General features: G+C 42.9%; 103 protein-coding genes, 1 tRNA gene, 2 riboswitches and 1 other annotated feature (2 of these 107 only partly in view). Of the genes, 18 read left to right on the forward strand and 86 right to left on the reverse strand.

The annotated features are described in order from the left end of the window. The 3 genes from IGJ44_RS09415 to IGJ44_RS09425 all read right to left on the reverse strand — a co-directional run. A protein-coding gene (locus tag IGJ44_RS09415; RefSeq protein WP_074535251.1) for a sugar O-acetyltransferase crosses the window boundary here: on the reverse strand, window positions 1–37 show its 5' portion. The gene continues 533 nt to the left of window position 1, outside the view; the window shows 37 of its 570 coding nt (coding positions 1–37); it begins with the start codon at window positions 35–37; its stop codon lies off the left edge, out of view. Window positions 38–59: 22 nt separating this feature from the next. Beyond that, window positions 60–572 (reverse strand): cyclophilin-like fold protein, encoded by a 513-nt coding sequence (locus IGJ44_RS09420; RefSeq protein ID WP_074535250.1) that lies wholly within the window; start codon window positions 570–572, stop codon window positions 60–62. 122 nt (window positions 573–694) lie between these two features. After that, entirely contained in the window at window positions 695–1,792 is a 1,098-nt protein-coding gene (locus IGJ44_RS09425) for an alpha/beta hydrolase (protein ID WP_074535249.1), read from the reverse strand. 211 nt (window positions 1,793–2,003) lie between these two features. Here IGJ44_RS09425 and IGJ44_RS09430 point away from each other — a divergent pair, with 211 nt between their 5' ends. Further along, window positions 2,004–2,888: a LysR family transcriptional regulator gene (locus IGJ44_RS09430; RefSeq protein ID WP_074535248.1), complete on the forward strand. Its 885-nt coding sequence runs from the start codon at window positions 2,004–2,006 to the stop codon at window positions 2,886–2,888. Window positions 2,889–2,976: 88 nt separating this feature from the next. Here the strand turns inward: IGJ44_RS09430 and IGJ44_RS09435 are convergent, their stop codons facing one another. From IGJ44_RS09435 to IGJ44_RS09530, 20 genes are all read right to left on the reverse strand, one after another. Continuing rightward, window positions 2,977–3,390, reverse strand: a complete 414-nt coding sequence (locus IGJ44_RS09435; RefSeq protein ID WP_034858575.1) for a VOC family protein — start codon at window positions 3,388–3,390, stop codon at window positions 2,977–2,979. A gap of 315 nt (window positions 3,391–3,705) precedes the next feature. Next, entirely contained in the window at window positions 3,706–4,164 is a 459-nt protein-coding gene (locus IGJ44_RS09440) for a DUF3788 family protein (protein ID WP_081116907.1), read from the reverse strand. Window positions 4,165–4,212: 48 nt separating this feature from the next. Beyond that, on the reverse strand, window positions 4,213–4,677 hold the full coding sequence (locus tag IGJ44_RS09445; RefSeq protein WP_074535246.1) for a hypothetical protein: 465 nt from the start codon (window positions 4,675–4,677) through the stop codon (window positions 4,213–4,215). Window positions 4,678–4,735: 58 nt separating this feature from the next. After that, a complete protein-coding gene (locus tag IGJ44_RS09450) occupies window positions 4,736–5,038 on the reverse strand; it encodes an antibiotic biosynthesis monooxygenase family protein (RefSeq protein ID WP_074535245.1) in 303 nt (100 codons plus the stop codon). Between the two features lie 167 nt (window positions 5,039–5,205). Continuing rightward, window positions 5,206–5,580 (reverse strand): hypothetical protein, encoded by a 375-nt coding sequence (locus tag IGJ44_RS09455; protein WP_005230091.1) that lies wholly within the window; start codon window positions 5,578–5,580, stop codon window positions 5,206–5,208. A gap of 270 nt (window positions 5,581–5,850) precedes the next feature. Beyond that, window positions 5,851–6,834: a serine hydrolase domain-containing protein gene (locus tag IGJ44_RS09460; RefSeq protein WP_074535244.1), complete on the reverse strand. Its 984-nt coding sequence runs from the start codon at window positions 6,832–6,834 to the stop codon at window positions 5,851–5,853. 141 nt (window positions 6,835–6,975) lie between these two features. Continuing rightward, window positions 6,976–7,527, reverse strand: coding sequence for a CDP-alcohol phosphatidyltransferase family protein (locus tag IGJ44_RS09465; RefSeq protein ID WP_081116905.1), 552 nt, complete (start codon window positions 7,525–7,527; stop codon window positions 6,976–6,978). A gap of 127 nt (window positions 7,528–7,654) precedes the next feature. Then, complete coding sequence (locus IGJ44_RS09470; protein WP_074535242.1) at window positions 7,655–8,347, reverse strand: M23 family metallopeptidase; 693 nt, start codon at window positions 8,345–8,347, stop codon at window positions 7,655–7,657. Between the two features lie 317 nt (window positions 8,348–8,664). Beyond that, window positions 8,665–10,638 carry an ABC transporter permease gene (locus tag IGJ44_RS09475; RefSeq protein ID WP_074535241.1) on the reverse strand — a complete coding sequence of 658 codons (1,974 nt, stop codon included), beginning with the start codon at window positions 10,636–10,638 and terminating at the stop codon, window positions 8,665–8,667. 3 nt (window positions 10,639–10,641) lie between these two features. After that, window positions 10,642–11,400: an ABC transporter ATP-binding protein gene (locus IGJ44_RS09480; RefSeq protein WP_010749611.1), complete on the reverse strand. Its 759-nt coding sequence runs from the start codon at window positions 11,398–11,400 to the stop codon at window positions 10,642–10,644. Window positions 11,401–11,493: 93 nt separating this feature from the next. Further along, entirely contained in the window at window positions 11,494–12,477 is a 984-nt protein-coding gene (locus IGJ44_RS09485) for a sensor histidine kinase (RefSeq protein WP_430605658.1), read from the reverse strand. Next, the gene (locus tag IGJ44_RS09490; RefSeq protein ID WP_010749609.1) at window positions 12,470–13,162 is read right to left on the reverse strand and encodes a response regulator transcription factor; all 693 of its coding nucleotides are present in this window, start codon (window positions 13,160–13,162) and stop codon (window positions 12,470–12,472) included. Before IGJ44_RS09490 ends, IGJ44_RS09485 begins: the two co-directional genes overlap by 8 nt. A 107-nt stretch (window positions 13,163–13,269) precedes the next feature. Next, a complete protein-coding gene (locus tag IGJ44_RS09495) occupies window positions 13,270–14,100 on the reverse strand; it encodes a prenyltransferase (protein ID WP_074535239.1) in 831 nt (276 codons plus the stop codon). 335 nt (window positions 14,101–14,435) lie between these two features. After that, window positions 14,436–14,864 (reverse strand): VOC family protein, encoded by a 429-nt coding sequence (locus IGJ44_RS09500; protein ID WP_167827051.1) that lies wholly within the window; start codon window positions 14,862–14,864, stop codon window positions 14,436–14,438. A 73-nt stretch (window positions 14,865–14,937) separates the two neighbouring features. Then, window positions 14,938–16,599 carry a phosphoenolpyruvate carboxykinase (ATP) gene (locus IGJ44_RS09505; RefSeq protein WP_074535238.1) on the reverse strand — a complete coding sequence of 554 codons (1,662 nt, stop codon included), beginning with the start codon at window positions 16,597–16,599 and terminating at the stop codon, window positions 14,938–14,940. 426 nt (window positions 16,600–17,025) lie between these two features. Next, complete coding sequence (gene rlmD, locus IGJ44_RS09510; RefSeq protein ID WP_074535237.1) at window positions 17,026–18,393, reverse strand: 23S rRNA (uracil(1939)-C(5))-methyltransferase RlmD; 1,368 nt, start codon at window positions 18,391–18,393, stop codon at window positions 17,026–17,028. Window positions 18,394–18,637: 244 nt separating this feature from the next. After that, the gene (gene typA / locus IGJ44_RS09515) at window positions 18,638–20,467 is read right to left on the reverse strand and encodes a translational GTPase TypA (RefSeq protein ID WP_005236363.1); all 1,830 of its coding nucleotides are present in this window, start codon (window positions 20,465–20,467) and stop codon (window positions 18,638–18,640) included. A gap of 129 nt (window positions 20,468–20,596) precedes the next feature. Further along, entirely contained in the window at window positions 20,597–21,364 is a 768-nt protein-coding gene (locus IGJ44_RS09520) for an inositol monophosphatase family protein (RefSeq protein ID WP_074535235.1), read from the reverse strand. Between the two features lie 8 nt (window positions 21,365–21,372). Next, window positions 21,373–21,645: a UPF0223 family protein gene (locus IGJ44_RS09525; protein WP_008381425.1), complete on the reverse strand. Its 273-nt coding sequence runs from the start codon at window positions 21,643–21,645 to the stop codon at window positions 21,373–21,375. Between the two features lie 207 nt (window positions 21,646–21,852). Next, entirely contained in the window at window positions 21,853–22,758 is a 906-nt protein-coding gene (locus tag IGJ44_RS09530) for a hypothetical protein (RefSeq protein WP_074535234.1), read from the reverse strand. Window positions 22,759–22,946: 188 nt separating this feature from the next. Between IGJ44_RS09530 and IGJ44_RS09535 the strand changes: the two genes are divergently transcribed. Next, window positions 22,947–23,471 carry a type 1 glutamine amidotransferase domain-containing protein gene (locus tag IGJ44_RS09535; RefSeq protein WP_005230058.1) on the forward strand — a complete coding sequence of 175 codons (525 nt, stop codon included), beginning with the start codon at window positions 22,947–22,949 and terminating at the stop codon, window positions 23,469–23,471. A 72-nt stretch (window positions 23,472–23,543) separates the two neighbouring features. Here the strand turns inward: IGJ44_RS09535 and IGJ44_RS09540 are convergent, their stop codons facing one another. The 19 genes from IGJ44_RS09540 to purC all read right to left on the reverse strand — a co-directional run bounded on the left by IGJ44_RS09540 (window position 23,544) and on the right by purC (window position 48,821). Beyond that, window positions 23,544–24,743 carry an MFS transporter gene (locus IGJ44_RS09540; protein ID WP_430605662.1) on the reverse strand — a complete coding sequence of 400 codons (1,200 nt, stop codon included), beginning with the start codon at window positions 24,741–24,743 and terminating at the stop codon, window positions 23,544–23,546. Between the two features lie 162 nt (window positions 24,744–24,905). Further along, window positions 24,906–26,177: an O-acetylhomoserine aminocarboxypropyltransferase/cysteine synthase family protein gene (locus IGJ44_RS09545; protein WP_016613342.1), complete on the reverse strand. Its 1,272-nt coding sequence runs from the start codon at window positions 26,175–26,177 to the stop codon at window positions 24,906–24,908. A gap of 50 nt (window positions 26,178–26,227) precedes the next feature. Beyond that, window positions 26,228–26,481: a binding site (T-box leader), on the reverse strand. A 110-nt stretch (window positions 26,482–26,591) separates the two neighbouring features. Further along, window positions 26,592–27,998 (reverse strand): dihydrolipoyl dehydrogenase, encoded by a 1,407-nt coding sequence (gene lpdA, locus IGJ44_RS09550; protein WP_005230052.1) that lies wholly within the window; start codon window positions 27,996–27,998, stop codon window positions 26,592–26,594. A gap of 7 nt (window positions 27,999–28,005) precedes the next feature. Next, a complete protein-coding gene (locus IGJ44_RS09555) occupies window positions 28,006–29,652 on the reverse strand; it encodes a dihydrolipoyllysine-residue acetyltransferase (RefSeq protein ID WP_015509880.1) in 1,647 nt (548 codons plus the stop codon). Window positions 29,653–29,677: 25 nt separating this feature from the next. Continuing rightward, window positions 29,678–30,655: an alpha-ketoacid dehydrogenase subunit beta gene (locus IGJ44_RS09560; protein ID WP_005230047.1), complete on the reverse strand. Its 978-nt coding sequence runs from the start codon at window positions 30,653–30,655 to the stop codon at window positions 29,678–29,680. Between the two features lie 2 nt (window positions 30,656–30,657). After that, window positions 30,658–31,767: a pyruvate dehydrogenase (acetyl-transferring) E1 component subunit alpha gene (pdhA, locus tag IGJ44_RS09565; protein WP_005231936.1), complete on the reverse strand. Its 1,110-nt coding sequence runs from the start codon at window positions 31,765–31,767 to the stop codon at window positions 30,658–30,660. 434 nt (window positions 31,768–32,201) lie between these two features. Beyond that, on the reverse strand, window positions 32,202–34,793 hold the full coding sequence (gene mgtA / locus IGJ44_RS09570) for a magnesium-translocating P-type ATPase (protein ID WP_074535231.1): 2,592 nt from the start codon (window positions 34,791–34,793) through the stop codon (window positions 32,202–32,204). Window positions 34,794–34,980: 187 nt separating this feature from the next. Continuing rightward, a riboswitch (M-box (ykoK) riboswitch) is annotated at window positions 34,981–35,152 on the reverse strand. A 422-nt stretch (window positions 35,153–35,574) separates the two neighbouring features. Further along, a complete protein-coding gene (locus IGJ44_RS09575) occupies window positions 35,575–36,099 on the reverse strand; it encodes an Ltp family lipoprotein (RefSeq protein WP_240934881.1) in 525 nt (174 codons plus the stop codon). Window positions 36,100–36,682: 583 nt separating this feature from the next. Next, window positions 36,683–37,660, reverse strand: coding sequence for a GMP reductase (guaC, locus tag IGJ44_RS09580; protein WP_005230038.1), 978 nt, complete (start codon window positions 37,658–37,660; stop codon window positions 36,683–36,685). A 210-nt stretch (window positions 37,661–37,870) separates the two neighbouring features. Further along, a complete protein-coding gene (locus IGJ44_RS09585) occupies window positions 37,871–38,785 on the reverse strand; it encodes an aldo/keto reductase (protein WP_074535230.1) in 915 nt (304 codons plus the stop codon). A 169-nt stretch (window positions 38,786–38,954) separates the two neighbouring features. After that, window positions 38,955–40,241 carry a phosphoribosylamine--glycine ligase gene (purD, locus tag IGJ44_RS09590; protein WP_074535229.1) on the reverse strand — a complete coding sequence of 429 codons (1,287 nt, stop codon included), beginning with the start codon at window positions 40,239–40,241 and terminating at the stop codon, window positions 38,955–38,957. Between the two features lie 16 nt (window positions 40,242–40,257). Next, complete coding sequence (purH, locus tag IGJ44_RS09595; protein WP_074535228.1) at window positions 40,258–41,793, reverse strand: bifunctional phosphoribosylaminoimidazolecarboxamide formyltransferase/IMP cyclohydrolase; 1,536 nt, start codon at window positions 41,791–41,793, stop codon at window positions 40,258–40,260. Continuing rightward, window positions 41,786–42,370, reverse strand: a complete 585-nt coding sequence (purN, locus tag IGJ44_RS09600) for a phosphoribosylglycinamide formyltransferase (protein ID WP_074535227.1) — start codon at window positions 42,368–42,370, stop codon at window positions 41,786–41,788. Before purN ends, purH begins: the two co-directional genes overlap by 8 nt. Then, window positions 42,367–43,413, reverse strand: a complete 1,047-nt coding sequence (gene purM, locus IGJ44_RS09605; protein WP_074535226.1) for a phosphoribosylformylglycinamidine cyclo-ligase — start codon at window positions 43,411–43,413, stop codon at window positions 42,367–42,369. Before purM ends, purN begins: the two co-directional genes overlap by 4 nt. A gap of 115 nt (window positions 43,414–43,528) precedes the next feature. Beyond that, window positions 43,529–44,953, reverse strand: a complete 1,425-nt coding sequence (gene purF, locus IGJ44_RS09610) for an amidophosphoribosyltransferase (protein WP_010749590.1) — start codon at window positions 44,951–44,953, stop codon at window positions 43,529–43,531. Then, window positions 44,938–47,166 carry a phosphoribosylformylglycinamidine synthase subunit PurL gene (gene purL, locus IGJ44_RS09615; RefSeq protein ID WP_430605664.1) on the reverse strand — a complete coding sequence of 743 codons (2,229 nt, stop codon included), beginning with the start codon at window positions 47,164–47,166 and terminating at the stop codon, window positions 44,938–44,940. The genes purF and purL overlap by 16 nt, the downstream gene beginning before the upstream one ends. Further along, window positions 47,159–47,836: a phosphoribosylformylglycinamidine synthase subunit PurQ gene (gene purQ, locus IGJ44_RS09620; protein WP_010749588.1), complete on the reverse strand. Its 678-nt coding sequence runs from the start codon at window positions 47,834–47,836 to the stop codon at window positions 47,159–47,161. The genes purL and purQ overlap by 8 nt, the downstream gene beginning before the upstream one ends. Further along, entirely contained in the window at window positions 47,833–48,105 is a 273-nt protein-coding gene (gene purS / locus IGJ44_RS09625; protein WP_010749587.1) for a phosphoribosylformylglycinamidine synthase subunit PurS, read from the reverse strand. Before purS ends, purQ begins: the two co-directional genes overlap by 4 nt. Then, window positions 48,096–48,821, reverse strand: a complete 726-nt coding sequence (gene purC, locus IGJ44_RS09630; protein WP_430605665.1) for a phosphoribosylaminoimidazolesuccinocarboxamide synthase — start codon at window positions 48,819–48,821, stop codon at window positions 48,096–48,098. Before purC ends, purS begins: the two co-directional genes overlap by 10 nt. 214 nt (window positions 48,822–49,035) lie before the next feature. On the opposite strand from purC, the gene IGJ44_RS09635 reads away from it, so the two are divergent. From IGJ44_RS09635 to IGJ44_RS09645, 3 genes are all read left to right on the forward strand, one after another. Beyond that, on the forward strand, window positions 49,036–49,470 hold the full coding sequence (locus IGJ44_RS09635; RefSeq protein WP_087627619.1) for a hypothetical protein: 435 nt from the start codon (window positions 49,036–49,038) through the stop codon (window positions 49,468–49,470). Between the two features lie 100 nt (window positions 49,471–49,570). After that, on the forward strand, window positions 49,571–50,176 hold the full coding sequence (locus tag IGJ44_RS09640) for a DUF1054 domain-containing protein (protein WP_167827053.1): 606 nt from the start codon (window positions 49,571–49,573) through the stop codon (window positions 50,174–50,176). Between the two features lies 1 nt (window position 50,177). Then, entirely contained in the window at window positions 50,178–52,226 is a 2,049-nt protein-coding gene (locus IGJ44_RS09645; RefSeq protein WP_167827054.1) for a penicillin-binding transpeptidase domain-containing protein, read from the forward strand. 48 nt (window positions 52,227–52,274) lie between these two features. Here the strand turns inward: IGJ44_RS09645 and purB are convergent, their stop codons facing one another. The 9 genes from purB to IGJ44_RS09690 all read right to left on the reverse strand — a co-directional run bounded on the left by purB (window position 52,275) and on the right by IGJ44_RS09690 (window position 60,504). After that, entirely contained in the window at window positions 52,275–53,573 is a 1,299-nt protein-coding gene (purB, locus tag IGJ44_RS09650; protein WP_005231933.1) for an adenylosuccinate lyase, read from the reverse strand. A gap of 13 nt (window positions 53,574–53,586) precedes the next feature. Beyond that, entirely contained in the window at window positions 53,587–54,714 is a 1,128-nt protein-coding gene (purK, locus tag IGJ44_RS09655; RefSeq protein ID WP_015509893.1) for a 5-(carboxyamino)imidazole ribonucleotide synthase, read from the reverse strand. Then, window positions 54,698–55,186 carry a 5-(carboxyamino)imidazole ribonucleotide mutase gene (gene purE / locus IGJ44_RS09660; RefSeq protein WP_010749580.1) on the reverse strand — a complete coding sequence of 163 codons (489 nt, stop codon included), beginning with the start codon at window positions 55,184–55,186 and terminating at the stop codon, window positions 54,698–54,700. Before purE ends, purK begins: the two co-directional genes overlap by 17 nt. A 329-nt stretch (window positions 55,187–55,515) precedes the next feature. Further along, complete coding sequence (locus IGJ44_RS09665; RefSeq protein WP_005230003.1) at window positions 55,516–56,820, reverse strand: nucleobase:cation symporter-2 family protein; 1,305 nt, start codon at window positions 56,818–56,820, stop codon at window positions 55,516–55,518. Continuing rightward, window positions 56,820–57,401 carry a xanthine phosphoribosyltransferase gene (locus tag IGJ44_RS09670; protein WP_074535223.1) on the reverse strand — a complete coding sequence of 194 codons (582 nt, stop codon included), beginning with the start codon at window positions 57,399–57,401 and terminating at the stop codon, window positions 56,820–56,822. The genes IGJ44_RS09665 and IGJ44_RS09670 overlap by 1 nt, the downstream gene beginning before the upstream one ends. Before the next feature lie 76 nt (window positions 57,402–57,477). Beyond that, window positions 57,478–57,575, reverse strand: a riboswitch (purine riboswitch). A gap of 82 nt (window positions 57,576–57,657) precedes the next feature. Next, window positions 57,658–58,335 (reverse strand): hypothetical protein, encoded by a 678-nt coding sequence (locus IGJ44_RS09675; protein WP_010749577.1) that lies wholly within the window; start codon window positions 58,333–58,335, stop codon window positions 57,658–57,660. 20 nt (window positions 58,336–58,355) lie between these two features. Further along, entirely contained in the window at window positions 58,356–58,961 is a 606-nt protein-coding gene (locus IGJ44_RS09680; protein WP_005229997.1) for a glycoside hydrolase family 73 protein, read from the reverse strand. Further along, window positions 58,958–59,968: a M15 family metallopeptidase gene (locus IGJ44_RS09685; RefSeq protein WP_074535289.1), complete on the reverse strand. Its 1,011-nt coding sequence runs from the start codon at window positions 59,966–59,968 to the stop codon at window positions 58,958–58,960. The genes IGJ44_RS09680 and IGJ44_RS09685 overlap by 4 nt, the downstream gene beginning before the upstream one ends. Window positions 59,969–60,000: 32 nt before the next feature. Beyond that, entirely contained in the window at window positions 60,001–60,504 is a 504-nt protein-coding gene (locus IGJ44_RS09690; protein ID WP_074535222.1) for a hypothetical protein, read from the reverse strand. Between the two features lie 123 nt (window positions 60,505–60,627). Here IGJ44_RS09690 and IGJ44_RS09695 point away from each other — a divergent pair, with 123 nt between their 5' ends. Next, window positions 60,628–61,584, forward strand: a complete 957-nt coding sequence (locus IGJ44_RS09695) for a Gfo/Idh/MocA family protein (RefSeq protein WP_081116636.1) — start codon at window positions 60,628–60,630, stop codon at window positions 61,582–61,584. A 31-nt stretch (window positions 61,585–61,615) separates the two neighbouring features. On the opposite strand, the gene IGJ44_RS09700 is transcribed toward IGJ44_RS09695, so the two are convergent. Further along, a complete protein-coding gene (locus IGJ44_RS09700; protein WP_074535221.1) occupies window positions 61,616–62,578 on the reverse strand; it encodes an aromatic acid exporter family protein in 963 nt (320 codons plus the stop codon). Window positions 62,579–62,676: 98 nt separating this feature from the next. Between IGJ44_RS09700 and IGJ44_RS09705 the strand changes: the two genes are divergently transcribed. Then, window positions 62,677–63,276 carry an FUSC family protein gene (locus IGJ44_RS09705; protein WP_005231932.1) on the forward strand — a complete coding sequence of 200 codons (600 nt, stop codon included), beginning with the start codon at window positions 62,677–62,679 and terminating at the stop codon, window positions 63,274–63,276. 44 nt (window positions 63,277–63,320) lie between these two features. On the opposite strand, the gene IGJ44_RS09710 is transcribed toward IGJ44_RS09705, so the two are convergent. The 5 genes from IGJ44_RS09710 to IGJ44_RS09730 all read right to left on the reverse strand — a co-directional run bounded on the left by IGJ44_RS09710 (window position 63,321) and on the right by IGJ44_RS09730 (window position 70,662). Next, window positions 63,321–66,743: an FtsX-like permease family protein gene (locus tag IGJ44_RS09710; protein ID WP_430605668.1), complete on the reverse strand. Its 3,423-nt coding sequence runs from the start codon at window positions 66,741–66,743 to the stop codon at window positions 63,321–63,323. Beyond that, window positions 66,744–67,445, reverse strand: a complete 702-nt coding sequence (locus IGJ44_RS09715) for an ABC transporter ATP-binding protein (protein WP_015509898.1) — start codon at window positions 67,443–67,445, stop codon at window positions 66,744–66,746. A gap of 195 nt (window positions 67,446–67,640) precedes the next feature. Beyond that, the gene (locus tag IGJ44_RS09720; protein WP_074535219.1) at window positions 67,641–68,480 is read right to left on the reverse strand and encodes an SDR family oxidoreductase; all 840 of its coding nucleotides are present in this window, start codon (window positions 68,478–68,480) and stop codon (window positions 67,641–67,643) included. Window positions 68,481–68,602: 122 nt separating this feature from the next. Continuing rightward, window positions 68,603–69,748 (reverse strand): N-acetylglucosamine-6-phosphate deacetylase, encoded by a 1,146-nt coding sequence (nagA, locus tag IGJ44_RS09725; RefSeq protein WP_074535218.1) that lies wholly within the window; start codon window positions 69,746–69,748, stop codon window positions 68,603–68,605. A gap of 68 nt (window positions 69,749–69,816) precedes the next feature. Further along, window positions 69,817–70,662, reverse strand: a complete 846-nt coding sequence (locus IGJ44_RS09730; RefSeq protein ID WP_015509901.1) for a helix-turn-helix domain-containing protein — start codon at window positions 70,660–70,662, stop codon at window positions 69,817–69,819. Between the two features lie 159 nt (window positions 70,663–70,821). Between IGJ44_RS09730 and IGJ44_RS09735 the strand changes: the two genes are divergently transcribed. Further along, entirely contained in the window at window positions 70,822–71,001 is a 180-nt protein-coding gene (locus tag IGJ44_RS09735) for a hypothetical protein (protein ID WP_005229977.1), read from the forward strand. A gap of 55 nt (window positions 71,002–71,056) precedes the next feature. Here the strand turns inward: IGJ44_RS09735 and IGJ44_RS09740 are convergent, their stop codons facing one another. The 4 genes from IGJ44_RS09740 to IGJ44_RS09755 form a co-directional block, all read right to left on the reverse strand. Continuing rightward, window positions 71,057–72,274: a pyridoxal phosphate-dependent aminotransferase gene (locus IGJ44_RS09740; protein ID WP_005229975.1), complete on the reverse strand. Its 1,218-nt coding sequence runs from the start codon at window positions 72,272–72,274 to the stop codon at window positions 71,057–71,059. A 167-nt stretch (window positions 72,275–72,441) separates the two neighbouring features. Then, window positions 72,442–73,317, reverse strand: a complete 876-nt coding sequence (locus tag IGJ44_RS09745; protein ID WP_074535217.1) for an ABC transporter ATP-binding protein — start codon at window positions 73,315–73,317, stop codon at window positions 72,442–72,444. A 10-nt stretch (window positions 73,318–73,327) separates the two neighbouring features. Beyond that, window positions 73,328–74,542: an ABC transporter permease gene (locus tag IGJ44_RS09750; protein WP_430605670.1), complete on the reverse strand. Its 1,215-nt coding sequence runs from the start codon at window positions 74,540–74,542 to the stop codon at window positions 73,328–73,330. Then, entirely contained in the window at window positions 74,539–75,651 is a 1,113-nt protein-coding gene (locus IGJ44_RS09755; RefSeq protein WP_074535215.1) for a hypothetical protein, read from the reverse strand. The genes IGJ44_RS09750 and IGJ44_RS09755 overlap by 4 nt, the downstream gene beginning before the upstream one ends. Before the next feature lie 196 nt (window positions 75,652–75,847). Between IGJ44_RS09755 and IGJ44_RS09760 the strand changes: the two genes are divergently transcribed. The 3 genes from IGJ44_RS09760 to IGJ44_RS09770 all read left to right on the forward strand — a co-directional run bounded on the left by IGJ44_RS09760 (window position 75,848) and on the right by IGJ44_RS09770 (window position 79,028). Then, window positions 75,848–75,930 (forward strand) — tRNA-Leu (locus tag IGJ44_RS09760). A gap of 403 nt (window positions 75,931–76,333) precedes the next feature. Continuing rightward, complete coding sequence (locus IGJ44_RS09765; RefSeq protein WP_074535214.1) at window positions 76,334–77,560, forward strand: Ltp family lipoprotein; 1,227 nt, start codon at window positions 76,334–76,336, stop codon at window positions 77,558–77,560. A 196-nt stretch (window positions 77,561–77,756) separates the two neighbouring features. Further along, complete coding sequence (locus IGJ44_RS09770) at window positions 77,757–79,028, forward strand: hypothetical protein (RefSeq protein ID WP_074535213.1); 1,272 nt, start codon at window positions 77,757–77,759, stop codon at window positions 79,026–79,028. A gap of 89 nt (window positions 79,029–79,117) precedes the next feature. On the opposite strand, the gene IGJ44_RS09775 is transcribed toward IGJ44_RS09770, so the two are convergent. The 12 genes from IGJ44_RS09775 to IGJ44_RS09830 all read right to left on the reverse strand — a co-directional run bounded on the left by IGJ44_RS09775 (window position 79,118) and on the right by IGJ44_RS09830 (window position 90,986). Then, window positions 79,118–79,345: a hypothetical protein gene (locus IGJ44_RS09775; protein ID WP_005229963.1), complete on the reverse strand. Its 228-nt coding sequence runs from the start codon at window positions 79,343–79,345 to the stop codon at window positions 79,118–79,120. Window positions 79,346–79,409: 64 nt separating this feature from the next. Continuing rightward, a complete protein-coding gene (locus IGJ44_RS09780) occupies window positions 79,410–80,282 on the reverse strand; it encodes a VOC family protein (RefSeq protein WP_074535212.1) in 873 nt (290 codons plus the stop codon). Window positions 80,283–80,447: 165 nt separating this feature from the next. After that, on the reverse strand, window positions 80,448–81,281 hold the full coding sequence (locus IGJ44_RS09785; RefSeq protein WP_430605673.1) for a sugar phosphate isomerase/epimerase family protein: 834 nt from the start codon (window positions 81,279–81,281) through the stop codon (window positions 80,448–80,450). A gap of 149 nt (window positions 81,282–81,430) precedes the next feature. Then, on the reverse strand, window positions 81,431–82,924 hold the full coding sequence (locus tag IGJ44_RS09790) for an extracellular solute-binding protein (protein ID WP_074535210.1): 1,494 nt from the start codon (window positions 82,922–82,924) through the stop codon (window positions 81,431–81,433). Between the two features lie 3 nt (window positions 82,925–82,927). Continuing rightward, window positions 82,928–84,520, reverse strand: a complete 1,593-nt coding sequence (locus tag IGJ44_RS09795; protein WP_074535209.1) for a glycoside hydrolase family 43 protein — start codon at window positions 84,518–84,520, stop codon at window positions 82,928–82,930. Then, window positions 84,517–84,963 (reverse strand): DUF4064 domain-containing protein, encoded by a 447-nt coding sequence (locus IGJ44_RS09800; protein ID WP_074535208.1) that lies wholly within the window; start codon window positions 84,961–84,963, stop codon window positions 84,517–84,519. The genes IGJ44_RS09795 and IGJ44_RS09800 overlap by 4 nt, the downstream gene beginning before the upstream one ends. Then, on the reverse strand, window positions 84,960–85,877 hold the full coding sequence (locus tag IGJ44_RS09805; RefSeq protein WP_086295506.1) for a pectinesterase family protein: 918 nt from the start codon (window positions 85,875–85,877) through the stop codon (window positions 84,960–84,962). Before IGJ44_RS09805 ends, IGJ44_RS09800 begins: the two co-directional genes overlap by 4 nt. Then, entirely contained in the window at window positions 85,838–86,728 is an 891-nt protein-coding gene (locus tag IGJ44_RS09810; protein ID WP_081116628.1) for a dienelactone hydrolase family protein, read from the reverse strand. The genes IGJ44_RS09805 and IGJ44_RS09810 overlap by 40 nt, the downstream gene beginning before the upstream one ends. Then, the gene (locus IGJ44_RS09815; RefSeq protein ID WP_005229941.1) at window positions 86,725–88,041 is read right to left on the reverse strand and encodes a glycoside hydrolase family 28 protein; all 1,317 of its coding nucleotides are present in this window, start codon (window positions 88,039–88,041) and stop codon (window positions 86,725–86,727) included. The genes IGJ44_RS09810 and IGJ44_RS09815 overlap by 4 nt, the downstream gene beginning before the upstream one ends. Continuing rightward, on the reverse strand, window positions 88,038–89,159 hold the full coding sequence (locus IGJ44_RS09820; protein WP_081116627.1) for a glycoside hydrolase family 88/105 protein: 1,122 nt from the start codon (window positions 89,157–89,159) through the stop codon (window positions 88,038–88,040). Before IGJ44_RS09820 ends, IGJ44_RS09815 begins: the two co-directional genes overlap by 4 nt. 165 nt (window positions 89,160–89,324) lie before the next feature. After that, window positions 89,325–90,002, reverse strand: coding sequence for a YesL family protein (locus IGJ44_RS09825; RefSeq protein ID WP_081116626.1), 678 nt, complete (start codon window positions 90,000–90,002; stop codon window positions 89,325–89,327). Window positions 90,003–90,017: 15 nt separating this feature from the next. Next, on the reverse strand, window positions 90,018–90,986 hold the full coding sequence (locus IGJ44_RS09830) for an ABC transporter permease (protein WP_005229934.1): 969 nt from the start codon (window positions 90,984–90,986) through the stop codon (window positions 90,018–90,020). A 259-nt stretch (window positions 90,987–91,245) separates the two neighbouring features. On the opposite strand from IGJ44_RS09830, the gene IGJ44_RS09835 reads away from it, so the two are divergent. Next, a complete protein-coding gene (locus tag IGJ44_RS09835; RefSeq protein ID WP_015509917.1) occupies window positions 91,246–92,133 on the forward strand; it encodes a carbohydrate ABC transporter permease in 888 nt (295 codons plus the stop codon). Between the two features lie 60 nt (window positions 92,134–92,193). Here the strand turns inward: IGJ44_RS09835 and IGJ44_RS09840 are convergent, their stop codons facing one another. Beyond that, window positions 92,194–94,407, reverse strand: coding sequence for an AraC family transcriptional regulator (locus tag IGJ44_RS09840; RefSeq protein ID WP_074535204.1), 2,214 nt, complete (start codon window positions 94,405–94,407; stop codon window positions 92,194–92,196). 162 nt (window positions 94,408–94,569) lie between these two features. Between IGJ44_RS09840 and IGJ44_RS09845 the strand changes: the two genes are divergently transcribed. From IGJ44_RS09845 to IGJ44_RS09865, 5 genes are all read left to right on the forward strand, one after another. After that, on the forward strand, window positions 94,570–95,550 hold the full coding sequence (locus tag IGJ44_RS09845; protein ID WP_074535203.1) for a LacI family DNA-binding transcriptional regulator: 981 nt from the start codon (window positions 94,570–94,572) through the stop codon (window positions 95,548–95,550). A 72-nt stretch (window positions 95,551–95,622) separates the two neighbouring features. Further along, the gene (locus IGJ44_RS09850; protein ID WP_074535202.1) at window positions 95,623–97,026 is read left to right on the forward strand and encodes a tagaturonate reductase; all 1,404 of its coding nucleotides are present in this window, start codon (window positions 95,623–95,625) and stop codon (window positions 97,024–97,026) included. A 12-nt stretch (window positions 97,027–97,038) separates the two neighbouring features. Then, complete coding sequence (locus tag IGJ44_RS09855) at window positions 97,039–98,550, forward strand: UxaA family hydrolase (protein ID WP_074535201.1); 1,512 nt, start codon at window positions 97,039–97,041, stop codon at window positions 98,548–98,550. 20 nt (window positions 98,551–98,570) lie between these two features. After that, a complete protein-coding gene (uxaC, locus tag IGJ44_RS09860) occupies window positions 98,571–99,959 on the forward strand; it encodes a glucuronate isomerase (protein ID WP_074535200.1) in 1,389 nt (462 codons plus the stop codon). A 10-nt stretch (window positions 99,960–99,969) separates the two neighbouring features. Next, window positions 99,970–100,641: a rhamnogalacturonan acetylesterase gene (locus IGJ44_RS09865; protein ID WP_074535199.1), complete on the forward strand. Its 672-nt coding sequence runs from the start codon at window positions 99,970–99,972 to the stop codon at window positions 100,639–100,641. Between the two features lie 246 nt (window positions 100,642–100,887). On the opposite strand, the gene IGJ44_RS09870 is transcribed toward IGJ44_RS09865, so the two are convergent. The 5 genes from IGJ44_RS09870 to IGJ44_RS09890 form a co-directional block, all read right to left on the reverse strand. Beyond that, entirely contained in the window at window positions 100,888–101,694 is an 807-nt protein-coding gene (locus IGJ44_RS09870; protein WP_005229917.1) for a gluconate 5-dehydrogenase, read from the reverse strand. 22 nt (window positions 101,695–101,716) lie between these two features. Next, window positions 101,717–102,559: a 5-dehydro-4-deoxy-D-glucuronate isomerase gene (gene kduI / locus IGJ44_RS09875; protein WP_005229915.1), complete on the reverse strand. Its 843-nt coding sequence runs from the start codon at window positions 102,557–102,559 to the stop codon at window positions 101,717–101,719. A gap of 12 nt (window positions 102,560–102,571) precedes the next feature. Further along, entirely contained in the window at window positions 102,572–103,570 is a 999-nt protein-coding gene (locus IGJ44_RS09880) for a sugar kinase (protein ID WP_081116624.1), read from the reverse strand. A gap of 1 nt (window position 103,571) precedes the next feature. Further along, the gene (locus IGJ44_RS09885) at window positions 103,572–104,219 is read right to left on the reverse strand and encodes a bifunctional 4-hydroxy-2-oxoglutarate aldolase/2-dehydro-3-deoxy-phosphogluconate aldolase (RefSeq protein WP_005229908.1); all 648 of its coding nucleotides are present in this window, start codon (window positions 104,217–104,219) and stop codon (window positions 103,572–103,574) included. Window positions 104,220–104,329: 110 nt separating this feature from the next. Then, entirely contained in the window at window positions 104,330–105,082 is a 753-nt protein-coding gene (locus tag IGJ44_RS09890; protein WP_016610978.1) for an IclR family transcriptional regulator, read from the reverse strand. Between the two features lie 151 nt (window positions 105,083–105,233). Between IGJ44_RS09890 and IGJ44_RS09895 the strand changes: the two genes are divergently transcribed. Continuing rightward, window positions 105,234–105,974, forward strand: a complete 741-nt coding sequence (locus IGJ44_RS09895) for a MurR/RpiR family transcriptional regulator (RefSeq protein ID WP_060792114.1) — start codon at window positions 105,234–105,236, stop codon at window positions 105,972–105,974. Between the two features lie 18 nt (window positions 105,975–105,992). On the opposite strand, the gene IGJ44_RS09900 is transcribed toward IGJ44_RS09895, so the two are convergent. The 7 genes from IGJ44_RS09900 to IGJ44_RS09930 form a co-directional block, all read right to left on the reverse strand. Further along, on the reverse strand, window positions 105,993–107,366 hold the full coding sequence (locus IGJ44_RS09900) for a gluconokinase (protein WP_240934884.1): 1,374 nt from the start codon (window positions 107,364–107,366) through the stop codon (window positions 105,993–105,995). Window positions 107,367–107,586: 220 nt separating this feature from the next. Next, entirely contained in the window at window positions 107,587–108,918 is a 1,332-nt protein-coding gene (locus IGJ44_RS09905) for a 6-phospho-alpha-glucosidase (RefSeq protein ID WP_034858513.1), read from the reverse strand. Continuing rightward, the gene (locus tag IGJ44_RS09910; RefSeq protein ID WP_430605679.1) at window positions 108,918–110,546 is read right to left on the reverse strand and encodes a PTS transporter subunit EIIC; all 1,629 of its coding nucleotides are present in this window, start codon (window positions 110,544–110,546) and stop codon (window positions 108,918–108,920) included. Before IGJ44_RS09910 ends, IGJ44_RS09905 begins: the two co-directional genes overlap by 1 nt. A gap of 324 nt (window positions 110,547–110,870) precedes the next feature. Beyond that, window positions 110,871–113,195, reverse strand: a complete 2,325-nt coding sequence (locus IGJ44_RS09915; RefSeq protein WP_430605680.1) for a WxL domain-containing protein — start codon at window positions 113,193–113,195, stop codon at window positions 110,871–110,873. Window positions 113,196–113,240: 45 nt separating this feature from the next. Next, window positions 113,241–113,606, reverse strand: coding sequence for a hypothetical protein (locus IGJ44_RS09920; protein WP_167827058.1), 366 nt, complete (start codon window positions 113,604–113,606; stop codon window positions 113,241–113,243). Window positions 113,607–114,148: 542 nt separating this feature from the next. Further along, the gene (locus tag IGJ44_RS09925) at window positions 114,149–114,889 is read right to left on the reverse strand and encodes a MurR/RpiR family transcriptional regulator (protein ID WP_005229889.1); all 741 of its coding nucleotides are present in this window, start codon (window positions 114,887–114,889) and stop codon (window positions 114,149–114,151) included. A gap of 57 nt (window positions 114,890–114,946) precedes the next feature. Then, window positions 114,947–115,343 carry the 3' portion of a GNAT family N-acetyltransferase gene (locus IGJ44_RS09930; protein ID WP_142968219.1) on the reverse strand. It continues 23 nt past the right edge of the window, so 397 of the gene's 420 nt are visible here — the last part of the coding sequence; its start codon lies beyond the right edge, outside the window; it ends in the stop codon at window positions 114,947–114,949.

Genomic DNA, 115,343 nt, shown 5'->3' on the forward strand with positions numbered 1-115,343 from the left:
CACTTGCCATAAGTTTGTTTAATTGATCGATCGTCATTTGTTTTTCTCCTAATCATTCGTTACTCACGAGTATTTTCTAGCGAAAAGACAACCTCCACGTCCTCTTCCCCCATTGCTTCTCTTAAGCCTGCTGGATCTTCAATAACGCCGATACGACTATAGCCACCATAAGAATTGGTAAAGGTCTGATAAAACAGCACCAACGTATGACTATTCCAGCTCATGATTTCTCCTGCGTGAATGATCTCCGGCCGTTCTGTAGTCATTTCTGGCAAATTCTCAGAAAAACGATAATATTTCTCGTTGTTGTTCAAGTCACTCATTGTCAACGTGAAGGGCATTTGATTTATTAGGTGTTTAGACGCCTCATTTTCATAAAACTTCGCTATAAAATCCTGTTGACCAACCGTAATGACGACAGCTGTTGCTGATTCAATCGTCGGTTGATCATGATCCTGACTTGCTTCAGAGGAAGTTTCGCTGGCAGACAGCGCATGCCTCTCCTCTGTTCCACTTGTCCCACAGGCACTTAGTAGGAACAGCAAGACAGCAGGGATGAGTTTTATCAACATGGCTTCGCTCCTTTCTGCTGATGATTCGATGTAGCGGCGGGCAACGGAATGCTTATTTTCTAAAATACGACTGCTCAGCAGAAGATATGGGACTGAACAGTCGTGCAGCTGGTTGTTGCTGTTTAATTCAAATGCTCTTGGAAGAATTCGGTCATTTGGTCAAAAGGAATCACCTCTGTTTGGTCGTATAGATCAACATGCGAAGCATTAGGAATGACTGTCAGCTCTTTGTTATCACCTTGCAATTGCTCAAAAGCGTCTTGACTGAAGTAAAGTGAGTGGGCTTCTTCTCCATGAAGCAATAAAACGGCGCTTTGGATCTCATCAATGTAAGACAAAAGTGGCATATTTAAGAATGACAGCGAAGACGTGACATTCCAACCATCATTAGAGTTCAAGGAACGTTCGTGGTAGCCTCGTTCTGTTTTGTAATAATCAAAGTAATCCTGCATAAAGACCGGCGCATCTTCTGGCAGTGTATCTGGTACCCCACCTGCTCGTTCGTAGCTGCCATTGGCAAAATCAACTGTACGTTGGGCGTTCAGCTGCTGGCGCAATTCATGGCGTCCTTCAGCCCCCATTTCATCAAAATACCCTTGAGCATTGACTCGCGACATGTCATACATGGTGGCAGAAACAGTCGCTTTCACACGGGTATCGATGGCTGCGGCATTCAAAGCTAGACCACCCCAGCCACAAATCCCGATCAAACCGATTCTTTCTTCATCTACGTTTTCTTGGACAGATAGAAAATCGACGGCTGCTTGAAAATCTTCTGTATTAATGTCTGGTGAAGCCACATAGCGTGGTTCGCCACCGCTTTCACCTGTATAGGACGGATCAAAAGCGATCGTAACAAAACCACGCTCTGCCATCGTTTGAGCATATAGACCAGATGTCTGCTCTTTGACTGCTCCAAAAGGTCCGCTAACGGCGATTGCTGGAAGTGGTCCTTGCGCATCAATTGGTTCATAAAGATCCGCAACTAAAGTGATCCCGTAACGATTCTGGAAAGTCACTTTTCGGTGATTCACCGTGTCACTTTCTGGGAAAACTTTATCCCATTCATCTGTCAATGAAACATTTTCTGTCATCGTTTCTCCTCCTGAGCTGGCTTGCGGCTCTTCATTCGTCTCCTCATTATTGCTGCTACAAGCACCTAAAACCAACGGTGCCAGCACAACTAAAGACACAAGGGCCTTCTTTTGCCATTTTTTCATTTCATTCGCCTTCTTTCTCGGTCAACTATCCTGTACCTTAGGGCGATTCTCCAATGTTTTTCAAATGATCAAGGTCTGGATGATCGTTTTTTCTTGATCGCTTGAGCTATTTTTGGATAAACCTATTGTACTTGCCGCATCTTTCTATGTAAAATACTAATGTTAAATACCTAACTATTCATATATAGCATAGAAAAAGGAGTATAGACCTATGGAATTAAAAAGTTTAACCACGTTTCTAGCAGTTGCAGAAAAAGAAACGATTTCAGCTGCCGCAAAACATCTGCATCTCTCGCAACCATCCCTGTCACGACAGTTAATGGAGTTAGAAAAAGAATTAGGTGTCACGCTGTTCACCAGAGGCAATCGCAAAATTACGCTGACGGAAGATGGCCTCTTGTTTCGTAAGCGGGCGGAAGAAATTGTAGAATTGTTAGAAAAGACCCGTTCTGAATTTTTGTCGCCTCGAGATACGATTGCCGGTAACGTGTCGATCGGTGCTGGAGAAACCTACGTGATCCAGCTGTTGGGAAAAATCATCAAGGAGATTCAAGTTGAGTACCCTAACGTCAAATTTCATTTATTTAGCGGCAATGCTGACGAGGTCAAAGAACGGTTGGACAAAGGATTGTTGGATTTTGGCGTCGTGATCAGCCCCGTCGACGTCAAAAAATACCATTCCTTGCGCTTACCTGCCAGAGACACCTGGGGCGTCTTGATGCGAAAAGACAGTCCCCTTGCTAGTAACGAAGTCATCACACCAAAGGATCTCTGGGAGGTTCCCTTGATTACTTCACGACAAAGTCTGGTCAGCAGTGAGCTTTCTAAATGGTTGAAAAAAGACATGAACAAATTGACTGTCGTTGCCACGTATAATCTCGTGTACAATGCGTCAAAATTGGTTGAAGAAGGCGTCGGCTATGCATTGACCCTCGACAAATTAATCAACTTCACCCCTGACAGTCCTTTATGCTTTAGAAAATTGAGTCCCACTCTTGAATCAGATCTTGCAGTCATTTGGAAGAACACCCAAGTTTTTTCAAAAGCCTCTGGACTTTTCTTGGAGCGGATGAAGGAACGCTTTATAGAGGAATGATTTCAAATAAAAAAAGATTTATCTCAAAACAATTATGAGATAAATCTTTCTTTACGTTTTCTTCTGATTCTTTTTGTATGTGAACTCTTTAGACACCGCCATCCTCCAAGCTTAGCAAATTTCCTTCTGGATCGCGGAAATAGGCAATATGAAAAGCTTGGTCCCCTTCCCCCAAAACGGTTTTACTCACTTCAAACACTACACCAGCATTGTTCATTCTCGTATAATCTTCTTCAAAATCCGTGGTGTGAAACGTTGCCGAAAGCGTATCAGATGAAATCCGATTATCCGAAATCGGATAGCCCTCCATTTGATCGATCACGGCATCCACTTGGAACATACCAAAAAAAGGCGCCTCCTCTTTCTTCGATGCAAAGCTTGTATAAGGACCTGACTCATCGCCATAAGTTGGTACCAAACCAACTTTTTCCGTATAAAAATGATAACACTTCTGATAGTCTCCTTTGACTTGAACGCAAGCTGTGATTCGTTGAATAGTCATTTGTCTTTTCTCCTTTTCCAATGTGTCTTCCATCAATTCAAAAGTAATTAAAGCATATTTTACCCATAATAGCATATTTAGCGAGTAAAATTTATTTCATTGTGAATTTTATCCGATAATCTAATCAAAATTAGCGTTGGTTTTCCCAAGAGTCACTTATATTAAAACCCAATCAGAGGAAAGGCGATAAACTTAGAGTCTTCTGATTGACTTTTACTTTTCTTAACCTAAAAAATGGGTAAACTATAACAAAGATTCCTTTTTGATAGATGTAATAAAATCAGACTATCCAAGTTAAATAAACATACTCTTACTTTATTTACTTTTTTTGAACACGATCAATTCGGTGATATCTTCAAAGAGTGATGGATTAGCGACATCAAAAATCACAGAAAAAAACTTCATTTTCGTGCCATTAGTTAGCGCCTTATGAATGGTTTCCTTTGTCTCTTCACTGATTGGTAAAGACAATAACTGTGTTCGGACTTTCTCGCTAAAGTGAAAAGAGACTTTGAAGAAGTCCTCCCACATCGAGAGCCAAAAAATTGGTTTTACTTTATTCGTTCCACGAGTCGTTGTCCATTTGTATTCGCCTTTGGACAACCACGCTTTTCCATCTTGGTAATAGCGCCAATCCATAAGAGAGATGCCCTCGTTTTCAAGGGTTTCGATAAAACGTTGATAAATGACATATCCTTCACCCAAAGATTCTGCAATCAGCTGCTCTGTTGGTTTCACGTTTTTGTCTCGAAACAATTGCTTTTTGCCTTCCATCCTTCCACTCAACTCCTTTGCGCTTCGTTTTTTAAGGTTTTCGCTACGTTACAATTTGATTTTGTTGATATCATCTGTGATGACCCAATCATCCATATTTTTGTCACGATTGTACTGAAATGGTGTTATTTCTTCTAATTCAGCGATTTCATAGACCGCTAGATACTTTTTCCCTGCCCAACGATCGACTTGTTTTTTCGATAAATTCAACTCTTTTTCATAGCGTTTTACAAAATCTATGGATTCTTCTTTCGTCATCTTTTCAGATTCAATCACGTTGGCAATGCTGCCCCGATGAGTGATGGTCAAATCGCCGCCGGTCTCCACAAAATACACAAGATCGTTGATTTTGGCTCTTCCTCCTAAAGGTGATTTTCTGCCGGCTGCCCCCCGAATGATCATTGTTTTGTCACCGTGAATCAGTTTCTCAAGCTCTTTGGCTTCCTTATTTAAATAGACCAAATGTTCTGCCCGACCGACTTTTCCTTGATACCATTCTGCTGGTTTTGTCATAAGAAGTTCCTCTTTTCATATGAATTGTTTTTTGAGCTGTTCATTCCATAGTGGCTAGTTATTGGAACGTTTTTTTAATGGTGTATAGGTGAGAGGTGCAACTGTTTAGATTGATGAATGAATAAAACTTTTGTGCAAAGGCATTAGGCGTGCCGCATCGGGCAAATGTTTCCGCATCTTCTTTCGTTTCGAACTTGGTGATGTCCGCCCAAGTTTCTCCATCTACGAATAATTCAAAAGAAAGGTATCCTCTTTGTTTGGAAATGTATTCTCGGTTTAATTGTTCAACGACACGAACAAATTCCGCTGTTGAAACGCCTTTTTTTAATTTGTACGAATTATGAAAAGCAACCTGTGCCATCGGGGCTTCCTCCTTTTAGATTCCATCAAGTAATAGAGCGTTTAAAAAAAAACTAACAGTTCTCCATTCAACCGTTCAAATGACTTTTTTAACGTCCGTTGTATTTCTACCCTGTCCTTTCTTAACAGTTGCAACAAAAAGTCCGTTCAGCAGGAGAGCATTTGGTACTAAAGCGAGCACTCAAGAACTTCCCCCAATAGTTTGTCGTGGGGAACGATCAAACATTTCTCCATTGCTTTCCAGTAACTTTCATACAACTTTTTTTGAGCTTTGCCATAATTTTCTTCGCTATCAAACTCCCAATAGTGAGCATATTTCACACATTTTATGACTCTCGTCAATGGATCTGGCAGGCGACCTTCCTTGATGGTCCTCATTTCTTTGATGTAATGGGTTCGTTTCATTAATCGAAAGAACAAAGCCCCCTCCATGGCCTTCATTGCCTCTGTTGCTTCCTGCATGACTGCTTCAAAGGTCTCAACACTACTGGGTTTCACTTGATAGATACTGATTTCTGAAAACACCCCGACCGCTCCTTTCACTTGTGATTTTCTTCTCAATTATAGTATACCAAGTTTACGTCGTTGATAGTTTGGTCATTTTATTCATTTCTCATTTATCTTCCGTTTATTATTGATTTAGCCTCCTACCTGCGGGATCAAATTGCTAAATTATAATTTCATAAAAAGGCTAGCAGCCGAGCTTTATCAGTAGGTCACCTGCCTGCCATAGTCACAAAAGGGATCATTAAGCTTTCGTCTACAAAAAAAGCAATCAACTTTTGACAGCAGACTGCTTTTTCTTAACGCTCATTAGTGCAAAAGGAACGGTTTTAGCTCTGTCTCGATAAAGTCGATGCGATCAAAGACAGTTGGCTTAAAATACGCCGTAATGGCGATAACAGTCTCTGATTCGGGATCAATATAAAGGACATTTCCACTATTGCCGATGGCGGCATAGGTGCTTTTCTCAGCATCCAAGATCCACCATAAATACCCATAACTCATATTTTGAAATTTCTCTATGTTTGTCTCTAGCGGATTGACCATTTCAGTGAGCCATTGTGAAGAAATCACTTGTTGTCCTTGATGGATGCCTTGGTTCAAGCATAGCTCACCGATTTTGGCTAAATCTTTTGCTGAAAGACAAAGCCCGTAACCTGCAGTGCCAATATTTAAAGGATCGCAAAACCAAACCGGTTTTTTTGGTGCCTTGCTCATCGTAAAGTGCTTATGCTCTTGTGCCGTTTCCGCATAATAATTGGTCAGTTCGGCTACACCAAGAGGTCGAAATAAATAATGGTTCGCATAATCAACGGTCGTCATTCCAGAAGCTTTCGCTAACAAACCAGTGAGGATTTGCAGACAAACGGTTTGATAATTGAATTCATTTGTCACTCCTTTTCTTCCTCCCAATAAATCAAGCGAGGCGCTGGTCCAGTCGTCACTCGAACAAACCTTTGTCCATGGATCACCTTTGCATTTATACGGGGCTCGCATCGTTAATAGGTGTTTGATCGTAATATCCTGAATCGTTTTTTCGCCCCGTTTTACTTGATAGTCTGGAAAATAATCGAGTACTTTGTCATTGACACTCCGGATGACACCTTGATCGATCGCTATCCCAACTAGTAGAGAAACGATACTTTTCGTAGCGGACATAAGGTGGCAAGTATCCTCTGGCTTATACTCATGCCATTCATCCGTGTAAACTTCCTTTCCATTTTGGTAGGCAGCAATTTGGCAAATATTAGGCTGGTTTTTACTGATACATGCATGCAGTTCTTGTCTATTCATTTGTGAAGCCTCCCTTCAAAGATAAGCATAATACCATTAAAAATTGTTTTCAATGTTATTTTTAAAATTGTTTTTGAAGGGTCTTTTAAAAGTCTATTAGCGGTGAATACGCAAAAAAAGGCCCTCAATGATAGAGGCGCCTTACTTAAAACTTTCGAATATCGATTTTTGATTTCTATCCAGATTTTTTGAGAGGATCGTTATCAGCAATTCTTCTAATGCGGAAACAGTGGCGATGGTCCCCAAAATCAAGATAACAATTTTTTCATGGAACATGATGAGCAACAACGGGAAAATACATAAAAGAAATCCGACTGCTTTGTTGAGCCATGTATGCAGACTACTAAAAGACCGATATTTTACATAGCCAATCAGATAACTGACAAAACGAATCATAGCAATCACTAGTAGCCAGACCCAAAGCGTATGTACCGCCAACAGCTGTGGTAGAAAAGAAAGAAAAACTGCGAGAAAAAAGCTTACATCTGCGAAACTATCTAGTAAGGCACCCACCTCACTCGTAAGATTCAACCTTCTTGCAAGCAGCCCATCAACGAGGTCGCTTACAAAACAATAGGAATAGAGCAGCCAAAACCAGCCAGACATTGGCTGAAGGAATAGTAAAAGTGGTGCGAGAATCAGTCGAGTAGTGGTAAGGATATTGGGTAAATGATTCATTTGTTCTCCTTGCATTTCATTTTCTTCACAAATTTTGAAAGCCTAAGATTATTTTACATGCATAAAAGAAGTCCAAAGACTTTTAAACGTTTTTTCTTTTGAGCGTCCTACAAGCCCTGATGCAATGTTTCAAAACTGGTCCTTAGTATTCCTTCAACAATCGTATCCGATCCGTACTTCCTGGTATCCGATTCTGCACCTTTGTCCATCCCCTTGCTTGGTACACTTCATATTCTTGAAAGCGGCAAGGAAGACCTTTTGCATGGGCGATATCACTTGTGTCCATCACTTGAAAATGCAGATGAGGCGAAGTCGAATTTCCTGAATGGCCAACGCTTCCGATCACCATCCCTTTGGTGATGTTTTGTCCTACGGAAACATTGACAGATCCATTTTGTAGATGGACAAATGCCATATAAACGCCCTCAGAAGCTTTTATCACAATGTAGTTTCCAGCTATTTGTTGATAATCATCTTTTTGTTCATTAAAAAACAAACCATTTTTTACAGCGATCGAAAAATCTCTGATCCAGTGAACGATTTTCCGTTCCCGATAGCCATCTCTTGCAACAATTACTTCGCCATCACAAGGCGCATAGATTTTTTCGCCCCAACAATAACAGCTCTCCAGCGGAACCCCTAAGAAGAAATAGCGCAGAAAGCTTCGATTATGAAAAGCTTTGGTTTTCCCCTCAAAATTAACTTGTAAAAAATCAAAGGCATAACGCAACCCCATTCGATCGGTACCATGGCTAGGAATCTTCTCGGCTGGTGTAGTCGGCGCAAGCCACTCACCTCTTAAGGGGAATCCAATGGTTATCGGCTGCTCTTTCATAGGGCTTTCTCCTTTTTGGATCACATGATCTCTTTTATTTTGAAATGACTATCAATCGCGCGGCACTCTATACCCGTGCTTTACTCCTTTTCACTATAGGTCACCTAAGGATTTTTTTCAACTCTAAAAAGTGGGCTAACGGGCGTGCCTATCAAAAAAACACCTCAATCATGTAGTGATTCCAAACTGTTAGACCAAAAATTCTAACTTTTGAGCGTCGCTTCATGGATGAGGTGTTCTTACATTTTATTGTAGCTCTTGGCGGTGACGGCTAATCCATCTAGCTATCGTCTGACTAAATAGCATTTGTCCATCCTCTACTGTTTGCGCTCCACCAATCGATAGTAGACTCTTGCGGTGATGAAATACACCAGCAGATAAATCATTGTAAACAACAGGACAGAAATAATCGTTACCGTAATCAATAAGTTACGATCCGTCAGACCAAAAAGAATCAGTAATTTTCGAATCATTGGTAAAGCAAACGCCAAATGGATGATCGCTGCCACCAAAGGAAATGAGAAGATCATCAAAACTTGCTGCTGGATCACTTGCTTGACTTCCTTATGGCTTAACCCAACTTTTTGCAAGATCTCGAAACGTTCTTTGTCCTCCATCCCTTCGGAAACTTGTTTATAATAAATGATCAATGCAGCAGCTAAAATAAAGATCACACCAAAAATCAAGCCTAAGAAGAAGAAGCCGCCGGTAAAGGTTTTTGTCTCAACTTCAAAAAGATCTTTTGATTCAACGCTCGCCTGAGCATCTGCTGCCAGAAGTTCGCTGCGAATCTGTTTTGCGATGGCTTCGCGATCGCTTGCTTCTTCTGTTTGAAAATTAAAGACTGTTGTTGTCACTGGTTGCTGGTAAAGTTGAAACTCTTCGTTTTGATACCAAGCGCTTAGCTTTTCGGCAAGCCACTGATCATCCACCACGAGAACAAGATGCTGAACGGGGTTTTCTGTTTTCGTGAATGTTGGCAGTTCTTTCAATTCCCGCAAGCGAAATTGACGATCATCGATCGTCGTCTTTTCTGGTAACGCTTGATGCGTCCAGGTGGCGGGAAAAACGAATAGTTCGTCGTCAGCGGGTCCTGTTTTCCCAGTGATTTCATGGTATTCAGAACTGGTAAGAAAAATAAGATACACGGCTTTATCTAAACTACCGCTATTTTCTTCAAAATTGGTTGAGGGAACAAAATTTGGTTCCTCAAAGGTAAAAAGCAACGGTCTTGTTGTAGTGACTTGCTGGCGCTCTTTGATCGATAGCTTCTCCTCAAGTCCATTAATTGCTGTGTTGATTTGCTGGGAATCAGCCGCTGACTCAATTTGAACATCGTAAGGAAAACGGGTTTCGATCACATTCTTTTGTCCAAAATAAAGACTGGCGGTCGTAGCAACGGTCACTAACACCATCGTTGATAAAATACAAATACTTGCTAAACCAGCCGCATTTTGCTTCATCCGATACAACATGGTAGAGACATTGATAAAATGGGTCGTTTGATAATAATAGGTCGTTCGTTTTCTTAAAAACTGCAATGCTTTGATACTGCCCGCAATAAACAACAAATAGGTAGCCAAGATTACGAGGACGACGGCGACAAAGAACAGGCCTAATGCACTGATAGGAGATTTGATCGTCACAGAGATCGTATAGCCTGCCACTAAACAAAGGACACCTAATAGTGCCAAAATACCTTTTGCTCGTGGTTCTTTTTCATTACGCTTGCTTCCCTGCAGTAGTTGAAGTGGATTGGTTTTGCGGACTTGCAGTATGTCAAATAAAAATAAACAACCAAAGACGAACATAAAATACAGGATCACCAAGCCAATACTCTCAAATGACAGTTTGAAGACAAAGAACTCGCCTACGGCTAAGATTTTCTTCAGTATCAAAAATCCTAATCGTGCAAACAATAAGCCACTGATCAATCCGGCGGCAAGGCTAATGAGAAAACTGTAAAAGAGTTCCCAAAAGACCACGAAGACTATCTCACGTTTTCCTAGTCCTAAAACATTGTAGAGACCAAATTCTTTTTTTCGCTGCTTGATCAAAAAGTTATTGGTGTAAAAGGAAAAGATCGCCGCAAAAATCATGAGGATGATATTTCCTAAACGAAACATGAAGATGGCGCTTTGACTACTAGGAAGTTCCTTCATTCCTGGATTGTTCACGATGATTTGCGTCATCATCAAAACAGCCACCAAGAAACTCATGGATAATAAAAAGGGTGTGTAAGCTTTGGCATTTTTACGCAAATTGGAGAAGGCGATTTTTTGAAAGAACATTGGTTACTCCTCCTTTGCAAAGACAGCAGTCATTGTTTCGGCTATTGCTTCTAGAAAAGCGGTATTGCTGCGATCCCCTCGATACAGCTGGTGAAACACATACCCGTCTTTGATAAACAAGACGCGTTGTGCGCGACTGGCTGCGATCGAACTGTGAGTGACCATCACGATCGTCTGTCCATTTTGATTGATCTGTTGAAATAATGTCAGCAGTTGATCAGAGGTTTTCGAATCCAGCGCTCCGGTTGGCTCATCTGCTAATAGCAGTTCCGGTTTTGTGATGATTGCTCGTGCGACAGCAACTCGTTGTTTTTGTCCGCCAGACAATTCATACGGATAGTGCTGCAATAAATCGGCGATCCCTAAAGTTTGTACGATAGGTTGAAGCTGCTTTTCCATTTGTTTGACGGAAACTTTTGATAAAACTAATGGCAATAAAATATTGTCTTTTACCGAAAAGGTGTCTAATAAATTAAAGTCTTGAAAAACAAAGCCTAAGTGATCCCGTCGAAAACTCGCTGCGTCTTTTTCTTTGATCGTGGTCAGATCGATGCCATTCAGCTGCATTTCACCCGCTGTTGGTTGGTCTAACGTCGCCATCAAGTTCAGCAACGTACTCTTTCCCGAACCTGATTCCCCCATGATAGCGACATATTCCCCTTCTTCTACCATAAAGGTAATATTTTTCAACGCTTCAACGGGTTGTCCGTTCAGCTGGCTTTGATAGATTTTTTTTACTTGTTGAATGTTTAAAAGTGTCATCTTGTTCCCTCCTTCCTTTTTAGAATAAGCTGACTGGCAGAAAAAAGCGACTTACAATAAAAACCGCAAACTTACAGTGTTGAAAGTTTGCGGCTATCGGTTATTTGTGGTGGGAAAATGAAGCGTGACGATGGTTCCCTGTCCCACTTCAGAATCAATCGCTAAACGGCAGCCGATTTTTTCAGCCGCTTGTTGACTCATATATAAGCCTAGCCCGCTCGCTCGTTGCTGAAAGCGACCATTTTTTCCCGTATATCCTTTCTCAAACACCCTTGGCAAGTCTTCCTTACGAATACCAATGCCGCTATCTTGAATCACTAAGGCATTGTCTTTAGTGAAAACGTTGACGCCACCAGTTTCGGTATACTTCAAGCTATTGAAAAGAACCTGTTCAAAAATAAAAACGAGCCACTTTCGATCGGATGTCACCGTCAAATCCACCGCCATGTCCAGTTGCAGATTCTTTTTCGAGAAAAACAAGGCATACTTTTTGATCGTTTGACGAACGAGGGGCGCTAAAGCAATCGACTCAAAGACAAAATCTTCATTCGCTAAATTTTGTCGTAAATAATTCAACATCATTTGCAAGTAATCATTCACCTTAAATAATTCCGCTTTGACCTCCGTCGGTGACAACGAATCGCTTTGGACCAAAAGATCCAGCGCAGCTAGAGGCGTTTTGATTTGATGAAGCCACAAGCCGAAATCTTCATAAATTTCTTCTTTTTTTAACGCTGCCTTGTAATCAGAAGTGGTTTTTTCTCTTGCCAATTGTTTAAGAAGGGCTTGGTATTCGTCTTCTAAACGATTTCGAGTGGCAGGCAAGAACGCCAACGCCGCTTCCGTCATACGTTGTTTTCTTAATAAATGCTGCAGCTGCTTTCTTTTTTGTGCGTAACGAAAATAATGAAAAAGGGAAAGTCCCCCTAAGATCACCCCTGAAAAGACCACATAGTCAATGAAGGGCTCCAATGAAAGGCTGTGGAGAAAGAATAGCCCAAATAGGCCCGCACTAAACAGCAGGTAAACGAGATAAAACTTTCCATAAAGGACGAAATATTCTTTCACGTTAGTCATAGGCGTGTTCCTTTTCTATCAAATACCCTTTATTCTTTACTGTCTGGATCAAATCGGATAGTTCGATCTGGCTTAATTTTTTTCGCAAGCGGGTCATATTGACCGCTAATGTGTTATTATCGATGAATTCTTCACTATTCCAGAGCATTTCAATGATGGTCTCTTTGGCTACGATCTTCCCTCGATGCTGCAAAAGCAAGGAAAGAATCCGAGCTTCATTTGGAGACAGTGGCAACTGTTCCCCCTGTTTTTTTAATACATTTTCTGTGGGATAAAAGGTTACTTGCCCTATCTCAAAGGTCAGCGCTTGTTGGTGGCTATACTGATAGCTCCGCCGCAGCAATGCTTGGATTTTTGCCAAAACGAAGGCTAAATCAAAGGGTTTTGTTAAATAATCATCTGCTCCCATGTTCATCGCCATGATCTGATTCATCTGTTGATCCATCGACGAAAGGAAAATGATCGGCACTTCTGACTTCTTGCGAATTTCTTGGCACCAATGATACCCGTTGTAATAAGGCAGCGAAATATCTAAAAGAACGAGATCCGGTTTGATCTCATGAAACTCTTGCAAGATGCTAGCAAAATTCTTCGCGGAAACACATTCGTACCCCCATTGCTGTAAATATTCTGCTAGAACAGAGACGATCGTTGCATCATCTTCAACAAGATATATTTTTTGCATGTCTTTCTCCTCTCTGTTGATTAATCACTTGCTTCTTTACAGACAGTGTACCAGAAAAGAAAAAGAATCGTCTAGATGGGGGGAACCTTTCAAAGGGCTGTTTTTCCTCAATCCTCTGCCAATCGAGCAAGAATTTCTTGGTAACGCTGTGTGGCAAAGGGACTGATATGCCCTTTTTGGCAAAAATTCAGTTTCCCCAGTTTGGGTACGACCCGTTCTACGATGACATTGCCATTTTGAACTTTCGATTCAAACTGCTGCAAAGCCTCCAAAAATCGTGCGTCTTTTCTGGCAGAAGGATAAAAAGACAAGACATACAGATAATAAAAAAGATTGTATCCTCTAAAGGGGTATTCTGTCTGCATAAATAATGTACCCATCCCATAATGACAGGGACTGATTGGCTGACGGATCTCCCAATGAGCAAGCAAAAATTCGCTTGCTTGCTTAAGCGTTTCCATTTTTTCACGATCATGAATATAGCGAAAAGCATCAAGGACCGTTAACGTCGTCATTGGCGTGGAAAAGTGGGTCTCCGGGCCGCGACCAAAACTATACTTATTACACTTCCAGCCGCCATCTGCTTCCTGAGTAGCAAGAAAATAGTGAACGGTCTGTTGCAGCCGCTGGTCCCTTGTGTAACCAAGAGCACACAGCGTTCGCAAAGCCAACGCCGTATGACATGGATAGATCCCCCCTGACGGAGAAATTTTAAATCTGCCATCTTCTCTCCATCCTTGAAAGATCAATGCGGCTGTCTCTTTTAATAAGTTCTCCTCAGGAGACATACCAAGTTCAAGTAAATAAAGAGGACTTTCTAAGGTCGTAAAGGGTGCTCCTTTTAGTAATTTATGGTCTGGCGTCGACCATAAATCGGCGCCATGATCATATTGATGGGAAATGATTGCTTCGATGTCTTGCTGAACCCTCTGATCCATATTGATCTTCCTCCCTCTCTTAAGTGTCGTGCCATCAACCCAATAATCCTCATTGACCCACGGTGCACTCGCTTCTAGAATGATAAAAATTCGAACGTTTTTTAACACACGAGTTAGGTTTTTATTTGTGAATTGTCCAAATGAATTTTAGAAATCAAATAGTTTTTTCCAGACGGACGTACTTTTAAAAAGAATGTTCTAGTTTTCCTGATGACAGGTTTTAAAAAAGTTTGTCTCTGATATCACATGGTTATACGAACCCCACAATGAAAGATCACCTGAATAGGAACACGTTCACGCAACAAGTTCATGCCACGCTCTTTTAGTAAAAGGAATCAGGCATAATGAAATAGTTCAAAACGAATGCCTTCTGGGCTTTCAAAGAATAAGGCATAGTAGTTAGGAGCGATGCGCTCTTTGTACTCCATTGGTCGATCGTGAAGGATCTTTACCCCTAAAGCTTTTATTTTGGGAAAGATCGCATCTACTACTTCGCGGCTTTCCGCCTTAAATGCTATGTGTTGAACAGAGCCAAGTTTTCTTGAATCGATTTTCTCGTTCTTCCATTCTTTTCGTGGGGAACAAATGCCGAAATCAAATGAATCGCCTATATATTCTACTACTTCCATATCAGCATGTTCTAAGTACCCAGAATATTTCTTCTGAAGGTCAAAACCTAATAGTGCAAATAATTGATCATAAAAGCCTTCTGCTTTTTTTACATCATTGACTGTGATTTGGATATGGTGAAACTGAATGTTCATATTCGCTCCTTTCTGGCTAACAAAATAAGTGTTTCAGGAAAAAAGCCGCTTGCGGAAGTTTGATTCAACTAAATTAGCTAGGAAGCTCACTTAATGTAGAAATCACCTTTTCCATTGCCGTTGCTACTTCTTTAGGCAACTTATTATAGCCATCATTTTCTGTCTCTTGAGCCAAAATAAAGTCCAGCCGTCCTTGCATCCGCTCTCTTAAATGAGCAACATAGGAGGCATCTTGAAAATCGACTTTAAAGCCTGTTACTGGCAGGAAACTCATTTCGGTGATCCCACCGAAATTTTTAAATTCAGCCTCGCCTTCCACAATTTTTTCAATCGATGTTAGTGTGACTTCAGGCGTGACTTTCTTGCCTTTGTAAAAGCCTGTATTTAGAATATAACAAGCCGTTTGGTTTTCTTTAAACAAGTGCATGAAATGGGCAAAATCTTCCCCTAAAGGATAGACTCTAAATGGATTGGCATAAGGTTCGATGACCAGTTTATCTATATCCGTGGTCTCGACAATATGTTCAGCTGTCGTGCGCTTCGTAGCTAAGGTCAAACCAAAAACAGCGGCTAAAATCGGATCGTCAATTTTTACTACCGGAGGCAGCGTGTTATCTTTCATGATCCAAAATACGGCATCGATCGGCGAATCTAAATGGTCTACCCGATTAGGTGTGACATATCGTGATTTGACGGTTCGACCATTCCCATTACGAATATCTTGGGTCACGAGGACCTTTTTTCCTTTCTCGTCTAAAGTAACCCCAACATTTTGACAGGTGATAAAGTAGCGGACATTTGGGTTGGTTAGTGGATAGTCTTGCGTTTTATCAAAATAAGAAGGCTCCAGTGCAGTGGAGGCACCATTTGTTTGATTAATCACAAATGCATCGTCATGCAGAACCTTGATCTCATATTTGCCATCATGTTCTGCCAATGTGATAGTCGATTTTCCTGATCCTGAAAGACCAAAAGCAGCCATCGTAAATGTTCGATTCGGTAACTGATACTGCTTCATTCCCCCATGACACGCCACAAAGCCATGGCGATGCGCGGTAGCCCAAGCCAAAGTTAATGTCGCTTTTTTCAATTCACCAAAATAGTTTAAACCTAAGACTGCCGCAACATTGTGTTCAGGATCAAAAAGAGACAGCCCGTAAGGAAAATCAGGATGAGACCAGTCTGGATCAGCGTACAAAAAAATGTCCGTCTCTGGATATTCTTTGGAACGTTGGTATCTTTCCTCCCATGATTTCGTCATCAATTGAAAATTCAACAAATAAGAGTAAAAATTGGTTTCATAGTGCTCTGGTATCAACAGGTGAGCTTTGACCATAAACGCTTCGTCTAATCCTACAACAACTTCACCACCATAAAATTGCTTGCGGGTTCCATGATATAAGGCATCTCGCAAAATGTCTTCATATAATTCTCGCTGGATTCCAGGATGTCCGATGATGCGTCGAGCTGACGCTGTTCGTCCAACAACTTTTCCGTCATTAAACACGATGACTTTTGCATCCTCTGGTAGTCCTAACTCCTTGGTGTGTGATACCGGCATATCCGTAAGAATAGCCCCAGAAGATTCTTTTGCTAAGTGATAGGCAGTGGCTAGATCATCAATCCAAGTGACATTGTTCCCATAAAAAGCTGACTCTATCAACACTTTAAAACTAGACAAATGCGTATTTTGCGGTGTAATCTCTTTGTGTGAAAATGCACGAATCGTTGCCATGTGCAATCCCTCCTAACAAAAATTTTCTATTCACTACGTTTATTATAATACTTTCTAATCACTACACGCCATATTTTTATACACATTAACTATAAATTGCCGACAAACCATTTTGTTAAAGGATTTGGCTGTCTGCATATTTGTAGCTTCACTGCTTTTTGCATTGATTTTGTCCCCGCTCATCAATAGTGAGAAAGAACAAAAAAAACTGGAACAAAAAAGAGTGTCTTTCTGTTCCAGTTTCTGGTTTTATATTTCATCCATTCCAAACGTCACAATCGACGTAATTAGATAAACAGATGGGTTATAGTTGCTTATTTATCAATTGACTCGCTTTCTCTAGCAACTTTGGTATCGTAAGATTTTATGACAATTACCATAATAAGAATTCACGGTCAAAATTGCTGAAAAGAAGCTCGTTTTTTCTTAACGACGTTCTAACAACACGACACACTCCACATGGGTCGTTTGTGGGAACAAATCAACAGGTTGGACTTCTTTTGTCACATACCCTTCTTCCGCAAATAACGCGAGGTCACGAGCCAAGGTTGCTGGATTGCAGGAAATGTAGACGATGCGCTCTGGTTTAACCGCAGCAGTCGTTTCGATAAAGCTAGCATCTAAACCTTTGCGAGGTGGATCAACGAAGACGACTGTCGGTTGAATGCCTTCGCGTAGCCATTGCGGCATGATTTTTTCGGCTTTACCGATAAAGTAATGCACGTTTTCGACACCATTTCTTTTGGCATTGGCTTTGGCATCGTTCACTGCTTCAGGAATGACTTCCATCCCTAACACTTCTTTCACGCGATCAGCCAAACTAATCCCGATCGTTCCGATTCCTGCATAAGCATCCACAACGACATCATTTTCAGACAGTTGTGCCATCTCGAAGGCGGTTTGGTACAAGACTTCTGTTTGCGCTGTGTTGACTTGGTAGAAAGATTTCGCTGAGATTTGGAAGGTTTTGCCTAATAATTGATCATCGATCGATGACTTGCCATACAAAACACGCTCGAACTCGCCCATGATCACATTGGTTTTTTCTTCATTGATGTTTTGAATGACAGAAACAACTTCTGGAATCTCTTCGTGGATCACTTCCGCGATCTCTTCTCCCTTGAAGAATTTCGGTTTACGTGTCACTAATACGACCATCATTTCACCTGAGTGATGCCCACGACGAACGACAATGTGGCGTAAGAACCCTTCATGGGCTTCTTCATTGTAGGCTTTGACATTGAAGCGCTGCAAGATATCTCTGACTTTGATGATTGCTTGATCGATGTTTGGATCTTGAATATAAAAGTCTTCGATCGGTACCAGAGTATGACTGTTTTTGCGGTAAAATCCAGTCGTTAATTTCCCATGAATCTTTTGCACAGGGATTTGCGCTTTGTTGCGGTAACCAAATGGTTTTTCCATTCCGATTGGTGCATTGACCTTGATTTCAGGCAGTTTGGCGATTTTAGCCAAAACATTCTCTACTTGCTGCTGTTTGAAGGCTAATTGTTTGTCATAGCTCAAATGACTCAATGGAGCGATACCGGTGCGCAGCAATGCTTCATTCGGCAATTCTTGCCGATCAGGACTTGCTTGCAACAATTTCATCACTTTGGCAAAACCAAATTTGTTTCCGACTTTCAACACTTTGACTAAGGCACGTTCATTTGGCAGGGTGTTTTCAATAAATAATAAGTACCCATCGACTTTGGCGATCCCATTTCCTTCATGGGAAAGATCCAAAATATCAACTTCAAGTTCCTGATTCTTTTTAACAGGATAATTTTTCATAGATTTCTCCTTTGTGCTTGCTTTCTTCATTTTAAAAAGGAATGGCCGAAATTGCAAGCGGTGCTTATTCTAACGGTTCAATTTGACTTCGAGCAAAAAAGAACCGAAGGAGGGAAATCGGCTGATTGCTTTTTCTGGGTCCTGCGGCGAAGAGCCGCTGCAACACAGGAGCAATCCCTTTTCCATCCTTCGGAAAATCGAACAGATCAGAAGTGTTTAAAACTTTTGATCACTGTTTTAGTTATCAGTTATTTTTCTTTTTCTGTGATTTTTCCCGTTCGCTCTTGTTCAAGATTTGTTTTCTTAAACGAATGCTTTCTGGTGTTACTTCACAGTATTCATCATCATTCAAGAATTCCAGTGATTCTTCCAAAGAAAGAATACGAGGTTTCTTGATAACTGAGGTTTGGTCTTTGTTTGCTGAACGGACGTTGGTCATTTGTTTTGCTTTCGTGATATTGACCGTTAAGTCTTTGTCACGAGAGTTTTCACCAATGATCATTCCTTCGTACACTTCGGTACCTGGTTCAACGAAGACCGTTCCACGTTCTTCAATACTCATGATCGAGTATGTTGTTGCTTTTCCTGTATCGATCGATACAAGTGCACCTTGATGACGGCCACCAATTTGTCCTTGGATCATTGGCAAATATTGATCGAAAGTGTGGTGCATGATGCCGTAGCCGCGAGTCATTGATAGGAATTCTGTCGTGTAACCGATCAAGCCACGAGCTGGTGCCAAGAAAATGATCCGTACTTGTCCATTCCCTGTATTGATCATATCTTGCATTTCTGCTTTACGCATTCCCAATGATTCGATTACTGATCCCATGTATTCTTCTGGGGTATCGATTTGCACTCGTTCAAATGGTTCACATTTCACGCCATCGATTTCGCGTTCGATAACTTCTGGACGAGAAACTTGCAATTCAAAGCCTTCACGACGCATATTTTCGATCAAAATTGACAAATGAAGTTCGCCACGTCCAGAAACGATCCATGAATCAGGTCCGATTGGATCCACACGCAATGAAACGTCTGTTTGCAATTGCGCCATTAAGCGTTCTTCAATTTTACGAGCGGTTACGAATTTTCCTTCGCGACCCGCAAATGGTGAATTGTTCACGATAAAGGTCATTTGCAAAGTTGGTTCATCAATGTGTAAAACAGGTAATGAATCTTGATGATCGATTGGTGTAACAGTTTCACCAACGAAGATATCTTCCATCCCAGAAACGGCAATCAAATCACCGGCTTTGGCTTCTTGGATTTCTAAACGTTTCAAACCGAAGAAACCGAAAAGTTTCGTCACACGGAACTTTTTAACTTCTCCGTTTAATTTCATCAATGCAACTTGGTCGCCGACTTTGATTGATCCGCGGAAGACACGGCCAATACCGATACGTCCAACGTAGTCATTGTAATCAAGCAATGATACTTGGAATTGCAATGGTTCATCGCTGTTGTCGATTGGCGCTGGAATATGTTCGATGATCGTATCAAACAATGGTGCCATCGTTTTTTGTTGATCAGCAGGATCATCTGATTCACTTGAAGTTCCGTTGATCGCAGAAGCGTAGATCACTGGAAAGTCCAATTGGTCATCGTCGGCACCTAATTCGATAAATAGTTCTAAGACTTCATCGACGACATGCTCAGGACGAGCAGATGGTTTGTCGATTTTGTTGACAACTACGATTGGCACTAAGTGTTGTTCCAACGCTTTTTTCAATACGAAACGTGTTTGAGGCATCGTTCCTTCATAAGCATCAACAACCAAAACAACACCATCGACCATTTTCATGATCCGCTCTACTTCACCACCGAAGTCCGCGTGTCCTGGGGTATCCATGATATTGATTTTTGTACCGTTGTATTCAACCGCTGTATTTTTCGCTAAGATCGTGATGCCACGTTCTTTTTCGATCGCATTTGAATCCATCGCCCGTTCTTGTAATTGGGTATGGCTATCTAACGTTTGGGATTGTTTCAATAATTCATCAACTAATGTAGTTTTTCCGTGGTCAACGTGGGCAATAATAGCGACGTTGCGGATATCATTTCTAATATTCAATTTATAAACTCCTTTTTTGGTGACATTGCACTCGACAAGCCATTATACCAGAATTTCTTTCTGAAATATAGTGCAAAGTTTTCATTTTTGCAGAAAAAACCAGATATTAATAAAATATCTGGTTTTTTCTTATTGATTAACGATCGCCAATAATTCTTCAAAAGCTTTCGGTGTACCGCCTACGAACAATTCCCGTCCATTCAAGGATAGCGGCTCTCCTTTGATGTTTGCCATCTTTAATCCAAGGGTTTCTAACAAAACGCCCCCTGGCGCATAATCCCATGGCGCAAGATGAGAAAGATAGCCTGCTCTTTGTCCTTTAGCGAGGGCGATCAGCTCTACCCCAGCACAGCCAGTCATACGAATGCCTAATGCTTTGTCACTGACCTCGGTTTCGTGGTGGCGGTTATGGATCAACATGGGCGAATTCAAGCCAACGAGACCTTCGGATAAGGCAATATCTTTCGGCGGTTCGATCTTCTCGCCATTGTTATAGACACCAATCTCTGGACCACCCCATAAGAATTCATCTTTCATAACATTATAGACAAAGCCAAAGCGCCCTTTGCTCTCTTCGTAAATCGCGATCATGATACAAAAGTTTTCTTTTTCTAACACGAAATTCATCGTTCCATCGATCGGATCAATGATGAAGACCCGCCCACTCATGTCGGCAAGTGTGTCCAGTCCGTTTTCTTCACCTAAAATTTTGGCATCCGGATCATAGGATTGGATCTTACCAATCAGAAAATCTTGCGTGGCTTTATCCAATTCTGTCACTAAGTCTTTCCGTCCTGATTTTGTCTCGACCACTAAGTCTTCTTTATTTAAATTGTCTTTGATCGTTTCACCTGCAGCGATCATCCACTGGCGAACTTCATTAACGATTTCATGCATTCGTTGATCTACCCTTTCATTTTTAGTTTTCCCTCAGTCTTTTTCGCTGCCTGCACAGCATGGTACAGCGAATAGCCTGATAGTTCTTCAAATTCTCTGCCTAAACGGCGTTCCTCGCCAATGCTAGGAACGACTTTCTTAAAGGCTTGATACGCCTCAAGAAACGTACTACTAGGAAGGCCTTTTTCATAGGCTTGTTCTAATCGTTCCCACATCTTCATGACGACGACCATTTCATCTGTCGACCAATCTAAGTCAAGAGGATATTGATAATCCCGCATATTACCACTCCTATTCATCTTATTCAGTGTACCACAAAATTGAAAATAGGTCAGAGCCTCCGCTGCAAAAAAGGTACATCCTAGCAATGAATGTACCTCTTGTATACAAACTATTGAGATTTTTAAAAGCTGAAATCCGTGAATCTCAAATAAGAAGGAAATTCCTTTTTTCTTCCAACGAGATTGCTTAGTAAAAGATGACCGATTTCAAAAAGGTTCGTCTAGAAAAGCCCGCAAAAACAAAAAATTTTTAATGATAGTAATTGATTTCCACCACTGTTTACTTATGAAAAACTCTGGATAATCCGTTCCCCATTGCCATGGAATGACAAATGATCCATCTTCTTGTTGGTATTTTAAAATTTCTTGGGCTTCTTTTTTACATAATTCTTCACTAAAGATCCCAAGCAGCTGCTCTCTTGTAAAGAAAAAATTTGAAGGTTTACTGACATAAGACGTGAACCACTCTTCTGGCTCGTTTGAGACAGTATGGCGAATTTGCTGGAATAAGATCTCGCGAAAGCGGTCATTTGCTAAAACAGGCTGATACTGGATTTCTTCACAGTCTTGTAATAATTCTAGATAGACGACTAATGTGTGCATTTCACTGGTTGGTTCCTTAAGGAAACTTGCAACTGCTGTTTCGACAATTTCTTGTGCTTTTTGATAGAGGGTAGTTTCCCCTCTTTTTAAGATCATACCAGCTAGACTTACTGTTGGGTTGTCTGCTGGCACGCCTACAGGACTCTCCCACCAAATCGCATGCGGATAGGATACCGTTGACGGCACTTGGTTGAACCATTTCCCTTCAGAAAACTCTTTTCCACTAGCTAAATACCTTAAAATCCCTTGGACTTGTGGATTTGTCGAATGAAGGCATTCAAGCTCTCTTAAAATTCGACATGCCTCCCACACTGCAATCGGTGTACTGTTGGGATTCCAATGATCAGGTTCCAAACCATGCCCATACCCACCATCTTCATTTTGGTAGAATTGTAACGCCTGTAATACAGCCTCGCGAGATCCATTTTCAAAATGATACTGCCAACGAGCAAGGTCTAAAGGGCGCGCGTTTTTGTAAATAAATTTTCGAGCATTTTCGAATGCTTCCACATCTTCGCCTCCTTTGGCTTTCTTTCATTATCTCTTACTTTCCTAATGATTACAACGCTTACATCACTACCATTTCTCTGAATGACCATTCTCAAAATAGCTTCTTGGCATTTTTTAAGAAGCATACTTTTGGTGTTTCTCTTTGCATGATGTTACAGTAAGAATAACAAGAAAAAGGAGGAATTCTCTTGCGTTTAGAAAACAAAAAAATCATTGCCTTAGTCGACAATGATTTCGAAGATTTAGAATTGTGGTACCCGGTCCATCGGTTACGGGAAGAAGGCGCGCAAGTCGATTTAGTCGGTGAAGAAGCGCATAAAACGTATATTGGCAAATACGGTGTACCCGCAGAATCAGCCTATGCTTTTTCTGATATTCATGCCGATGACTACGATGCCATCTTAGTTCCAGGTGGTTGGGCGCCTGATAAATTACGACGTTTCCCAGAGGTCATCTCTTTCGTGCAAACGATGGACAAAGACGAAAAAGTCATTGGTCAAATCTGTCATGCAGGCTGGGTCTTGATTTCTGCGAATATCCTGCAAGGCAAGACGGTCACCAGTACACCAGGCATCAAAGATGATATGACAAATGCTGGAGCCACATGGGTGGATACACCTGTGGTTACGGATGGACATATCGTTTCCAGCCGCCGTCCCCCAGATCTACCAGACTATATGCGGGAATTTATCGCTGTATTAGAAAAGAAATAGTACCCGTTGATCAGATTCAAAAGAGTTGCGACCGAAGCAAATACGGCCGCAACTCTTTTTTCTACTTAGCGGTCATTCGCTTACGATCGCTAATATCTTGTTACTTTTAGGGATTTTTTTCACACCGATAAAGGTCAATGCAGCACCTAGAACGGCAAACCCAGTCCCAATCAAAAGCATTTCCCAGACACCGAAGCTTTGGATCAGCATCCCGCCCAAAAGATTGCCGATCACGCCACCGATCGTGGTAGCAATGATAATAATCGTTTGTCCAAAAACCCGATCTTCATCTGCCAAACTATGGTTGAACAAATAAGCCGAAGCTGGAATAAACAAGGCAAAACTAACCCCTTGCATCAAATGGCTCATTTCCATCAGGATGATGGAGCTGATCAACAGCATCAGCACCCCACGAATGGCAAAGGCAACACTGGACAGCAACAGCCAAAAACGGCTAGACCGTATCCTCACTAACTGTTCAAAGAAAATCATGCCTGGCAATTCGCATAACGCCGCAATCATCAGGGCGATGCCAACTTCCTTACTGCCACCGCCAATATCGGCAAAAATTTGTGCCAAAAAGCTGTTGATCATCGTATGGAAGCTGAAGAGAAAGCAAAACCCGACAAAGAGAAAGAGTAAAAAAGGATATTTTTTCAAAAAGGCCCCTGAATGACTTTGTTCTGTAAGCATCACGGGCATTTCTGGCTTCTTGATCGCTGGCAGCAAAAGCAAAATAATGAGAAACAAAACGGCCTGCCCGATAGCGATCATAGGCAAAAGGGCTGCCGAAAACTCCTCCAAGAGCTGCCCCAGTAAAAAGGAGGTCCCCGCAAATCCTAGTGACCCACCCGCACGCGAAAAGCCAAAATTGATTTTGTTGCCGCTATTCGTGTATTCAAACGCCAAGGCGTTGAGAAAGGACTGCATGGAAACGAGCAAAATCCCTCCTAAAACATAGGTCAGTATTGATAATGCAGGGAAAATCACACCTGCTAAGAGCACCGCGACCACGCCGCTTGTCATCGTTTTCAAGACAACGATCAGCGGTACTTTACTTTTTTTGATAATGATTTGACTGATGAAGGGCTGCAAAATCGTAGACGCAATATTGACTAAGGCTAAAATACCGCCAATTTTTGCTGGATCGACCTTGAAATAAATCAAAAAAAGGGTCGCAAAGCCATAGATTGAGCAAAACATCATCCAATAAAGAAATTGCAAACTTGTGTAGTAAAACCGAATCCTCTTGTCACTTGCATGATTACGCATACATCCCCCACCTTATCCATATTCCTTAGCAACTAAATATAGCATAGAACCGATGGATTTACTATCCTTCTACCAACAGAAACCGCAGTTTTATTTGAAACACTAACCGACAACAAAAAAGCGCAGCATAGTATCCTGCGCTTTTCCTACTGCTTCAACTATTTAGAGCTGTTGGAAGGCTTGCGTGAGATCTTCCAAGAGATCGTTGATGTTTTCCAATCCAATGGATAGGCGAATCGTCTCTGGACGAATTTTGGCTGCTGCAAGTTCTTCTACGCTAAGCTGGGAATGGGTCGTCGAAGCTGGATGGATGATCAAGGACTTTGCATCCCCGACATTTGCCAGCAAAGAGAAGAGCTTGGTTGCGCCACAAAAGGTTTTGCTTGCTTCTGCTCCACCCTTTAATCCAAAGGAAAAGACGGAACTGGTCCCTTTGGGGAAATACTCCTGCGCCCGTTCAAAATAGGGGCTGTCCGGCAGTGTTGGGAAGTGAACCCAAGAGACTTCCGAGTGCTTGGCTAAAAATTCAGCAACTTGTTGCGCATTTTCTACATGACGTTCCATCCGCAACGAAAGCGTCTCGATGCCTAACAGCAACACCCATGAATTGAAGGGAGAAATCGCAGCGCCTGTATCCCGTAAAAGAATCGTTCGTGCCCGAGTGATATAGGCAGCGTTACCAGCGGCTTCTACCCATGAGATTCCATGGTAGCTATGATCGGGATCGACCAGCTTGGGAAATTTGCCATTTGTCCAATCAAAGTTGCCGCTGTCGATAATGGCCCCTCCCAAAGCAGCGCCGTGACCACCGAGGTATTTTGTCGTGGAATAAACGACGATGTCCGCCCCATGCTCAAATCCTCGAAACAGATAGGGAGTCGCAAAGGTATTGTCAATGATGAGGGGAATCCCTGCTTCATGAGCGATCGCTGCAATTTTTTTAAAGTCGGCAATATCAATATCTGGATTGCCTAAAGACTCTAGAAAAACTGCTTTAGTATTTTCTTGGATGGCTGCTTTTAGTGCTGCCAGATCTTCACTATCAACAAAGCTTGTAGTGATGCCAAAATCTGGCAACGTATGAGCGAATAAATTATAGGTACCCCCATAAATTGAAGCAGCAGAAACGATATGATCTCCTGCTTGTGCAAGATTTAAAATCGCATAGGTGATCGCTGCTGAGCCAGAAGCCGTTGCTAACGCACCGACACCGCCTTCTAAGAGGGCTAATCGTTCTTCTAGAACAGCCGTTGTCGGATTGGTAATACGGGTATAGATATTGCCATTCTCACTAAGACTAAATCTCGCTGCCGCTTGATCTGCGTCCTCAAACACATACGATGTGGTTTGATAAATGGGTACGGCGCGACTCCCTGTAGTTGGATCTGGTGTTTGTCCTCCGTGTAATTGAATCGTCTCAAATCTTTCTGTCATACTATTCCTCCTTAATAATACAAATAAAAAAGCCCTCTGATATCGAGATATCAAAGGACGTGTTTACGTGTTACCACCTTTATTCAAGCAGACTTTCCAGCATGCTTCTCAGCAAGTACGCGACAAATTAACGTCGTTATACTCTGACGCGATAGCGGGCGCACCCGGATCTTCTTATCTTTCGTACAAGTTCAGAAGATCACCTCTGAGGCCATTTTCGATTGATTCTACAAGTTCTTCTTGCACCCTACGAAGACTCTCTAGGCTTGCCAAATCAATGTACTTTCCTCATCAACGGTTGAAATATTAAGAGCATCGTATCATTTACAGAAGATTCTGTCAATAGCTTAGGATCGCTTTATTTTTGGTGATAAAAAAACTCGTTCACCAAATGATGAACGAGTTTCAAAAAGCTTAAATGTGGATTGGTAAACCTAGAGCTAACTCAGCAGCATCCATTGTGATCTCACCTAGAGATGGATGTGGATGGATGGTTAACGCGATATCTTCTGCGTTCATGCCAGATTCAATAGCAAGAGCAAGTTCTGAAACCATATCGCTTGCTCCTAAACCAGCAATTTGCGCACCGATGATCACATTGTCTTCAACCGTTGTTACTAAGCGAATGAATCCTTCGGTTTTTCCTAGAGATAACGCACGACCGTTACCTGAGAATGGGAATTTGAATGCTTTTGCTTCAATTCCAGCATCCTTGGCATCTTTGATGGTCATACCGACAGAAGCCAATTCTGGGTCAGTAAAGGCCACTGCAGGCATCGCTTTGTAATCAACAGCAACTTTTTTGCCAGAGATTGCTTCAGCAGCGATTTTTGCTTCGTAGCTGGCTTTATGTGCTAATGCAGCACCAGGAACGATATCACCAATTGCGTAGATGTTTGATACGTTGGTACGGCCTTGTTTGTCAACCGTGATCAATCCGCGTTCGCCTACTTCAACACCTGCTTGTTCCAAGCCCATGTCATCAGTATTTGGACGACGGCCAACAGTAACCATCACGTAATCAGCAGTAACTGATTCTTCTTTACCATCTACGGCATATTTCACAGTTACGCTATCGCCATTGTCAATTGCTTCTTTCGCCATTGCGTTGGTAACGACTGTTACACCTTTTTTCGCAAAGTCTTCTTCAACCAATTTGACCATGTCTTTTTCATAGGTTGGCAAGATTTGAGGAGAACCTTCAAGGATCGTTACTTCTGCACCTAGGTTTGCATACGCTGCACCTAGTTCAGAACCGATGACACCGCCACCGATAACAACGAATTTTTTAGGAACTTCTTTTAATGCCAATCCGCCAGTTGAATCAAGGACACGTCCGCCGAATTTGAAACCAGGGATTTCAATTGGACGAGAACCTGTTGCGATGATTGCATTGTTGAAAGAGTAAGTTTGTGCTGAATCTGGGTGGATGACACGCAATGTGTGATCATCAACGAAGAAAGCTTCTCCTTCAATTGTTTCAACTTTATGTTTTTTCAATAGGAAACCAACACCAGAAGTTAACGTTTTAACGACTTTGTTGTCTTTCCATTCTTGTGTTTTGGTAAAATCAAGGGAAACATTTTCACTTGTTACACCAAACATTGTTGAATCCAAAGATTCTTGGTAATGATGACCTGCAGCGATCAAAGCTTTTGAAGGGATACAACCAACGTTTAAACAAACGCCGCCGATGTATTCTCTTTCAATGATTGCTACTTTTTGTCCCATTTCAGCAGCGCGGATTGCAGCTACATAGCCGCCAGGTCCCGCACCGATTACAACTGTATCTAATTCAACAGCAAAATCTCCAACTACCATTTGTTAATCATCCTTCCATCATTAATAGCTCTGGATCAGCTAATAGACGTTTGATATTATTCATTGCTTGTTGCGCTGTTGCGCCATCAACGATACGGTGGTCGAAGCTTAATGAAAGTTTCATCACACGTCCGACAACGATTTCGCCTTCAGCGTTTACGATTGGTTGTTGCGCGATCGTACCTACACCCAAAATAGCTACTTCAGGGTAGTTGATTACTGGTGTGAACCAGCCGCCACCAACTGAACCAATGTTACTGATCGTGATGGTACCGTTACGCATATCATCTGCAGCTAATTTGCCGTCATGAGCAAGTTTTGCTTTTTCGTTGATTTCATCGGCGATAGCAAACATGCCTTTACGATCTGCATCTTTTACGTTTGGTACATACAAACCATGGTCAGTATCTGTTGCGATACCGATGTTGTAATAGTTTTTGTATACGATCTCTTGTTTTGCATCATCGATCGACGCATTCAAGATAGGGAATTTTTTCACTGTTGCAGTCAATGCTTTCACAACATATGGTAAGAAAGTAAGTTTTGTGCCGTTTGCAGCAGCAACTTCTTTGAATTTCTTACGGTTATCCCATAGGTTTGTTACTTCAACTTCATCATGCAAGGTTACATGAGGTGCTGTTTGTTTGCTGTTTACCATCGCTTTAGCGATTGCTTTACGTGTAGGTGTTAAGGCCACACGTTCTTCTAAATCACCTAAGTTTGATTTGAAGGCTTTTGCTGGAGCTGCTGGTTTGCTTTCAGTTGCTGCAGCTTTTGTTTCTTCTTTCGCAGGAGCTTGAGTTTCAGCTTTTGCAGCTTGTCCGCCACCTGATAGGAAGTTTTCGATGTCTTCTTTTGTTACACGGCCGCCTTTACCTGTTGCTGATACTTGAGAAATATCAACATCTTTTTCACGAGCAAATTGACGGACAGAAGGCATAGCCAAGACGCGTTTGTTAGGATCTGCTGCTTCAACAACACTTGCTGAACCAGAAGTTTCCACTTTTTCTTTTGGTGCTTCTGCAGATGTGCTTGATGAAGCAGGCGCACTGTTGTGACCAGGTGCGTCGATTTCAACTAAAACATCCCCAACATTTGCGACTGTTCCTTCAGCAACAACGATGTTTTTCACTGTTCCTGTTACTGGAGATGGAATTTCTTCCACTGATTTGTCGTTTTGAACTTCAAGCAACGTATCATCTTCATTGATGGTATCTCCTGCTTTAACGAACCATTTTACGATTTCGCCTTCTGCAATTCCTTCACCGATATCTGGTAATTTGAATTGGAAAACGCCTGAACCTTCAGAAGAACCAGCTGATGCTTCAGCCGTTTCCGTTGTAGGTTCTGCCGCTGGTTTTGCTGGTGTTTGAGACTCTGCTGCTACACCTTCATCGCCTTCGTTGTCTTCATGTCCTGGTGCATCAATCTCAACAAGGACATCCCCAACGTTTGCGACTGTACCTTCAGGGACAACGATGTTTTTCACTGTTCCTGTTACTGGAGATGGAATTTCTTCCACTGATTTATCATTTTGAACTTCTAGTAAGGTATCATCTTCATTGATTGTATCCCCTGCTTTGACGAACCATTTTACGATTTCGCCTTCTGCAATTCCTTCACCGATATCCGGTAATTTAAATTGAAATGCCATTTTCTATTCTTCCCTTCTTCAACTATTAAAAGTTCACGATTTCTTTCACTTTGTCTTCGATGTCTTTTGCATTTGGCAACCAAATGTTTTCAGCTTGACCGAATGGGAAGATCGTATCTGGTGCAGACACGCGTCCGATTGGAGCTTCTAGTGATAGAACCGCACGTTCAGAAATTTCAGAAACGACTTGAGCACCAACACCTGCTTGTTTTTGTGCTTCTTGAACGACAACCACACGACCAGTTTTTTCAACTGATTTGATGATCGTTTCAACATCAAGAGGAGCAACTGTACGCAAGTCGATGATTTCAGCGTTGATGTTTTCTTTCGCTAAGTTGTCAGCAGCTTTGATTGCTTCACGAACCATCGCACCATAAGTGATGATGGAAACATCAGAACCTTCACGAGTTACTGCTGCTTTGTCTAAAGGAACTTCGTATGCTTCTTCTGGCACTTCTTCACGGAATGAACGGTAAAGTTTCATGTGCTCTAAGAAAACAACTGGGTCATTGCTGCGGATAGAAGCAATCAATAATCCTTTTGCATCATATGGGTTTGATGGAATAACGACACGGATACCAGGTGATTGAGCGATCAATCCTTCCAAGTTATCTGAGTGCAATTCTGGTGTGTGCACACCGCCACCAAATGGTGAACGAATAGTGATTGGTAAATTACGTGTACCACCCATACGGTAACGAGTACGCGCCATTTGACCAACGATTTCGTCAAAGGTTTCAAATACGAAACCAAAGAATTGGATTTCTGGAACTGGACGGAAACCTTCTAATGCTAAACCGAAAGCCAAGCCGCCGATACCAGATTCAGCAAGAGGGGTATCGAAGACACGATCTTCGCCGAATTTTTCTTGTAAACCTTCTGTTGCACGGAAAACCCCGCCGTTTTTACCGACATCTTCACCAAAGACTAAAATCTCTTTGTCATTTTCCATTTCAACAGCTAAGGCATCTGTAATTGCTTGAATCATTGTTTTTTGTGCCATGACTATTTCGACTCCTTCGCTTCGTAAGTTGCAATTTGTTCTTTAATGTTTTGTGGTTGAACTTCAAACATGTTTTTCAAGAAATCTGAAACTTTTTGTTTTGGCACGCGGTCAGCTTCAGCGATCGCTGCTTTGATTTCTTCTTTTGTTTGTTCAATGACTTGTTCTTCTTTTTCTTCAGACCAAAGTCCTTTTTCAGTTAGGTAAGTACGGAAACGTACCAATGGATCTTTTTGTTGCCATTCGCTGTCCATGTCTTTTGAACGGTAACGGGTTGGATCATCACCAGACAATGTATGTGGACCGTAACGGTAAGTCAAGGTTTCGATCAATACAGGACCGTTGCCGTTTGCTGCCCATTCACGAGCTGCTTTAGAAACATAGTACACTGCCAATGGATCCATACCGTCAACTTGGATACCAGGGATCCCAGCTGCTGCTGCTTTTTGTGCCAATGTTGGTGCCGCACTTTGTACTTCACGAGGTGTAGAGATCGCAAAACCATTGTTTTGGATGTAGAATACAGCGTTTGCATGGTATGCCCCTGCAAAGTTGATTGCTTCATAGAAGTCCCCTTGTGAAGAACCGCCATCACCTGTATAAGTGAATACAACATTTTTCTTATTGCGTTTTTTCAATCCTAAAGCAACGCCGGCTGCTTGGACGTATTGTGCACCGATGATGATTTGTGGTGGCAATGCTTTTAAATCTTCTGGGTAAAGGTTCCCAGCAACGTGACCACGTGACCATAAGAACGCTTCTTTCAATGGCAGACCGTGTTGGATCAATTGTGGTACATCACGGTAACCAGGTAATAGAACGTCTTCTTTTTCAAAAGCAAATTGACTTGCTAATTGGCTTGCTTCTTGTCCAGCAGTTGGCGCGAAGAAACCTAGACGACCTTGACGGTTTAACGCAGTTGAGCGTTGGTCTAATACACGAGACCATACCATACGAGTCATCAATTCAACTAATTCGTCGTCACTTAAATCTGGTACTAACTCTTGATTTACAATTTTCCCGTCTTTGTCCAAAGCTTGGTAAGTTGGAAAATCCGCATTGACTTGCTCCAAAATCGCTTGGAAATCAAGTGCTTTTTGTTTTTTTGCCATCTTGACACACTTTCCTCTCTGATATAAAAATTCACTTTCGTATGTAACAGGGTTTAAATCTGTACTATCGAAATTTCATTTACTCTTATAAATTATCATTTAACTTCGAAAATGACAAGTGAAAAGGGTATTTTTTTTAATAAAACAATTCCCACTGTAGCAACTCTTAAGAAAACATTAGTGAAATTAATCACATTAAAGCAATCGCTTTCTTCAGTTTTTTCTTTTCAGATTCTTTTTTTTATTTAAGAATATTACAGCAATCATCATTTTGCTAAACAGATTTACCATTAACCTCCTTTTATTACTTGTGAAGGATTCGACTTGAATCAAAAAGAATTTTCTTAAGATGAGAAAAAAATAATACAGAGATCGGATAAAAAGAAACAGATCGGCAATTCTCCCCTCCATAGGAAGAACGCCGACCTGTTTTTTTAAATCCATTCTTTCGTTACATGAATGTAAATGCGTTTGGCAAATTCAACTGTTACTAAATAAGCGAAATTGATACCAATAAACCATGGCCAGTAGCTTGATGGCAGCGCCGCAAAATCGAAGACGGTGTGCAATGGCGTCAAGATAACTAAGAAGCCAACTGCAATTGCTAAGACGCTGGAGATCAGGACTGCCGGTGAAGCAATACTATTGATAAATGGTAATTTTCTTGTTCGGATCATGTGAACAACTAAGGTTTGTGTCGTTAAGCCGATCATAAACCATCCTGCTTGGAACAAGGCTTGCTCTTGGATCGTATTTGCACTAAAGACATGCCACATCACAAAGAAGGTCAAAATATCAAAGATGCTGCTGACCGGTCCAATGCCGACGGTAAACTTCAATAGTCCGCCCACTTGCCATTTGACTGGTTTTTCTAACTCTGCTTTGTCTACGTTATCCCATGGAATCGTCAATTGTGCCATATCGTACACCAAGTTTTGAACCAACAATTGAATGGACAACATTGGTAAGAAAGGTAAAAAGGCACTAGCAACTAAAATCGAGAAAACATTCCCGAAGTTCGAACTCAACGTCATTTTGATGTACTTCATCATATTGGTAAATACTTTGCGCCCTTCGATGACCCCTTTATCAAGGACATTCAAACTTTTTTCTAATAAAATGATCGAGCTGGCATCTTTGGTGATATCCGCTGCTGTATCAACCGAGATGCCAACATCTGCCGTGCGTAAAGCAGGCGCATCGTTGATGCCATCTCCCATAAAGCCGACCGTATGGCCTGCTGCTTGAATGGTTTCAATGATTCGTGATTTTTGCATTGGGTTTAATTTTGCAAACAGATTGGTTTTTGCAGCTTTCGCTGCTAACTCTTCATCTGATAGATGATCAATATCGGTTCCCAATAAGTATTTATCTGCATCGATACCAACATCTCGGCAAACTTTTTGCGCAACGATCGCATTATCTCCAGTCAACACTTTGACATTGATGCCATGACCGTGTAAAGAAGCAATCGCTGTTTTGGCTGTTTCTTTTGCTGGATCTAAGAAGCCCATAAAGCCAATCATGATCATGTCTTGTTCGTCTGCTACAGAATAAACGGCATCTGCGTGGGCATCGCGTTTTACGGCAACCGTTAACACACGCATCCCTTGTTTATTCAAGCGCAGGTTCACTTGACGTAATTGCTCTCTCAATTGAGGAGTCAGTTCCATCACTTTGCCATCAACTTCTACGTACTTGCAGACTTGCTCCATTTCTTCAGCTGCACCTTTTGTGACCATTAGTTGATGACCATCCGCATTGACAACAACCGTCAAGCGGCGACGTGAAAAGTCAAAAGGAATCTCATCGATTTTTGTCACATCGTTAAATGGCGCTGCCAAACCTTCTTCTTCATAGTAGTTTAGGACTGCGATATCCATCAGGTTTTTCCACCCTGTTTGATAGTAAGAATTTAAATAGGTCATATCAAGAACCTGTTTATCTTCTACGCCAAACGGGTTTAAATGTTGTACCAGCACGACACGATCTTCGGTGATCGTACCCGTTTTATCGGTACATAGCACATCCATTGCACCTAAGTTTTGAATTGAAGGCAATTCTTTGACGATCACTTTTTCTTTTGATAAAGAGATCGCCCCTTTGGCTAAGTTACTGGTAACGATCATTGGTAGCATTTCTGGCGTCAAACCAACTGCTACTGCAATCGCGAAGAACAACGCTTCGCCCCAATCACCCTTGGTTAATCCATTGATCAGTAAAACGATTGGGAAAAGAACCATGACCATTCGCAACAATAGCTTGCTGACTTTTGTTAAGCCATCTTCAAAGGTTGTTTTGCCCCGTTTCGTGGTCGCATTTTTAGCAATATCGCCAAAGAATGTACTTTGACCGGTTTTCAATATAATGGCTTTTCCTTGACCACTTAAGACATCGGTACCCATGAAAACAAGATCTTGCATATCTAGTGCAGAAATTTGTTCATCGCTTTCTTTGATCCCAGCATCGACAAATTTTTCAACGGGCATTGATTCGCCTGTTAATGAAGATTGATTGATAAATAAATCTTTGGTCCAAATCAAGATCGCATCCGCAGGGATCATGTCGCCGGTTGCTAAGGTGACGATGTCTCCTGGAACGACCTCATCCATTGGAATTTCTCTCGTGATTCCATCTCTGGTTACGGAACAAGTATTTTCAATAAGTTCTTTTAACGCTAAGCTTGCTTTTTGGGAACGGTATTCTTGGACGAAAGTAATCATGACACTGGCTAAAATCATGATTCCCATCACAATCACTGCTTCAATATCGCCTGTTACAAAAGAAATAATCATTAATAGGGCTAAAACTAACACAAAGGGATCTTTAAAAGCGCCTAAGATCATCAACCAAGCGGGTGTTGGTTTTTGTGCGTCGACTTTGTTTGGACCATACTCTGCTAAACGTTCTGCAGCATCTTCTTCCGATAACCCTTGGAAGGAGGTCCGCATCTCCATCAACAATTCTCTTTCGGTCAATTTTGCAAGTAATTTTAGTTCTTGATCTTTAGATAGTTTTTTTAACATCTTTTTTTCCTCCTAGCACTTAGGAGTTGCTTACGCCACCCCTAGCGATTCGATAACTACTCCGCTGTTTCATCTGGGGACTGGGGTATTCCATGTGAATCTTCCTTTCTTTTTATTAGGTAAGTCACTGTGGAACGCGCGCAAAAGACACAAAAAAACGCACGCTCCCAATAAGCATGCGTAAAAAACTCATGATCATTGTAGAGCTTTAGCACTATAGGGCGTAGATAGCAAACTTGCTATCAGCTGCTTTGGGTTTAACCTTCACGATTAGACCTGTCCTACCAACTAAGCATCTCTCGATGCTTTTGCGGCAGCAGCTTGTGTCCATATAGGAGCCTCACCTAACAATTATTTGTATAAAATGTCAGTTCGTCGGAAGTCTTTCTTCCAACTACCCACATAATAACTGCTATCCTAACCAATGTCAACAGCATCTAAGGAAAAAAGCACCCTTTTTTCCAAGTTTTCTATAGGTTTTCAAATGAAAGGTCTTACAATAAAATAACAACGTTAAAGAACTGATGTGATTTTATATTTCAAAACATTTGTATCTATGTGCTTGTATTCCTTTGTTCGCGCAGACTGCTTCAAGTTAACTAATGCCATACCGCCCTATTCACTATGCTGATATTCCATTAAAATCAAAAAAGACAGCTAAGAGACTAATCAAGGTCCCATAACTGCTTTTTAGAAAGGAATAGCCATTGAGAGTTCTGACTATTTTGTCCTAGCAATACTGATTTGTATTACTTTAAAGTGTGACAGGAGTTGCAGTAAATTAATCAGCTAGATTATCAATAGCATATTGCGCTTGCTCTGGGGTATATTTATCTCCGTATTCAGATACTAGCTGATCATATAATTCACTATCAGACATTGGCATCAGGTCTAAATAGTTTTCAGCCGCTTTCAAAGCATTTGCATTCCAGTCAGTTTCAACATTGTCCACGGCATATTGGGCAGCTTCTTCAGGATAACCATCACCATAACTTGATGTTAGTTGTTCAAAAAGTCCTGCCTTACTAAAGGGCATTAATAAAAGATAGTTTTCAGCTGCACGTAAAGCATTTCTGTGTTCTCTGGGAATTGTTGCATCTTCTTCAGCTTGATCTTCTTCATCAGCTTCTGGTTCTTGAAGCTCACTTGTTCCTGTATCTGAATCATTCTCGTTTTGAATCACTTCTTCAGCATCCGCAATTTCTGAACCATTTTCTCCATCCCCGTCAGATGATGGGATAACGAAGCTTATAATACCTAAAACCACAACTAATCCCAAAAAAACTTTAACGATTTTTTTAATCAAATTTACTCCTACTTTCTTTTTCAATTCACTAGTTAATATCTTTCACAAATAAGGGTAGCATAGCACGAATAGGCTTACAACAGCAAAATACCACCATTTTTTTGACAAAACACATGGATGGCAGCTGATTTGATTCATTTTGCAGATTCTCGTTTTCATTAATTGATAATGGACAACTTAATAAAAAAACAATTAGAGAAATATCTATTTGTCGTGTAACATCGATACTCTTTTCATCAAACACATCAGTTGCTGAATATCCTCATAGCAATCCTGTCACTCAGTTACTCTAAACCTTCTAAGAAAAAACGAGCTTACACTCACTGATGATTCGAGAGAAAAACTAGTGTCTTTTCATTAATAAAGGTTAACAATGAAGGTTAATTCAATAAAATCCGTCAATATAGAATCATTCTTAATGAAATAAGTAGTCTTTTAGGACTTTCCTGTCATTTTCTTCTATCCTGCTAATACAGCACATTCATTCAAGAGTTCCTCTTACCTTACGATAATGGATCAGATGTTCTTTTATTCTATGAGAACAAAAAAACGACCTTAAAAGGCCGTTTCTTCCATATAAAAGTTAGATCGTATCTCCATTGAAAATCGAATTTTTTACGATTACGTAATCCACTTTACGAATCGATTCTAAATCTTTTCCACCTGCATAAGAGATGGATGACTGCAAGTCTTGCTGCATTTCAACTAACGTGTCTTTCAAAGAACCTTTGTATTGAATCCAAATTTTCTTTCCTTCCACGTTTTTCTTTTCACCTTTTTGAAATTCTGATGCAGAACCAAAGTATTCTTTCATCACAACGCCGTTTTCTACCTTAGTTTCCCCTGGTGATTCTTCATGACCTGCAAACAATGAACCGATCATGACCATTGTTGCACCAAAGCGGACAGATTTAGCGATATCGCCGTGTGTCCGAATGCCTCCATCTGCAATGATTGGTTTGCGAGCAGCTTTGGCACACCAGCGTAGTGCTGCTAACTGCCAGCCGCCAGTCCCGAAACCAGTTTTGATTTTTGTGATACAAACTTTCCCTGGTCCAATGCCGACTTTCGTTGCATCTGCACCAGCGTTTTCCAATTCACGAACTGCTTCTGGCGTTCCAACATTTCCAGCGATCACAAACGTTGCTGGCAAATGCTTCTTGATGTGTTGGATCATATTGATCACGGCGTTTGAGTGGCCATGAGCAATATCGATCGTAATAAAATCAGGAACAAGCTCTTTGTCAGCTAGTTCTTCCACAAAGGCATATTCATTTTCTTTGACACCTACGCTGATAGAAGCAATCAAGCCACGGCTTTTCATTTTTTTGATAAATGGAATCCGCGCTTCTTCATCAAAGCGGTGCATAATATAAAAATAGCCATTTTCAGCTAAAAATTCTGCGATCGAATCATCAATAATCGTTTGCATATTTGCAGGAACAACAGGCATCTTAAACGAGTGTCCGCCTAATGTCACCGTGGTATCACATTCTGAACGGCTGTTCACGATACACTTGTTAGGAATCAGTTGTATATCTTCGTAATCAAAAACTTTCATGTCAAACATAAAAATATCCTCCAAATCTTACTAAGAGTGAAGCAAGCATCAAATGGCATCCGCCTATTTTTAACGCCCACAACAATTTAAACCACCTAGAAGTGAAATACAAGCTTTTTAGAAATACTTTTTGAAAAAAAAGGATGAATGTTCGTCTTTTGCGAACATTCATCCTTATAAGTACTGAAAAAAACGGGATTTACTAATAAATTACGGCAAGATGTTCCCAGCTGCTTTATACACCTCATACCATTCATGGCGAGTCAATACGATCGAAGATGCTTGTGCGATTTCTTCGATCCGATGCGGGGTCATCGTTCCAGCAATCACTTGCATGTTTGCAGGGTGACGTAAGATCCACGCAGAAGCAATACCTGTTGGTGTCGTTTGATACTTGTCCGCTAGTTCAGTCAATTTTTCGTTCAACTCGGGGAATTTCTCGTTACCGATAAAGACACCTTCGAAGAAACCATATTGATACGGAGACCAAGCTTGGATCGTCATCTCAAGCAAGCGAGAATATTCAAGAATTTCTCCATCATGATCGACACTACCAGCATCCGTCATGTTGACATGAATTCCTTGATCGATCATTCCCGTATGCATGATCCCGAATTGCAGCTGATTCGCTACTAAAGGTTGGGAAACATATTTTTTCAACAATTCGATTTGACCAGGTTTTTGATTGCTGACACCGAAGTATTTCACTTTGCCGTCTTTTTCTAATTGATCAAAGGCAGCTGCCACTTCTTCTGGTTCAAACAAAGTGTCAGGGCGATGCAATAGTAGCGCATCCAAATGATCGGTTTTCAAACGCTGTAAACTACCTTCCACGGAAGAAATGATATGCTCTTTCGAAAAATCAAACATTTCACCTGGAACGATGCCACATTTTGATTGAATAAACAACTCTTCTCTTTTGGCATCCGTTTTTGCTAACGCTTCCGCAAAAATCGTTTCACACTCCCCGCGCCCATAGATATCGGCATGGTCAAAAAAGGTAATGTCATTTTCAATCGCTGTCGTCAATACTTTCACTGGGTCTTTGGCATTGTTGATTCGCATCAAACCTAAAATCACGCTAGATACTTCTAAATCAGTGGGACCGAATTTAATTTTTTTCACGTAAAGTTCCTCCTTATTTAAACTACATTCTTATTTTAGCACAACAAGATGAAAACGCTACACCAACGTCAAAAAAACCTCCTATAAAATGAAAACCACCAGCACAACCGATCGGTTCTACTGGCAGTCATCCTTTACTTTCAATTTGCATTACCCATAGAAACGTTCTTTACTTCATCGCCTTTGATGAGTTGCTATAGTGTAAGGCTTTGTCACCAATGTCATTTCGATAAAACAAACCCGACAAAGGCAATTTATTGATTGCTTCATAGACGTTCTTTTGTGCAGTAGCTAAATCCTCAGCTGAAGCTTCCACAAGAAAAACACGACCACCAGCTGCCGTCAAATCGCCTTGATCAGTAGTCTCCTCCACTCCTGCATAAAAGAATTGCGTTCCTTCTCCTTGAGGAGATGGAACAGGCATTCCTTGCTGATACTTGCCAGGATATCCTTGCGATGCAATCACGACACCGATCGAAGCCGCTTGATTCCATCGGATCACAGGCACTCGATCCTGCAAGAGATCATCAATGATCTGTGCCAGACTACTATCTAAACGACTTAACACGACTTGCGTTTCTGGATCACCAAAACGCGCATTAAATTCGATGACTTTCGGTCCATCATTAGTAGCAATCAGACCTGCATAAAGAATACCAGTAAATGGTGTCTTATTACGAATCATCCCTTTTGCTGCAGGAAGTAAAACTTCTTTGACCGCTTGATCGACCATTTCTTGCGGAATCTGCGGTACTGGTGTGTATGCCCCCATACCTCCTGTATTCGGCCCTAAATCGCCATCAAACGCACGTTTATGGTCTTGGGCAATGACCATTGGATAGACGGCTTCGTCCTTAACAAACGCCAAGAGCGAAAACTCTTCGCCAGCCAAAAACTCTTCGATCACCACTTTTGCACCACTTTCACCAAAAGCATTTTGCTCCAGCATCGCTTCGACAGCTGCATTCGCCTCATCAACGGTTTCAGCAACAACTACGCCTTTGCCTGCCGCTAAGCCATCCGCTTTGATAACGATCGGTGCACCTTTAAGTTGGATATACGCTTTTGCTTGCGCACTATCTGTAAAACTTTGATAGTCAGCTGTTGGAATGTGATTGGCCCGCATCAATTCTTTGGCAAACTCTTTTGATCCTTCGATCATCGCTGCTTGTCGATTGGGACCAAAAATTTCCAAGCCCGCCGCCTGAAAATCATCTACGATGCCATTTAGTAATGGAACTTCTGGACCAACGAAGGTCCAATCAACCTCCTGCTCTTGAGCAAAAGCAATCAAACCTTCATGATCGGACTCTTCAATTGCGACTGTCACGATCCCGTCTTTTCGCATTCCAGGATTGCCCATTGCACAAAAGACTGTTTCAACTTGAGGGTCTTGCAGAAACTTTTTTGCGACGGCATGTTCTCTGCCACCACTACCAATAACAAGTATTTTCATCGTCTTCTCCTATTTCTTAGTGTTTAAAATGACGAACACCAGTAAAGACCATCGCCACACCGTACTTATCTGCCATGTCGATCGATTCTTGATCTTTGATACTACCACCAGGTTGAATAATCGCTTTGATTCCTTGTTGTGCTGCATATTCGACACTGTCATCCATCGGGAAAAAGGCATCGCTTGCCAGCACTGAACCAGCCAATTTATTGTTTTCACGGGCTTGTTCCACAGCGATTTTCACTGAACCAACGCGGTTCATTTGACCAGCACCGATCCCGACGGTTTGCTGTTGATTGGCTAAAACGATCGCATTGGACTTCACGTGTTTCACCGCTTTCCAAGCAAATGCCAAGGCTGCGATTTCTTCTGGTGTCGGCTGTCTTTTGGTCACCACGGTCCAATCTGCTGGTGACTCCATTTGATCGTCTGGTTCTTGCACCAATAAGCCCCCAAGGACAGAGACAACTTCTGGCTGTTTGGCTGCTTTTTCGAAATCAACAACCAGCAAGCGCAGATTTTTTTTCTTCGTTAGGATTTCAAGTGCTCCTTCTTCAAATGCAGGTGCAATAATGATCTCAAGAAAAATCCGCTGCAGCTGCTGCGCAGTTGTCACATCAACTGGACGATTTAAGACGATAATCCCGCCAAAAATCGACACTGGGTCTGCTTCGTAAGCTTCTTGGAAAGCTTCAGCAATCGTTTCTCCACTTCCGATTCCACATGGATTCATGTGCTTTAGGGCTACTGCAGTTGGCTCTGTAAATTCTTCTGCGATCCGTAAGGCAGCGTCAGCATCTTTAATGTTGTTGTAAGACAATTCTTTGCCGTGGATTTGTTTTGCGCTGGCAATCGAATAGGGCACGGGTAATGCGTCTTGATAGAAGGAAGCTTTCTGATGACTATTTTCACCATAACGCAATGTTTGTTTCAAAACATAGGTTTTCGTCAAGTTCTCCGTTTCTGTTTCAGCCACCGCTTTGGTCAAGTATTCACCAATCAAGACATCGTAGGCTGCGGTATGGCGGAAGACTTTGGCAGCTAATTTCTTTCTTGATGCCAACGTCGTATTGCCTTCCTTCAGCTCAGTTAAAACCCAGTCGTAATCCTTGGGATCAACGACAACAGTTACTGAGGAATGGTTTTTCGCCGCAGAACGCAGCATGCTTGGTCCGCCGATGTCGATATTTTCGATTGCGTCGGCTTCTGTGACATCAGGCTTGCTGATCGTTTCTTTAAATGGATAAAGATTGACGACAACGAGGTCGATCGGTAAAATACCGTGCTCAGCCATTGCCTCCATATGAGAAGGCAGATCACGTCGCCCTAACAGACCACCATGCACCCGCGGATGTAGCGTTTTTACCCTACCGTCCATCATTTCAGGAAATTCTGTGATCGCTTCGATGCCGATCGGTTGAAGCCCTGCTTCCTCCAAGACGGTTTTGGTCCCGCCAGTTGAAATGATTTCAAATCCTAAATTGGTCAATTCTTGGACAAATGGTACCAGTCCTTCTTTGTCAGACACACTGATTAATGCACGTTTATTCACGATTTGATAGCCCCTTTTCCACAATTTCAGCTAAAACAGCTGGATAGATTTGGTGTTCCACTTGATGAATTTTCTCTGTCACACTTGTTAACGTATCGTCGGTGTCAATCCGAACGATTTCTTGGGCAATGATTGGCCCTGTATCAATGCCAGCATCGACATAATGAACCGTAACCCCCGTCACTTTCACGCCATAAGCGAAGGCATCGGCAATCCCAGATTTGCCTGGGAAGCTCGGCAACAACGAGGGATGGATATTGATGACTCTGCCTTCATAAGCGGATAATAGGGTGTTCCCGATGATCCGCATATACCCAGCTAAAACAATAAAATTGATGGCATGATACTGCAATTCTTCGATCAATTTCCTTTCAAAGGCTGCTTTTGACGCAAAAGCCGCTGGCTCCAAGACAAGCGTTTCATAGTCTCTTGCGCGGGCTTTTTCTATCACTGGCGCTGCAGGTTTATCGGAAAAGACCAATCCGATCTGCGCCCCTTTGATTTCATTAGCCTGGATCGCATCGGCGATCGCTGTAAAATTGCTGCCCGTTCCAGAAGCAAAGACGGCGATCCTCATCGGACTGCCTCTTTAAAGCAGACAGCTTCGTTGTCACGTTTCGTCACTTTACCGATCCGATACGCTGGTTCTTCATTGGCGGATAGAAGCGCCATTACTGCCGCAACATTTTCTGGCGCAACGGCTAAGACCATACCGATCCCCATGTTGAAAATCTCGAACATTTCTTGGTGAGGAATCGCGCCATGAGCAGCGATCAGATCAAATATCGGCAACTGCGGCCAAGTGTCTAAGGAGATTTCTGCCGCCAGACCTTCAGGCAGCATCCGCGGGATATTTTCAACAAAGCCGCCACCAGTGATATGAGAAATTCCAGCTAGCCATCCTTCTGTCAATAAAGGCTTCAATGCATCCACGTAAATTCTCGTTGGCGTCAATAAACTTTCTGCAAGTGTTTGGTTGCCAAGTTCTGCAAATGTTTCTGCTCCTGTATAGCCATGCTGTTCAAAAAAGACTTTTCTGACTAAAGAGTACCCATTCGAGTGAATGCCTGATGAAGGCAAACCAATCAGCTCATCGCCTTCTTTGATGGTTTCTCCAGTGATCAAGCGACTTTTTTCGACGATTCCTACGGCAAAGCCAGCAAGATCATATTCTTCTGGTTGGTACATTCCCGGCATTTCAGCGGTTTCCCCACCAATCAGGGCAGCACCCGCTTGCACACAGCCCTCTGCGACACCAGCAATGATTTGTTCGATCTTTGCAGGATCGTTTTTACCGACTGCAACATAGTCAAGGAAGTAGATAGGTTCTGCCCCTTGAGCGACGATATCATTCACGCACATTGCGACGCAATCAATGCCGATCGTTGTGTGCTGTTCTTGCTGGATCGCCAATAAAAGCTTAGTTCCTACACCATCTGTCCCAGAAACGAGTACTGGTTCTTTCAATTGGTACGATGATAAGTCAAAACAGCCACCAAAGCCCCCGATTGCCCCCATCACGCCTAGACGTTCTGTTCGTTTCACATGCTTTTTGATCCGTTCGACTACTTCATAACCGGCTTCGACATCGACACCGGCTTTTGCATATGCATTTGCCACGTTCGTTCCTCCTCAATCATTCATCCGCTTTTCTTCATTCAGCTCATTCGTCGTTAACGCAAGTAAACCAGCGGTCCTTCACTGCTTCGTTTGAAAACCCATTTTTGCCTACAATTTATTCAGCTAAAGACGCGAGATAGTTTTCTTCATAATCATACAAAGGGGTTGGATAATCGCCATTGAAATAGGCCATACACAATCCTGAGTAAGGTGCGTCAAAATCTAAACCGATCGCTTCGATCAACCCGTCTTCACTTAAAAAGGCCAAAGAATCTGCTTCGATTTTTTCACAAATCTCAGCTTCCGTATATTTGGCTGCGATCAATTCTTTTCTCGTTTGAATGTCGATCCCGTAAAAACACGGATAGCGCAAAGGCGGCGAACCGATACGTACATGAACTTCTTTGGCACCTGCTTCTTTTAGCAGTTGCACGATACGGCGGCTGGTGGTTCCTCGGACGATCGAATCGTCGACTAGAATCACTCGTTTGCCTTCGACTACGCCACGAACAGCTGAGAGCTTCATCCGTACACCTTGTTCCCTTAACTCCTGCGTCGGTTGAATAAACGTTCGTGCGATGTATTGATTTTTTACTAAGCCTAATTCATAGGGAATACCTGATGCTTCTGCGTACCCGCTGGCAGCAGATAAGGATGAATTCGGTACACCAATGACCATATCCGCTTCGATCGGCGCCTCTTGTGCTAAGCGACGGCCCATATTTTTACGGGCACGATGGACGTTGACGCCAGCGATGTTGGAATCAGGACGGGCAAAATAGATAAACTCCATCGAACATATCGCAGGTTGTACTTCTTGGGTATACTGTTCAATTTGAATGCCTGCATCATCAATGATCACGACTTCGCCTGGTCGGACATCACGAATAAATTCCGCACCGATGACTTCCAACGCACAGGTTTCTGAAGCCACCACATAAGCACCATTGACCATTTTCCCGATTGACAATGGCCGAAAGCCATTGGGGTCTAGTGCTGCGATCATGGCATTTTCGGTCAGTAAAAGGTACGCAAATCCACCTTTAACTTGATTTAATGCCTCCTTGACCCGATCCATAAAAAGCGGTTCTTCGCTGCGACGGATCAAGTGCATGAGAATCTCTGTATCGGAATTCGAGTGGAAAATCGCACCAGCCTTTTCTAAGGATTTCCGTAGACTTTTCGCATTCGTCAAGTTGCCGTTATGAGCTAAGCCAATCTGCTGATCAAAAAATTTGAATAAAAATGGTTGAATATTATCAACGCTACCATTACCAGCAGTTGCGTAACGAACGTGACCAATGGCAGCATCTCCTGTCAGACGCTGGAGGACACGTTCATCCGAAAAGACTTCCGCTAGCAACCCTAAATCACGGTGGCCATTGAGTTTCCCCGCATCATTCGTGACAATCCCTGCACCTTCTTGGCCGCGATGTTGCAAACTGTGTAGTCCGAAGTAGGTGACACGAGCGGCATCTGGATGACCCCAAACACCAAAAACCCCACATTCCTCGTTGAGGCTCTTTACTTCATTAAACATGGAATGGCTTCCTCCCATTTCAATTTCGCCTCAGTAAGGGGCATCTCGATCGTATCATCTTGTGCTTGCATGCGAATCTGGCCATCAGCAGTCACTTCCCCGATCGCTGTTGCAGCAGCGCCTACCAGCGCTTCAAAAGCTGCTTGCTTATCAGGTGCGACTGAAAGCACAAATCGGGATTGGGTTTCTGAAAACAATTGTGCTGCTGGCAATGACACGGTCACATTTAGACCAAAGCCCTTGTCAAAAGCGGATTCGGCTAAAGCGATCGCTAAACCACCTTCGGCACAATCGTGGGCACTTTGAACAAGACCTGCTTGGATCGCTGCGGTAACCAATTGTTGGTTCATTTTTTCTGTTTCAAGGTCAAAGGACATTAAACGCCCAGCGATCTTTCCTGTCTGCAGTTTTTGCAATTCAGACCCATTGAAGTCAGCATGGGTTTCCCCTAGGACATAGATCGCATCCCCCGCTGCTTGGAAATGCTGCGTCGTGATATGCGCCAGCTCTTCGATCAATCCGACCATCCCAATTACCGGCGTTGGATAGACCGATTGTCCGTCCGTTTCGTTGTATAAGGAGACGTTCCCAGAAATTACTGGTGTCTCTAGCACACGACAAGCTTCTGAGATCCCGTCAGCAGCCGTGGATAACTCCCAGAATCCTTCTGGTTTATCTGGCGAGCCGAAGTTAAGGCAGTCAGTGATCGCCAATGGACGCCCACCGGAAGCGACGATATTTCGAGCAGCTTCTGCAACTGCGATCTGTCCGCCGACTTCTGGATCTAAGTACAGGTAACGAGCATTACAGTCAGTCGTCATCGCCAAGGCTTTATTGGTTCCCTTGATTCGTAAAACAGCGGCATCACTGCCGGGTCCTACCACGGTATTGGTACGAACTTGCGAGTCGTAGGTTTCAAAAATCGAGCGTTTTGAAGCGATCGTCGGCTGCTGCAGTAGATCGGCAAATACAGACGTTGCTGAGTGAATCACTGGAACAAAGTCTGGTGTTTCCTTAAACACTTTGATCCGTTTCGGTTCTGCCATCTCTTTGTAGTAAGTCGGCGCATCTTCAGCTAAAGCATCTACTGGCAAATTAGCGACTTCCTGTCCGTGATGGAACAAACGATAGTTGCCATCATCTGTTACTTCACCGATCACGACGGCTTCTAGATCATATTTCTTAAAGAGTGCTTCCACTTCAGTTTCATGTCCTTTTTTGACACAGATCAGCATCCGCTCTTGGGATTCTGACAACATCATTTCATAAGGTGTCATATTGGTTTCTCGTTGTGGAACATCATCTAACGTTAAGCGCAACCCTGATCCGGCTTTTGATGCCATCTCGGCACTAGAAGAAACCAATCCAGCAGCACCCATATCTTGAATTCCGACTAAAATGTCCGAATGATCCACGATCAATTCCAAACAAGCTTCCAACAAAAGTTTTTCCATAAAAGGATCACCGACTTGTACGGCGGAACGTTGTTGTTCTTCCCCTTCGACAAATTCTTCCGATGCAAAAGTCGCCCCATGTATCCCGTCGCGTCCTGTTTTTGCGCCGACATACATGATGGTGTTTCCAACACCTTTGGCCTGCCCTTTTTGAATATCCTTGTGGGCAATGATCCCTACACACATCGCATTGACTAATGGATTGTCTTCATAACAAGGATCAAATGCCACTTCACCACCGACGGTCGGAATCCCAATACAGTTGCCATAGCCACTGATCCCAGCAACGACTTCTTCCAAAAGATATTTCGTTCTTGGATTATCTAACTCACCAAATCGTAAGGAGTCTAAAACAGCAATCGGTCTTGCACCCATACTGAAGATGTCGCGGATGATCCCACCAACACCAGTTGCTGCTCCTTCATAAGGTTCCACCGCAGAAGGATGATTATGGCTTTCCGCTTTAAAAACGACGGCTAGATCATCGCCGATATCCACGATACCCGCACCTTCGCCAGGTCCTTGCAGTACTTGCGGCCCTTCTGTCGGGAATTTCCGCAAAACAGGTTTGGAATTTTTGTAAGAACAATGTTCACTCCACATCACTGAAAAGAGTCCAGTTTCGGTATAGTTCGGTAAACGCCCCAAAATATCTTCTGAGATCATCCGATATTCTTCTTGGGTCAATCCCCATTGCTCGTATAATTTCGTGTCTTTGATTTCTTGTGGTGTAGGTTCTTTTACGATCATTTTATCCATTTACAGGCACCTTCCCAAAATTTTTCAATAATGAAGCAAAAAACTTCTTGCCATCTTCTGAGCCCAGTAAGCTTTCCATCGCTCGTTCTGGATGAGGCATCATGCCTAGAACATTGCCAGCTTTATTACAGATACCAGCGATGTTGTGTAGGCTGCCGTTGACGTTATCTTCATAACGGAAAACGATTTGATTGTTGGCAACCAATTCCTGATAAGTCGTTTCATCACAATAATAATTGCCCTCACCATGAGCGACAGGAAGCGTAATGACTTGATCCGTTTCATACTCAGAAGTAAAAGCTGTTTGATTATTCACTTGCAGACGGACCGGTTTGCAAATAAAATGGAGTGATTCATTTCTTTGTAAAACCCCTGGTAACAAGCCCGCTTCCGTTAAAATTTGAAACCCATTGCAGGTACCAAAGACAGGTTTGCCTTCATTTGCCAAACGAATGACCTCTGACATGATCGTAGAAAAACGGGCAATCGCTCCGCATCTTAAGTAATCACCATAAGAAAATCCTCCTGGAAGCAAAACACCGTCAAAACCGGCTAAACTGTCTGCATCATGGCGCACATATTCTGCTTCTGCCCCCATGATATCTTTGATTGCCCACATCAAATCAACATCACAATTTGATCCAGGAAAAACGATCACTGCAAATTTCATAGGGCCGCTTCCTCCATTTGAACCATTTCATAACGGTAGGTTTCCATATTGACATTTGCCAAAAGCTTGTCGCAGATCGCTTCGATTTCTTCTGCTACAGCTGCTTGTGTTTGATTGTTTGAAGGTGTCACTTTGATTTCAAAGTATTTCCCGATCCGAATATCACTGACATCTTGATACCCCAAGCGATGAACCGCTCCTTTCACAGCTTCCCCTTGAGGGTCTAAAACAGATTCCTTATAGGTTACATAAACTTTGACTAAATACATGCTGAATTCTCCTTTTCTAAACGATTTAAGACTTCTTCATAAACAGGAACGATGTCCCCTAAATCACGTCGATAAACATCTTTATCAAGATGCTCATTTGTCCCCATATCCCATAAACGACAAGTATCTGGTGAAATCTCATCAGCCAGAAGCAACTCGCCCTTTTTGGTTTTGCCGATCTCGATTTTAAAATCGATCAAGCGAATGTTGATGTTCGCAAAGATTTCCAGTAACGCAGCGTTGACTTGCAGCGCCAATGTTTTGATCTGGTCCAGCTCCTCTTCTGAGGCAAGCCCTAGATAAAACACATGATCATCATTGATAAACGGATCATCCAAGCGATCTTCTTTGTAGTAAAACTCTACGATCGGCTTTGGCAGTTTGGTTCCTTCTTCGATGCCCAAGCGCTTTGAAAAACTACCAGCAGCCGTGTTGCGAACAACGACTTCTAAAGGAATCATGGTGACAGCTCGAATTAATTGTTCGTGTTTAGACACTAATTGAAGAAAGTGACTTGGGACATTTTTGTCGGCTAGCCGCTGAAAAAGATGCGCAGTGATCTGATTGTTCAAGGCACCCTTTCCTACAACGGCATCTTTCTTTTGACCATTCAATGCAGTAGCTTGATCCAAATAAACGACTCTCAATACATCCTCTTCGTTGGTTTTAAACAATTTCTTGGCTTTTCCTTCATAAAGAAGCACTTCTGATTTCATAATCCACCTCAGTTAAGTAATATTTTTCACATAGCGATGACACACATCTTTATTTGCTTATTATTCTAACAACGCAGAAAAAGCGGGTCAACGATTATCTGTACATTTACATATTAATAAACACGAATGTTCGCTTTTTACCCAGTTGGTTGAAAGTAGATCCCTCTTTAGAAGCAGCAAAGGATTTATAAAGCGTTTACAATATTCTTTTTTCATGCTATATTTAGGTCGTATTGTAGCTACATTCAAGGAGGAGTACTATATGTGGTCGCTAAAGAATCGTGCTGAACTTTTTTTAGCTCATTTATCAGACAAAGAAAAACAACAGCTCCATAACGAATTATTGGCCGTGCAGCAAATCCTTTCCATCAACCAACAAACAAGTTTCTATTTATTCAGTCCCTTCAAAAAAGGGGCGCGCCCTCATTATACCGAAGAACAAAAGCGTGTTCTACAATTTCAAAATGAACGCAATGACGAATTGATTATTCATCAAATCCATCGCCAAAGCTTATTTAAACATACGTATTCTTTTCGGATTTATTTTAATTTAGAAGAAATGGATTTTTCTTTCTTGGATGATCTTTTGCATCTTTTGAAGGAACAAAGCCAGACACCAACGTTTAAATTGAGTCCAGCGGCAAATTGACTGAGTATCCTTCAATAAAAAAAGGTAAAATAAACAAAAGCCCGTAATTTATCGGGCTTTTTTTGTTATACTATTTTCAGACAACAGAAAGGATACGATTATGCTATTTACGAAACAATCATTTGATGCTTTTTCTTTAGAAACGTTAGACGAACGAATGGAAAAAATCCGTGCCGAGATTCAGCCGATTTTTCAAACGATCGGTGAGGCAGCGATCCCATTAATTGAAGAAAGCTGCCAAGAGCCTTTTTATTTGCATATTGCTCAGCACCGACGCAGAACCGTCTACCCTCCTGCCGAAACCTGGGCAGGGATCGGTCCGAACAAACGAGGCTATAAAATGGATGCCCACTTTCAAATTGGGATCAATCAAGCGTATGTCTTTGTTTGGCTCAGCGTGATCGATCAACCGAAAAATCAGGCAACGATCGCTGAATCCTGGTTGGCCCAAAAAGAATTATTCGATCAATTACCAGCTGACTTTACACTTTCTCCTGATCACACAAAATACGACCACCACCCTATCGCCATGTGGCCAACCTATCTGGAACGATTGAAGAAAGTCAAAAAAAGCGAGCTTCAAATTGGAAAGATTTTTCCGAAAGAAATGATCGAAGACGTTGAGCTGGCGGATATTTTAGCAGTTTATCAAACGCTGTTGCCGCTTTATCATGCCCGTATGACGGCTTTGAAGGAGGAACAATAATATGTCAGAAAATCGGCGCTCTCGCAACGAAAAGCCAGCGAAAAAGCCCAAGCGCTTCGTCTGGTTGGCACTTCCTGCCGCCTTATTGGTACTAGGCGGCGGCTATTATGGTTATACCGTCTATCAGGATCGGCAAGAAGAAGCCGCTGCTAAAAAAGCCCTCACTTCCTTTATCGACGCTTTGGCCGATCAGAAGTACAGTGACTTGCCTGCCTTCGTGTCTGAAGACAGTTTAGCATCAACCGGCTTTACCGCAGACGAAGTCTCTGCAAAATACGAAGCGATCTTCACTGGTATCGGTGCTGAATCATTTAAAGCCTCTGGGATTGAGGTAACTCCTAATGACAAGGATTCCGATCAATTCAATTTCCAATACAACGGTTCCTTGACCACCTCGTTAGGTGAATTAACCGAGCTTTCTTATAGCGGCACGATCACTGTAGCTGATAACGAAGCCAAGATCGATTGGTCCCCTCAGTTGATCTTTCCAGGAATGGAGGGACAAGACAAAGTCAGTATTTCCGTAGATAATGCCACTCGCGGTGAGATTCTCGACCGAAACAACGAACCACTAGCAGAAAATGGCACGCTTTATCAGTTAGGCGTCGTTCCGGGGCAACTGGGCACGGGAGACGAAAAAAACGCCAATATCAAAGCGATCGCGGAACGTTTCGACCTGACAGAAGAAGCCATCAATCAAGCGTTGGGGCAATCTTGGGTTCAAGATGAGTTGTTCGTCCCCTTGAAGATCATCGAACCAACGGATGAGATGCCAACTGGAACAAGTTTAAAAGAAACGACTGGACGCACTTACCCACTTGGGGAAGCTGCCGCCCAACTGATTGGTTACTTAGGAAATGTAACAGCGGAAGATATCGAAAAAGATGAAACACTAGCAAGCAACGGACAAATTGGTCGTAGTGGTCTGGAAGCTGCCTTCGATAAAGAGTTGCGAGGAGAAAACGGCGGAAAAATCGCCATCACAGATGAAGATGGTGCTGAAAAAGTCGTCCTGTTAGAAAAAGAACGCGCAGATGGCAAGGATATCCACTTGACCATTGATGCCCAAGCCCAAAAGACGGCGTTTGACTCCTTACAAAACCAAGCAGGAGCAACGGTCGTTACTGAACCCAAAACTGGCGATCTGTTGGTACTTGCCAGCTCGCCAAGTTATGATCCCAATAAAATGACCCAAGGGATCTCACAAGAAGATTATGATGCGTATGAACAAAATGAAGACCTGCCTTTCATCAGCCGCTTTGCTACGGCCTATGCACCTGGTTCGACCTTTAAGGCCATCACTGGTGCGATCGGCTTGGAAAATGGCACGATCGATCCTACGCAGAGTATCGCGATCGATGGATTGAAATGGCAAAAAGATAGCTCGTGGGGCGACTACTTTGTGACGAGAGTTACTGATGTAGCTTCTGTGAATCTCAAGGATGCACTGGTATACTCTGATAACATTTATATGGCGCAACAAACCCTATCTATGGGCGAAGATACCTTTCGTGACGGCTTGTCGAAGTTGATTTTTGGTGAAACATTGGATTTACCGATCGCGATGAATCCTGCTCAAATTTCAAATGAAGACTCCTTCAATTCGGACATTTTACTGGCAGATACCGGCTATGGCCAAGGAGAATTGTTATTGAATCCAATCCAGCAAGCGGCGATCTACTCCGTCTTTGCCAATCAAGGGAAGCTGGTCTATCCCCGTTTAGTGAAAGAGGAAGAGCAAAAAGACAAAGAAGTCTTTAAAGCAGAAACGATCGATCAAATCAATCAAGATTTGACCGCCGTTGTTTCCGATCCAAACGGAACTGCACATTCCTTGGCAGCATTAAACATTCCATTGGCTGCTAAGACAGGAACAGCTGAAATCAAAGAAAAGCAAGATGAAAAAGGCCAGGAAAACAGTTTCTTATTTGCCTTTGATTCGCAAGACCAAGGATTTCTGATGGTCTCCATGCTAGAAGATCGCCAGGAAAACCAATCAGCAACTGGTTTAGCACCTGAGCTATTGACCTACTTAGCTGAACATTATTAAAAAAAGCCGCAACCATCAGACAAGGATCTGAAGGTTGCGGCTTTTTTCTTATTCGGCTAAACCGACACGTTCAAAGATCGTGTCGACTTGTTTTAAATGATGGTTGTAATCAAACGCATCGTCTAAGTCTGCTTTGGACAACACATCCGTAATGGCTGGATCAGCTTCTAATAGTGGACGGAAATCCGTTTGCTCATCCCAAGCTTGCGCTGTTTTTGGCTGAACCAAGTCATAGGCTTGCTCTCTTGTCATACCGTGATCGATCAATTTCAACATCACTCGTTGGCTGTAGATCAATCCAAAGGTCGCATTCATATTGCGCTTCATATTCTCTGGGAAAACAGTCAGATTTTTGACGATATTGCCAAAGCGATTCAGCATATAATCGATCAAAATCGTCGTATCCGGAATAATGATCCGTTCTGCCGATGAATGTGAGATATCCCGTTCATGCCACAGTGAGACATTTTCATAAGCTGTCACCATATGGCCGCGAACGACTCGTGCAAGTCCCGCCATATTTTCAGAACCGATTGGGTTACGCTTATGGGGCATGGCAGAAGAACCTTTTTGACCTTTTGCGAAGAATTCTTCAACTTCTCGGGTTTCTGATTTTTGTAAGCCCCGGATTTCGGTGGCAAATTTCTCAATGCTAGTTGCGATCAACGCCATTGCAGAGAAATACTCTGCATGCAAGTCACGAGGTAGTACTTGTGTGGAAATATCTTGCGCACGAATCCCTAATTTTTCACAGACATACTCTTCGACAAACGGTGGAATATTTGCAAAGGTTCCAACTGCTCCGCTGATCTTTCCTGCTTCGACCCCTTTTGCTGCCCGCTCAAAACGCTCGACATTGCGTTTCATTTCCGCATACCATAAGGCTAATTTCAAGCCAAAGGTCGTTGGTTCCGCATGTACACCATGGGTACGTCCCATCATTACGGTATGTTTGTATTCTTTGGCTTTTTCACCAATGATCGTCACAAAACGATTTAAATCTTCCCGAATCAAGTCGTTGGCTTGTTTCATCAAGTAGCCATACGCAGTATCAACAACATCCGTCGACGTCAAGCCGTAGTGGACCCATTTACTTTCATCACCTAAAGATTCAGAGACTGCTCGGGTAAAAGCAACCACATCATGTCGCGTTTGCGCTTCGATCTCTAAGATACGGTCGATATCGAAGGTTGCTTTTTCACGAATCAAAGCAACATCCTCTTTCGGTATCTCCCCTAGTTCCGCCCAAGCTTCATCCGCCAATATTTCTACTTCTAACCACGCTTGGTAACGGTTTTGATCGGTCCAAATAGCACCCATTTCTGGTCTTGTGTAACGCTCTAACATGTTATTATCTCCTTTAATCCCAAATATTGGTTTGATAGATTTCTTCAGTGGTCTCTGCGATATCTTCTGTCAAAACAGTGATATGACCCATTTTACGCCCGGTTTTCGCTTCTTCTTTGCCATAGTAATGGAATTGCCAAGCAGGTTTTGTGGCAATCAACTCATACGTTTCTGTCAATTCATCGCCTAAGACATTGACCATGACTGCTGGTGAAAGCAATGACACTTCTGGTAATGGCCAGCCACAGATCCCCCGGATATGGGCATCAAACTGACTCATGGAACAAGCTTCGATCGAATAGTGACCAGAATTATGTGGTCGCGGTGCCAACTCATTGACATACAAGCCGCCACTTTTAGTCAAGAACATTTCGATGGCTAAAACGCCTTGCAGATCCAAGGCCTTCGCAATAATATGAGCGATCCGTTTGGCTTCTTCGGCAACTTCTGGATCAATGCGCGCAGGAGCGATCGTTTGATGCAAAATATTGTTGCGGTGGATGTTTTCTACCACTGGGAAAGTGGTAAAGGTTTCTCCATTACCAGCAACTAAAATCGACAATTCTTTTTCAAAAGGAATCCACGCTTCTAATTCGCACGTCCCTTCACGCAGTAAGTTCATCGAAGGCGCTAAGTCCGCGGTACTGTATAACACGTGCTGCCCTTTTCCGTCATAACCGCCTCTAGTCGTTTTTAACACACAGGGATAACCGATACTGTCGATGGCATCTTGGATATCCGTTGGACTGATGATCGTGGCATAAGGTGCAATTACGATATTGTTAGCCTCTAGAAATGACTTTTCTAATAAACGGTCTTGAGTGATTGCTAACAGGTCAGTCCCTTGAGGGATATGGGAATAAGGCAAAATGGAATTCAAAGCCTCGACACTGACATTTTCGAATTCATAGGTGATCACGTCGGCACGTCGAGCCATTTCTTCTAAAGCAAACACATCATCGTAGGCAGCAACAATATGCCAATCAGCGACTTGGGCTGTTGGACAATTGGCAGTAGGGTCTAAGACGCCAACCCGAAAGCCCATTTCTTTGGCACTCATTGCCATCATACGACCTAGCTGTCCTCCGCCAACGATTCCGATCGTTGCGTTGGGCATTAAAGGTTTAATCAAGTTGATCACTACTTTCCAATACAATTTCTTTTAATGTATTTCTTCGCGCGTTTAATTTCTCCGCTATCTCTAAATCATACATGGAAAGCATCTGCGCTGCAAGTAGTCCTGCGTTAGTTGCGCCAGCTTTTCCGATCGCTGTTGTTGCTACTGGTACCCCAGCTGGCATCTGCACGATCGATAGTAGGGAATCCAACCCGTTTAATGCGCGAGATTGTACAGGCACACCAATGACGGGCAACGTTGTTTTCGCTGCGACCATTCCTGGCAAATGAGCTGCTCCTCCTGCTCCTGCGACAATGACTTTGATTCCTTCTGCACGAGCAGTTTCGGCAAATTCGAACATCAAATCTGGTGTACGATGTGCCGAAACGACTTTTTTCTGATAAGGTATCGCTAACTCATCTAAAATCAAGCAGCACTCCTTCATTGTTTCCCAATCTGACTTGCTCCCCATAATCACTGCAACTGCTGGTTTCATTTGATTTTCCCTCCAACGATTTTTTACTAGTTTCTTCTGAAACAAGCTCAGAAGTATTTTCTCACGAAATTAGTTTGTTAGCAGCAGTTTGTCACTGCGACCCAACGCCCTTTGCATAGCACGTTATGACTAACAATCACTTTCCCCTTTAAATAGTAACGAGTTGCCGGAGCAATGTCAAAATATTTTCGAACTATTTGATAGTTTAACTTTGTATCGTTCGTTTTTATGGCTAAGAAAACCATTCAGTCTTTCTGTTTGGCAGGAAAAAGACAAATAAAGGAACAATACAAAAAATCCAGACGAATCCTCGTCTGGATCAAATCGACTTACTGTTGCAAGCTCAATTCCGTAACTTCGTCTGTTTCTTTCGGCAATCCATTGAAGAACAGGTTCAAAACAATGGCTGTCAAACTACTCATGACGATCCCATTGCCTGTAAACATTTGGACGGTTTCAGGCATCTGACTGAATAAGGTTGGCATCATATTGAACCCTAAACCAAAACCGATCGAGACCGCAATCACTAACAAGTTCTTGTCATTCATAAAATCAACTTTGCTCAGCATTCGCATCCCTTGAACAGCGACCATGCCAAACATCACTAACATGCCGCCTCCCAGTACTGCTTCTGGAATGATTTGCGCAATGGCACCAACTTTTGGAAACAGCCCTAATACGATCAAAAAGATAGCTGAAAAGAAAATCGGGCGTCGTGTCTTAATACCTGAAAGTTGAACCAAACCTACATTTTGTGAAAATCCAGTATAAGGGAATGTATTGAAGATCCCCCCAAGGATCACCGCCAAGCCTTCCGCACGATAGCCGCGCTTTAAGTCATTGCCTGTAATCGGTTTTTCAGTAATATCTCCCAGCGCAAAATAAACGCCAGTGGACTCTACCAGACTCACGATGGAAATAATGATCATCAAAACGATCGACCACAGATCAAAGGATGGTAAGCCGAAATAAAAAGGCTGAGGCAAATGAAACACAGGCGCATGGGCGATGGCAGAAAGATCCACCAATCCTAAGAGCGCTGCTAAAATGGTCCCACCGATCAAACCAATCAAAACGGCAATCGAGCGAATAAAGCCTTTCCCAAAGACCTGCACCCCAATGATCAAGGCAATCGTCACAAAGCCTAACAATAAATTCGTTGGATCACCAAAGTTAGCAGCTGCGGCATCCCCTCCACCGATTTTGGTGATGGCGACTGGAATCAAGGTCAAGCCGATGACGGTAATCACCGTTCCTGTCACCAATGGGGGGAACAAGACTTTGATTTTCGAAAAAATGCCAGCGATCAGAACAATGAAAATCCCAGCGGCAATGATCGCTCCGTAAATCGCACTGATCCCTGATTTGGTGCCAATCAAAATCAATGGGGAGACAGCTTGGATGGCACAGCCTAAAACGACTGGTAGGCCGATCCCGAAAAAGCGGGTAACAACTAATTGCAAAAGCGTAGCGATTCCGCACATGAAAATATCGATCGAGATCAAATACGTCATCTGAGCTTCATTGAAGCCCAGACCTGTTCCAATCAACAAAGGAACGGCAACAGCTCCTGCATACATCGCTAGCAAATGTTGCAAGCCTAAAACTGCTGAACGGCTATTCGTTTCTTTCATTAGGCATCTCCTTCTAAAAAGCTAACTTGGCCTTCCGACAATGAGGCGATCCGTGCTAGTGAAACAACAGGAATCCCCATCTCCTCAAGCAATTGTCGACCAGTTTGGAATGATTTTTCAATTACGATCCCAATGCCAACGACTTTTGCTCCTGCTTGCTGACACAATTCGATCAATCCTTTTGCAGCTTGTCCGTTTGCTAAGAAATCATCAATAATCAAGACCGTATCATCTGAAGACAAAAATTTCTTGGAAATCGATACTTGGCTGGTCACTTGCTTAGTAAAGGAATAGACAGATGCAGTCAGAAGCTCTTCATCCATCGTCAAACTCTTTGCTTTACGGGCAAAGATCATTGGTACTTGTAACTGTTCTGCAGTATAAAGCGCTGGTGCGATCCCTGAAGCTTCGATGGTCACTACTTTTGTGATGCCGCTTCCTTGAAACCGTTCCGCGAAGACTGTACCGATTTCTTTCATCAACTCATAATCCACTTGGTGGGTCAAAAATTGGTCCACTTTAAGAACCCCTTCGCCCAGCACATTTCCATGTGTTTTGATACGCTCAACTAATTTTTCCATCCTAGCTCTCCTCGTTCCTTTCTATTCCATCCTGAAAAAAAAGACACTCTTTTTGCCAAAGCAAAAAAAGTGTCTAACAGGCACGATTTTTACTTATAGTCCGATATTTACGGTATCGGGTAGAGACTGTCGACCATATTTCGACGATATACAAGTAATTTTTAAATGATAGATTCGATTATGCCTGTCTTTGATTAAAAACACAAGCATGGAATGCCCTTTATAAATAAAAATATTCTCATTTGCGGATCATTTCCTACTCTGGCTTCTCCATATCGCGATAGTGTTCCATCTTTTTACTGAAAAGCTCCCCATTGGACGGCGGTGTGTAGGTGATGGCATTAGCGCCTGCTTCAATCGTTTCTAAGATGCTTTCATCGGTTGGTCCACCGGTTGCGATGATCGGCAGCTTCGGATATTTTTTACGGAAGAAAGCCACGGTATCTGCTGTGTCCTTGCCAGCACTGATATTGATGACTTTCACACCAGCTTCAAGTTTGGCATCAATTTCGGTATACTTACTCGTTACGGTACTGATAACGGGAATATCTACAACTTTACAGACTTGCTCCACAGTTTTCAGTGGCGTTGGTCCGTTTAAGACGACCCCGATCGATCCTTGGGCTTCAGCAAACATGCTCATATAAGACGAGCGAAATCCTTGGGTCAAGCCCCCGCCGACACCAGAAAACACTGGAATATCTGCTGCTTCGATGATTGCTTTCGTAATTGCTGGGTGCGGTGTAAAAGGATAGACCGCAATCACAGCATCCGCATTTGTATTGCGGATGATCGCAATATCCGTTGTGAAAATAATGGAGCGGATTTGTTTTCCAAATATTTGAATACCGCTAGCCTCTCGAATAACTTTAGGCACTTTCACGATATCTTTACGCAAATCGGTGGTGATTTTTGGCATATATTTTTCTTCCATAAGCAGCCAACTCTCTTTTCTTATTGATCAAATCGATTCAATTGGTAGGTTTCAATTACTTGAATGATTTTGCTGGCATAATCTGGATCCGTTGCATACCCTGCATCTTGTAATGCTTGTGCGGCACTGCGGTAGTCGTTTGCTGTCAAGACATTTACATAAAGCGCAGGATTCCAATCCACACCATTTACAAACAACATCGTATGATCATCCATTGATTCTTCCCAAGTATCATAGACACGAAAATCTCCTTGAATCGTGACCCATTCTCCATTATAAAACTCTTGGGTATCTAATGTCACCTTTTTTGAATGGCCAAACGACTTAATCCCAAATAAATTATTGTATTCACTGGCTAGAGAACTTTGACCCCAATCTGATTCAAGAATCGCCTGTCCAATAATGATACTAGGTAAAATCCCGTAGCCCTTTTGCAGTTCTTGTGCGTAAGGAGCGATGCGATCAATAAATTCTTCATGAGAGATGGCTTCCGTGTTTGTTTCTTCCTCTTTTGGAAGGGGGTCTGCCAAACTATTCAAGGAAAAAATAAAGGCAATCCCAATCAAGAATAACCCTAGAAAGACTAATGGGAAACGAGTCTTCTGTTTTTTTCGTCTTGCGCTCATTTTTTCACTTCCTTTGTCTGACTAAACACAGTTTTAGAAAACAAATTGCCTCCATTCAGCAACAACTCATCTTGTGTAAGCTCACTGCTTTCTTGACTTTTAGCAAGAGAACCCTCATAGATCCAGTCCTCTGCCAGAGGATCTTCCCATTCGTGAGAGGACAGTTCTGCTTCTTTTCGAGCGATGTGTTCTTTTGCTTCTTCGAGAAACTCTTCAAAGGTCAACTCCTGCTCCTCAATGTAGGTTGCCACTTCGACCCCCACATATCGTAGATGCCAAGGCTCATAATCGATTTGCGTAATAGCATGTTTTCCTTTCGGGTAACGGATGATAAACCCATACTCTCTTGCATGAGCCTGTAACCATTTTCCACCCTCGGTATCACCGAACCCCTCATTGAGCAGCTCTCCAGTATGATTTTGATACCAATCCTGATCCACAACATCAACAGCAAGCCCAGTATGGTGTTCGCTATAGCCAGGCTCAGTAAAGGTCAGTTTCGTGATCCGAATTGCTTCTTCTTTTGTATGACCTTGACTCATCAGGGTGTTGACATTGGCATTGAATATCTCCTCTTGATACGCTACTGAACGGTAGGCAGAGACCATCGCCAAAGGATGTCCTGCAGCTTTTGCGGCATCTGCCAGCTTTTCATAAGCTGAAACGATGCGTTGATCGACGAGATAGCCATTCGACAATTTCCCTAAATCTTTTTGGGCAATTTCATTTTCGATTTTATTGTTTGGTCCAACCAAAACCAATGACCAATCATCCAATGAAACGGTTGGGAAATCCTCTTCGTTCACTTCATCACTAGCACTTGCTTGTTCTTGTGACTCTTGCGTGTTCCCATTTGGCTCTTTTTCATTTGTTTCTGTTGTTTCACTCGTTGTTGCTTGATCTGTTGAACGAGCGATACTTGCACTCTTTGTTGGGGTGACTGCGGTCACTCGGTTCACTTGAATGGTTAAAAGAACCAGAAACAAGAAGCCCGCCGCCGCAGCCATTCCATAATACTTTTTCAAAAAATATCCTACCTTTAGTTGTAAGTTTCTTCCAGATTTTCTTTGACCCACTCCAACAGTTCGATTTTTTCATTGCGAATTTGCTGCTGAACAAAAGCGGGCAATCGGAAGTTTAGTATATCATCATAACCCCACTCATCATACGTAATACTGACTCTCAAATCAAGGTATTGGGCTGTTTCTTCAGATTCTGTTAACAATTCGACCTTCGCTAAATCGCTTGCTAACCACGTTCTGGCGATTTGGGTCTTCATTTTTTTGAACTCGACGACCGCTTGATTGCGTTTTTCTGGATAAATGACGGTTTGCCGAATGATTTTTTGGATCAACATCCATTCATAATCTGAAAACAGCAGCTTCACTTTCTGATTTTCAGCAGGTGACAGACTCATTGTGCCATTTTTCCATGCTTCCCATTGCTCCTCGTTGATGCCTAATTGTGTTTCATAAAACTGTTTTTCTGATGCGTATTGCTCGATGATGGTATTTAAAATAATTGCAATTGATACATTATGCATATGTTATCCCTCCTCTTCTATATTTTACTGAAAGTCAGCCGTAATGGAAACTTTTTGCGATTGTTTTTGATTATTTTAAAGAATTGATTTCTTTTGTTATACTAAATACGAAGGAGATGATCAATGATGAAAAAATACCGTTGGGGAATGATTGGCCTCGGAGATATCGCAACGCAATTTGCTGCTGGCTTTTCTAATGAAGCAAGTGAACTACATGGGGTCAGTGCCCGGAGTTTCCCTAAAGTCCAAGCATTTGCTGAGAAACACTCTATTCCCCATGCTTATGAAAGCACAGATGCCATGTTAGAAGATCCGCAAATCGATATTGTTTATATTGCAGTACCTAATGATCTTCATCATGAATTTATTATGAAAGCTCTGATGGCAGGAAAACATGTCCTCTGCGAAAAAGCCATCACCACCAGTGCCGATGAGCTGGCGGAAGAACTAGCCTTAGCCAAAGAAAAAAACCTAATCTTAGAAGAAGCAATGACGATTTTCAATATGCCGGTTTATGCTCAGTTGAAAGAAGAGATCGATGCCGGACGCTTAGGAAAATTAAAAATGATCCAAGCGCCATTTGGCAGCTACAAAGATCCAGACCCAAGCAATCGTTTCTTCAATCCAGATTTAGGCGGCGGTGCTTTATTGGATATCGGTACGTATGCTGTTTCATTTGCCCGCTTTTTCATGACGGATACACCAGAAGTGACGTTTAGCAGCATGAAGCCCTTCTCTACAGGTGTGGATGAACAATCAGTCACGATCCTACAAAATCCAGCCGATGAAATGGCTAGTGTCACGCTGACTTTCCAAGCGAAAATGCCTAAAACCGGTATCGTCGCTTTCGAAGAAGGATACATTACCGTAGATGAATACCCTCGTGCGGACAAAGCCGTGATCCATTTCCGAGATGGAACAAATGAAATGATTGAAGCTGGCGACAGCAGTCAAGCCCTTAATTATGAAATTGCCAATATGATCAAAGCCATCGATGGCGAGATCGCAGGATCGATCCACTTGACCACCGATGTCATTGACGTTCTTGATCAAATGCAGGCTTTTTGGGAACAGCAGTAAAATGAAAAAGACTCCATTTTGGGAGTCTTTTTTAGCGTGCCATTGTTTGCATTTGATCAGAAAAGTCGGCTTTGATTTCAATAAAACTTTTAAAGGTTTGCAGAAACTGAAACAGCTGAGCGCGATTTTCAAACTCTGCTCTTGTTTGGGGCAATGGCTTTTGTCGATAATCTTCATAAAGCGCAGCAATTTTTGCCAAGATCTCTTTCCCATCGTTATTTTCGTGAAAGGACTCGGCAGTAAAGGATAGCAACTCTTGAAACGCATTTGTATAGGCTTCTTCTACCCAAAAAAACTGCAATAAGTCAACCATTTCTAAGAGTAAGCGTGCCTGACTTTGGCGCATGGTAAAGTACTCTTCATAATAGGAGGCTTCTCCTCGCCATTGATTTTCACTATGCACCATTGCTTGTTGTTTGCCTTGCTTGATATCCCCCAAAAGCGTTTGGCAGACCTGGGGAAGCGTCGCCTTTTCTTTTTCAGTTAAGGCAATCGACATGTCTTTTAAAAGACTTTTAAACATTTCTTCCACTAATTGCTGTCTTTCTTTCAATGCTCGTTCGCCATCTGGCATATATAAATTGAACAAAAGTGCAAAGCCAATGCCAATACTCATCAATAAAAAAGCATTCCCAATCAGTGGCCAAGCAAACGAACGTTCCATCATATAATGGGTCACCAAGACAGAATTGACGACGATCCCATCGGTCAAATTGAAATAGACAGCGGTTGGGATAAAGAGAAAGAGAAAAAGAACAAATCCTATCGGCCCAAAGCCTAATAAATGGAAGCTGACAAAAGCTAAGAGCGTAGCGATCGCCAAAGAGATCAAACGCCCGATTCCCGTAAAAAGTGACGTTTTCTTTGTATTACCGACGCTTAAAATGGCGATGATCCCTGCGGCTGGCGCATACAAAAGACCGATCTGTTGTGCCAGAAACATTGATAAACCAGCAGCAATCGCCGTTTTCACGGTCCTCATTCCGATTTTCATTTTTGTCACCTCCTGTGAAAAGTATACTAAATTGTGAGGAATAAGACTAGAATTTCTCAACTGCTTTGGGTATGATTAAGTAAAGGGGGCATTTGACCATGAAACTGGGGCGTTTTCGCTTGGGTATGCGAACGATAAAAACAGCCATTGCTGTCATGCTTTGTATTCTGCTCTTTCATTTTCTTGATCGTGGCCAACCATTGATTGCTGCCTTGTCGGCTGTCTTTTCTTTGCGACAAGACCTGACCACAACGATCTCTTTTGGGAAGTCACGGGTATTAGGAAATACGATCGGCGGCGGTACAGCTATTTTTTACTTTTTGACGAAGCAATATTTTCAAAATGACTTTCTGATCGAATTGTTTGTCTTGCCAGCGCTAGTCATTTTTGTCATCGTTTTTTCAGATGGCATCAATAACAATTCTGGCATTATCTCTGCTATTGCGACGATGCTTTTGATCACTTCCAGTGTCCCTCAAGGGGAATCGATCATCTTCGCCTTAGACCGTGTATTGGACACCTTTATCGGCACGTTAGTTGCCCTATCGATCAATTTCGTCATTCGACCACCTGAGGAAGAGAAAAAGGATGAGATCCAAGAAGATCTGGTGGTGCTGAGGCAAAAAGAGCTTGAACTAAAAGCCATGCTAGAAGAAGTCCAAGGTGAGATTTCCGAACAAGAAAAACAAGAAAAATAAAAACAGCCTTTTTCCAGAATCATTCTGAGAAAAGGCTGTTTTTGTTACTCATTGGCTTTCAGTGCATCGATCATATTGACATGTTTCAGTTTGAAATACATTGCGATCCCTACCACGCTTGAAAATAAGCAGGTCAATCCAGCGGCATACACATAGCTCATTGGTTCGACTGTCGGTGAAAACATGGCGATATCGACTTCAATGGTCTGTAAGACAAATTGATGCTGAAGCACCCCTAATAATAAACCAAATGCAATGCCGAAGATCGTCAGAAAGATATTTTCACGAAAGACGTACATGGTCACTTCTCTATCATAAAAGCCCAATACTTTGATGGTCGACAACTCGCGAATGCGTTCCGCTATATTGATGTTGTTCAAGTTGTACAACACGATAAAGGCTAATGCCCCCGCAGACGAGATCAAGATCCAGATGACGATGTTCAAGGTTGCTGTCGTGTCATCTAAGGCATCCGCTGAAGCTGAGAGGAAGGAAACATTGATGACATTGTCTTGTGCCATCAAATCAGCCGCGATCGCTTCTTCCTCCGATATCGTCAAACGCTGACTGAATTTCAATAACTCACTGTTGTAAGAAGGGGCGGCCTGAAAGATCTTTTGATACGCTTCTGGGGTCAAATAAGCAAAATGCCCTGTGTAGTTTTCTGCGATTGCAGCCACATTCAGTTCAAATGCTTCGCCGCTTTCATTCGTCAACGTTATCGTATCACCCACCGATAATCCAAACAACTTAGCAAGCTTTTCATTGATGATGGCGCCCTCTCCTTCTAGCTCGTAAGCTTCTCCTGAAACCCGATCATTCAAGTGGACAAATCTCGATAAAGCCGCAGGATCTTCTGGCACGGTGACGGTTACTTCTTGCTGCGTGCCCCCCGATTGAGCCAACGTCAGACTTTCCGTATGCAAGAATAACCCTGCTTCAAAGCCTTCAATATCTTCTGCGGCGGCTTTTGTTTCACTCATTGCTTCAGAATCCTCATCATCAAAGGTGATCACCGCCTGATACTGCCAGATTTTCTCAAACTGTAAAGGAATGATATTGCTGATGGAATCTCTTAGACCAAATCCAGTCAAGATCATGGAGGTACATCCCGCGATCCCTAAGATGGTCATGAGCATTCTGGACTTGTAGCGAAACAGGTTTCGCATTGTAACTTTTTGAATAAAACTTAAGTGCCGCCATATAACGGTGATTCTTTCTAAGAGAATTCGTTTTCCTGTTTTGGGTGCCTTTGGTCGTAACAATGAAGCCGATGACTGTCTTAAATCAAATCGTAAAACCAGCAACGCGATACCGATGGTGCAAAGCAAGCTGACTCCCACAGCAATCAATGAAAGCCGCAAATACCATGGGGTGTCATACTCCGTGAGATTGTAAAGCGGTCCATAAGCTTGAATGATGATTGCTGGAAAAAAGGAAAAGCCGACTGCTAGACCCAATACAGCACCTGTGATTCCTGCTGCAGAGGAATAAAGCAAAAATTTCTGTCCAATCTCCCAGTTACGATAGCCCAATGCTTTCAATGTACCGATCTCACTACGTTTTTCATCGATCATCCGCGTCATGGTGGTTAGACTGACTAACGCTGCAATCAAAAAGAAGATAACTGGGAAAATCGTCGCTAACGAAGAAACCCGTTCCGCATTGTCTTGGTACTCTGAATAACCAGGGTTCGCATCGCGGTTTGCGACACGATAAACTGCCGGTTTTAGATCCAACAATTCCTGCTCTTTTTCAGCAACTTCTTTTTTGGCATCTTCAAGTTTTTCGCGTTCTTTTGGTGCTCTTTCTTTAAATTCGTCAACCTTTTCTTGAAGGGTTGCTTCGTTTTCTCGATATTCTTGCCAACCAGCAGCTAATAAAGACTGACCCTTGGCTTTTTCAGAAGCTAAGGTCTCACGAGCGTCGCTTAGCTGCGTCTCTCCTTGGGTGATCTGAGTCTGCGCTTGTGCCAATTCTTGGCGCCCAGCTCTGATTTGGCTCCAGCCAGCATTGACTTGCTGTTGTGCCTGCTGAAGTTGCGCTTCTTGGTCATTGATCGTAGACAATTGCCCAAGTAATTGAGCACGTTGTTGCTCACCTTCGGCAATAAGTGGACGCAATGTATCTTCAGCTGCCGTCAGCATAGTAGCAATCATCGTTTCATCGATTTCCTCCAGATCAGGAACCGGACCAAGGACATCTGTCGGCAGGTTCAACTGTGCCAGAGCGGCTGTTATTTGTGCATAGACGGTAGGCAGCTGGGACATTTGCTCCTCTGCAGAAAGTTGACTCACACTTCTGATTTGATCCATGCCTTGGTATGCCAGCGCCAGTTGCTCCTCTACCTGCTGGATACCCCTTTGTAGTTCAGGTCTTTGTGCCAAAACGGGTGCCAACTGAGCTTGGGCTGACTGTACTTGGGCTTCTTGCTGAATCAATGCTTGTTCATTTTGATCTAGCAGGCGTTGATTTTCGATCAATGCCTGTTTCCCCTCAGCTAATTTTTGCGCTTCTACATTCAATTGCTCTTGGGCAGTTTGAATCTCTGTCTGAAAAGCTACTTCTTGTTCCGTCAACTCCTGATGCGCCTGCGCCAATTTCTCTGTTGCGTCGTCAAGTTCCGCTTGCGCTTGCTGCAATGCCTCTTCGCCATCACGGATCTGTTCTTTGGCTTCATCAATCGCTGGTTGCGCTTCATCGATCAACTCTTGCCGACGTCCTTGTGCCCGCGGAGCCAACCGTTCTTCTACTTCATCACTTACTTGATCCCTTTTTGTCTGATATGCTTCTGAATAGCTAGTCACTTGCGATAGCTCATCAAAACGAACTAACAATCTAGCATACGCAGTTTCTTTAAAATCTTCTTCTGGAATTACTGCAAAGTAATCGACTGTCCCATTCCCAACGGTACTATTGCCTCGATGAAAATTCTCAATAAATTCGGGACTATTGACAAAGCCAACGATCGTGTAAGTGTGCGTTGCTAGCTGGTTTTCACCGCTTTCTGGCAGTTCAAAAGTTTCATCTAGTGCAAACCCATCGCTGCTTTGTGCCGCTTGATCCAAAGCAATTTCCCCTGACTTTTGCGGCAATCGACCAGAAGTCACCTGATATTGATTGACTTGTCGCTCCTTCGAAAGGGAAAAGACACGGATCACGGCACGGTGATTTTCGGCATTGATATCGGCGATCTGCTCTGCTTCAACAGACGTGACACCAGGCATTTCTTCAATGATTTCCCGATCGGCAGTCGACAACCCTAAAGTTGACGCAATCGTAAAGTCCGCTAATTTCTGGCGAGCAAAGTAATCTTCAGCAGCTTGTTCCATATTCGGACCTGTTGCACTGATCCCCACAAAAAAAGCGACCCCTAAGAAGATAATGCCTAATATGGACAAAAACCGCCCGGGTGCTTGCCTAATTTCACGTAAACTGGAACGTAATAATGTTTTTTTCATAGGCATTTACCAAGAAATAGAGGCAATTGGAATCGGATGAGTATTTTTTTCCATCTTGCGGACCTTTGCATCATTGATATGGATCACACGATCAGCCATGGGAGCCAATGCGCTGTTATGTGTAATGATCAAAACGGTCGTCCCAGTCTCACGAGCCGTTTTTTCTAGAATTGCTAGAATCTGTTTCCCCGTTTCATAGTCAAGTGCCCCAGTTGGTTCATCACAAAGCAGCAATTTGGGCTTCTTCGCTATAGCACGAGCGATCGTGACTCGCTGCTGCTCGCCACCAGACAATTGCGCTGGAAAGTGATCCAAGCGATCACCAAGCCCAACTTGGGTCAAGATCTCAGCAGCATCAAGTGCCTCTGGCACGATTTGTGCTGAGAGTTCAACGTTTTCTCTGGCTGTCAAATTAGGGACCAAATTATAAAACTGAAAGACAAAACCGACATCTTTGCGGCGATAGGTCGTCAATTGTTTGGCATCAAAGCCAGCAATATCTGTTCCATCAACGATCACTTTGCCACTGTCACATTGATCCATTCCGCCAAGTATGTTCAAAACGGTGGACTTACCAGCGCCACTAGGACCAAGGATCAGTGCGATCTCTCCTTTTTCTACAGAAAACGAAACACCATCATTAGCAGCAATGACCGTGTCGCCCATTGTGTATTTCTTCACTTCTTTCACAACTTCGATATAACTCATTATGTTCCTCCAAGAATTCCAGCGCCGCATGCGCTTTCTCGCTTAATAGTGTATCATACTTATTCCTGCGAAAGAAACAGCAAAAAAGCAGCTCATTTTATCAAATTAAAAAATCTGAGACAAAATGATGCTCATTCTGTCCCAGAATCGATTTTACACTTCCATCTAATTTGATTGACAAAGAACAAAAACCAATTATTGTGCTTGGTCGGCAATTCTTCGCTGGGTTTCTTCCCAAAGTTTTTGCGCTTGCTGCCGCTCATCAAGGATCTCCGTCGGCACTGCCTGACGGTCGACAAAGTAGCGCCCGCTAGTGCCAGCTACCTCGGGGCTTAGTGCCAAATATATCGCTGTATCAGACCCTTCCTCTGGTGTTTTGAAAAAAGGCGTGAGCATTTTGTAGACAGATTGACCAAATCCTGTTTGTCGGCTGACCCCTAAGCTGGTCGCCACAGCTCCCGGATGCAAGGCATTGGCAGTAACGGTCGTATTGCGCAATTGAAAGGCAAGTGCATCCGTAAATAAAATCAGGGCTTTTTTTGAGCGACCATATTCCCGCCAAGGTAAAAAATCCGGTACATCGAAAAAGCGCTGATCCTTTTTCTTTACAAATTTGTAAGCACCAGAAGCAACATTAACGATCCTACCAGCATCCGCACGTTTTATTAGCGGCAATAACTGACGGGTCAGTTCAAAATGCCCCACGTAGTTTACGCCCAGCATTTGTTCAAATCCATCGGCTGTTCGCTCTTTTTTTAAATTGACGATGCCCGCATTATTGATCAGTACATCCACTTTCTCAAAGCGGGCATTGATTTCAGCGGCTGACTTGCGTACGCTAGCCAATGACCCCAAATCACCGATCACTAGATCAATGCTTGGATTGCCTGTCTCTTCCTTCAAACGTTGCTGTGCTGCCTGCCCTCGTTCGGCAGAACGGCAATACAAAATCACATGCATCCCCAATTCTGCCAATTGTTTGGCTGTTGCAAAGCCCATGCCAGCGTTGGCACCCGTAACTAAAATCGTCTTCAATTTGCCACCTTCCCCTTCTAAGAATACCGGTTTCTTTCATCATAACTGAAAATAAAAAAATCTGCTCAAAAAACAGATCAAGAGAAGCTCTCTTCTTGTTTCTTGAAGCAGATTGTTTCATTTTATGCTTGGTAACGGCAAACACCATCTAAATAAGTGGCTGCTAAATTCATTTCTTGATCCAAAACAATGAAGTCAGCTGGACGACCTTGTTTGATCATACCGCAAGCGTGGTCGATCTTGCAGCTGATCGCTGGGATCAAGCTTGCCATCATGACCGCTTCTTGAGGGGTAGCGATTCCCCAGTCTACAACATTTTTCACGGCTTCTTTTAGTTTCAAGATGCTGCCAGCAAGATTGCCTGTTTCCATTCGAGCCGTGCCATCTTTTACCACTACTGGAAATTCACCTAAAATGTAATCACCGTCTGGCATACCGCCAGCCATCATACAGTCGGTGATCAAGGCCACATGGTCGTGACCAGCTTTTTCCATCAAAATCTCAGCTGCTTGAGGATGTACATGGTGGCCATCACAAATCAACTCAGAAAAAACTTCTTTTAATGAAAGTAAGGCACCAACCATTCCAGGTTCACGATGGTTTAATCCGCGCATTCCGTTGAAGGCATGAACAAAGACACTGGCACCAGCTTCTACTGCTGTTTGCGCTTCTTGTAACGTTCCATTACTATGCCCTAGTGCAACCACTACGCCTTCTTCCGTCACTTGCGAAACAAATTCACTCACACCTTCGCGCTCAGGAGCCAAGGCGATTTTTTTGATAATTCCACCAGAAGCTTCTTGCCATTCATGGAAGGTATCAATATCAGGATCACCAAAGTAGATTGGATTTTGCGCCCCTTTATGTTCTTCAGTAAAGAACGGACCTTCAAAGTAGATCCCTTGGATTTTTGCTCCTGTAACTTCGTCTTTGACTTTCCCAACGGTTTCAGCAACATCACGCAACCGTTCTTTGCTGGATGTTAAGGTTGTCGGTAAGAAAGATGTCACACCACAAGACAAAAGACCTTCTGACATGGCTTTGATGCCTTCTGCATCGTTATCCATCACATCATGGTTCATAAACCCGTGGATATGAGTATCCACAAGACCCGGTGCTACCCATTTGCCTGAATAATCTTCTACGTCTGCACCAGCAGGGACTTCTTCGACGATCGCGCCGAATTTTCCCTCCTTGACCTCCAAGTAACCAGGGCCATGAACCGCTGATTTCAGAAAGAATTTGTCTGCGTAAATATATTTATTCATCTTGATCGCTCCTCTATTTCTTTTCTTCCTTAAAAGTACTCTTATTTGTAGCAGAAGTCAAGAAAGGTCTACACCACTTTGTCAGATTGGCGAATATCCATGACGGCACGATACAGTTGAAAACTTTTTTCAGCCGCTTTTTCTTCTTTTAGTCTTTGAAGCAATTGTCCTTTTAGTTCAAACAATTCTTCAAGAAAATACAAGCTATTTTTCTCTCTTGCTAGGGCAATGCCTTCGTTGGTTACTTTTAGCGCGCGACAGTCTTCTTGTTGCTCCTTTAAAAAGACCGCATAGTTGTAATAAATTTTGGTCAGCGCTGTGGACAGTCGCTCCGGCGGCAAGGCATGCATGGCATCGTAGGCTTTTTCTAAATAAAAACGCGCCTCACCCAGTTGCAGCAAATCACTATAGACGCGACCCATGCAGCTCAGGATACGAATTTCCATCACCGAAACATTGGTCTTATCCTGTTGATAGGAATAAGCCAATCCTTTTTTCAGCGCCTCAAGGGCGGCATCATAGTTTTGATCGAGGAAATAATCACAGCTGCCTAGATAGTAGTAATACATTTGCATATCTGAATCCAGATACAAATAATCCTTGATCGCCTTGTCTTCCATTTTTTCCCGCATTTCTTGAAATTGTTTATGGACAAAGTGTGATTCGATCTCGGCAAAGATTTGATTGGTTTTGTTGATCTCTTCCGAATGAAGCATCATTACTTGATCTAAGGTGACGCCTAAGCGTTGGCAGATTTGATACATCACCCAGACATTGGGCAGCTCTTCGTTGTTTTCGATACGACTTAACACGCTTTGCGAACAAATATCTTCCGCTAACATCTTCTGGGTCATCTTTCGTTTCAACCGAATTGAACGGATATTTTGACCAAAAGATTCATCTCTTTTTTTCATAATCGTCCTCCAGGGGGAATTCTAAAAAAATCGAACGTTTCTTGTCAAAAATGCGAATTCGCATTTTTAATTTTCTTTATTTTAGCACATAATGACAAAAAGGAAAGCAATTTCAAGAATGTCTTGTTATTTTTCCACAATTTCAAATGAGGTGTTAAGATGACGATCGACAGTACGATCTTTTTTACATGGGAAGGCAAAAAATACCAAGGGATCATCGAACGGGAATATGAAAATTCGGTCCTCGTTCAAGTGACCGATCCTAGTGCTGAAATGCTGGATAAGTTTACCAATCGGATGATTGTCAGCAAAAAAATTTGTCAACCAGTTACCGAATAAAAACATAAGCACCGCTCCCTCACGATTGCTGAAGGAGCGGTGCTTTTTCATGTACTTACTTCTGGCGATACGCTGCCAAGAATTCTGTCATTTTTTCAGCAGTCGTTTTTAAATCTTCCATATTAGGAAGATAGACGATTCGGAAATGATCGGGCTGTTGCCAATTGAACCCACCGCCGTGCACCAACAAGATATGGTGTTCATGTAAAAAGTCGAGAACAAATTGTTCATCATTGGTAATGTTAAAGCGCTGAATATCAATTTTAGGAAAAATATAAAAGGCTGCTTTCGGTTTCACTGCTGACAATCCAGGAATATCATTGATCGCCTTGTAGATAAACTCTCTTTGTTCATAGATTCGACCACCTGGCAGCAGCAGCTCATCGGAGCTTTGATAGCCGCCTAATGCAGTCTGGACGATTTGTTGCGATAAAACATTGGAACACAGCCGCATCGAAGACAACATATTCAAGCCTTCGATATAGTCTTTGACATTGGACTTATCCCCGCTGAGAACCATCCAGCCAACGCGGAAGCCTGCCACTCGGTGAGACTTAGACAAACCGCCTAGCGTCACAACGAAGCGATCTGGTGCTAGTGTAGCAATCGGTACATGGACATAATCATCCATGACTAAACGGTCATAGATCTCATCGGAGAAAATGATCAAGTCATGCTCACGAGCAACCTCGACGATTTGTTGTAAAACTTCTTTCGGATAAACGGCACCGGTGGGATTATTTGGATTAATAATGACGATGGCCTTCGTCTTGCTGGTTACTTTGGCTTTGATATCCTCGATATCAGGATTCCAATCTGCTTGTTCATCACAAATATAATGGACGGGTTTTCCGCCAGCTAATGAGATCGAAGCAGTCCACAAAGGATAGTCTGGCATCGGCACGAGCACTTCGTCCCCATTGTTACATAACCCTTGCATACACATCGTGATCAGCTCGGAAACACCATTACCTGTGTAAATATCATTGATGGTCACATCAGGAAATTTTTGTAATTGATAATATTGCTCGATCGCTTTACGTGCCGAGAAAATCCCTTTTGAATCAGAATAGCCTTCCGACTCTCGCACATTCATGATTAAATCTCTAACGATTTCATTTGGGGCTTCAAAGCCAAAGGGCGCGGGATTCCCAGTATTTAATTTTAAGATACTGATGCCTTCTTCTTGCATCCGATCAGCTTCTTCTAAAACAGGGCCGCGTACATCATAACTGACCCCTTCAAGTTTTGACGACTTTGAAAATTTCTTCATATTCCATTTCTCCTTTAACCATAGGTCAACGTCAGGTTATTGGTTCTCGTCGTTGATCTCTTTTCAGATTGAACCTATTATAGCAAAAAAATTTTAACTGTGGCGAAAATTTTTCACCTCTGGGTCGAGAGCGCTTGCCCTGCGTTCATCCACTGAATTTGGTTCATTCAGGAATTTTCAGGAAAATACTTCAAGTACAATTCATTTAACGCCAAATGCCCCACCGAAAAATCAGTGATTCCTGCTGCGATAAAACGTTGCGGCAACTGCGGATCGCTGATTTCTACTAGATAGATCCGCCCTTGCAGATCGATAGTCACTGTCGTTAACTCTGGAAAAGCCACCAAGAAATCCGCCGAATCCGTCTTTACATACAACGGTTCATTGACTAACGACTTTCGGCCAAGGTATTCGTGAATGATCTTACCGTCTTTTAAAAACAAGACCCGATCCGCGTAAGAATCTAAATTCGTCAAAATATGCGAAGCGATCACGATTGCTTTCTTTTGCTCCCGCAAGGCTTTCAACACGTTGGAGATCAATTCGACATTTGTCGGATCTAAGCCATTCATCACCTCATCCATCAACATGTATGGCGTATCTGTCACGATCTGCATCGCAAAGCACAGACGTTGCCGCATCCCCAGCGAATAGGTTCCCACTGGGCGTTTGATGTAATCGCTCATTCGCAAACGAGCAATCGTTTCTTCCACCAAGCGTTCCTCTGAACGCCACATTCGCTGATACAGTTTCAAATGCTCGAGTCCGCTTAAATCATTGTACAAATCATTTTGGTCAGGAAAAAATGAAATTTGTTGATGCGCTGCCACTTCTGATTTTTTGGTCACATATACTTGACTGCCGTTTAAAAATACTGCGCCTTCATTCGGCTGGATGAAATTCATCACCACATTCAATAGTGTGGATTTCCCAGTGCCGTTAGGGGCGACTAACCCGACGATCTCCCCGGGAGAAAAAGCAACGGAAAGTTGATCCAATACTTTTCTCGTATACGTGACAGTCACATTTTTCAGTTCTAACATATCGTTCCTCCTATGCCAAATGAAATTTTTTGCGTTGGATCGTCAAAAAGAAACACATTTCGATCAGAAGCCAAACCCCGCCTAATAAAAGTAAGCCTTTCTCAATCGTAAATCCTGCAGAACCAAAGTAAAAGCGTGTCCAGCCTGAAAGGACTTGTCCCACATTTTGATACAGATAGACATACAGCGTTTTATCAAGGTAGGCACTAAACCAGCGCCGTTGGAAAAGAAAGGGCGAAAGCAAACAAAAACCAGCCACAAGCAGATTAATCAGCTCTGAGCGAAACAGGGCACTGAACAGCAAGATGCCACGACAATAAAGAAACTGCAAGAAAAGTGTTGCAAGAAAACATTGACTTAGAAAAAGACCGATGGATTGGGTCTCAAAAGCATTGAAATCGGTGATCGGATAGCGGGCATCAAAGGTCGATGATAAAATCGTGACTGGCAGTTCCAAGGAACCAAAGCCGAATTGAATTCCAGAGCCAAACCAGATAAAGAACATGGTTCCTAGCGTTGCGATTGCAGAACCAACCATCAACGCTGCCGTTTTGCTCCAAAGGATCTCTTCTGTCGATAATGGCAGTGAAAGAAACAGGGATTTATGTCTTCGTTCTTTTGGTAAGCAATCGATCGCCAAAAATAAAGAAACAGCAAGCAACAGAGTCGGTAAATATCCAGTAAAACTTCGCTGTAATGCTTGCACCCCCGTTTTTTGCTCCATGACTGCTTGAGAGAGTTTGCTATTGGGCAGCTGGCTAAAAGCCTCCATCAGTTTTGCGGTTGATGCATAGCCGAAGCGCCCGTCATACCCAGCGTAGTAATTTTGAAACGTATAATAATCCGGTGTATAAAAAACATTTCGTTCATCGGTAAACTGTAAGGCCAACTGATACCAATTACTTGTCCCTTGGGCATAAGCTTGCCAGTCTTCATCGGCTAGCGCATCTAACCGTTGTTTTTCTGCTTCATTCCATGGTGTAAACATTTCGACTGCCATGATTGCCGACCAATGGTCAGAAGGATTGGCTGCTTGTTGATCAAGAAAATCTTGTCGCACGGTATAGCGTTGTTGCATTTCTGTTTTATCTACTCGTTCAATCGGGCGAAAGTCTCTTTGCCAAAAACTGTAAACGCCGCTGTAGATCAGCAGCAAGCAAAAAAGGCCAATGGTTTTCTTGCTCTTTAAGAGTTGTCGTAATTCAAATAAAAAATAGTCTTTCATCCTTTGCCTCCTCTCAACAAGCGATTCTGTTTATCTGCAACGAGCATGATGCTTAAACAAAGGAAGATCCACACCAGCGTCAGCAGCCAACTGGCATAGACGCCCCAAGAAGTGCCAGAGCCCAAAGCAAAGGCACCCGAATAAAATTTATCCATAGCAGCTAGATGAACTGGTAATATAGGGATCTTTTGCAGCATCGGAATCAAGCCGAATCCATAAAAAAGCACCAGTAAAAAGAAAGAGACGTATCGATTGGCTGCGACCATGTTCATGACAAAACCTAAGCATTCGATCAAACCAATCAGCAAGGCAAAAGAAACCATACTAGATAAAACGCTCTGCCAAAAAGGTAAGGCTACCCAATCCCCATTGAGATAGACGGCTACTGGATACTGCCAATCCCCGAACTCCCCCAGAAGGCTCATTGAAAGAAACACGCCTAAGAAAAACACGAGCAAGATTCCTAAATTTGTGATCGTTTTGACAAAAACCTTACTGACCATCCGTATCGGGAAAATCTGCGGGTACGAGCGAATCAAAGAGAAGTGTTCTCTTTCTTCTATCAAATTGTCACTGGCAAAAAAAGCCCAAAAGAAGAACCCAAAATTCAGTAAAAGCATTATTGCCAAAGCGACAGCGGTCTGGGTATTGGCAGCCGTGAGGACCGGCTCTTTTTCTTGCTCGGCTAATGCTTGATAGACCGTTTGCTCTTGTTCGATCGTCCACATAGGCGGTAAAAAGGCTTTGTCATCAACTTCAGACGCCCAAATCTGCTTTTTTAGTTCTGCAATTTGAATACTCGTTTGATTAAATCGTTCGTATTCCTCCATAATCAAGTTGGATAACTGCCGTGAGGTCAGTGTATTATTTTCAAGCAAAAGTTGATATACCTCTTGCTGGTCAGGCGAGCCCGACTGATTGGCTTGGTAGCGATCAACATGCCGTGAGGCCTCCGCTTTTTCGGCGGTAATGGTAGCGGGCAAGTTGACGGGTTCCATCAGTTTCAAATAAACGGAAAAACTGCAGCCTAAACTAAAGGCACCAATGAGTAGGAAGATGAATACTTTCTGCTTAACAGCTTTTGCCAGTTGGTTTTTAAAATAGTTCATTTGCTCTCCTCTCAAAAAAATAATTATTCATTCTTTTAGCATACCTTTTATGGAAAAAAATGCAATCTAAAGTCTGAAAATTCTTTCAAATAGCATTTGGAAAAGTTATTGACAAACCTGCTGAAAATCAGGTAAGATATTTTCTAGACGCGGCGTGACAGAACTACCTTAGCCTGCGTTTCCTTCTATAGTATTTGCGGAAATGACGGAATGGCAGACGTGCAAGATTGAGGGTCTTGTGAGCAATCGCTCGTGTGGGTTCAAATCCCATTTTCCGCATCCTTACAGCTTCCCCATTGTGGGAAGCTGTTTTTTGTTTGCGCAAAAGATCCCCTTGGCGATCCTTTAATGAATTCCCTCGATCGCTTTGCTCTTGAGTACCTACTCTTCAAAAGTTGAGAGTAACCTTCCTTTCCCAAAGATAAAAAATCCAATAAAAATCCTTTTATCATTGCATTTAGTGATATTTTTCATATAAAATGAATAATATAACAGGTATTAATGAAAACCAGTTCAATGTTCCGTTTTTTCTTATTAACGTATCAGAAACAATTGCTTGAATGAACTTGTGATGGAAATCTTTTCAACATTTTTTCCATTCACCTGCCCCCCTCCTTCCCCCAGATGAACCAACCTCTGCCGACTGTTTTCTCAGTTACTTTCGATAGAAAGAAGGAGCCTAATGAAAAAAAGAATACTGATCACCCTATTGTCATTCGTTATTTTGCTTATCGGCTGCACGAAGGCAGATGAAGAACTGTCAGAGACCGTTGCGCTTGGCATCGACGCACGACTGGAATATACAAACCAGTCTGGAACGGGTTGGGCCTATTATCAACCAGCGACCTTAGAATTGCTGATTGCAGGCAGCCAAGCCGAACTGGCTATTTTGGAAGAACTTGATTCTTCCGACGAAGACCTTCAGCAATTGATCAGCCACACGATTGATTTGATGGCAACCGCTGAACGAGCGTTAGTGGAGCGTCGGATCGATGTCCCTGCTTGGTTTGCTGCCCGCATTGGTTATAGCCAAGCTCTGGCTGCGATTCATGAACGGAGCCCTATCATTCTCAGTAATCAAGACAACCTCAACAGTCTACTAGAGGTAGCAAACGAAACGATTCCTGAAGCCGATCCGCGGGAAAAGCTGGGGCTTTTGGCAGACGATATCGAGCAGCTTCAGCAGCTCACAGAAGATGCGCTTACTCTTCATCGCACAATCGAACTTGACGATGGACTCACTGCCACCGTTTACCACACAAGCGAAACGAATGTTGACGTCTTCGTTTTTGCGATGCCCGATGAGGAGTACGCATCTGGGTTTACTGTTCTGAATCGGGAAACTGCCGACGAGCAAAAAGCTGCTTTCTATGAAACGATTTTACGAGCGCTCGCCGTAAATATTCCTCGTGAATCAATGATGTTTATGAATCGATTCGATCAATCTTCTGATGAACATCAGCTGGCGGTGATGACCTATGGCTTTGATCATGACATTGATCAAGACATGGTCACTACCGTGTATCAACAGCTTCAAGAAGCAAACGCCAAACAAGAAGCAGCTACGGCTTTGCAGCAAGAGCAAAACAATGACGAACAAACTCAGACCGAGAATGAAGGATCTTCAGAACAAAGACGAGCGATCGCTCGTGCCGAATCCTATACGAACCTCATGGCTTTCTCACGTGCACGATTGATACAACAATTAGAATTTGAAGGGTTTACCCATAATGATGCACAATGGGCAGTTGATCAGCTCACGATTGATTGGAACGAGCAGGCGTTGAAGAAAGCAAATAGTTACCATTCCTTGATGAGTCTTCCTCCTGACAACATTCGCCGGTTATTGACTTTTGAAGACTTTTCAGAAGAACAAATCGACTACGCGATGACAAACATAGGTAACTAAAAGCTAGCGAAGAAAAGGGCATCGCGATGCCCATATGCTGTTGGAGTGACCCCAAAAAGTTAGGTTTTTTGGTCTAACTTTGGGGGTCAGTTGATGTCCCTTATATTGTGGCTATGTTTATACCCAAGAAAGTGCTCTGATGCGTTCATTCGTACAAATTGGCGAGGTTTACTAGAGTCTCACGAGGAGGAGAAAAATGAAAAAACAAGTTTTGTTGCCTTTATTACTAATACTGTCCCTGATTTCAGGATGTGGGACGATAAATTCAGCAAGCCCTGAGGAACTTTCTGAACGCATCGGTGCCGCTTTAGATGCTGGTTGGGAACATACCTATCATGCAGAAAATCTTACTTATGATTTAAGTATTGAAAATCTCGAACTGATGATTCGAGGCAAAGAAGCAGAATTGGCCTTTCTAGACCAGGTCAATAGCAACTCAAAACACAAGGCGGCATTCATTGAAAACACGGAAACAATGATCGCACTCGCTCAAGAAGCGATCGAAGCTCGCTATCTGGATATGCCCAGTTGGGTTGCCGCTCGCAATGGCCGTATCGAAGCCTTACTTGCCATCCATGAGGAAAGCCCGATCATCGTCAGTAGACGAGCAAAATTGCAAGAATTATTCAACGAATACGAAGAGGATTTGGCACTAGTGACCGCTGGAGCAAACAATCCACTTGCCGATGAAGAAGAAATCAATGAAGATACACGAGAAAAACTTGGTTTGACACCTGATACACTTGAACACTTACACCAACAAAGCGATGACCAAGAAATCGAGTGGCAGAGTGCGATTGATTTGGCGAACGGTGTGACCATGAATGTCTTTTCAACAAAACATGAGCCAGTGGGGATTCTCACATTTACAAATGCTGGTGAGACCTACCCTTCCGCAATCACTTTGTTTAATGGACAAACGACGGAAATCGTTCCCGAGATAATGACTCCTTACGAAGCCGTTTCCGCTTATTTTTACGAAATTGCCGATGCTGTTTATGAAACGATTCCATACGGTTATCGATTTCTGGTTGAATCACTATGGCTTGAACTGGAAAACGACAATCGTTTTCAGTTCAGAACCTACGTGTTTGATAACGAAGTGACTGAGGAAACGATTTTAGCAGGGTTTCATCTCGCCCCGACTGTAGCAGCACGCTATGAGCGCGAAAACAATGCGACAGAACGAGAACGTGAAGCCTTTTTCCTCGTTAGAGCGCAAGGAAATCGTCGCTTTTATTCAAAACAAGAGATGGCAGAACTGTTAGAAACAGAAGGTTTTACTGCGGAGGAAACACAATGGGCACTAGAAACCCTAGATGTAGATTGGTATCGCCATGCTTTAGGACGCGCCAATCAATCCCGTCGGGTGTTAGGGATCCGTCAAAGAAATATGGCTGCTCATCTTGAAGGGAACGGCTTCTTACCTGATGAGATCGAATTTGCGATTGAAAACATGGAAAATTAGTATGTAGGGGACGAGACCCCAATTCCCCATTTTGTCTTAGCTTAAACAAAAAACCGACCAATCTTCCTGTTTAAGATTGGCCGGTTTCTTTATTTTTTGGTTTTGATTGGTACCATGGCTTTGCGCCGATGCTGCTTCATTATTGCTTGAAGACCATAGACACCAACTCCGATAATTCCTGCAAAAGCCGAAAAAGCAATAAAAATCACAGGAGACGCCCCACTTTCTATTAACTGTTTCCCTTGGACAAAGAAAAATAAGCCCATGCTGATCAATAATGCTAGAAATAGTGATTGTCCCGCCCCGTTTTTTTTCATGCTTGCTCTCCTTTTACTTGATTATAGGTTATTCTCTCATTTCATGAATGAAAAAACCTCCATCTTAAGGCTGATTCTTTCTTTCGATGATCAGATTGATCCCATTCGGATCAGTCAAATGCAAGCGGCTGTCTGTTTCTAACTCATACGAAACGCCTCTTGCCTTGAGATGACTTCGTAACGTAGAAAAAGCCAAAGCTGGCAAAACGATCGTAAAGTACGCTAAGCCTAGATCCTGTTCTTCCATAGCTGGAACATTTCTTCCCATCCAAATATTCGATCCGATATGGTGATGATACGAACCAGCAGCAAAAAACTTTGCTTGGCTACCAAAATCTGACGTCAAACGCATGCCTAAAACTTCTGTGTAGAATTCTTCTGTTTTTGCCAAGTCCGCCACTTTCAAATGGACATGCCCCACCGTGGTGCCAACTGGAAAGGTCGTTTGAGATCGGTCAGCGGCTCCCAGCACGCCTTGCGCGTCCATTTCGATAGTAACGCCTACGATCTCACCATCTGCTCGAATATCCCATTCACTCATCGGTTTGTCACGATACACTTCGATCCCGTTTCCTTCTGGATCGGTCAGGTATAACGCTTCACTATATCCATGATCGCTGGCACCATCGAGGGGAGCTTTGGCTTCCAAATAATGAATCAGCATATTTCCTAGGTCTTTACGGCTAGGCAAAAGAAACGCCGTATGGAAAAGGCCTGTTTTCCGTGTCAAAGGCAACGGATCACTCACCTTCTCTAGAACTAAAAGCTCTTGCGCTCCCACGCCTAATCGCGCGTGATCTACACTTTGCTCCAATAAAGTCAGGCCGATCACGTCCGAATAAAACTGGCTCATTTTTTCTATGTTTGCTACTTTTAAAACGACTTTGCCAATTGCGGCTGTTGCATCGATTTGATAGGTGGATTGAATCATTGTCATCGCTATTTCCTCTTTTCTAAACAGTTAAATTCACTTGTATCTTTAAGTATAACACTAACTTTTAGTAAGTAAATAAATTTGCTTGCTGAGGAAAGGACTCCGTGATCTCCCGTGATTCCTAGAAACAAAGCAGTTCCTCATCAGTCACAATCAAAGACAACTCGCTCACTTTTTCAGTGCTTCAATCAGTGAAATGGCTGGCTGCATCGCTTCTTCGGTCGTCCCTTCTAACACAACATAACAATATGGCTTGTATTCAGCGGTGATGGCCAATAGTTGTTGATAATCAATCATTCCTTCTCCCAATGGGACTACCTTGATTTTCCCATCGATTACTTGATAATCTTTCAAGTGCAAGCAAACGATGGCATCGCCAAAGCGAGAAAAAGCTTCCCTTGTCAATGCGACTTGCTCTTGATAGTTCTTCGCAGTAATCAGATTGGTTGGATCAAAGATGATCCCTAAATAGTCAGAGGGTACCCGTTCCAGCAATTCTTCGATTCGGTCGATCGATGATAGTGGATGATTCAAGCCTGCTTCAATTCCTAGCATCACTTGATGTCTCTTAGCCACTTGGACCAAACGCTTGATCACCTGAACCAAATCATCGAAAACGACGTCACTAAAATTTTCCTCGGTATACCCCATATTTGGCAAAACCGAACCAGTTTCACTTGCGACCATAGCTGCATCAAAATATTTGGCATGTGCGAGATAGGTCTCGAATCTGGATAAAATCGTTTCCCGTTTTTCCAGATCAGGATGGATCAGATTACAATAACAACTTAATAAAGCGACCTGAACGTGAGATTGACCAAAAACTCGTTTGAAAAAGCGGCCTAAACCAGGGCTTAATTGCTCTGGCTCTGCCCATTGCGTGAAGGATTTATTTAATGCAAATTGAATGTTATGAATGTTTTGGGCGGCAATTTTTTGCGCTAATTCTTCTGGGGATCCATAATTCTTTAAATCATGACCCCGAACAGTTAGTTGAAACATAGCTTCTCCTTTCTTCACTGCTTTTGAAGCAAAAAGAAGACCAAGCAGCGAATCACTTCAACTGGTCTTGGTCTTCAAATCTTTCAGCAGTAGCGGCTCCTCACTTCATCCATTTCTTCTCAATAGATGATCAGAACCTTTTGTGACCTTTATTGTTGTGAACGATAGTCTTCCGTGAACTCGTCAATGATTTGCTGTCCACCATTTCTTAAGAAGGTTTCGATCGCTGTATCAAACCCATCGATCTCGATTTCCCCAGTCATATATTGGTAGTAAGCGTCTGAGATTCCTTCAATCAAGCTTGACCATGAACGATCATAGGTTTCAGAGGTCAGCGATTGTGCAGGATTGATCACCGCAAACTCTTCATTTTCGCGAATCTTTTCATTGGCTAAGTTGACATATGGGTTGCTTGAAGGGAAAACTGTTACTAATTCTGATGGACGAGACGAAGAAAATGGTTGTACTTCTTGTTGCCACTTCGTATCATCTAAACGGACATAGACACCCTCATCATCAATTTCATAATGAACACCTTCGATCCCTTGCGTCATCAACGTAAACGGCTCTTCGTCCATCAAATCATTGATAAATTTCAAAACAACACGTAAGTCTTCTTCGGTTTCAACATTGTTTTTCGGAATGGCTAACCAGCCGCCCATTCCACCATTGGTATCAGAAAGGATACGACGTTCCACGTTTTCATGGACGATATCATTGATCAAGACCCATTCCATATGCTCTTCATCAGTACCAGCTGCATCATCAATGTAGTTACGTACTTCTTGCAAACCACTCAATACGATCCCACCACGACCTTGAACGATATAGTTCTTCTGATCATTTTTCGCCATTACCGCAAAATCAGAATTCATCCAGCCGTTATCATAGATATTACGGAACCATTCCATTGCTTCTTTGTATTCTGGTTGCATAAAAGATGGCATCACTTCATCATCATCCGTGATCGTAAACCAATTGTCTGCACCAAAGTAACCTGAAAGTGAACGGAACCCAACGTTAAAGGACTCATCACGCTCTACGAAACCAACCGTATCATCCGCACCGTTTCCATCTGGATCATCTTCCGTAAAGGCTTGGGCGACAGCAGCTAATTCTTCTAATGTCGATGGCACGTCCAAGCCTAAATTATCCAACCAATCTTTTCTGACAAGGACGCCATAACGAGCGATCGGTTTTAAAAACGGAACACCATAGATTCGACCATCAATTCGAGAAGACTCTAACCGATCTTCGGAAATTTCTGCCAAATTCGGGAACTCTTCTAAATAGGGTTCCACATCCCAGAACATTCCAGATGCGAGTGAGCTGCGGACGGTTGTGTTATTGATTTCTGTCAGACTAACGATATCTGCTAAAGAATTCGACGCCAATGCTGCATTCAAGCGTTCTGTTTTTGAAGCATCTGGCACCCACGTAAAGTCGATCTCGACCCCTGTGTATTCTTCTAACCTTTGCGTGACATCTCCAGATGGTGGGGAAGCAGTATGTAGCATCGCCATCCACGAAATACTTGATTTCCCTTCGCTTTCTGGTCCTTCAGGTGAACCTCCACCATCGCCGCAGCCTGCTAAAAACAGTCCAGCACATAATAATAAACTTGCAACTTTCAACTTTTTCATTTGTTAACCTTCTTTCTCTATTTTTAGGGAGCCATCATCGAGCGGATCTTTCCCTTGATACGTAAAATATTCAAAATCGGCATAGCTTTTGCCAAAGTGATCTAAATCATGGGCACTGATTCCAATGAAATTCCCCGTAAAACCACCAGACAAGAACTGGATGCTTTGCTTTTTAAAGGGATGCCACGTTTGTGATTGCCGATAGAACCATTGGGCTTCTAGATAAGAACCGACTACTTTCAATCCAATCGGCTCACTTGCAGCAGCGAGGGGCAATTTATCTGGGAACAAGTGAAATTCTCCTTCACAACACCGCAGCAACCGAAGGACCTTGTCTTCTTTTTCATCATAGGTTACGTAGAAAAACAAATAGTTTTCTTCATTTAAGAAAAGCGACAATCCAGCCATCTGATTGAACGATTGGGGGTGGTATTCCATCACTGTTTCAGCTTCAAAACAAAAGTCTTGTTGACGAATCGCCAATAAGTGCTTATGAAAGTTCGATTGCATCGATTCTCCGCCGATCAATCGCAAATACCCTGGTCGCTCACTCAGATTGCACCACTCTTCATTGGGCAGCAATCGTCTACCGTTCCATGCTTTTTGCAACGATCCTTTAAAGTCATCAATAAAAACAGCAGGTGATGCCCTTTGCTTCTGAGCGTCGCTAGCGAGCCTGATGGTTTGATCTGGGATCGTATCGTTATTGCTAAGACGCAGCCATCCTTCGTGATCCCAATAGACAGTTTGGAGTGCTGTCTCTCGTCCAAGGATCGCTGCCCCTTCTACTGGCCGAGTCATCAAATAGCTCATGACCCATTCTCCTGATGGCGCAATCGTCAAACTGCCATGACCTGTACATTGAAAAGGGGAATCTTCGCGCTGATAGGCACGCATCATGGGAAAATGCGGATCTACTTCATAAGGTCCAGTGATGGTTTTACTACGACAAACTGTTACCGCATGACCTGCACCCGTTCCTCCTTCTGCCGTCAGTAAGTAATAACACTCATTGTGGTAATAAAGATGCGGTGCTTCAGTCTTCGCCAGCTGGGTTCCAGAAAAAATTGGCACTCTGTCACCGATCAAGCACCCTTGTGCTTCAGAGTATTCTTGGAGCACGATCCCCACCGATTTATTTGGTGTATCCTTACGATAATCCCAAAGCGCATTCAGTAACCAGATACGCCCCTCTTGATCATGAAACAAGGACGGATCAAAGCCACTACCATTTAAGTAAATGGGCTCACTCCATGGCCCATGAATGGTAGGAGCCGTGATGAGATAGTTTCGACAGTCTTTGAAGGGGCGTGTCGTGTTGCGAACATTTGTATAGACACAATAGTATTGTCCGTTTGCGTAGCTGATTTGCGGTGCCCAAATGCTGCAATTTGCTGCGTTGCCTAATAAATCCACTTGATTGGTCAGAATATCTGTTTCATGGGACCAATTGACTAGATCTTGAGAACAGTAGACCCGAATTCCTGGCAACCACTCAAAGGAAGAAACCGCTAAATAATAAGTATCCTCGACTTTTAAAATACTCGGATCAGGATGAAACCCTCTTAAAATCGGATTATTGATTATTGCCTTCATGCAACCCCTCCTTGTTTGCTGACTGCGTCCGCTGTTTTTTTCTTGTGTCCGTCATCGCGATGGAGAAAACAAAAACCCACCGCTAAAAAGAAACAAAAGGCAATCGGAAAAGCGATCATTTGACTACCAATCAATGTCACGACACCAGTCAAAAAATAAATAGCACAAGATTGCTTTCGATAATTACGATAGCGAACAAGCATCGTCGCCACTGAAACCAATATCAGGAGTGCCAACAGCGTGAAGCCAAACCAAGCGCCGAGTGTTTGAAATTGCGCCAATGCTGCTTCTGCCGTCATTTGATTCAGTATAGTGGGAAACGCACGTTGAAAGATCTCTTCGAACTGCTGGACAGTCATTTGATTGATCGCCAAGGAAAAGCCGCCCATAAACACCAGAGCGAGAACCATCCCGATCCAGCCAGACCATTTTGCCTTGCTCATTTTTCTATCACTCCTTCAAGAGTCACCCATTCAGGACGTTGGGGACTTCTTTGGTAACAACACATTCGCTCCGTGAATGTGACCGTTTGGTGGCTTGCTGTTTTTCCCCAATCAGACCATCCGCAAGGGGCGAGCTGTTGATCAAAGCAGCAGGATAAAAAGGTGACTTTGGCGTCATTACGCCAAGGACGGCCTAAGTAATAGGCTTTGTCCCCTGTCACTCGGCACCGATCGAAGGTTAACCCGCTTGCTTGTTTGCTGGTTGAGGCAGCAGTAATGTAGTTCGTTTGTGGTGTATTTTTACAATGCAAGTGACACTCTTCAAAGGTGGCGGAACCACCGCCAAAAATAAAATCGACTGTTCCACTGATTCTGCAATGCAAAAACAAACTCTGTTGTTGGTCAAAGATTGTCTTTCGCCAAGGACTGATCATTGGTTCGCCTTCTTTGGTATATTTTGGCAATGGACCCAGGCACAAGGTATCTTGAAAAGCATCGAGATGACAGCGTTCGAAGCGAATGTCATCCCCTTCGATATAGACGGCAACTGCTTGCCCGACTGCTTGCCCATACCCTGCGTCATTGATGATGGTCAGGTTTTTTACAAAGACTTCTCGGCTATTGATAAAGAGCGTCGCTGTTTGAAACGTTCCTCTTTTTTGCCCTTTTTCATCGGTTTGCTCGGCAGCCAAGTGGTAGCATAAGAACGTGTTAGGTTCCGCGATCAACGTAAGCTGGTTTTTATAAATTTTCACCTGTTCTTGATACACGCCAGAGGCGATCGTGATTTCACAAGGTGCTTTTAAGGCTTCAGCAGCCAGCACGGCTGCTTGGATACTCGTAAAATCACCCTTTTGCGGCTCTTTACTAACCTTTAGCTTGATAGGAGGTGCTGTTTTAGAAATTCGATCCACTGCGCTCTCATCTCCTTGGTTTCTTCATGACCGCCTGGCAAGCAACACGCCTGCCAATTCTCCTTGTAGCCTATTGCTTCATAATGCTGCCCGATCTGCTGATCCAAACGAGCGACGCCGCTTGAGGGGCAGCCACGATCCTCTTTGCCAACCAAACTCAAACGCGGGCGTGGTGCGATCTGTTTTTGGATCGCCACAGTCGTAAAGTCTTTCAACACATTAGGAACATAATAGTAAAACCCATGTTTGCTTAGACAGTCCTCTTCGATCAATGCCTGATAGTCCACTTGTGCTGCCATGTCCACCACCACTGATATCCGTTCATCAAGCGCTGCCAACCACCAGCTCATCAAGCCGCCCATAGAAAGTCCCAATGTGGCGATAGCGGAATGTTTCACTTCTTTGCGGGAAGCAAGATAGGTCAAAAACTGTTGGTTATCATAGATTCGTTGTCCCCATAATGTTTTGCCATGCAACAGAAACCGCTTGTAGCTATCATTCTCACCGTTTTTTCGTTCGCCAAAGCCCCACATGTCGATCACCCCAACGGCGACGCCCAACTTCATAAATGTCGCGAATAGGCTTTCTTTTTGCATATAACACGGACTTTGTCGTAGTTCTTCTTTCCCCATCGTGAAGTCGCCGCCATGAGAATGATTGAACAAAACGAGTGGAACAGGTTGCTGAGAGCTAGGATAAGCAAAGTATGCAGGGACATCCTCTTCTTGATTTAATCGTAGAAGTAAATGTTCCAAGGTATAATTTTGCACTTGCTCTTTTGTTTGCTGAACCACTTGTGGTGCAACTTTCATATCAGGACCTAGCAGCTGTAGTAACTGAGGATCCCTCACAAAAAATCTCCTTGAAATGCCAGAGGCTGACGATTCTCAAATGATTGTGTGACGGTGATTTCCCGACTATTCTCGATATGGAACGCTTCAGTTACGCCTTCCAAATTGATACGATCAAACTGAATATTCCGTCCACAGCCAATATAAAAGCCTTGTTTTGTCATCTCTTCGATACCTGTCATCATCGCAGGTTTTCCAGGAATTGGGTGTTCAGCCATAGAAACAGCAATATCTTGGAAAGTGATATCTGAAATAAATTGTTCAGCCAAGCCATAAACAAACCCAGCGGCCGCATGAACATTCCGAGCCGAGATATTTGCAAAATGGATTCTCCGAAAATGAGGGGTTTCCTCGGTGATCGGGTACGGATTTTTATCCCAAACATACTTTTCTTTGCCTTTCGGTCCACAGAAATAGTAAAGATTTAAAGTGAATGGACAGATAACATTATCCATCACAATGTTATTCACTCGAATATCTTCGATCGTTCCGCCACGTCCCCGACGGGATTTCAACCGAATCCCACGATCAGTATCTTGAAAAATACAGTTACTGATGGTGACATTACGAATATCGCCGCTCATCTCACTACCTAGAACGACTGCCCCATGCCCATGAAGCATATGGCAATTTACGATCGTGATATTCTCACAAGCGACCCGTTCTTTGGTGTCCTCCGTTCCTGATTTGATGGCGATACAATCATCGCCAACATCGATATGACAGTTACTGATGCGGACATTTTTACAAGATTCAGGATCGATCCCATCCGTATTTGGCGAATCCGCTGGATTTTTGATGCGAAGATTATCGATCGTTAGATCTTGGCAAAGAATCGGATTGACGGTCCAACTTGGTGAATCGACAAGACGGATATCTTTCAACGTAATTTGCTGGCAAGAGTCAAAACTGATTAATTTAGGTCGTGGATAAGCAAGTTGTTCACGGTTTTCCCGAAAGGTCTTCCACCATCTTTGCCCTTGTCCATCAAGCATTCCTAATCCTGTGACAGCGATATTTTCCGCATTCTCGGCATATAAACAAGAGGCATAAACTTCCCGTTTGACCCCTTCCCAGCGAGACACGACGACGGGATAGTCTTTGGGATCATCAGAAAATACTAGGGTCGCCCCCAATAGTAGGTGCAGTTCAATATTACTTTTTAAAAAGAGCGCTCCTGTCGGATAGCGTCCTGCGGAAAAAGTGATTCTGCCTCCTCCTTGTTGATGCAATTCATCAATTTTTTCTTGAATCGCTTCTGTCAACAGACCTTCTTTTTCTTGTAAATCAGCTGTAGTCAATTGGATATTCATTTCTTGCTTCCTTCCTCCATTAGTGGTTGCAGCAGTAAACTCGCTTGTAAAAAGGCACCGTATCCTTTGAAATCATTTGTGATAACGGGTTCACTGATATAGTAAACAAACGTACCATCCCGATCATCTGGGCCACCAAGACCAGCAACTTCACAGTTTCTGATCAGATTCAACCAGCCTTCTTTTGTTAAAAAGACAAACTCATCAAGCAATCCTTGATAGGTCTCTTGGGCAAACACTTGCCATTTTTGATCGATGATCCCTGCTTTGACTGCTTTCGCTGTTGCGTAACAAATCATTGAAGAAGCGGATGCTTCTAAATAATTCCCACGCTCACTGCCTTTATCTAAGACTTGATACCACACTTTTTTCTGGGGATCTCTTACTTTAGCAAGAGCTTCTAGACAGGAGACAAACATTTTTTCTAATGGATTCTTCTGCTCTGATTCCCCTAATAGCACCATCGTATCTGCGAGAGCCATCATGAACCATCCCATTGATCGTCCCCAGAAATTTTTTGAACAACCGGTCTCAGGATCTGCCCACGGCTGGACTTTTTGTTCATCCCACGCGTGATACAAAAGACCCGTTTTTGGATCTAGGGTATGAGTAAAGCATAAGGTGAATTGCTTGATTACATCTTCCAATGCTTCTTCTTTCTCAAATGTCAGTGCGTATTCTGTTAGAAATGGGGCCCCCATATATAAGCCATCTAACCACATTTGATAAGGATAGATTTTTTTATGCCAGAACCCGCCTTCGCTTGTTCTTGGCATCTGCTGTAATTGTTGATACAGCGTGTCCAAGGCGATCTTGTATTTTGAAGCACCTGTTTCTTTGTATAGTAAGAATAAACATTTGCCATTATTGATGTAATCGATATTCATCGCATCCATCTGATAGTTTTTGATACAACCGTCTTCGTCAATATAAAAATCCATCGTGTTTTGGATATAGTCGAAATAGCGTTTGTCACCAGTTTGCTCATAGGCTTCTTTCACACCTTGTAAAACGACCCCGATGTCATAGGACCATTTTCCGTGATAAATTTTTTCTTTGCATAAGTAGTCATAGCGCTCAAATAATGTGTTCAAAGCAATTTCCGAATAGTTCTTCATGTACGATACTTCCTTTTATTGTAGTCTCCTCAATTCATAGAGCTATTTGAATGAATCCGTTTTACCGGCTGTATTTCATGAGGGTTCAGCTTGTCTTGCTATTTTCAGGTGTTCTCTAGTAACCGTTTTGTTTGCGGACAAGTAAAAGTCTTTGAGCCGTTTTCTTTAGATAATGACCTCCTCTCCTTTGCTGGCAACGGTTTGCTCCGTAGTCGATGCCGTTTTTGAAACCACCTGATCTGTTTCAATTGGGTGGATATCTTGAAGAATTTTTTTACCAGCAAGGGCAAAAACACCACCAACTAAGCTACTACCCATCAAAAAGAGGCCGATCAAGAAATAACTGCCCAGGACTAAATAGCCAACGATCAAAATCGTCCAACTTATGATCGAATAATGCAGATAGCCTAAACCTAACAACGCACTCCCCCGCAGGATCTCAAACACGGTCACAAAGTTGGTGGCTGCCATGACGGTATACACGTGCATGAATAAAAAGAGAAACGCAATCAAAAAGAGGACATTCGCTACTTGGATAAACCATGGAAATGGCGCAAATATGTTGGTGATCACGATCGCTGCAATGATCAGAAACAACCAACTGATCAGCACCGATTGTCGGAACCGTTCTTTACTATAGTAGAAAAAACTTTTTATCAAAGGTGGTCGTTCATGAAGACGAAGCCAGCGATCATAATATTTCATCATGGCATACGACGCAGGGCCAATGCCAAAGAGGACCCCTCCCAGGAGAGTCACACTGAGCCAAAGAAAGTGAAGTGCGATCAGCGTCAAAAATGCGAGTAATCCTTCGTTGATTTTCGTGATCTTTTCGATCGTCATGTGATCCCTTCTTTCTTAATAAATCCCGTCTTCGCCAATTTTTTTCGCCAAACGATTCGCAAAGATAACGAGGATCAAGCCAACAAGTCCTTTAAACAGCCCAACAGCTGTCGAGTAACTCAATTGACCATTTTGAATCCCGGCGGTATAGACAAAGGTATCAAAGATTTGGGCAACTTCACGGTTCATTGAGTTCATCAACAAGAACATATGCTCAAAGCCCATATCTAAGATCGAACCGATCTTTAAAATCAATAAGGTTACGATCGTTGGACGAATACAAGGCAATGTGATATGCCACATTTTTCGTAGCTTGCCAGCCCCATCCATATCCGCAGCTTCATAAAGCTGTTCATCAACATTGGTAATAGCGGCTAGATAGACGATCGTCCCCCAACCGGCACCTTTCCAAAGATCTTGGAAAATGTACATTGGACGCAACCACGTGCGGCTTGTTAGAAACGGGATACGTTCGCCACCAAGACTTTCGATCATGTTATTGATTACACCACCTTCTGTCGTTAATAAAACATAGAAGATGGAAACAACGATGACCCACGACATAAAATGAGGCAAATAAATGATGGTTTGAATCCCTTTTTTCAAACGGCGATTGTTTACTTCATTTAGCATAAGTGCCAATAATATAGGAAAAGGGAAAGAAATCGTGATATTTAAGAAAAACATGATCAGTGTATTGCGCATCAACATCACGAAGGTATCTTCAGTAAAGAGCCGAATAAAATGAGTGAAGCCAACAAAGGGGCTTCCTAGGATCCCCAAGAATGGTTGGTAGTCTTGAAAAGCGATGACCAAACCGCCCATCGGTATGTAACGGAAAATAAGAAAATATAAAATCCCCGGCAATACCATAATATAGAGGGCACGATTTTTTCTGATTTGCGCCCATTTTTTCTTTTTCAGCCGCAGCCGCTGTTCTTCTTCATTAAGTGGTGAGAAGTAATTATCAACTTTTGTTTCCATACTTGTTCCTCCGAATTTTTTTGATTTGATAGTCCCATGGTAGCGTGAAAAAAAGATAACGTATATAATCATTTTCTCAGCTTTGAAAAGGCATACATTTTTTAGGATTATTTCTCAATCGAATTGGAAAACCCTTGATTTATCAACGTTTATCACTATTGTGAATTTTTTAACATGTAAAAGTGATTATATACGTTGTCCCCGCCTCATGATACGTTGGAAGTACCTATTTAAGTAAAAAAAGATGGAGGTTTTTTCTATGCAACAAACCCTGAAAAAAACGAACCGCCCGAAAAGTGAACGGGTCGTTCAAGGATTTATTATTGGCTTTCTACTACTCTTCACCTTAACGTGTCTCTTACCTTTTCTAAACATTCTCGGAAGCTCCTTTGCTTCTTCTTCTGAGATCGCGACACGAACATTTATCATTATCCCACGTGAATTTAGCTTAAATGCTTACCGGTATATTCTCTCGACACCCACGATTTTTACGAGTATTGGTGTTTCCCTTTTCGTGACCATCGTCGGAACGGTTCTTTCAATGATCTTGACCTCTTTTATGGCCTATGCTCTTTCGAGAAAATATTTGCATGGACGCGGCATCTTCAACTTTATTGTCGTATTTACCATGTTGTTTAGCGGTGGGATGATCCCAAGTTTTATTTTGGTACAAAGCCTCGGCTTGATCGATTCTCTCTGGGCATTGATCTTACCGAGCGCCATCAGTGCATATAATATGATCATTATGAGAAACTTTTTCCAAGGGATTCCTGATAGTTTAGAGGAATCCGCAAAAATGGATGGTTGCTCTGATTGGGGCGTCTTTTTCCGTATCATCTTACCCCTTTCCTTACCATCGATTGCGACGATCTCTTTGTTCTACGCTGTTAGTTATTGGAATACTTATCAATCAGCGATCTTGTACATCAATGATTCAGCGAAATGGCCGATCCAAGTGCTCCTTCGACAAATCGTGATCGTCTCCAGCGGGATGAACGCTGATGCCGCTAGTGTCGATGTTGTCCCCCCAGCACAATCCGTAAAAATGGCCGTGATCGTCGTTGCGACTCTGCCAATGTTGATCGCCTATCCCTTTGTCCAGAAGTATTTCGTGAAAGGTGCAATGGTTGGTTCCGTCAAAGGGTAACCAACAGGCAGCAAAGAAAAAAAGCGCTTTTGATCAACGATCAAAAAGCGCTTTTTTCTTTTAGTCTTTGGATCGCTTGCGATACTCTCCAGGGGTCATCTGTTCTTTCTTTTTGAAAAAGCGGATGAAGTTTTGAGAGTTGGTATATTGAAGGTTGGCTGCGATTTCCTTGATCGTCATATCCGTTTCCCGCAACCATTTTTTGGCGATTTGCAACCGATAGTTTTGTAAGTAATCGGCAAAATTGATGGATAATTCCTTTTTAAACACATTACTTAAGTAATTGGCATTATAATGCAGCTGTTCAGCAATGCTATCTAAGGAGAGATCTTGATCGTATTGTTGGTGTACGATCAAGACCATCTTTTCAGACAAGGAGCGAATTTCTCGATCTGTTTTGGCTTGTGTCGTTTCAACGATAGGTAAAACTAACTCATGATAGATGATTTGCTCAACTTTGAACAAACTAGTTTGGTTGAGCACGGATTGATAAACTTTACGACTATTCTGCAAGCTGGTATGATCCGCTCCTAAGAGTTGCCCTAGCTGAACGATACTGTTGATCAACTTAAACAAGGCACTTTCAATCGTCAACGGATTTTTGTTTTCATGAATGATTTCCCGTACGACTTCCGTGTAACTCGCTTTGATGGTCGCTAGTTCCCCACTACGCATCGCATCCAAAAAGGTGCTTTCTGCTTCTCTAGGGTATTGAACGATCGCATTATTGTCTAATTGTGCTGCAATGTCGTCAAAAAAGATAATGACTTCTTCCCCTAAATTCATTCGATAGTGCAAGGCTTCTTTGGCGTTATCAACCGCTAATTTGGTTTCTACGAGGCGGTCGTAGGATTGTGAGACCCCACAACTTATTTTGATTTTCAAGTAATCTTTTGCCGCTTGATGGATCTTTTGACAATAGGTCAATACTTGTTTTTGGTCAACTGATTCAGGAAGCTTTAAAATCGTTCCTTGGGTTTCTTGACTGGAGATGATTGGTTGAAAACGCAAATTTGCTGGAATGATCTCAGAAACGAGATTCTCGATGGCAAGCAAGAAAATATCAATAGTCGCTGTTTCTCGTCCACACAAATCATCGATTTGAATCAGTAATACGGCAAAGTGTTCTGTTTTGGATACTTCATACCCAAATTGTGACAGTTTTAAGTGAATATCTTCTTCTGAGATACAGCCGCGAAACAAGTTTAATAGAAACAAGGATTCTAATTCGGGCTTTTGATGCTCGACTTTGACGGCGAGATCGTGGTTTTGATGTAAGACCTGGTCGATATCGGAAATCAACTGATTGACTTCTAATTTCTGACCTTGTTTTTTGGGCTTTAAAAGCTCACCGATCCGATTGATGGGTGAGGTAGCCACGATCGCAATGCGATAGGATACTAATAAAAAGAGGATGATCAAAAGACTGCCAATCACGATCAAACCGCTTCTTAATTCACGGATTGCTTGTGAAACGCTAGCAGACGCCAGGCGGATCACATGATACCACTGATTGTAATCCGATTGTGTGACCACATACTTATTGTTTTCTTTGTCAGTGAAGATGCCATCGCCGTGGGCAGCTGCAATCATTGTTTCTTGTAAGGCAGAATCGATCACTTCACCATTATCGAAAAGCAGTTGTCCGTCTGCATGAAAAATATTCAAAAAGGAATCGTCATGATCTGCCACCAACTGCGCAATGGTATGGTCTTGGATTTCAGCGATCCCCAAAGCAGTGGTTTCCTGGCGAAACACAGGCAGCGTCATCACCATTTTTAAATAGCCATCTTCTGGTAACCAATACAAGTAGCGTTGGTTGTCGATCAACGCTTGAAAAGCAGCGAATTCAGTATCATCGATCTGTTTTAAGGAGCCTTCTTCGATTTTCCAATGCTGATTCAAATTCACCAATTGGTAGCTGGCGTTTTCAATCCCCATCACACCAATGTAAGCCAGTTGTGAATTGATCTCTCGCACTTGTCGATAATTCGTCACGGAAAACGGCTGTTCCATCGTATCGGAAAAGCTTTGTGTGCTACTGTATGTAGAAAAGGCATACTCCACCATCTGAATTTTTTGATCCAGATTTTCTTTGACTTGGTTGACCAAATTATGTTGACTTTGCAAAAATGTTTCTTGAATGTTTTGATACGTTCGATGATAAATGACCCCACTAAACCCAATGATTAAAGCGCTACCAATTAGAAAAATCAAAATAAATATTTTATAAAACAAGTTGGACGTTTGATGATAGCTTAAAAAGAATTTCATAGACTCCCTCCCATTACCTGACTATCTTCTTTTATACTAGCACATCCCAGAAAAAGTTCCTATGTTATTTTGAAAAATGTTTCACGTGTGCATCCTTGGTGTATTGACATTCTCGTGGGAACAAGCTATGCTTGAATCAAGCAAAAAGGAAGAAGGTTTTCTATGGTCACGATCAAAGATATCGCCAAAGTCGCTGGTGTTTCACATACAACTGTTTCTCGTGCGCTAAACGATAGCCCATTAATTAAGCCAGAAACAAAAAAGAAGATCGCAGCCATCGCTGAATCTTTACACTATGTGCCCAATGTCAATGCCAAAAGTCTGGTGAATCAAAAATCCTATATCGTTGGTCTTTATTTTTCTCATCTATCCATTGGTACTTCCGATAGCTTTTTAGTCGAAGTGATCAAAGGAATCAGTGATACCCTACCATCCGAATATACTTTGGCGGTTCATGAATTATTGCAATCCGATACATTTGATGAAGAGCCGAATCGCCTCGATGGAGCGATCGTGATGAGTCAAAGTGATCGTGATGACGGCTTTATCGCTGCTCTTTCAAAGAAAAACATTCCTATCGTCGTTTTGAATCGTCAATTGCAGGATGCAACCTTGATGAATGTCACTAGTAATGATGCCCAAGGGGTCTATCAAATGATCACCTATGTGCTTGAACAAGGCTTTCGAAAGATCGCCATGATCGAAGGGATCGCTTCCTTTGGTTCCGCTAGAGAGCGCCGCAAAGGATTTATGAAAGCGATTCAAGAAAAGCAGCTTGTCTGCCCGAAAGAATACTTCGTAGCTGGCGACTACTCGTTGGAAAGCGGTCAGCTGGGTGCCCAGCAACTACTCGCTTTACCTGAACCACCTGAAGTGATTTTTTGCGCCAATGATGACATGGCGATCGGTGCGATCAATGCCTGTCATCAAGCAGGACGAAAGATCCCTGAGGAGATCGGTATCATCGGTTTTGATGATAGTTCTTTTTCTCCCTATACGTATCCCCCATTAACAACGATCCGCAAACCAGTCTATGAAATGAGTCAATTGGCAGCAACCCTGCTGTTGCAAGCATTTGCCAATCAAGTAGTTGAGAAACAACATTTCTTTGATACCTCGTTAATCATTCGTCAATCGTTGTAAGCCTCTTGTTTTCAAGAGCGCTTACGCAAAAAAATGTTAACGTGTGCATAACTATTTTTTAAGGAGGATTCTATGAAAAAAATTACCGAACAACCCCATCAAACCTATCCAGCCCGAGTGATTCAATTCGGGGAAGGCAATTTTATGCGGGGCTTTTTTAACTGGCAGCTGCAGCAAATGAACAAGAACGGTCTTTTTAACGGCAGTGCCGTTGTGGTACAGCCGATTGATCACGGCTTGAAAGAGCTGTTGGCACAACAAGAAAATCTCTACACCGTTATCTTAGAAGGACTTGTCGATGGCGCTTTATCTCAAACATTTGAAGTCGTCTCCACCATTGATCAAGTGTTGAATCCATATCAGCAATGGGAAGACTATCTTGCTTTAGCCGAAGACGAGCAACTTGAGATCATCGTTTCTAATACGACGGAAGCAGGTATTGCGTTTCACCCAGAGGATACCTTACACGATACCCCTCCCCAAAGTTTTCCCGCAAAACTGACCGCTCTTTTGTATCGTCGTTTTCAACTACGAAAAAAGGGATTTTTGATCATTCCTTGTGAATTGATCGATCGGAATGGAGAAAAACTAAAAGAGATCGTCTTACAATATGCCGCATTATGGTCTTTGGAGTCAGACTTCGTCAACTGGTTAGAAAAAGAAAACACCTTCTGCTGCAGCTTAGTCGATCGGATCGTTCCAGGATATCCTCGCGACAAAGTGGCACAATACCAAGAGGTTCTTGGCTATGAGGATGCCGTAATGGTCACTGCGGAACCCTTTATGCTATGGGTGATCGAGGGAAGCGGCGTAGCCGAAAAGCTCCCCTTGCAAGAAGCTGGGTTGAATGTGATCGTGACAGAAGATATGACTCCTTACCGTGAACAAAAAGTACATTTATTAAATGGTCCTCATACGGCGATGGTTCCACTCGCTCTTTTAGCAGGTTTAGAAACCGTTGAAGAAGTAATGAACGACCGTGAATTTGCAGCCTTTTTGGATGGTCTTTTTCAGGAAGAGTTGATTCCAATGCTTGATTTGCCTAAAGCGCAGCTTGCAGCTTATGCGGACCAAATCAAAGAGCGCTTCAGAAATCCTTATGTGAAGCATCAGCTGCAATCGATCGCTTTAAACAGCGTCTCAAAATTCCGTGCGCGTCTTCAACCAGTCTTAAGTCGTTATGTCCATCAAAACCAGCAGGTACCAAAACGAATCACTGCCGCACTGGCAGGGTTGCTGACTTTCTATCTCACACGACCCTTTCAAGATGATGAGCTAGTGACAACCATATTTCAGCAAGTGAAACAATTACCAGCAGAAGAACAGATCGCAGCTCTATTAAAAAATGAGCAACTTTGGCATGCAGACCTGAGCTTTATGACAGAGACGATCAATGAAATGTGCACATGCCTAAAACAAGACGGACCCCGCCAGTTACTTGCGTCGATTGACACCCCTGAGCCAAGTTTGAAATAAAGGAGAATCTTTATGTCCAGCACATTAACAGAAACACCCGCGCAACTATTGAAATTGCACCCTAAAGACAATGTCGCAGTCGCATTAAAACCACTAGCTGCTAAAACGACCCTTGCATTTGAAGGTCAAACGATCACCCTTTTTGAGGATATTCCACAAGGACACAAAATCGCCCTCAAAGACCTCGCACAATCACAAGACGTGATCAAATATGGCTATCCCATTGGACATCTCTTAGCTGACGTGAAAACTGGCCAATGGTTGCATACCCACAATGTCAAAACCAACCTTTCTGGCACCTTAGCATACACCTATGCCCCCGATTTGCATCCCGTCCGTTATCCAAAAAGGGCTGCGACGTTCCAAGGGTATCGACGGGCAAATGGCAAAGTTGGGATTCGTAATGATTTACTGATCGTGCCAACAGTTGGTTGTATCAATGGTATCGCAGAGATTATTGTTGAAAACTTCAAGAAGAATCATCCGGATCTTGGCACTTTTGATCATATTACGATCCTTAAACATCCCTACGGCTGCTCTCAGTTAGGCCAAGATCATCAAAACACTCGTCAAATTTTAATTGATGCGGTGCATCATCCAAATGCCGGTGGCGTCTTGGTCTTTGGCTTAGGTTGTGAGAACAACACCGTTCCCGAGTTTAAGAAAAACCTTGGTGACTACGATCCAAAGCGCGTCAAATTTATGGTGGCACAGGAAAGCGACAATGAAATTGCGGTCGGAGAAAGCTTATTAGAAGAATTACTGGAAGCAGCAAAAGAGGATCAACGAGAAGCCGTTCCCTTGAGTGAGCTAAAGATCGGGTTGAAATGTGGGGGTTCCGACGGGTTTTCTGGGATCACCGCCAACCCTTTGTTGGGGGCATTTTCTGACTTTTTAGTTTCTCAAGGTGGCAGTACGGTCTTGACGGAAGTACCCGAAATGTTTGGCGCTGAACAAGTCTTGATGGCGCGTGCACAAGATGAAGCAACCTTTGAAAAAATTCTCCATCTAATCAACGACTTTAAAGATTATTTCCTTGCATACGGTGAACCGGTCTATGAAAATCCTTCTCCTGGCAATAAGGCAGGCGGCATCACTACGCTAGAAGATAAGTCATTAGGCTGTACTCAAAAATCTGGGACTTCCGCTGTCGTCGATGTCTTAAAATATGGGGAAAAACTCCGTAAGCCAGGCTTGAGCCTGCTGGAAGGTCCAGGAAACGACCTTGTTGCCGCTTCTGCACTGGCTTCTGCCGATTGCCAACTCGTCTTATTTACCACTGGTCGCGGCACGCCATTTGGTGCCTATGTGCCGACCATGAAAGTTGCCACGAATCAAGAGATCTATCATAAGAAACCGCACTGGATGGATTTCAACGCTGGTCGCTTGTTGGAAGAGCCGATGGAGGTCGTGCTGGAAGATTTTATTCAAGCGATCATCGATACTGCCAGTGGAAAACCGACGCGTAATGAAGCCAACAACGTTCGTGAGATCGCCATCTTTAAAAATGGCGTGACACTATAATCAAAGAAAAGAGGTTCGACATGTTTTTAAATGAAAACTATTTATTGCCAAATGAAATTGCTCAAACACTTTACCATGACTATGCCAAAGAGCTGCCGATCATTGATTACCACTGCCACTTAGACCCGAAAGAAATCTATGAGGATCGGCCCTTTAAAACTATCACCGAGGCTTGGCTAAGTGGTGATCATTACAAATGGCGATTGATGCGCGCTTGTGGCGTACCCGAAGAAGCGATTACGGGCAATGCCAGTGATTATGAAAAATTCTTGGCATGGTGTCAAACAGTGCCAAAATTGGTGGGAAATCCCCTTTACAGTTGGACCCATCTAGAATTAAAGCGATTTTTTGAGATCGATCTTCCCGTTACTGAAGAAAATGCCGAAACTTTGTGGACGCTATGCAACGAAAAATTGCAGCAAAAAGACTTTACTCGTAGAGCTTTGATTGCTCGCAGTAACGTCGAGATCGTTTGCACCACAGATGATCCAGTCGATGATCTTCACTATCATCACCAATTAAGCCAAACAGAACAACGTTTTCGAGTCTTGCCGACCTTTCGCCCTGACAAAGCGTTACAAATCGACCATCCGAATTTTCTTACCTATGTTACCAAACTCGAAAAGAGTGTCGAAAACGCGATCACTACCTACGATGCTTTCTTGAGAGCCTTGCGGGATCGTGTAACCTACTTTCACCAGCATCACTGCCGCTTGTCTGACCATGCATTGGATACTTTAGTGTATGCTGCAGACGAACAGTTATCCCTTGAAGCAATTTTTGCCAAAGCATTAGCTGGAGAATCTTTGGAGGAAAAAGAAGTCTCGTTCTTCAAAACCAATGTTCTAGTTGAACTGATGAAGCTGTATCACGAACATGGTTGGACGATGCAACTGCATGTCCATGCGTACCGTAACTGCAACCAACGAATGTTTGAGCGCTTGGGACCAGATACGGGCTACGATGGCATCAATGATCAACCACTGACTCAAAACTTGCAGAAATTATTGAACGCTGCTGATGCGCAGGACCATTTGCCTCAAACGATTCTCTACTCCTTAAATCCCAATGACTATGATGCACTCGTCGCTTTGATGGGGTGCTTCCAGCAAGAAGGCAATAATAAATTGCAGTTAGGATCTGGCTGGTGGTATAACGACACCCGCGCAGGCATGCGTCACCAATTGACGAAATTCGCAGATGGCAGTGTGATCTTTAACTTTGTCGGCATGCTGACGGATTCAAGAAGCTTTTTGTCTTACACCCGTCATGAATATTTCCGACGCGTCTTTTGTGAATGGCTCGCTGAGATCGTTGTACGTGGTGAAGCACCTGCTGATCTTCGTCAGCTAAAACCATTAGTAGAAAATGTCTGTTATCAAAACGCCAACAACTACTTCAAATTTTAGGAGAAAGCAAATGGTAAAAATCGTCATCGTCGGTGATTCCACCGCATCGATCAAAGAGCCTAGCGCTCGTCCAGAAACGGGCTGGGGAGAAAAAATCTCACGCTATCTACCCCAGCATCAAATCGTCAACTTGGCAAAAAATGGGCGTTCCTCCAAGAGCTTCATTGAAGAAGGACGCTTGTTGCAGGCAGAAAAAGAACTACATGCTGGTGATTATCTCTTGATTCAATTTGGACACAATGATCAAAAAACAGATAGTCGCGGCACGACACCTGTTGAATATCAGCATAATTTAGCAACCTACGTGCAAACGGCACGCCAGCAGCAAGCGACACCGATCCTATTGACCTCGATCACTCGTTTGCATTACGTGGACCAACAGCAACTTGATCCTTTGGCAGTCGGTCCTTACCCAGAAGCAATGCGTGCTTTGGCTACCTCCTTGGATGTGGTCTGTCTGGATCTTTTTGCCGCAACACAACGGTTCTTTTCAGCGCTGGAACCACAACAGGCGAAAACCTATTTTCTTCATTTAGAAAAAAATCAGCACCCCAATTATCCAACCGGCATTACGGATAACACGCATTTGAATGACCAAGGTGCTACAGCCGTCGCCAAATTAGTTGCCAAATGTTTGAAAAATGCTCCATTACCGCTTGCACAACAAGTTTTGTTAGATTGAAACTCATTGCTCGTGTTGAATCTTCCCCTAACATAAATACGCTACCTGATTTGAAAAAGAGCTACTCAAGCAAAACGCTGCGAAGAACATTTTCCTTCACAGCGTTTTGCTTTTGATTCTTTTTAAAAGATTTGTTTGCAGTTCCTTTGCTTCAACCCATTTATTTTTAAAGCCCTGCATTTCTTGGGTGTTGGACCATAAAAATGGGAACGATTGCAATCGTCCCCATCCTTACTACTGATTGTTTTATTCAGGTTGTTTCCCGATATACGCCAAGATACCGCCGTCTACATATAAGACATGGCCATTGACAAAGTTGGATGCCTCAGAAGCTAAGAAAACAGTTGGTCCTGCTAAATCTTCTGGCTCACCCCAACGGGCAGCAGGTGTTTTCGCTACGATAAATTGATCAAATGGGTGACGAGAACCGTCTGGTTGGATCTCTCGTAATGGTGCGGTTTGCGGTGTTGCAATATAACCAGGTCCGATCCCATTACATTGGATGTTAGCTGAACCAAATTCAGCACAAATGTTTTTCGTCAACATTTTCAAGCCGCCTTTAGCCGCTGCGTAACCAGCCACCGTTTCTCTTCCCAATTCACTCATCATTGAGCAAATGTTGATGATTTTTCCATGTCCTTTTTTGATCATTGACGGTAAGACTGCTTTTGAAACGATAAATGGAGCGTTCAAGTCCACGTCAACGACTTGGCGGAAGTCTTCAGCAGACATCTCCAACATCGGGATTCGTTTGATGATCCCAGCATTATTGACTAAGATATCGATCACGCCAACTTCTTCTTCGATCTGCTTGACCATTTCGTTGACTGCTTTTTCATCCGTTACATCACAGACATAGCCGTGGGCTTCGATCCCTGCTTCACGATAGTTTGCTAATCCTTTATCCACTGATTCTTGATCCAAGTTGTTAAAAACGATCGTTGCTCCTGCTGCTGCTAGTGACCGAGCGATCGTAAAACCGATCCCATAGACAGCTCCAGTCACTAATGCGATCTTACCATCTAAACGAAATTGATCCATTGAAAAATCCATAATTGATAAACCCTCTTTCTTTTTATTTTAAGTCGTCCATTGCCACCATATCCATGTCGGTATAGGTGATATTTTCGCCACACATTGCCCAGATAAAGGAGTAGTTACTGGTTCCAACACCCGAATGGATCGACCAGCTTGGAGAAATAACTGCTTGTTCTTCACTAACGACTAAATGCTTCGTTTCATCTGGTTTGCCCATCATATGGAACACTTTTGTGTCTTCGTTGGCAAAATCAAAATACACATATGCTTCCATCCGACGTTCATGGGTATGACTTGGCATCGTATTCCAAGCACTGCCTGGTTCTAAGATCGTGTACCCCATTTGTAATTGACAGCTTTCACAAACATTTGGGTGAATGTATTGATAAATTTTCCGTTCATTTAATGTCAAGCCCTCGCCTGTCTCCATTGGTGTGACTTGATCGATACTGATTTTTACATTTGGGTATTTCTTATGTGCTGGCACGCAAGATAGATAGAATTTCGCTGGATTTGCTGGATCATCTGAGTGGAACAAGACTTGTTTGGTTTCCTTGCCGATATAATAACCGTCTTGTTTTTTCATTGGTTCTTTTTGGCCATCGATCGTGATCGCACCAGGTCCTCCAATATTGATGACACCTAATTCGCGACGTTCTAAGAAGTATTCCACCCCTAATTCGCTGCTTAACTGCACTTCTAACGCTTCTTCCGTCGGTGTCACTCCGCCAAAGATCATCCGATCATTGTGGGTATAGGTCAGCATGATTTGTCCTGGTGTGAAAATTTTCTCTACCAAAAATTCTCTGCGTAATTCCTCGGTACTATAGTGACGAATATCAAGTGGACTATGGGTATAGCGTGTTTCCATGTGTTGCATGTTTTATTCCTCCTATCGGATAATTTTTCCTGAACCTGTTGCAATAAATTCTTGTATCTCATTGGCGCTAAACTGATTACAGTCGCCATGGATCGTATGTTTCAAGGCAGATGCGGCAGTGGCAAAATCAATGATTTCTTGGTCTTGTTTCTTCGTGACAAGACCATGTAGGATACCAGCTGAAAAGGCATCGCCGCCTCCGACGCGATCAACGATTGGATTGATCTCATGTGTAGCAGAAACGACATAATTGCCGTTATGCCATAGGCTTCCTGTCAATTGATTGTGACTTGCTGAGAGCACCTGACGACTAGTTGAATAAAAGAGCTGGATATTTGGGTATTTCCGATGCATTTCTTGATAATAGTAGTCATCTTCGACTTCCTCTGTTGGAGCTGATACATCCATAAAGACTTGGGCATCTAACTGTCCTGCCGAGCAATAATCGACATAGGGGAGCACTTCTTGCAAAAAGTCGCGCGCTTTAGCGGTCGTCCACAGCTTTCCACGATAATTGATATCGAAACTGATTTTACAACCAGCTGCTTTCGCTTCTTTGATCAACGTCAGCAAAAGTGTCTGCCAAGTCGATGAAAGAGCGGGTGTGATCCCGGAAAGGTGAACAATGTCAACCCCATCAAAAAGGTCAGATTGCCACTCATTTTCTTTCATTTGAGCAAAGCTAGAGCCTGCGCGATCATAAACCACTCGCGCTGCTCGTTCCCCGATACCGGTTTCAATATAGTAAGTACCTAGTCGGGAACCGCCACGAAGCAAGTGGCGACAATCGACGCCATAGCTTCGTAAATGATGAAAAACGGCATCTCCTAAAGCATTTTCCGGCACTTTACTAGCAAAAGAAACGTGATGACCAAAATTTGCCAAGGAAATCGCAACATTGGCTTCCCCGCCACCATAATGGGCAGCAAACATCGAACTATGGGCGATTCGGTCGCCTAACGTTGTCGATAGACGCAACATGATTTCTCCTAGTGTCAGAATGTTTGCCATCTTACTTTCCTCGAATCTCTTTTAATTTTGCCGCATATTGTTTCGCTACTTCTGTTACTTTGTCAAAATCCCCACTTGCTGCTGGCGCTAACAAATTCCCCCCTACACCAACGGCTACGACACCCGCCGCAAACCATTCTTGCATGTTGTCTAAGCTGACACCACCGGTCGGCATAATGTTTAATTGTGGCAATGGCGCTTTGAAGGCCGAGATGATACTTGGTCCATACGCACTACCTGGGAATAGTTTAATAATATCTGCGCCTGCTTTTAAGGCGTCCTTCATTTCTGAAATGGTCATGCAACCAGGCAGATACGGGATTTGATATAAATTACATAATTCAGCCGTTTCTTGATCAAAGGTTGGGCTTACCACATATTGTGCTCCTGCCATGATCGCTAAGCGAGCAGTCACTGCATCAAGAACGGTCCCCGCACCAACGACTACCTCTGGATTATCTTTGAAGGTTGCTACTAATTCAGCGATTACATCCGCCGCTTGAGGCACTGTAAAAGTCAACTCAATGCCAGTGATCCCCCCTGCAACGATCGCTTTACTTGCTTGTAGTGCTTCTTCTTTTGAAGCGCCACGCACAACAGCGATCACGCCGCTTTCCTTTAGTTTCATTAAATTCGCTACTTTTTTCATTGAGACCCTCCATTTATTTCCTATTTGGAAAATGGTATTTATTATAAAGAAACTTACACGTTTATTATACCGTTCTCGTTTTTATTTGCAAGGGCTTTCCACTAAAAAGTTTATAATGCTTGTTCAATTTGTTGTTTTGTCGCAATAATCGCATCGATTAATGTCGTTTTGTATTCTGGGGTCAAGCGGTATTTCGGTAGGCTGATAGAAAACGCCCCAACGATCTCCTGATCCTTTATCAGTGAGGCGCCGATGCAATAGATTTCTTGTTCCATTTCTTCATCATCAAACGCTACTTGGTTTTCTTTTGCCTGTTCCAATTCTTTCTTCAACTTCAACTGATTCGTAATGGTGTTTTCCGTATAAGCGGTTAAAGGCGTTGCTGCCAAATATTCTTCCACTTGAGGGGCATCAAACTCCGCTAAAACGGCTTTCCCCATGGCAGAGCTATACAACGGTCTTGTGATCCCTACTTTTGAAGACATGCGGATCGTTTGATTGTGGGGCTCCAATTTATTGACATAAAGAATCTCATTGGCAGTCAAGACCCCTAAGTGGATCGTTTCATCCGCCGTTTTCTGCAATGCTTCCAAGTAAGGCAAGCTGATTTCCACTAAATCAAGCTCTTGAATGTTTTGATTGGCATACTTGATCAGCTTAGACCCTAAGCGATAATTCTTCTCTTTGTCCCGTTTGACATAGCCGATCATTTGCAGCGTTTCTAATATTTTCAAAGCTGTGGATGGGGTCAGTTTCGTTGCTTCTGAAATTTCTTGCAATGGTTTACTTGGCGCTTCTGCGAGATAATCTAAAATGGTTGCTGCTTTTAGTAGTACGGTTCCATATGGTTTTTGCGTCATCATTTCTCCACCTTTATTTTCTATATAAGAAATTATAATATCTTTTTAGGAAATGCACAATCTTTTTTCCTATATATCAGCATGACGCGATTCCCATTTTACTTTCTGTCGTTATTCATTGTATGATGAAGACAAGACAAAGGAGTGCCGAACAATGGACCTAAATGTATTGATCAAAGGAAAAAAATTGACTGACAATGAGCTGCAAATCCTTGATTATTTGCTTGCAAATACCGCTGCGATCGATGGACTGCCCTTAAGAGAAATCGCTAAAGCGATCTACACTTCCCCCGCAACCATCGTGCGGCTTGCGCAAAAATTAGGTTTTTCTGGCTATCTAGAGCTACTTTACTTCTTAAAGAATCGCTTGAAAAATCAGACGATCACTGAAGCCGCCATCGATTACCAAATTGACGCTGCCAGTATTGCAGATACGATCGACGCAATCAAAGAAATCTATGGACGAAACAAGGACAAGTTTATTACGATTTATGCAACAGGTTTTTCTGGGATCGTGGCAGAATACCTCCACAAAAAAATGCTTGTCAACGGCATCAAAACCTTATTAGTCAGTGCTTCTGACTCAGGTGGGATCATTAGTAACAACATCGAGAACATCAGTATGCTGATCACCATTTCTAAATCTGGCGAAACACAAAAAGTGCTGGAAAAGATGGCATTAGCCAATGAACATCACATACCAACTGTTTTGTTTTGCGGGAACGGTGATCATCGCGCCAATCAACTAGCGACCTTTTCCTTTGAAGTGACCGATGAACGTCCCTACGACACCCAAAACATCCAGTACACTAGCTTCTTTGGTAAACTGCTCTTATTGATGGAATATATCGTCGACGCTTTTACCCATGTTGAAAAAGAAAACCAGCAACCCTAGTGGATTGCTGGTTTTTGCTTATGCTTGAAAATAGGTTTTTGCCAATTCTTGATAGAGCGCTTGGTTCTGCAGATCAGGAACAAATTTTTCATCTGGCTGATCTTGGCGCACAACAGAGCTTTTGTATAAATCATACAAGCCGAATATCGGTTCGTTTTCATCGGAAAGATAACAGGTCAGCCCCAACACATCCGCGGTCATTTGACCTAAAAGTTTTGTTTGAAAGAAACCACCACTTACAGTGACTGCCCCTTCCAACTGCGCCATTTGCTTTAATAAATCGATGTTCATCAGCATGCCTTCGATGACTGCCCGCAACATGTCTGAGCGATTGTGTTTCAGGGTCAAGCCAGAAAAGCCGCCTGTGATCTCATTTGTCCAAAAAGGTGCCCGCTCCCCGTTTAAATAGGGAAAAAAACGTAAGCCGTTACTGCCGATCGGCGACTCCTCCATGACTTGAGGCAGATAATGATAAAATGCATCAGGATCTTCTGATAAGGTATCTTTTGCCCAAGCAAGGACACAGCCACCATTGTTTGAAGGTGCCCCTACGACATAGAGGTCATCTTGCAGATAGTAGCAAAAATTTTGTTTTTGGCGATCAAAGACGGTGGTCTCACTTACTTTACGAACCGCCGCACTGGTTCCGATCGTCAAGCTGTTGCGGATCCCTGTAGAAATATAGCCAGCATATGCTGCTAAACACCCATCGCTAGCCCCACACATCACTTCTACCTCAGGCTTCAAGCCACACCGCTGCGCCATCTCCTCGGTAATCAAAAAACGATCAGTGGGTGCACATAAAGGCGCTAACTGGGCTTTTGAAAGGGATAAATAATTAAGAATCTTTTGACTCCATTGCTTTTCTTTCAAAGAAAAAAGACCGGTCGCTGATGCGGTACTATAATCGATCCGTGCTTGTCCGGTAAACAACGCCATTGCTAGTTCTTTTAAGCCAAACCATTTCGTCTCTTTGGAATATGAACCATTTGTTTGGAAATAAGCCAGTTTCGCAAAGGGAGACATCGCATGGATCGGTGTCCCTGTCTCTTCATAAAACGTTGCCGCCAGATCCGTTTGACGAAAGTCCGTCATCGTTTGACTCGCTTGATTGTCTGACCAAATGTAAATCTCTTCTGCTGTCTCACCAGCCACTGGCATCAAACTGTGCATGGCGGTACTGAACCCGATCACTGTGATTGCCGCTTTTAATTGAGCGGGAATCGTTGTGACACCACTGATCAATTGGCTACTGATCTGGGTCGCTGATTGGGTCTGTTTTAACCCGTGGCTATGGGTTTTGATTGGTAATGACTGTGAGTAAATGATTTTCCGATCTTCAATGACCCCAAACTTTATGGCTGTCGTGCCGATATCAATCCCTAAAAACATCGCATTGCTCCCTCTCATCTGATTCAATTAGCTTTATTCTACCATAGTTAGTGGCATATTCTAGTATACCTGTCTGATCGTTTTGTTGATAAGACGTTTAGTGATGATTTTCTTCAGAGAATTATCCTTCCACAACAAAAATCAAAAAAGAGAAAGATTCTTGGAGAATCTTCCTCTTTCAGTTATCCAATCAGCGAATGTTTCGCAAATGTGAAACAAATCAAGACAATCCTGGCCAGTAATCACCATTTTCCGAGACCAAATCATCGAGTAACTCTTTGGCTACTTTTGCGCTAGGAATCGTTTTGGAAAGGCTTAACGCTTGCCACATTTTTTGATAGCTCTTTTCCACATATGCTTCGACCACTAATTTTTCCACAGTCACCTGTTGGAACATGAGCGCTTGTTGGAAGGCAGGAATTTTTCCTTGAGCGAGGGCTTCTGGTCCATCAGAACCGACGATACATGGCACTTCCACCATGGCATCATCCGGGAAATTCGCAATCGCGCCGTTGTTTTCCACAATCATGACCATTCGCTCATGCGTATTAAAAGCGATGGCGCGTGCCAAATCAACGATAAAGGTTGCATGGGCATCAATCTCGAAAGCGATCCCTTCAGCAGATCCTTGGGCAGTGATCTTTTTGGCATGATCGAACACTCGTTTTTCCCGCCCTTCCATCACTTCATTGGAACGCGTATACTCTGGATGTTCTTTCATGTGTTCGTAGACGTAATCTGGGTATAAATAATACTTCAAGTACGTATTTGGCAGATATTCTGGTGTGAGCGCCAAGAGGTCTTTGGCTTTTTTATGGGTGTCTTGCCAACTTGGATCAGTATGTTGGGTATCCACTTCGATCTGCGTCAAATAGCCGTGTTCTGCAACGTAGTCACGAATGGTTTGAATGTACTCCGTGCCTTCTTTGTCTTTGACGCTGGTCCACCAGCCAAAATGATTCAAGCCAAAGTAGCGAACTTCTAGTTCCTCTGGCTGTTTGCCAATGATTTGCGACATGCGACGCAACGTGCCTACGGGCATGTCACAGATATTCAGAACCTTTGATTTCGGACGCAAGACCCGACATGCTTCAGCTACGATTGCAGCCGGATTGGAATAATTCAGCATCCAACAATCGGGGGAATATTTTTCCATGTAATCAATGATCTCCAGCATACCAGTGATGCTGCGCATCCCGTAAGCGATCCCTCCTGGTCCACAGGTTTCTTGGCCAAAGACGCCATGACGCAAGGGAACTTTTTCATCTTTTTCCCGCATGTCATACTTTCCTACTCGGATATGCGCCATACAGAAATCGACATCGCTGAAGGCTTCCTCAGGATCCGTCGTAAATGAAAATTCGATTTGCGGTGCTTGTTCTTTTAATAAAATCGCTAGGGCTTCGCCGAGGATCGCTTGGCGTGCCTCATCATTGTCGTATAGTTTCAGCTTTCTTAAAGGAAAGCGTTCTTGATTGTCAAGCAGCATCATAACGATTCCCGGGGTAAAAGTACTGCCGCCCCCTGCGATCACTACTGAAAAATTTTTCATCATTCAATCTCTCCTTCTCTTCCAAGATAATTTTCTAACTCTTCCCGCACTTTCGGCACGGTCAACCCGTAAACGACATGGACATTTTCACCATTTTTGATCACGCCTTTGGCTTGTGTTTCGTCTTTTAGCAGCGCTTCATCCACGAGTTCAGGATCCTTTAGTTTTAAACGTAAGCGGGTATAGCAGTTGTCGATGGTTTTGATATTGTCATCGCCACCTAGCGCTTTGGTGATGATTGCTGAGATACTTGTTTCACTAGTTGGACTAGGGGCGGCTTGGTCACTCGCCATGACCCCGACACCTGCTCCAGCAAGTTGTTTTTCTTTGTACTCTTTCTTCGAATACAGTTTGGTCTCTGTCCCATCTTCTTCACGACCGACCGTTTTCAAATTCAGTTTCGTGATCAAAAAGCGGAACAAGAAGTAATAAAGAAAGAAGAATACGACCCCGACGATCAAGTACACCGGCCAGCGAGTTTTCTCGATGCCTAAGGGCAAGTTGTACAAAAGAAAGTCGATGAAGCCATTCGGTCCGATGGCACGAGAGCCAAAGAGATTTAACGCCACCATGCTCAAGCCGCTAAGGGCAGAATGAATGACGAACAAAACAGGTGCCACGAACATAAAAGAAAATTCGATTGGTTCAGTCACACCTGCGATAAAGGAAGTCACAACTGCTGGAATCAAAATGGCTTTGACTTTGACTTTATTTTCTGGTTTTGCCGTTTGATACATCGCCAAACAGGCACCGATCAGTCCAAACATTTTTGAGATCCCACGAGCGTCCCAAATGACACTTTGCGATAATACGCGGACTGCTGGGTCAGCAATTTCCGCAAAATAAATATTCCGTGCCCCTTCAAAGACTTGGCCACCGACTTCTGCGACACCGCCTAATGAAGTATACAAAAACGGCGTGTAGATCAAGTGATGCAAGCCAGTTGGAATAAATAAGCGTTCTAGCGTACCATACAAGAAGATACCAAAGTTGCCCGTTTGTTGAATGATGCCGCCTAAACCGTCGATGCCAGTTTGTATTACTGGCCATATAAACGTGGAAACGATGGCTAATAACACGACGACCGGAATCAAGACAATAAAGACGAAGCGCGCGCCGCCATAAACTTGAAAGGCGTTGTTAAAGGTCGTATCGATAAAACGATTATGGATCAATGCTACGACGATCCCTAAAATGATACCCAGAAAGACCCCCATATCCAACACTTGGATTCCTAAAACGATCGCTTGTCCTGAACCTTGAAGGGCATCGGCTGGAACCAACATCCCTCGAAGCTCCATGAATTTGTTCATGGCATTTAAGAAGACGAAATATCCCAACAACGCGGTAAATCCCGCTTCAGCCTTTTTCTTATTGGCTAGCCCTAGAGCGATCCCAACACAAAAAATAATGCCTAAATTGGTTAAAATCGGTAATAAGGAAGCGGACAAGATACTACCAAAACCGGTGGTTATCGGATTATCCAAAAAAGGAAACTGCTCAAGCAAGCGGACATTCGTAAACACATTCCCAACGGCAATCAATATCCCTGCGATCGGCAAAATCAAAACGGGCACAAACATTGCCTTGGAGAATTTCTGCATCGCATCCATCACTTTTTCTTTCATTGAGGAAACTCCTTTGTAGTTGATTTGTAGGTTCATTATAGGAAATATTTGTTACTAATAGAATAGCAAACGTTTTCAATTCAATGCGTTTCAAAGATTGGAACGTGTTTCATCCATGACAAAGTACATAAAAAAATGCATTATCACGGTTGATCAATCCCTCCCTGAAAAAATGACGTGAATTATCTTGTGGCTAAGGGGCGATAAAAGACAAGGAAGAATATAATCTTTTAGTTATCCAAGAAAAACCAATAGCTAATAGTACCTCTAGTCCTTTGAGCAAAAAAGAAGCTGCAATTCGCTGCAGCTTCTTTTTGTTTATTGTTAAGGAACAAATGAAAGTTCCCAAAGAATGGTTGCTGAATATCTCGTGGCTTGAGGAGTCGCACTAATTGGCACCTCAAGTTTGACACTTTGATCCATTGTGTCTCGATCGCCAAAGCGCTGGACCCAAGTGCCTCTGCCTTGATTGGCACCTGCTTGTGCGATTATCTCCGCATTTCCAACAGTCAGTGCTGCTTGCTTTTTATGAGTAGGTGGATCAGACACGTTTTCTCGACTCGTTACTACATCAATATTGTCTAATAAAATTCTAGCACCAGTCAGTTGATGCCCTTCATCACTTTCAAAAGGCTCTCGTAAGGTTGCACGGAGGGTCCAACCGGAATTTTCCCTCCTCCGATCTGAAACCTGCACATAATTAGGGCGTAGATTATCATTTGGATCAGCCGGCTGAAGGAGTTTTTGCGGCAGGGCATCGTAGGTCGTCGTTTCTGACCGAATGCCAACTGTCCCAAACTGGAATTGGGAAACAAAATCCAAGCTGACAAACCCTTGTTCTTCATCAATCTCAGGCGGATTCTCAGGATTTACTTGCGTATCCGGATCAAGAGGGTCTACTGGTTGCGGAGTACTTTCCAAACCATAAACTAGCCAGTATTCTTGTTCAGCTCGGGTGACTCTTGTTTCCAGCGGCTGACCGTCCCGCTCGTAAAGATATTGATAATAAGGAATTGTCAAAGGCAAGATATCAACCGATTCATTTACGAATTCTCCTTGATAGGTTGGTTCCCTCAGTGTTATCCCTTCTTCATCTATATGATTGATCTTGATGTTCGATGGCACGCGATCAAATAAAAAAGTCACCTCCTGATGGAAAGGCTGCGGCATAATATCAAATGTACCTGGGTCAAAGTGTTCTGTGTCAAACTCAACCCCGTAATAGTCATACCCTAACTGATAGGGTTCATCGCTCTCTCGGTTCTTGGGGTCAAGGGTATGAAGGAAACGTAATGGTAGTTCTAATGTTTCAGTTGGTAGAATATCCTCCCCTGTCTCTCGATCTCGATAATTCACATGGACGGTTCCGGTACCAATGTAATAATTCATCTCTTCAAAATAAAAGGTATGGCGATCACTTCTCGCACCAGTACTACCGGATATAATAAATGCCATTGCAGAAATATCTGATGGCTGCCAATCACTGATGTCACGTTCCCAAATCATATCTCTATAAGTAACTTTAAACCAGCGACCTTCATTATTTGGCTGATATTCAATTAGGATCGGGTCATCTGCTCCATTTCTAGCACCCGTAGTTACTGCTGGAGCATCACCTTCCATATATGTTTCCAGTAATAATGGTGTCCTATGATAGATAAAGCCAGCAAAGGGCGCTCCATTGACAGCTATAGGGTCTCTTTCAACGATAAACCTATTCTGGTCAAAAAAACCTCGAGTAGCATTATAGTTATTGTCTAGTTTAAAAGCAAAAGCATCCCTCAAACCTCCGATTCCAAACGCATTGCCCTCATAACCTATTCTATTGGTCTCAGAATTGTGAAAGCCAAATGCCATCCCGTCAGCACCAAGTGGTTTAGACCCAATATTGGCTTTACCTTTAAGCGTAAATGGCTGATCCAGACTAATTCTGTCTTTTAAGGTAACATAACCGACTGACCCAGTTATATCTTCTGTTAGTACTAATAGCCCAGTTTCATCATTGTAAGTAGCAGTATTTTCGTCACCTTCGATAGCAAAGTGTTCTCTAAAATTGCTTTTGTTAATTGTCACTTCGACCATCTGTCCACTTCTACCATCTACTTCTGGCTCTCTCGCTTCCGCATCCGCAGCCTGATCTGCTTCCGCAGAGTCATTCTCTTCTTCCGTCGAATCAGTGTCTTCGGCATCCGTATGATCTAAGATCAGCAGGCGCTGCGTAGCAGTCTCGGCAACGATGATCTCATATTCTCCGATCGTATCCACAAGAATCGGTAAGACAAAAGTCGTTTGTGGGGTCTCGCTGTTCAGCTGCCACCCACCTTCGTGGTCTGTTGCTACCACCTTTAGTTCATCGTTCAAAGCTTCCTGATCAATGCTTACTTCCTGAGGCAACGCGATGTCCACCGTTTCGAGGGCAACTTCTGAGTAGAAAATAAAATCTATTATGTGCTCGACCTCGCCTTGGATCAATTCCTCCGCAAAGGAGATTTTTCCACTCACTTCATCGTCGGCCTTCTCCTCGTGTTCTTCCTCTGGTGTCCACGAAAAAATCGTCTCGGCATTCATGATTGTTAATGTTGTAATCAGTGGGAGTAAGGCAAGTAGAACCAGCAACCACTTATTTTTTTTGCGAAAAAATGAGTTCATCGCATTCACTCCTAAATGTCATTTCTCTTATTTTTCCCATGGGATCTAGCCCCACTTAGGGAATGTTGATTTCCCTTTTTTGATAAGTTGTTTTACTACGTATATGTTAAGTGCGGTGATCAGCAAGAGACTTCCAAGAATCACCCAATCCAACCGTTGAATGAAGTTTGTCTGGGGCAGCTGCCCGCCGGGTTTACCCGTGTCTTGCGGTGGAAGCGGAACAGGACCGGTTGGTGGAGATGGTTCTGGTTGATCCACAGGCTTATAAATCCCAGTAAACCCCACAGTCCCTTCCGTTTCCGTTGATCGTCTCTCATCGCCAAAACTCGTTCTTGTAAATCCGAAAGCGAACAATAAGACCAAACATACTTTCAAAGCTCTTCCTCTAATAGATGCACCGTTGATATCCATTCTCCCTCCTCCTTGTGAGTTGTTCATTCCGAAAACCATCGTTTTTGAGACGTGTTATTTTTTTAGGTAGATTTCTTTACAAAAGTCTAAATAGTACTGTTTAAATTGGATTCATTCTTTTTTGATCATTGTCGAATTTGATATCTCAAAAACGATGGTTTTCAAACATGTCATACTAATTATATCGATGTTCTACTTAGATTAAAATTCACGATATTCCTCGATCGATGAATATCCTGCATGGAGTTTAAAACACATACGTTTCATTCTTATGTTATTGTTGCAATTACTTTAGAAACTTGCCATCACCCTTTTATACAACAAAAAGCTCAATGATCTTAGATTACGTTATTCCTTTAATCCTCGACACCTTGAATCGACGCTTCATGTCAGGCGTTTCTCTCATTTTCTATAAACAAGACTGAACCGAAATTAGCTTGCTAAAATGCAAAAAAACAAACTGGTCCAAAAGTCATCAAGAGAAAAGCATCTTGATCCATTGAACCAGTTTGTTTTTTCATTTATTAAAGGAAAAACGTTTCTCATTCCCCTGCGGATAAAGAAAACTGACGAACCGTCTCCGACAACGCTTCCACTAAGAAAAGACAAGGAATTTGCGTCGTCAAATCTTCATACTTGTTGATGCGTTTTACATCAACTGAATAGTCCAAGACATAATCGGACATTCGTCCCAGAGTGCTATTGGCATCACTGGTGATCGCTACCGTGGTGAAGTCTGGATTGTTACGAAACCCATTGACGACTTCAATGATCTCGGTAGTCATTCCCGTGATGGACAAGACGACGATCATATTATCCGAAGTATGCTTCAACTTAGCAAAAATGGGGTACGTATTATCCACTAATGCATAGCTATTAAACCCAATCGTAGCAAAACGGCGGGCAGCGTATTCACACATGGAACCAGAGGCACCGATGCCATAAAAAATGATGTTGTCGCATTCCAACATTCTTTCTGCGATCCGACGAATCTTTCCTTCAATATCTCGCGGAAAATGTTCAGCATTCAGGACATTCATGCTGCTATAAAAACTAACGGCATCTAATTCAGGGACTTTAAACTGGGTACGAAACTCCGTAAAGCTTTCGTACCCTAATTTACGGATAAAGCGCATGACCGAAGAAGCTGAAGTGTGGGATTCAAGCGCGATCTCACGGACACGCATGTAAGGAATTTTATCACTTTGGCTGGACATGTAATGATAGATTGCACGATCGGTCTCTGATAACTCATTGAAATCGATTTTTCCAAAAAAAGACATGTTAAACGCTCCTATTATTTTGTTCTCCTATCAATGTACCATAAGCTGGCAGAAACATCACAACTGTTTGACAAGGAACAATTCCATCGGCTGTTCAAATCCAGGACTTGTCAAAAGGAACCCACCGGCATCTTGGTAACCGAGTTTGCGATAGAAATGCTGTGCCTGCTCGTCGACTTGTGTGGAAGTCAAGCAAAGAGCATGGCCAGCTGCTTTTTGCTGTTGTTCCCAATAAGTAACCAACCGTTTCCCGAGTCCCTTGCCTTGATGCGCTTCTGCGATCACTAACATGGTACAAAAAGGAATCGTGTCCCAGAAAAAATTGTAGCGTAGCAACCCTACTGGCTGGTCGTCTGCAACTACAACATAAGCAGTTTTTTCCATTATCTTTTTGGCGAAGACTTCCGTTGGTAAGTGAGTATCCAAAGAAAACCAAAATGCTTGATCTGCAGCT

Source organism: Enterococcus sp. DIV1368d (genome assembly GCF_050542975.1).
Taxonomy (GTDB): Bacteria; Bacillota; Bacilli; order Lactobacillales; family Enterococcaceae; genus Enterococcus_D; species Enterococcus_D casseliflavus.

What these genes read in the sequence shown, in the direction of transcription:
- IGJ44_RS09525 (WP_008381425.1), bottom strand. Translation starts at nt 21,645, where the DNA reads ATGCGGGATTATCAATATCCTCTTGACTTAGATTGGTCGACAGATGAA.
- IGJ44_RS09775 (WP_005229963.1), bottom strand. Translation starts at nt 79,345, where the DNA reads ATGAAAAAAAACGGGGCGGGACAATCACTATTTCTAGCATTATTGATC.
- IGJ44_RS09485 (WP_430605658.1), bottom strand. Translation starts at nt 12,477, where the DNA reads ATGACTAACGTGAAAGAATATTTCGTCCTTTATGGAAAGTTTTATCTC.
- IGJ44_RS09670 (WP_074535223.1), bottom strand. Translation starts at nt 57,401, where the DNA reads ATGGAAAAATTAGTTGAGCGTATCAAAACACATGGAAATGTGCTGGGC.
- IGJ44_RS09730 (WP_015509901.1), bottom strand. Translation starts at nt 70,662, where the DNA reads ATGAAAAAAAGAGATGAATCTTTTGGTCAAAATATCCGTTCAATTCGG.
- IGJ44_RS09675 (WP_010749577.1), bottom strand. Translation starts at nt 58,335, where the DNA reads ATGGAAGAAAAATATATGCCAAAAATCACCACCGATTTGCGTAAAGAT.
- IGJ44_RS09420 (WP_074535250.1), bottom strand. Translation starts at nt 572, where the DNA reads ATGTTGATAAAACTCATCCCTGCTGTCTTGCTGTTCCTACTAAGTGCC.
- IGJ44_RS09465 (WP_081116905.1), bottom strand. Translation starts at nt 7,527, where the DNA reads ATGCAAGGAGAACAAATGAATCATTTACCCAATATCCTTACCACTACT.
- purF (WP_010749590.1), bottom strand. Translation starts at nt 44,953, where the DNA reads ATGTTTAATGAAGTAAAGAGCCTCAACGAGGAATGTGGGGTTTTTGGT.
- IGJ44_RS09785 (WP_430605673.1), bottom strand. Translation starts at nt 81,281, where the DNA reads ATGTTTCAACTAACTGTTCGGGGTCATGATTTAAAGAATTATGGATCC.
- purC (WP_430605665.1), bottom strand. Translation starts at nt 48,821, where the DNA reads ATGAAATCAGAAGTGCTTCTTTATGAAGGAAAAGCCAAGAAATTGTTT.
- purL (WP_430605664.1), bottom strand. Translation starts at nt 47,166, where the DNA reads ATGGATAAAATGATCGTAAAAGAACCTACACCACAAGAAATCAAAGAC.
- mgtA (WP_074535231.1), bottom strand. Translation starts at nt 34,793, where the DNA reads ATGTTAAAAAAACTATCTAAAGATCAAGAACTAAAATTACTTGCAAAA.
- IGJ44_RS09750 (WP_430605670.1), bottom strand. Translation starts at nt 74,542, where the DNA reads ATGAAAGACTATTTTTTATTTGAATTACGACAACTCTTAAAGAGCAAG.
- rlmD (WP_074535237.1), bottom strand. Translation starts at nt 18,393, where the DNA reads ATGAAAAATTATCCTGTTAAAAAGAATCAGGAACTTGAAGTTGATATT.
- IGJ44_RS09440 (WP_081116907.1), bottom strand. Translation starts at nt 4,164, where the DNA reads ATGGAAGGCAAAAAGCAATTGTTTCGAGACAAAAACGTGAAACCAACA.
- IGJ44_RS09640 (WP_167827053.1), top strand. Translation starts at nt 49,571, where the DNA reads ATGCTATTTACGAAACAATCATTTGATGCTTTTTCTTTAGAAACGTTA.
- IGJ44_RS09560 (WP_005230047.1), bottom strand. Translation starts at nt 30,655, where the DNA reads ATGGCACAAAAAACAATGATTCAAGCAATTACAGATGCCTTAGCTGTT.
- IGJ44_RS09835 (WP_015509917.1), top strand. Translation starts at nt 91,246, where the DNA reads ATGCAACAAACCCTGAAAAAAACGAACCGCCCGAAAAGTGAACGGGTC.
- IGJ44_RS09735 (WP_005229977.1), top strand. Translation starts at nt 70,822, where the DNA reads ATGACGATCGACAGTACGATCTTTTTTACATGGGAAGGCAAAAAATAC.
- purB (WP_005231933.1), bottom strand. Translation starts at nt 53,573, where the DNA reads ATGTTAGAGCGTTACACAAGACCAGAAATGGGTGCTATTTGGACCGAT.
- IGJ44_RS09880 (WP_081116624.1), bottom strand. Translation starts at nt 103,570, where the DNA reads ATGGCAAACATTCTGACACTAGGAGAAATCATGTTGCGTCTATCGACA.
- IGJ44_RS09490 (WP_010749609.1), bottom strand. Translation starts at nt 13,162, where the DNA reads ATGCAAAAAATATATCTTGTTGAAGATGATGCAACGATCGTCTCTGTT.
- IGJ44_RS09505 (WP_074535238.1), bottom strand. Translation starts at nt 16,599, where the DNA reads ATGGCAACGATTCGTGCATTTTCACACAAAGAGATTACACCGCAAAAT.
- IGJ44_RS09815 (WP_005229941.1), bottom strand. Translation starts at nt 88,041, where the DNA reads ATGAATATCCAATTGACTACAGCTGATTTACAAGAAAAAGAAGGTCTG.
- guaC (WP_005230038.1), bottom strand. Translation starts at nt 37,660, where the DNA reads ATGAAAGTTTTTGATTACGAAGATATACAACTGATTCCTAACAAGTGT.
- purQ (WP_010749588.1), bottom strand. Translation starts at nt 47,836, where the DNA reads ATGAAATTTGCAGTGATCGTTTTTCCTGGATCAAATTGTGATGTTGAT.
- IGJ44_RS09765 (WP_074535214.1), top strand. Translation starts at nt 76,334, where the DNA reads ATGAAAAAAAGAATACTGATCACCCTATTGTCATTCGTTATTTTGCTT.
- IGJ44_RS09710 (WP_430605668.1), bottom strand. Translation starts at nt 66,743, where the DNA reads ATGCCTATGAAAAAAACATTATTACGTTCCAGTTTACGTGAAATTAGG.
- IGJ44_RS09755 (WP_074535215.1), bottom strand. Translation starts at nt 75,651, where the DNA reads ATGAACTATTTTAAAAACCAACTGGCAAAAGCTGTTAAGCAGAAAGTA.
- IGJ44_RS09800 (WP_074535208.1), bottom strand. Translation starts at nt 84,963, where the DNA reads ATGAGCAAGGCAAAATGGTCTGGCTGGATCGGGATGGTTCTCGCTCTG.
- IGJ44_RS09790 (WP_074535210.1), bottom strand. Translation starts at nt 82,924, where the DNA reads ATGAAAAAGTTGAAAGTTGCAAGTTTATTATTATGTGCTGGACTGTTT.
- IGJ44_RS09740 (WP_005229975.1), bottom strand. Translation starts at nt 72,274, where the DNA reads ATGAAGAAATTTTCAAAGTCGTCAAAACTTGAAGGGGTCAGTTATGAT.
- IGJ44_RS09715 (WP_015509898.1), bottom strand. Translation starts at nt 67,445, where the DNA reads ATGAGTTATATCGAAGTTGTGAAAGAAGTGAAGAAATACACAATGGGC.
- IGJ44_RS09635 (WP_087627619.1), top strand. Translation starts at nt 49,036, where the DNA reads ATGCTATATTTAGGTCGTATTGTAGCTACATTCAAGGAGGAGTACTAT.
- IGJ44_RS09540 (WP_430605662.1), bottom strand. Translation starts at nt 24,743, where the DNA reads ATGCGTAATCATGCAAGTGACAAGAGGATTCGGTTTTACTACACAAGT.
- IGJ44_RS09915 (WP_430605680.1), bottom strand. Translation starts at nt 113,195, where the DNA reads ATGAACTCATTTTTTCGCAAAAAAAATAAGTGGTTGCTGGTTCTACTT.
- IGJ44_RS09475 (WP_074535241.1), bottom strand. Translation starts at nt 10,638, where the DNA reads ATGTTCTTTCAAAAAATCGCCTTCTCCAATTTGCGTAAAAATGCCAAA.
- IGJ44_RS09840 (WP_074535204.1), bottom strand. Translation starts at nt 94,407, where the DNA reads ATGAAATTCTTTTTAAGCTATCATCAAACGTCCAACTTGTTTTATAAA.
- IGJ44_RS09425 (WP_074535249.1), bottom strand. Translation starts at nt 1,792, where the DNA reads ATGAAAAAATGGCAAAAGAAGGCCCTTGTGTCTTTAGTTGTGCTGGCA.
- IGJ44_RS09890 (WP_016610978.1), bottom strand. Translation starts at nt 105,082, where the DNA reads ATGATGACGCAAAAACCATATGGAACCGTACTACTAAAAGCAGCAACC.
- IGJ44_RS09795 (WP_074535209.1), bottom strand. Translation starts at nt 84,520, where the DNA reads ATGAAGGCAATAATCAATAATCCGATTTTAAGAGGGTTTCATCCTGAT.
- uxaC (WP_074535200.1), top strand. Translation starts at nt 98,571, where the DNA reads ATGTTTTTAAATGAAAACTATTTATTGCCAAATGAAATTGCTCAAACA.
- IGJ44_RS09680 (WP_005229997.1), bottom strand. Translation starts at nt 58,961, where the DNA reads ATGAGCGCAAGACGAAAAAAACAGAAGACTCGTTTCCCATTAGTCTTT.
- purN (WP_074535227.1), bottom strand. Translation starts at nt 42,370, where the DNA reads ATGAGGATCGCCGTCTTTGCTTCTGGAACGGGCAGCAATTTTACAGCG.
- IGJ44_RS09900 (WP_240934884.1), bottom strand. Translation starts at nt 107,366, where the DNA reads ATGTTTTTAGGGATTGATATCGGCACGACAGCCATAAAGTTTGGGGTC.
- pdhA (WP_005231936.1), bottom strand. Translation starts at nt 31,767, where the DNA reads ATGGCAAAAAAACAAAAAGCACTTGATTTCCAAGCGATTTTGGAGCAA.
- IGJ44_RS09905 (WP_034858513.1), bottom strand. Translation starts at nt 108,918, where the DNA reads ATGAAAAATTTTTCAGTAGTGATCGCAGGGGGCGGCAGTACTTTTACC.
- IGJ44_RS09780 (WP_074535212.1), bottom strand. Translation starts at nt 80,282, where the DNA reads ATGACAATGATTCAATCCACCTATCAAATCGATGCAACAGCCGCAATT.
- IGJ44_RS09495 (WP_074535239.1), bottom strand. Translation starts at nt 14,100, where the DNA reads ATGGATCAGAGGGTTCAGCAAGACATCGAAGCAATCATTTCCCATCAA.
- IGJ44_RS09925 (WP_005229889.1), bottom strand. Translation starts at nt 114,889, where the DNA reads ATGTCTTTTTTTGGAAAAATCGATTTCAATGAGTTATCAGAGACCGAT.
- IGJ44_RS09895 (WP_060792114.1), top strand. Translation starts at nt 105,234, where the DNA reads ATGGACCTAAATGTATTGATCAAAGGAAAAAAATTGACTGACAATGAG.
- IGJ44_RS09685 (WP_074535289.1), bottom strand. Translation starts at nt 59,968, where the DNA reads ATGGCTGCGGCGGCGGGCTTCTTGTTTCTGGTTCTTTTAACCATTCAA.
- IGJ44_RS09825 (WP_081116626.1), bottom strand. Translation starts at nt 90,002, where the DNA reads ATGACGATCGAAAAGATCACGAAAATCAACGAAGGATTACTCGCATTT.
- IGJ44_RS09435 (WP_034858575.1), bottom strand. Translation starts at nt 3,390, where the DNA reads ATGACTATTCAACGAATCACAGCTTGCGTTCAAGTCAAAGGAGACTAT.
- IGJ44_RS09745 (WP_074535217.1), bottom strand. Translation starts at nt 73,317, where the DNA reads ATGTTAGAACTGAAAAATGTGACTGTCACGTATACGAGAAAAGTATTG.
- purS (WP_010749587.1), bottom strand. Translation starts at nt 48,105, where the DNA reads ATGTATTTAGTCAAAGTTTATGTAACCTATAAGGAATCTGTTTTAGAC.
- IGJ44_RS09445 (WP_074535246.1), bottom strand. Translation starts at nt 4,677, where the DNA reads ATGACAAAACCAGCAGAATGGTATCAAGGAAAAGTCGGTCGGGCAGAA.
- IGJ44_RS09450 (WP_074535245.1), bottom strand. Translation starts at nt 5,038, where the DNA reads ATGGCACAGGTTGCTTTTCATAATTCGTACAAATTAAAAAAAGGCGTT.
- IGJ44_RS09500 (WP_167827051.1), bottom strand. Translation starts at nt 14,864, where the DNA reads ATGAACATTCAGTTTCACCATATCCAAATCACAGTCAATGATGTAAAA.
- IGJ44_RS09520 (WP_074535235.1), bottom strand. Translation starts at nt 21,364, where the DNA reads ATGCATGAAATCGTTAATGAAGTTCGCCAGTGGATGATCGCTGCAGGT.
- IGJ44_RS09555 (WP_015509880.1), bottom strand. Translation starts at nt 29,652, where the DNA reads ATGGCATTTCAATTTAAATTACCGGATATCGGTGAAGGAATTGCAGAA.
- IGJ44_RS09480 (WP_010749611.1), bottom strand. Translation starts at nt 11,400, where the DNA reads ATGACACTTTTAAACATTCAACAAGTAAAAAAAATCTATCAAAGCCAG.
- kduI (WP_005229915.1), bottom strand. Translation starts at nt 102,559, where the DNA reads ATGCAACACATGGAAACACGCTATACCCATAGTCCACTTGATATTCGT.
- IGJ44_RS09920 (WP_167827058.1), bottom strand. Translation starts at nt 113,606, where the DNA reads ATGGATATCAACGGTGCATCTATTAGAGGAAGAGCTTTGAAAGTATGT.
- IGJ44_RS09645 (WP_167827054.1), top strand. Translation starts at nt 50,178, where the DNA reads ATGTCAGAAAATCGGCGCTCTCGCAACGAAAAGCCAGCGAAAAAGCCC.
- IGJ44_RS09545 (WP_016613342.1), bottom strand. Translation starts at nt 26,177, where the DNA reads ATGACAGAAAGATTTGAGACGATTCAATTACACGGAGGACAAACACCA.
- IGJ44_RS09910 (WP_430605679.1), bottom strand. Translation starts at nt 110,546, where the DNA reads ATGAAAGAAAAAGTGATGGATGCGATGCAGAAATTCTCCAAGGCAATG.
- IGJ44_RS09870 (WP_005229917.1), bottom strand. Translation starts at nt 101,694, where the DNA reads ATGGATTTTTCAATGGATCAATTTCGTTTAGATGGTAAGATCGCATTA.
- IGJ44_RS09665 (WP_005230003.1), bottom strand. Translation starts at nt 56,820, where the DNA reads ATGAAAGAAACGAATAGCCGTTCAGCAGTTTTAGGCTTGCAACATTTG.
- IGJ44_RS09885 (WP_005229908.1), bottom strand. Translation starts at nt 104,219, where the DNA reads ATGAAAAAAGTAGCGAATTTAATGAAACTAAAGGAAAGCGGCGTGATC.
- lpdA (WP_005230052.1), bottom strand. Translation starts at nt 27,998, where the DNA reads ATGGTAGTTGGAGATTTTGCTGTTGAATTAGATACAGTTGTAATCGGT.
- purE (WP_010749580.1), bottom strand. Translation starts at nt 55,186, where the DNA reads ATGAAACCAGCAGTTGCAGTGATTATGGGGAGCAAGTCAGATTGGGAA.
- IGJ44_RS09865 (WP_074535199.1), top strand. Translation starts at nt 99,970, where the DNA reads ATGGTAAAAATCGTCATCGTCGGTGATTCCACCGCATCGATCAAAGAG.
- IGJ44_RS09850 (WP_074535202.1), top strand. Translation starts at nt 95,623, where the DNA reads ATGAAAAAAATTACCGAACAACCCCATCAAACCTATCCAGCCCGAGTG.
- IGJ44_RS09845 (WP_074535203.1), top strand. Translation starts at nt 94,570, where the DNA reads ATGGTCACGATCAAAGATATCGCCAAAGTCGCTGGTGTTTCACATACA.
- IGJ44_RS09470 (WP_074535242.1), bottom strand. Translation starts at nt 8,347, where the DNA reads ATGAAAGAGCAGCCGATAACCATTGGATTCCCCTTAAGAGGTGAGTGG.
- IGJ44_RS09690 (WP_074535222.1), bottom strand. Translation starts at nt 60,504, where the DNA reads ATGCATAATGTATCAATTGCAATTATTTTAAATACCATCATCGAGCAA.
- IGJ44_RS09700 (WP_074535221.1), bottom strand. Translation starts at nt 62,578, where the DNA reads ATGAAAATCGGAATGAGGACCGTGAAAACGGCGATTGCTGCTGGTTTA.
- IGJ44_RS09830 (WP_005229934.1), bottom strand. Translation starts at nt 90,986, where the DNA reads ATGGAAACAAAAGTTGATAATTACTTCTCACCACTTAATGAAGAAGAA.
- purD (WP_074535229.1), bottom strand. Translation starts at nt 40,241, where the DNA reads ATGAAAATACTTGTTATTGGTAGTGGTGGCAGAGAACATGCCGTCGCA.
- IGJ44_RS09430 (WP_074535248.1), top strand. Translation starts at nt 2,004, where the DNA reads ATGGAATTAAAAAGTTTAACCACGTTTCTAGCAGTTGCAGAAAAAGAA.
- IGJ44_RS09460 (WP_074535244.1), bottom strand. Translation starts at nt 6,834, where the DNA reads ATGAATAGACAAGAACTGCATGCATGTATCAGTAAAAACCAGCCTAAT.
- IGJ44_RS09770 (WP_074535213.1), top strand. Translation starts at nt 77,757, where the DNA reads ATGAAAAAACAAGTTTTGTTGCCTTTATTACTAATACTGTCCCTGATT.
- IGJ44_RS09705 (WP_005231932.1), top strand. Translation starts at nt 62,677, where the DNA reads ATGAAACTGGGGCGTTTTCGCTTGGGTATGCGAACGATAAAAACAGCC.
- nagA (WP_074535218.1), bottom strand. Translation starts at nt 69,748, where the DNA reads ATGAATAAATATATTTACGCAGACAAATTCTTTCTGAAATCAGCGGTT.
- IGJ44_RS09820 (WP_081116627.1), bottom strand. Translation starts at nt 89,159, where the DNA reads ATGAAGAACTATTCGGAAATTGCTTTGAACACATTATTTGAGCGCTAT.
- IGJ44_RS09855 (WP_074535201.1), top strand. Translation starts at nt 97,039, where the DNA reads ATGTCCAGCACATTAACAGAAACACCCGCGCAACTATTGAAATTGCAC.
- IGJ44_RS09695 (WP_081116636.1), top strand. Translation starts at nt 60,628, where the DNA reads ATGATGAAAAAATACCGTTGGGGAATGATTGGCCTCGGAGATATCGCA.